We start from the raw sequence: 114,325 nt of genomic DNA, 5'->3' as shown, positions 1-114,325 counted from the left end.
GCCGCATGATCCCCTTCGGTACCCGACTGCGCGAGGCGATGGACACCCGCGGCCAGCTCTGCGTGGGCATCGACCCGCACGCCTCCCTCCTCGCGGACTGGGGCCTGAACGACGACATCGCGGGTCTGGAGCGCTTCACGCGCACCGCCGTGGAGGCGCTGGCGGACCGGGTGGCGGTCATGAAGCCGCAGTCGGCGTTCTTCGAGCGGTTCGGCTCGCGCGGCATCGCCGTCCTGGAGAAGGCGGTCGAGGAGGCCCGGGCGGCCGGCACGCTGGTCCTGATGGACGCCAAGCGCGGCGACATCGGCTCCACGATGGCGGCGTACGCGGCCACCTACCTGGACCCCGCGTCCCCGCTCTTCTCCGACGCCGTGACCGTCTCGCCGTACCTGGGCTTCGGCTCGCTGCGCCCGGCGCTCGACCTGGCGGCGAAGTCCGGCTCGGGCGTCTTCGTGCTTGCCCTGACCTCCAATCCGGAGGGCGCCGAGGTGCAGCGCTCCACGGCGGCCGACGGCCGGTCCCTTGCCCAGCTGATGCTGGACCACATGGCGGCGGAGAACGCCGGGGCCGCCCCGCTCGGCTCGGTCGGCGCGGTGGTCGGCGCGACGCTGGGCGACGCCGGAGTGGACCTCGACATCAACGGCCCGCTGCTCGCCCCCGGCATCGGCGCCCAGGGCGCGACCCCGGCCGACCTCCCCGGGGTCTTCGGCTCAGCCATGCGCAACGTGGTCCCGAGCGTCAGCCGCGGTGTGCTGCGCCACGGCCCCGACGTGAGCGCCCTGCGCGAGGCGGCGGCCCGCTACGCGGACGAGGTCCGCGCGGCGCTCCCGCAGGCGTGAGGCGCGGCGCGACCTCGATGTGACATGCGTCGCATCGGGGCCGCGCGCCCTCCGGTGCGCCGGAACCACCGCCCGGACCGGTCGCCGGAACGGTAAAGCGCGCCGTTCGGGGATGCCGCGGGGTGCGCGCACACGGAACGTTGACAAATTCCTTACGCAAAACCCGGGTGTTTTGTCCGGAAAGTCCTGGTCGGCTGAGGCTGACCAGGACTTTTCGTCTGTTCTCGCTGACTGGAGCGGCCTTGGCCGCTAGTCTCCGACGAGAGCAGACGAGCACGTGCGCGAGTGCGTTGTTCGTTGCTCGCCCTGGTGTGGGGCGACTAGCTTCCTCACCGGTCCCGTATCCGACAGTTCGACATCCGAGGTGACGTAGGCGTGGCTCTTCCGCCCCTTACCCCTGAACAGCGCGCAGCCGCGCTCGAAAAGGCCGCCGCGGCTCGCCGGGAGCGGGCCGAGGTCAAGAATCGACTCAAGCACTCCGGCGCCTCCCTCCACGAGGTCATCAAGCAGGGCCAGGAGAACGACGTCATCGGGAAGATGAAGGTCTCCGCCCTCCTTGAGTCCCTGCCCGGCGTGGGCAAGGTCCGCGCCAAGCAGCTCATGGAGCGGCTCGGGATCTCCGAGAGCCGCCGCGTGCGGGGGCTCGGCTCCAACCAGATCGCGTCCCTTGAGCGCGAGTTCGGCGGCTCCGGGGCCTGACGTCTCGGGCATACCCGAGAAGCTGGAATAATCGCCGCATGGCAGCAACACTCCGGGGGACCACCCCCGTACCCCCGGACGCACGTCCGCGGCTGACCGTGCTCTCCGGCCCCTCCGGGGTCGGCAAGAGCACGGTCGTCGCCCATATGCGCAAGGTCCACCCCGAAGTCTGGCTCTCGGTGTCGGCCACCACCCGCAAGCCGCGCCCCGGCGAGCGGCACGGTGTGCAGTACTTCTTCGTGGACGACGAGGAGTTCGACAAGCTCGTCGCCAACGGCGAACTGCTCGAATGGGCCGAGTTCGCGGGCAACCGCTACGGCACCCCGCGCAAGGCCGTCCTGGAGCGCCTCGAAGCGGGCGAGCTCGTCCTCCTGGAGATCGACCTCCAGGGCGCCCGGCTCGTACGCGAGTCGATGCCCGAGGCCCAGCTCGTCTTCCTCGCGCCGCCGAGCTGGGACGAACTGGTCCGCCGGCTCACCGGCCGCGGCACCGAGGCGCCCGAGGTCATCGAGCGCCGGCTGGCCGCCGCGAAGGTCGAACTGGCCGCCGAGGCCGAGTTCGATACGACGCTGGTCAACACCTCGGTCGAGGACGTGGCGCGCGAGCTGCTAGCCTTGATGCGAGTTGTCTGATCGAGTCGTGTGACGTTATTCGGCTCACATCGGTTCAGCCCACATCTTCGATCCCCATCGGAAGGCAGAGAGTGTCCTCTTCCATGACCGCGCCCGAGGGCATCATCAACCCTCCGATTGATGAGCTCCTCGAAGCAACCGACTCGAAGTACAGCCTGGTGATCTACGCGGCCAAGCGCGCCCGCCAGATCAACGCGTACTACTCGCAGCTCGGTGAGGGCCTGCTTGAGTACGTCGGCCCGCTGGTGGACACCCACGTCCACGAGAAGCCGCTCTCGATCGCGCTGCGCGAGATCAACGCGGGTCTGCTGACCTCCGAGGCCATCGAGGGCCCCGCCCAGTAGGCACCAGACGTTCCACCACAGGCCCGGCAGCGCGACTGCCGGGCCTGTGGTGTGTCATGGGTACGTACATGTCATGGGTATGTATCTGCAGACCGAAGATCGCAGGGCGCGGGGAGAGGCGAATTTTCCGATGGGCAAGCCGAAGGTCGTTCTGGGGGTCAGCGGTGGCATCGCCGCCTACAAGGCGTGCGAGCTGCTGCGGCGGCTGACCGAATCGGGTCACGACGTCCGGGTGGTGCCGACCGCGTCGGCGCTGAACTTCGTCGGCGCGGCCACCTGGTCGGCGCTCTCCGGCCACCCCGTCTCGACCGAGGTCTGGTCGGACGTCCACGAGGTGCCCCACGTGCGGATCGGACAGGGCGCCGACCTGGTGATCGTGGCTCCGGCCACCGCCGACATGCTGGCCAAGGCCGCCCACGGCCTCGCCGACGACCTGCTGACCAACACCCTGCTCACCGCCCGCTGCCCGGTCGTCTTCGCGCCCGCGATGCACACCGAGATGTGGGAGCACCCCGCGACCCAGGAGAACGTGGCGACGCTGCGCCGCCGCGGAGCCGTCGTCATCGAGCCCGCCGTCGGCCGCCTCACCGGAGTCGACACCGGCAAGGGGCGGCTGCCCGACCCCGACGAGCTCTTCGAGGTGTGCCGCCGGGTGCTCGCGCGGGGGAGTGCCGAGCGGGATCTGGCCGGGCGGCACGTCGTGATCAGCGCGGGCGGCACGCGCGAGCCGCTCGACCCGGTGCGCTATCTCGGCAACCGCTCCTCCGGGAAGCAGGGGTACGCGCTGGCCCGCACCGCCGTCGCCAGAGGGGCCAGGGTCACCCTGATCGAGGCCAACACCGGTCTGGTGGACCCGGCGGGCGCGGATGTGGTCCGCGTCGGCACCGCCGTACAGCTGCGCGAGGCCGTCCTGAAGGCCGCCGCGGACGCCGACGCCGTGGTGATGGCCGCCGCCGTCGCCGACTTCCGCCCCGAGTCGTACGCCGCCGGAAAGATCAAGAAGAAGGACGGCCAGGAGCCGGCGCCGCTCGCCCTGGTACGTAATCCGGACATCCTCGCCGAGATCTCGGCCGACCGGGCCCGGCCCGGACAACTCGTTGTCGGCTTCGCCGCCGAGACCGACGACGTCCTCGCCAACGGCCGCCTCAAGCTCAGGCGCAAGGGGTGTGACCTGCTCGTGGTCAATGAGGTCGGGGAGCGCAAGACGTTCGGTTCCGAGGAGAACGAGGCGGTCGTCCTCGGGGCCGACGGCTCGCAGACCCCGGTGCCGTATGGTCCCAAGGAGGCCCTCGCGGACACCGTGTGGGACCTGGTGGGCCAGCGTTTCGGTCACACCGGCACCGCCTCGGGCGACCGGCCCTGAAGCCGCCGGACCGCGTGACCGGGGCGTCCTCCGGGGCCCCTGCGGCGTGTCGATACGACCAGTTCCGGAGATCTTCGGACTCCACGGAGCGAGACACGTGGTCCATTGAGCAGAACCGACCGATAAACTGGTCTCGGAACGCCGCCGGGCGCAGCTCCCGGGGCGTCCAACAATGATCAGCCAGCAGCCGCTGCAACCCCAGGGAGCGTTGTGTCCCGTCGTCTCTTCACCTCGGAGTCTGTGACCGAGGGTCACCCCGACAAGATCGCTGACCAGATCAGCGACACGATCCTCGACGCGCTCCTGCGCGAGGACCCGACCTCTCGCGTCGCCGTGGAGACCCTCATCACCACGGGCCTCGTGCACGTGGCCGGCGAGGTCACCACCAAGGCCTACGCGCCCATCGCGCAGCTGGTGCGCGACAAGATCCTCGAGATCGGCTACGACTCGTCGAAGAAGGGCTTCGACGGCGCCTCCTGCGGCGTCTCGGTGTCCATCGGCGCGCAGTCCCCGGACATCGCGCAGGGCGTCGACACCGCGTACGAGAAGCGCGTCGAGGGCGACGAGGACGAGCTGGACAAGCAGGGCGCCGGCGACCAGGGCCTGATGTTCGGGTACGCCACCGACGAGACCCCCGAGCTGATGCCGCTGCCGATCCACATCGCGCACCGGCTCTCGCGCCGCCTCACCGAGGTCCGCAAGAACGGCACCATCCCCTACCTGCGCCCCGACGGCAAGACCCAGGTCACCATCGAGTACGACGGCGACAAGGCGGTCCGCCTCGACACGGTCGTCGTCTCCACGCAGCACGCGAGCGACATCGACCTGGAGTCGCTGCTCGCCCCCGACATCCGCGAGTTCGTGGTCGAGCACGTCATCAACCAGCTCGTCGACGACGGCATCAAGCTGGACACGGACGGCTACCGCCTCCTTGTGAACCCGACCGGCCGCTTCGAGATCGGCGGCCCGATGGGCGACGCGGGCCTCACCGGCCGCAAGATCATCATCGACACGTACGGCGGCATGGCCCGCCACGGCGGCGGCGCGTTCTCGGGCAAGGACCCGTCGAAGGTGGACCGCTCCGCCGCGTACGCGATGCGCTGGGTCGCCAAGAACGTGGTGGCCGCGGGTCTCGCCGCGCGCTGCGAGGTCCAGGTCGCGTACGCGATCGGCAAGGCCGAGCCGGTGGGTCTGTTCGTGGAGACGTTCGGCACCAACACGGTCGACAACGAGAAGATCGAGACCGCCATCACCGAGGTCTTCGACCTCCGCCCGGCCGCGATCATCCGCGACCTCGACCTGCTGCGCCCGATCTACGCGCAGACCGCCGCCTACGGCCACTTCGGCCGCGAGCTCCCCGACTTCACCTGGGAGCGCACGGACCGCGTCGACGCCCTGCGCAGGGCCGCGGGCCTGTAGCCGAAACGGCACTCCACGAGGGCCCCACCCGGACCCTTAAGTTCTAGTGGTCGTCGCAACGCCCCAGCTCAGGGGATGCGATGGACTTCGAGATTCGTAAGGAACGTCTGCAAGGGCCGAAGAAGCTGCACCGGGAACGGGAGGCATACTTCGAGCTCGTGAACCGCGGCGTGAGCAACACGGAGGCTTGCCGGATCGTCGGAGTGAACCGACGGACCGGGAAACGATGGCAGCACGGCCGCCAGCCGACCGGCCGCAGGAAGTGGGTGCCACCCATCACGGTGGCTCCCGCTTCCCGGCCGTCTCGGTACCTGCGCGAGGCGGACCGGATCTACATAGCCGATCGGCTGCGGGAGAACGCGTCGGTCCGTTCCATCGCCGCCGAACTCGGCCGCAGTCCCTCCACCGTAAGTCGCGAGATCAGTCGCAACCGGCATCCAGGCAATGGCCAGTACCGCCCCTTCGCAGCCGATGCACGTGCCCTCGCCCGCCGGCCCCGCCCCAAGCCGGGGAAGATCGGCCGGAATGTGGAGCTGCGGGACTACATCCAGGAACGCCTGGAAAGGCGTTGGAGCCCGGAGCAGATAGTCCATCACCTCCGCAAGGACTTCCCCGACCGTCCGGAGATGCATGTGGTCCACGAGACGATCTATCAGGCCCTCTACGTGCAAGGCCGCGGAGAACTCCGCCGTGACCTGGTGAAGGCGCTCCGCACCGGACGCGCCCGCCGCAAGCCCCGCCGCCAGGCCCAGCAGCGTCAGCCGCGCTACTCGACGCCGATGGTCATGATCAGCGACCGTCCGGCCGAAGCCAGTGACCGCGCGGTCCCGGGCCACTGGGAGGGAGACCTGATCATCGGCAAGGACAACGGCTCCGCGATCGGCACCCTGGTCGAACGCAGCACCCGCTACCTGATGCTCGTCCACCTGCCCCAGGGCCGCAGCACGGAACGAGTACGCGACGCTCTCCTGGACACCGTCAGATATCTACCGCCTCACCTGAAGCGATCACTGACCTGGGACCAGGGAAGTGAGATGGGCCGCCACCACGAGTTCGCCATGGCGGCCCGGATGCCGGTCTATTTCTGCGACCCGGCCAGCCCTTGGCAGCGCGGCTCGAACGAGAACACCAACGGCCTGCTCCGGCAGTACTTCCCCAAGGCCACCGACCTCGCCGTCCACGATCGCGATCGCCTGGATACCGTGGCCACCGAGCTGAACAGCCGCCCACGCAAAACGCTCGACTGGGAGACCCCAGCCGAGCGCCTGCATAAACTGCTCGCCACCACACGTCAGTGATCACGTGTTGCGACGATTCCTAGAATCCACCGTGCCGGTCCGGGGCCCTCGTGTGCCCTCTCCTTGCAGATCGCCTGTTGCGGATCCCGTCACGATTCCATGGTCGGTGTCTCTGGAGGGGCCTCGGGCACCGGGCCGTCGAAGCGGTTCTTGATCTCGGAGGCGGCTTCAGCCTTCCCGTGAGCCTCGGCCACTTGGGCAAGCCGCTTGGCGAACAGGGACAGGTCCGGGTCAGCCGGACTGAACCCGAACCACGCAATCACCTCGTCCAATCGGCGATCCGGCTCCGCCGCGGGTGCCTCTCCGTCCGTATCAGGGGTGCTTTCCGAACCCAACGGACCTCCCGCAGGCAAGTCCGACTGCGGCGGAACGCGTGCGGGCACGAGGTGTTGGAACTGCGGTGCGACTTCGTCGTTGTTGGCCGCCGCGGTGAGCCTGGCCAGGACACCGATGCGGTCCACGGTTTCCTCGATACGGTCCTCGTTGCGGGCGAGCCACCACACGACCGCGCTGCCGGTGTCCTTGAGGACGTCTTCGCCGAGGTAGGCGCGCTTGTTGCGCTCCTGATTGCGCTCGTGCTCCCAGACGTCCTCGTTCTTGCGCACGGTGGAGAGCTTGGAAAGACGTTCGAGATCCTGATCGGGGAGGCAGAGTGAAACCTCCTGCGCCATAGCGAGCAATCGCCCGCTGGGGTCCGGCCGCATGGTTCCGAGAGCGCCGTCGAGCCGGTGCTGCACCAGCGCGCTCCTGGATGGCGGCTGTTCCGCCGTGATCTCCCGGGCGCGGCGCAAGACGGCGTCAACAGCCAGGCCGGATGGATTGATCAGGGGAGCGTCGTCGGGCGGCTCCAGAAGGATCCAGCGCACCGTCGCCGAGAAGATGAAGTCGTAGTCCAGGGCAGCGCTGGGCAGCGCCACATCGCTGACATGCAGCTCCTGTCGGGGAGCAGGTGGTATCGGCAGATCGGGTTCCATGGTGGCGTGATGGGGAAACCCGTCACTGCCCCGGGCCATGAACCGGTTGGCCGCGATGGCGGCTGTGACCAGCACGGTGGCCAGCACGGGCCAGGTCCAGCGCGGCCATTGCAGGGCGATTCCCGCGATGACCAGCAGCAGCCCGCACAGGAGGGTGACGAAGACGGTCATGGTGTTGCGGCCTGAGCCGATCATTTGCTCCCCCGAGGAGTAGTGGTCAGACAGCGGGCACCAGGTGATCAAGGCCCTGGGCAAGGTTGATTTTCTCAATGAGCAGCCCTGTGACGCCCGGCCGTCGAGGACGGGATCGCTCCCAGTCGAGTGCGAGCTGGTAAAGGACACCGAGGAGGACGGCCTCGTTCTGGCAGGCGTTGACGAGCACATCGAGCAGTTGCTCCGGACCGGGGGCGTCCGTGACAGCCGCGAACCACGACAGTGCGTAGGGCTGCCACTGTTCGAGCGGAAGTCGCCGGAAGACTGCGGCCCAGCCTTCGGTGAGTCCGGTTCGCACGTCCCGCGCTGCGACGAGTGGCACCGACTGCGTGAGCGCGAGGAACAGGCCGAAGTCCCGTGCCCATCCTGCTTCCGCCAGGCTGGGGCTGACACGCTGGAGCAGCAGGCGGTACATGCGATCGTCACTGTGGGCAAGACCGAGCACTGCGGTGCGAGCGGTGTCCGCCACCCGCCCGTCCGCCCGTCGGTCCAGATGGTGGAGCCGCACCAGAGCCTGGTAGGGATGGCTTCGCCGCATGGCTTGCGAACAGACCAGTACGAGTACCTGCTTGAGGTTCTGCGGCAGGGTCTTGGTGGTCGACCAGTCGTAGATCTGCTGCCGAAACCTCTGCCCGTACTGTTCGTGCGCGAGACCGTGGACGAGGACCTGTGCCGCATCCGGGATGAGCCGGATGTGGCCGTGGTGCCCGGTCCACGATTCTGCCAGCCACAGCAGGTCGTCGGGCCGGCCGGAATTGAGGCACTGCTCAGCGAACCGGGTGATGACGGGGCCGCGTTCGTCCTCGCCGAGACCGGGCCAAGCCAGGCAGTCGCGGATCCAGCGGCGGAGCTGTTCGGTCAGGTCCGGGAAGTACATCCAGAAGTGGTCCCGGACGCCTCGGTCGTAATTGTGCGTCCGGAACTGTACGAGCCCATCGGGTCCGGTTTCTGCGCCGAGCTCCGTCAGCTCCCGGCTGAGGTCTGCCTGTTCCAGGCGGGGCTGGTCGCTCGGAGGGTGCGACAGGACCGCCAGCAGCGCCCCCGCCGTGTGCAGCACGGTGGCCGGCGACGATTCATGGAACATCGCAAGGGCGAGTAGCAGCGCCCGCCGACGGCCCGAGTGATGAGTGGCCAGGTCTGCCGCGACCTCCGCGCTCCGGTCGGCCACCCGCTTGATCGCTCTGTCCCGCCAGTTCGGGAAGCCTCCGGGCGTGCCCTTGTCCCGCAGGTCCCGGATCCGATCTGAGAGCTCGGCGATTTCTCGCACGGGAACCCTGGCCAGATAGGTGGCCATGCCGTGGGCGGCCATTTCCTCCGTCGGCGGGCGGATATTGTCCAGCTGGAGATACCTGCTCAGCACGTCACGGGAAGCCGGTTTGGTGATTTCCGCCGTGTAGTGCTTGAGATCCACTCCTTGCAGGTACGCGTGACGGTGCGGCAACACGACGGCGAGCCGGGCCCCCCGCTCGATGAGCTTGGCGCGGAATCCCAGCAACCTGCTCTGCAGGGAAAGGTAGTGCGTCTCGTCGACGACCGACAGGTCGAGCAGTAACCGGTCACCTGTATTCGGCTCAACCGCGTCCAGAACGGACCCACTGTCGTCCTCGGTGTCCGGCAGCTCGTACAGTCCGCCTGTCCCGTTCGCCAGTTCGTGCAGCAACTTCAAGGCAGCGGCCCGTCTGCCGGATCCCGGGGGTCCGGAGAGGAGCACGACGGAGTGGGTCCGCAGCAGGCTGCGTGCGCGCTGCATTCCACCAGGCGCGACAAAGCGCTGATCGAGCCAGTCACCGTCATGATCGGTGATGCCGCGCAGGCTCGGCCCCACTTTGTCCTGGACCCGAGTCGACGCCGCGGCGAGGTAGACGTTGAGCTGGGTTCCGTCGCCGGTGTGCACAGCGCCGTAGGACTCGCTGATGTATGCGCTGACCGGCTCGGTCACCTGCCGGTCCCAGGGTGCTTCGGATCCCCGAATCGCTGGCGGATCCCGCCACGGTTGTCTCCGGCAACGTAGTTGGTTCCGTCGCCGTTGATCCGGGGCCCGTTGATCTGGCGGCCCGAACCCGTGTGCAGAGGGCCGTGTGCTTCGTTGATGAACGTTCCGAGATCGCCGTGGACGGCGCCGACTCCGCCGCTCTGCCGAGCGTTGTGGATTTCGGTGCGGCCTCGGGATGCTTCAGCCGCGGGTTGGGCGCCACCCGCCTGAGCGTTCAGCGCGGCAAGCTCCGGGACCTGGCGGACCAGCCTGTCGCCGAGTCGCGTGAGGTCGGCTTCGGCGGTACGTGTGCTGTATCGCTCGTACTGGCACTCGGCAAGGGTTGCCAAGGACTTCGGAAGCCTCAAGGGGTCTATCTGCTCCACATGGCGTCCGAGCAGGACCGGCACCACCAGAACTCCGGAACTGAATGCCTCTTCGATCTCGCGGCGCACCCAGTCCTTCGGGTTGGCGAGTGCCCTGCGGCCCGGCCCCTTCGGGTCCGGGGTGTCGACCCAGTCCCTTCCGATGAGTGCTAGCAGCACCCGGCTGCGGCGGACACCCTTGATCAGGGTCTCGACGTAATTGGCGCCGGGGGCGATGGACTTCTGTGCGCGGAAGACACTGTTCGTGCCGAACCGTTTGGACAGCTCGTAGTCGAAGACGTGGGCGGCGTCTTTGCCGCCCTGGGTGCGGTAGTTGATGAAGAGCTCGTGCACAGGTCGGTCCCTTCGATCGGGGGCTTCCGTTACAAGGGGCGGTGCGGCAGGGCGGCGGTGAGACGCGGAGTGATCTCACGTACGTGGGCATTGCGCGGATGCCGCCCGAGCAGGCGAGCGAGGCGAATGAGATCGGTCGAGATCGTGGCCGAGTTGACCGTGCCGGTGGACGAGAGCAGGTCTGCCGTGATGGCGCACGCCTGGTCGATGTCCCCGGCGGCGGTGTGTGCGAGGGCGCGGCGGACGCCGTGTCGTGCCCGGGCGCGCAACGCGTGGGCGGGGAGACGGCCTGTCTCCCGATCGAGGAGATCCGCCGCCTGCCTCACTCGGCCCAGTTCGTACAGGCACCAGCCGGTGTACATCTCCACGACGTTGGGCACGTGCGAGGCGCCCAGCACAGGTGTATCGGGGTGGCGGGTGTCTGCTGCCAGCAACTCGCGGGCACGGTCCAGACTCCGCATGGTCCCGATGTGGTCGCCGGTGACCGCGAGGCTCTGTGCCAAGTGCTGGGCCGCGAGCCCGGCGACGCGAGGAGCGGTGGCACTCTCCAGCGCCCTCTCGGCCAGCTCTGCGGCTTGTACCGGGTCGCCGCCGAACAGACAGATGAGCGATCTTCGGACCAGGGCGTAGGAGGCCAGCATGTCGTCGCCACCCCCACGGGCGAGCTGCACCGCGCGGTCGGTCCACCACAGAGCCGCCCGATCATCCCCGGCCTCCTGAGCCATCCATCCCGTGTATTCCGCGTAGCGTGAAGCGAGGACAAGCAGCTCGTTTCTCGTCCGGGGCCCCGCGAGACGGGCCAACTGTTCCAGTGAGTGTGTCTGGGTGATCAGAGCCGGAAGGAGACTGCCGGGACTCGCCGCCTGGCCGATCCTGCGAAACTGGCCGAACAGCGTTCGGGACGCTTCCACAAGTGTGCTGGCTCCCGTGTCCACCGGTAATGGCTCGCCGCTCAGCTGCAGGGACAGCGCCGATGCGGCACCGACGGCGATCAAGCTGCGGCGCTTCACCGGTTGGAGTGTGCTGGTGCCGTTCTTGTCCAGATACATCAACCACACCTCGTCGTCGTGCCCGGTGTCGGGCAGGGACATGGGTGAAACCGTCGTAGGTGACAACAGTTGGGCCAGTGAACCGCCGGCATCGAGCTCGGTGTCACACAACCGGGCAAGCTCGAGGCTCGGCCGTTTGAGGCCGCGCTCCACCTTGCTCAGCTGGGCCTTGCTGTAGTGCACACGCTTGCCGAGCTGCTCCAGGGAGAGCGCCGCCGCTAGACGTCGTCGGCGAAGTTCCTCCCCAAAGGCGTACGAGTGCTGCACCTGAACCTCCGTCGCTGGCCGTCCGAGGAGTCGGCGGCGACGAGCATCAGCGTGCGACAGCCGACTGTGTGGGACAAGGCGAATGGGGACGTTTCCCGTTTCCTCAACCGGAGCGAACAGCACCCGTTTCAGACTGTCGAGGATGCCTGGCCCGAACCGGCCAACGGCGTCCGCCCGGCGCCGTTGTCAGTCGGGTCTGGTAGGAATTTGGCTGTGAGCAGCGAGAACGAACGGCCGGGCGGGGTGCCGGAGCAGCTTGCGCTCATCCGGGAGAGCGTGCGCAAGGCCAAGGTGCCCAAGGCCAAGCCGCGGACCTGGCGGGGGGCGGCGCTGGCCAAGGAGCTGCCCATCGCGCGGGTCGTGGTGAACAAGGGGGTGCTGCATCTTGATCAGTACTTCGACTACGCCGTGCCCGAGGAGCTGGACGCCGACGCGCAGCCGGGCGTGCGGGTGCGGGTGCGCTTCGGGGCCGGGTCGCGGAACGTGCGGGAGGGGCGCCGGGAGGGCGGCGGGCTGATCGACGGGTTCGTCGTCGAGCGGCGGGCCGATTCGGACTACTCCGGCCCGCTGGCCGCGCTGGCCGGCGTCGTCTCACCGGAGCGGGTGCTGAGCCCCGAGATGCTGTCCCTGGCCCGGGCCGTCGCGGACCGGTACGCGGGGAGTCTCGCCGATGTGCTCCAGGTCGCCGTCCCGCCCAGGAACGCCCGGGCCGAGGCCAAGCCGTCGCCCGAACCGCCCGCGCCACCGGCCGAGCCGGCCGCCGGGACCTGGGAGAGATATCAGCAAGGGCCCGCGTTCCTGCGGGCGTTGGGCAGCGGCGGAGCACCCCGGGCGGTATGGACCGCGCTGCCCGGACCGCACTGGGCCGAGGAGATCGCGCGAGCGGTGGCGGCGACACTCGCCTCCGGGCGGGGCGCCCTCGTCGTCGTACCGGACGGCCGCAGCGCGGGCCGGGTGGACGCGGCGCTGACCGCGCTGCTCGGCGAGGGCCGGCATGCGGTGCTCACCGCCGATTCGGGCCCGGAACGGCGCTACCGGCAGTGGCTCTCCGTGCGGCGCGGCGCGGTACGGGCCGTAGTCGGTACCCGCGCGGCGATGTTCGCACCCGTGAAGGACCTCGGGCTCGTCGTGGTGTGGGAGGACGGCGATTCCAGCCACAGCGACGACAACGCGCCGTTCCCGCATGTGCGGGAGGTGCTCGAACTGCGCGCGGCGCACGACAAGTGCGCCTTCCTGCTCGGCAGTACGAGCTGCACGGTCGAGGCCGCCCAGCTCGTGCAGAGCGGCTGGGCCGCGCCGCTGGTCGCCGACCGGACCGTGGCGCGCGCCGCAGCCCCGCTCGTACGCACCGTCGGGGACGGGGAGTTGGCGCGCGACGAGGCGGCCCGGGCGGCCCGGCTGCCGAGCCTCGCGTGGCAGGCCGTCCGCGAGGGGCTCAAGAGCGGCCCCGTCCTCGTGCAGGTCCCCAGGCGGGGGTACGCGCCGCGGCTGGCCTGCGCCCGCTGCCGTACGCCTGCCCGGTGCGGACACTGCGCGGGCCCGCTGGAGGCACCGGACGAGCGCGCGCTGCGCTGCGCCTGGTGCGGGACGGCGGAGAGCGACTGGCACTGCGCGGAGTGCGGCTCGAACCGGCTGCGCGCCCAGGTGGTCGGCGCCCGCCGGACCGCGGAGGAGCTCGGGCGGGCGTTCCCCGCCGTACCCGTACGGACCTCGGGGCGCGACCACATCCTGGACAGCGTGCCCGGACAGCCCGCGCTCGTCGTCTCCACCCCGGGCGCCGAACCCGTCGCCGAGGGCGGCTACGCGGCGGCGCTGCTCCTGGACGGCTGGGCGATGCTCACCCGGCCCGACCTCAGGGCCGGCGAGGAGGCGCTGCGGCGCTGGATCGGCGCCGCCTCGCTGGTACGCGGGCAGGACGAGGGCGGAACCGTGGTCGTCGTCGCCGAGCCGACGCTGCGGCCGGTGCAGGCCCTGGTTCGCTGGGACCCGGTCGGGCACGCTCTGCGCGAACTGGCCGAGCGGGCCGAGCTCGGCTTCCCCCCGGTCTCCCGGATGGCCGAGGTCATCGGCGGCCCCGAGGCGGTCGAGGCCTTTCTGCGATCGGCTCAACTACCGTCCGACGCCGAGGTGTTGGGGCCGGTTCCGCTGCCCGTCGCCGATCCCGGCCGGGCCCGGCGGCCCGGCGATCCGCCGGTGGGGGAGCAGTGGGAGCGGGCTCTGGTGCGGGTGCCGCCGGGCAGCGGGGCCGCGCTGGCCGCCGCGCTCAAGGCCGCCCAGGCCGGGCGCCTTGCCCGCGGCGGCGGCGACCCGGTGCGCATCAGGATCGACCCGCCCGACATCGGCTGAGGCCCGGGCAGCGGCAGATGCATGACATCGGTCGAGGCCCGACAGCAGCCGACGCCCGGCATCGATCCCGGCCCCACATCCGCTCAGGCCCGGGACATGCGGGACATGGGTGTGCCCTCGCGGTGTGTCCGGACGCGAGGGCACGAAGGGGCGGAGTCGCGGGTGGTCAGCCGTTGCGGGGGCCGGGGAAGGCGCTGGTGCGGACCTCCTCGCGCAGGGACTGGCTGCTCGCCGTCGGCTGCGGCGGCATCGAACGGGCGGCGGGCACCGCGGGCATGGGGGGCAGCGGCGGCAGGGTGCGGGTCACCGCGGTCTCGGCCGGACGCTCGGCGTCGGCCTGGCCCGTGTTCTGGGCGCCGGCCCGACGGGATCCGTAACGGCGGTGTACCGCCTGCTTGGTGACGCCGAGCGCCGAGCCCACCGCGTCCCAGGAGAAGCCGAGGGAGCGGTCGAAGTCCACGGCCGCGGTGACCAGCGTCTCGACGCTGTCCCGCAGTTCCTGGGCGAGCCGTACGGTCGGGGCCGGGGCGCGCCCGTACACGACGAAGCCCGTGGAGGGGCCGGAGCGGCGCGGGCGGTAGACGTTGCCCAGCTGCGCGGTGAGGGTGCGCAGTGCGTCCACCTGCCGGCGGACCCGCTCGATGTCCCGCACCAACAGGTGCAGGCTGGCCCGCGCTTGGGCGTCGTGGGTTGCGTGGTCGGCCATGAACAAGCCTCTCGAACCGGCGATGAAAGGGACGGTGAAGACGGTGTTGTCACTGGGTGGTGCTGGTACTGCGTTGACGTTGATACTGCGTGGTGCTGGTACCGCGTTGACGCTCGTGCGGGTGCTGAAAAGGCGCGGGCCGCGCAGGCGGCCCGGTTCGGTCAATCTCTCTTGACCAACGCGCTACCCGCTGTTGTGGTCACGCTGCGGGGGCGTATGGGCATATGCACGGGGCGCACGAGTCCCCGTACGCCCCTGCCGTACGGTTCTCGGCGGCCGGCCCGCGCGGCACCTGGCACCTGCGCGTACGCCCGCCTGCCACGGGCCCCTAGACTGGGACGCCGCTCTCGACAAAGCGAGGTAACCCCCAGTGAAGCTCGTCTTCGCAGGCACCCCCGAGGTCGCCGTACCCGCCCTGGACGCCCTGATCGCCTCCGGGCGGCACGAGGTCGCCGCGGTGGTCACCCGGCCCGACGCACCCGCCGGGCGCGGCCGCCGCCTGGTGGCGAGCCCCGTCGCCGAGCGCGCCGAGGAGGCCGGCATCGAGGTGCTCAAGCCGGTGAAGCCGCGCGACGAGCAGTTCCTGGCCAGGCTGCGTGAGATCGCGCCGGACTGCTGCCCGGTCGTCGCGTACGGGGCCCTGCTGCCCAAGGTCGCCCTCGACATCCCGGCGCACGGCTGGGTCAACCTGCACTTCTCGCTGCTGCCCGCCTGGCGCGGAGCCGCGCCGGTGCAGCACGCGGTCATGGCGGGCGACGAGATCACCGGCGCCGCCACCTTCCTGATCGAGCAGGGGCTCGACTCGGGTCCCGTGTACGGCACGGTCACCGAGGAGGTCCGGCCGACGGACACCAGCGGCGACCTGCTCACGCGGCTCGCGTTCGCGGGCGCCGGGCTGCTCGCCGCGACCATGGACGGCATCGAGGACGGCTCCCTGAAGGCTGTTCCGCAGCCCGCCGAGGGGATCTCGCTCGCCCCGAAGATCACCGTCGAGAACGCGCTGATCGACTGGTCGGCCCCCGCGCTGCGGGTCGACCGGGTGGTGCGCGGCTGCACGCCCGCGCCCGGCGCCTGGACCGTCTTCCGCGGCGAGCGGCTCAAGCTCATCCAGGCCGCGCTCGTCACCGACCGCACCGACCTCGCGCCCGGCGAGCTCTCCGTCGCCAAGAACAACGTGTACGCCGGCACCGGCTCGCACGCCGTGGAACTGCTCTGGGTCCAGCCCCAGGGCAAGAAGCCGATGCGCGGCGCGGACTGGGCGCGCGGGGTCCGGATCGCCCCGGGTGAGCGTCTTGGGGCGGCGGACGTACGCTGAAAGGGTTCGCCCCATCTGATCAGCGGAGCACCTTTCACGTGAACGATTCGCCACGTCGCAGCCCGAACAACAACCCGGGCAAGGCCGGCAAGCCCTACCGCCGTCCCAAGAAGGACCCGGTCCGCATCCTGGCCTTCGAGGCGCTGCGGGCGGTCGACGAACGCGACGCCTACGCCAACCTCGTCCTGCCCCCGCTGCTGCGCAAGGCGCGCGATGGCGGGAACTTCGACGCCCGGGACGCGGCGCTCGCCACCGAGCTCGTCTACGGGACGCTGCGCCGCCAGGGCACCTACGACGCGATCATCGCGGCCTGCATCGACCGGCCGCTGCGCGAGGTCGACCCGCCGGTGCTCGATGTGCTCGCGCTCGGCGCCCACCAGCTGCTCGGCACGCGGATCCCCACCCACGCCGCGGTCTCGGCGAGCGTCGAGCTGGCCCGGGTGGTGCTCGGCGACGGGCGGGCCAAGTTCGTCAACGCCGTACTGCGGAAGATCTCCGCGGACGACCTCGACGGCTGGCTGGAGAAGGTGGCGCCTTCTTACGAGGAGGACGCCGAGGACCACCTCGCCGTCGTCCACTCGCATCCGCGCTGGGTCGTCTCCGCGCTCTGGGACGCCCTCGGCGGCGGCCGGGCCGGCATCGAGGACCTCCTGGAGGCCGACAACGAGCGCCCCGAGGTGACCCTCGTCGCCCGCCCCGGGCGTTCCACCACCGATGAACTCCTCGACGCCCTGGGCGAGGACGGCGGCCTGCCCGGCCGCTGGTCGCCGTACGCGGTGCGGATGGCCGAGGGCGGCGAGCCCGGAGCGCTCGACGCCGTACGGGACGGCCGGGCGGGCGTGCAGGACGAGGGCAGCCAGCTGGTCGCCACCGCCCTCGCGAACGCGCCCATCGAGGGCCGCGACGAGCGCTGGCTCGACGGCTGCGCGGGCCCCGGCGGCAAGGCCGCGCTGCTCGCCGCGCTCGCCGCCGGGCGCGGCGCCGCGCTGCTCGCCTCCGAGAAACAGCCGCACCGGGCCCGCCTGGTCGAGCGCGCGCTGGCCGGTAACCCGGGCCCGTACCAGGTCATCGCGGCCGACGGCACGCGCCCGCCGTGGCTGCCGGGGTCCTTCGACCGCGTTCTGATGGACGTGCCCTGCTCCGGACTCGGCGCGCTGCGCCGCCGCCCGGAGGCCCGCTGGCGCCGCCGCCCCGAGGACCTGGAGGGCTTCGCCCCGCTCCAGCGGTCGCTGCTGCGCGAGGCACTGTCGGCGGTGCGGGTCGGCGGAGTCGTCGGGTACGCGACGTGCTCACCGCACCTGGCCGAGACGCGGATCGTGGTCGAGGACGTCCTGAAGGGCCGCGGCGGGGCCCAGCCCGTCGAGGCCGACTGGATCGACGTCCGCCCCCTGATGCCGTCGGTCGCGGGCCTGGGCGAGGGCCCCGACGTCCAGCTCTGGCCCCATCTGCACGGCACGGACGCCATGTACCTCGCGCTGCTGAGGCGCACGGCCTGAGTCCCTCGGCGGCGACCGGGGCGCTGCCCCCAACTCCCGGGCGGCTCCCCGGCGTTGGGGGCAGCGCCGGTCCCGGGCGCTCCTCCCCGGCACCGGTCGCGATCGCGAACTCCGGCTGCCGCCGCGCGGTAGAACCCAAGCCCGGCCGGTGTCGGCGGGCCGGTATCGGACGGGTTCGCCCGGCACCATGGCAGGCAAGTTGCCCAGGGCATGGCAGGCTTGGGGCATGGCTCAGATCAACCCCAGCATCCTCTCCGCGGACTTCGCCAGGCTGGCCGACGAGGCTCAGGCCGTCAAAGGCGCCGACTGGCTGCACGTCGATGTGATGGACAACCACTTCGTGCCGAACCTCACGCTCGGGGTACCGGTCGTGGAATCCCTCAGCAGGGCGACGGACACGCCACTGGACTGCCATCTGATGATCGAGGACCCGGACCGCTGGGCCCCGCAGTACGTGGAGGCGGGGGCCGGATCGGTCACCTTCCACGTGGAGGCGGCGGCGGCCCCGGTACGGCTGGCCCGCGAGATCCGTGCCAAGGGCGCCCGCGCGTCGATGGCCCTGAAGCCCGCCACGCCGATCGAGCCGTACGAGGATCTGCTCCCCGAGCTCGACATGCTGCTGATCATGACGGTGGAGCCGGGCTTCGGCGGCCAGTCGTTTCTCGACATCATGCTGCCGAAGATCCGCCGGACCCGGGAGCTGATCGGCAAACACGGACTTGAACTGTGGCTCCAGGTCGACGGCGGCGTTTCGGCCTCCACGATCGAGCGGTGCGCCGAGGCGGGCGCCGATGTGTTCGTCGCCGGATCGGCCGTGTACGGGGCGCACGACCCGGCCGAGGCGGTGCGCACGCTGCGCTCCATGGCCGAACTGGCGACGGCGGGAGCACCCTGGGCATGCGCACACTGAGCCACGGCTCGGTGAACGGGAGCCTGCGGGGCTGATCAAGGACCGTTGGATCTGACAGGATGAACAGCGAGTCCAGTGTGTGAACAGCAGTTGTGAACAGCAGTGAGGAGATCGCGGTGTCTGCAATGTCGGCGGGTCGGTCAGCCCTGCGGATGGGACCCGCGGAGCTGGTGCAGGCGGCGGCCATGGCCCGCCGCTTCTACCTGGAGGGGAAGTCCAAGATTCAGATCGCCGAGGAGTTCGGCGTGAGCCGCTTCAAGGTGGCCCGGGTCCTGGAGACCGCCCTTGAGCGTGATCTCGTACGGATCGAGATCCGGGTCCCCGCCGAACTGGACGCGGAGCGCTCGGACGCGCTGCGGGCCCGTTACGGACTGCGGCACGCGGTGGTCGTCGAGTCCCCGGCCGAGGGCGAGGAGACCTCGCCCGATCCGGAGAACCTCGGCGAAGTCGCCGCCGACCTGCTCGGCGAGCTCGTCAGCGAGGGCGATGTGCTGGGCCTGGCCTGGGGTCGCTCCACCATCCACATGGCCGCGGCCCTCGACCGGCTGCCGCCCTGCACCGTCGTCCAGCTGACCGGCGTCTACGACGCGGGCACCGCCGAGCGCGGTTCCGTCGAGGCCGTGCGCCGGGCCGCCCAGGTCTCCGGCGGCGAGGCCCACCCCATCTACGCCCCGATGCTGCTGCCCGACCCGGCCACCGCCGCGGCCCTGCGCAACCAGACCGGGATCGCCCGCGCCTTCGAGTACTTCGACAAGGTGACCGTCGCCGCGGTGTCCATCGGCTCCTGGGAGCCCGGCATCTCCACCGTCCACGACATGCTGACCGACGAGGAGCGGGCGCACTACGCCTCGCTCGGCGTCGCCGCCGAGATGTCCGCCCACCTCTTCGACGCGCAGGGCCGCCGGGTCGGGCGCGACCTGGGCGAGCGCTGCATCACCGTCGAGGCGGACCGGCTGCGCCGGATCCCGGAGGTCGTCGCGATCGCGGGCGGCCAGCGCAAGGCGTCCGCGATCGACGCGGTGCTGCGGTCCGGACTCGTGACGAGCCTGGTCACGGACACCGCGGCGGCGGACTTCCTCCTCAACGAGACGGGCCCCCAGCCCCGGCCCGCGCTCGACCGCGCGGACCCGGACGGGGTCTGAGACCCCCGAGGTCCGTGGGAACGCGGGGTCAGTACAGCCGCTCCGCGTTCCCCGCGGAGACCAGCCCCGCCACCCGCTCCGCGTCCCGCGCCGACCAACTCCCGGACGCCGTCCACCCGTTGAGGAGCCGGTCCAGGGCGTCCTGGAAGAGGCGGGCCCCCACCACGTACAGCTCGGCGAGGCCGTACGCGTCCGTCGAGAAGAGCAGCTTGCCGAACGGGCTCAGTTCGAGGAACTCGGCGAGCACCGCCTCGGCCCGTGCCCCCGTGTACGAGAGCGAGAGGCCCATATCGGCGTACACATGCGGATACACCTGCGCGAGATAGCCCGCGCCGCGGTGGTACGGGTAGCCGTGCAGCAGGACCAGGCGGCAGCCCGTCGGGCGCACGGCCCGGATGAAATCGGTGAGCAGCAGCGGATCGCACTGGTGCAGCCGCAGGTCGGGGTCGCCGAACCCGGTGTGGAACTGGAGCGGCAGCCCCGTCGCCGCCGCCGACCACAGCAGATGGCGCAGCAGCACGGGTGAGGCGAGCCGGCCGGCCCCGGCTGCCAGCCAGTCGGCGGTGGCGGCGCGGAGCTCGGCCGGGCCCGGCGGCTCGGGGGCGAGATCCAGGCCGTGGCGGTATCCGGCGACCGATTTGAAGCCCGCCGCCGTGCGGGCCGCGGCGCCGATGGCATCGGCGAGGGCCGCGAGGAACTCGTCCGGATCCGGTGCCTCGGCGGCGATGCCTTCCGCGAGGAGTTCCAGGCGTACGATCTCGCGCGCCGTTCCCCCGCTCAGCTCGGCGAGCTCCGCCGGGCTCGTCAGATCGCCCGGCAGCCCGGTGTCCACCAGGAACGTGGTGATGCCACTGGCGCTCAGGAGCAGCCGGTTGGCCTCCCGGGCGCCCAGCTCGCGGCGGCGGGCCAGATAGACCTCCGGCGGGCAGTGCGGTTCCAGGCCGAGCAGCGGCGGGCACCAGCGGCGCACGGCGAAGCCGAGCTGGGAGTCGAAGAAGCTGGTGCCGGGCGCGGCCGGGGCGTCCGACTCGGTCAGGAACGACTCGAAGACCGCGTCGTCGGGATCCGAGCGCAGCACGCCGTGGCAGTGGTGGTCGACCAGCGGCGGCACTCAGTACCTCCCACGGGTGGCCTCGGCGATCTCGCGCGGCGTCAGGCCGTCGAAGAGCTTCGTCTCGGCCTGGCGCACCGCGGTGATCGCCTCGAAGAGCGGATCACCGAGCGCCTCGCGCAGCACCGCCGATCCGGTGAAGTGGCCGAGCGCCTCCGGCAGCGAGGCGGGCAGCCGCCGCTGGCCGTGGGAGTGGACGGGGTCGCCCGACACCGGGTCGGGCAGGCGCAGGCCCGCGTCGAGCCCGGCGAGCCCGGCGGCGATCACCGCGCCGGTCACGAGGTAGGGGTTGGCGGCCGGGTCGAAGCACTTGACCTCGGCGTTCGCGGCGTCCTCGGCCCCCGGCGGCCCGGCGATGAAGCGCAGCGCCGCCTCCCGGTTCTCCAGGCCCCAGCACTGGAACGCGCCCGCCCAGCGCGACGGCGCGAGCCGGAGGTAGCTCGCCGGGGACGGGGCGCCGATGGCGAGCAGCGCGGGCAGCGCGTCCAGGATCCCGGCGAGGAACGCCTCGCTGGCCGCACTCATCCCGAAGGGGCCCTCGCCGCCCCGGCACAGGTTGCGGCCGTCCTGCCAGAGGCTGAGGTGGAGGTGTCCGCCGTTGCCCACGCCCTCGGGGTCGGCCACCGGCCCGAACCAGGGCGTGAGGCCGTGCTGGAGCGACACCGCCCGGATCGTCTCGCGGACCAGCACCGCCAGGTCCGCCGCGCCCACCGGGTCGGCCGGCGCGACCGACACCTCGAACTGGCCCGGCGTGTACTCCGGGTGGATCTGGAGCACCTCGACGCCCTGCGTCCCGAGGGCGCCGAGCACATCGGCGACGTACTCCGAGCGCTCGACCACCCGCGCCATCCCGTACGCCGGGCCCGCCAGCGGCGGGTCCACGATCCACTCCGTCTCGAAGCCCATCCGCAGCTCGATGCCGCGCCCGGCGGCGCGCTCCGCCATCTTGCGGGCGAACTGCCGCTGGCAGGCGGTGTACGGCTGCCCCGACTGCTCGAAGCGGTCGGCCGGCGCCCACGCCCAGCCGGGCTGGGCGGCGAGCACGGTGAGCCGGTCCAGGTCGGGGACGAGCCGCAGATCGCCGTCGGGGCCGCCGATGTGCGGGCTGCTGGTGACCGAGTCGTCCACCAGGTACACGTCGAAGACCGGCGACATGCCCACGCCATGGGCCGCGACGTGCGGCAGCCGGGCGGTCGGCACCACCTTGACGCGGGTGAGACCCGCCACGTCCACCCAGGTCAGCGCGACCGCCCGGACCCCTTCGGCGGTCAGCTGGGCGGCCTCGATCCTGGCCGCCCCCGCCCGCTGGTGCGCCTGCTCCTGCCGTCCCGTGCTGTGATCCTGCTCCACCGGTTCAGTCCTTCCCGTCGCGATGGGGGTCCCCCCTGTGCATGGGGGTCCCCCCTGTTCGAGCGAAGCCGAGAACTTGGGGGGAAGCCGAGAACGTGGGGGAGCGATCACCGTCGCGACCATGTCCGCTTCCGAGGCCCTCTTGTCCTCGCGATAGCGCACTACCCGCGCGAAGCGCAGTGTCACCCCTTCCGGGTAGCGCGATGATCTCTGTACGCCGTCGAAGGCCACCTCGACGACGAGTTCCGGCCGCACCCGCACCCCCCAGGGCTCCTCGGCGACCGCCAACTCCCGCAGCCGTCCGGTCTGCCAGGCCAGCAGGGTGTCGGTGAGGCCCTTGAACGTCTTGCCGAGCATGGCGAAGGTGCCGTCGGGGCGGCGCGCCCCCAGGTGCAGATTGGAGAGCATGCCGGTGCGCCGGCCGTGCCCCCACTCGGCCGCGAGGACCACCAGATCCAGCGTGTGCACGGGCTTGACCTTCAGCCAGGAGGCACCGCGCCGCCCCGCCGCGTACGTCGAGTCCAGCGCCTTGAGGACCACCCCCTCGTGCCCGCGTGCCAGGGTGGCCGCGTTGAACTCCTCGGCCGCGCGCCGCAGTTCGGGATCGGCCGGATCCGCCACCACCACCCGCCGCACTCGCCGGGGCCCCGGCGCGATGCGGGCGAGCTCCGCGTGACGCTCCCGTACGGGCAGATCGAGCAGGTCCCGCCCGTCCACCGACAGCAGGTCGAAGAAGACGGGGAGGAGCGGCAGCCGGTCCTGGGCGCCCGCGACATCGAGCCGGGAGCCGACGCGCGAGGCGATGTCCTGGAACGAGCGGGGCCGCCCAGCCGCGTCCAGCGCGATCACCTCGCCGTCGAGCACCGCCCGCCCGGCCGTCAACTCCCGTGCGGCGGCCACCACTTCGGGCAGCCGGTCGGTGATGTCGTCCAGGGTGCGGGTGAAGACCCGTACCGTGTCGCCGTCCTTGTGGACCTGGGCCCGGATGCCGTCGAGCTTCTCCTCGACCGCGCACGGGCCGAGCCGGTCGAGCGCCTCGGCCACGTCCTTCGCGCTCTGCGCCAGCATCGGCAGTACGGGGCGGCCCACCTCCAGCCGGAACGCGGCGAGCGCCGCCGGGCCCTGGGCGAGCAGCGCGCGGGCGACCGTGCCGAGCGAGCCGCCCAGCATCACCGCCCGCCGCACCTCGCCCGCGGGCGCCCCGGCCGCCGCCGCGAGGCCCTCCACGGCCGCCGCGTCCAGCGCGCCCTGCCGCACATCGCCGGTGATCAGCGCGAAGAGGAAGGACTGCTCCTGCTCGGTGGCCGCGGCCATCAGCTCCCCGGCGAGCCGTCTGCGCTCGCCCTGGGCACCCTTTCCGGCCAGCGCCGAGATCCGGTCGAGCGCCGCGTCCACCTCACGGACCGTCAGCCGGGGCGAAACGGCGGCCGGCGGGCGGTCCTTGAGGGTGTTCCAGCCGAGCCCGGTGCGCCGCTGCGGCAGCCGTCCCGCGAGGTACGTCACCACCAGCGGCGCCTCGTCGGGCTCGGTGATCCTGAAGAGCCGGGCGAGCAGCGCGGACTTCTCCGAGCGCGACGCGGTGGCCGCGATCTCGGCCGAGGTCCTTGCCACGTCGGCGAGCAGCATGGATCCATCGTCGCCCGAAAACATTCACCGACGCATTCGCTCGCGCCGCCGTTCGGTGGCAGCATCGGGGCATGATCAACAGGTTTGCCCGGGTCGCCCTCGCCGCCGTGCTGGCGTGCCTCGCCGTGCTGCTCGTCGGCTGCGGCGGCAAGGACAGTGCGAAACCGGCGGGCTCCAAGCCCGCCGCGGCCGCTTCCACGCCCGCTTCTACGCCCGCCTGGGTCAAGGGCAGGGCCACGGTCCCGGCCGCCCAGCTGCCGCCCGAGGCGCAGCGGACCCTCCAGCTCATCGACAAGGGCGGCCCGTTCCCGTACAGCAAGGACGGCGCCGTGTTCGGCAACTTCGAGAAGGCCCTGCCGCAGGAGAAGCGCGGCTACTACCACGAGTACACCGTCGACACCCCCAACTCCCGTGACCGCGGCGCCCGCCGCCTCGTCACCGGGCAGGGTGGCGAGACCTACTACACCGGCGATCATTACAAGACGTTCAAGGCGGTGCTTCGATGACGGCCGACCCGTTCGGCGGGCTGCTCGCCGGTGCCCGCGCCGAGGGCTGGGCCACCGAGGTGCTCGACCTCGCCGGGGTCACCGGCAAGGCCGCCCTCATGGACCGCTTCGCCCGCGTCCTGAACCTGCCGGACTGGTTCGGTCGCAACTGGGACGCGCTCGCCGACTCGCTCGGCGACCTCCCGGCCCGCCCCGGCTCCGAGCGCGGCCTGCTCCTGTTCGTCACCGGCTGGCAGGGGTACGCCGAGACGCGGCCCGAGGAGTGGGCGATCGCCCGCGAGGTCATGGACGCGGCCACCGGCCCCGAGCTGTGCGTTCTGCTCGCGCTCGGAGGATCGCACTAGGGACCGGGCCCCGGTCCTGGACGTTCGGCCGGGGCGGCGCAATCGTACGAACATGGGACAATGAACTACGTGCTTTTCCCCTGGCTGAAATGCTTGGGGCCACCTCGAACGACTGGGATGTTCAGCACGTGCGTTTCCTCAACGACATCAAGCCGCCGTACGACCTGACGTACGACGATGTGTTCATGGTGCCGAGCCGCTCCGCGGTGGGCTCCCGCCAGGGCGTCGACCTGGCCTCCCCCGACGGCACGGGCACCACCATCCCGCTCGTCGTCGCCAACATGACCGCGATCGCCGGCCGCCGCATGGCCGAGACCGTGGCCCGTCGCGGCGGCATCGTCGTGATCCCCCAGGACATCCCGATCGAGGTCGTCACCGACGTCATCACCTGGGTCAAGACCCGCCACCACGTCCTGGACACCCCGATCGTGCTCGCCCCGACGCAGACGGTGGCCGACGCGCTGGCCCTGCTGCCGAAGCGGGCGCACAACGCGGGCGTCGTCGTGGACGGCGACCAGAAGCCGGTCGGTGTCGTCACCGACGCCGACCTGACGGGCGTGGACCGCTTCACCCAGCTGTCCGAGGTCATGTCCAAGGACCTGCTGCTGCTCGACGCGGACATCGACCCGCGCGAGGCCTTCAACAAGCTGGACGGCGCCAACCGCCGCTACGCCCCCGCCGTGGACAAGGACGGCCGCCTGGCCGGCATCCTGACCCGCAAGGGCGCCCTGCGCGCGACGCTCTACACCCCGGCCACCGACGCCAACGGCAAGCTGCGCATCGCCGCCGCCGTCGGCATCAACGGCGACGTGGCCGGCAAGGCCAAGCAGCTCCTGGACGCCGGCGCGGACACGATCGTCGTGGACACCGCGCACGGCCACCAGGAGTCGATGATCGCCGCGATCAAGGCCGTCCGCGGCCTCGACCCGCAGGTCCCGATCGTCGCGGGCAACATCGTCGCCGCCGAGGGCGTGCGCGACCTCATCGAGGCCGGTGCCGACATCATCAAGGTCGGTGTGGGCCCCGGCGCCATGTGCACCACCCGCATGATGACCGGCGTCGGCCGCCCGCAGTTCTCCGCCGTCCTGGAGTGCGCCGCCGAGGCCAAGAAGTTCGGCAAGCACGTCTGGGCCGACGGTGGCGTCCGTCACCCGCGCGACGTGGCCATGGCGCTCGCCGCCGGCGCCTCCAACGTCATGATCGGCTCCTGGTTCGCGGGCACCTACGAGTCCCCGGGCGACCTCCACACCTCCGCCGAGGGCCACCTCTACAAGGAGTCCTTCGGCATGGCCTCCGCCCGCGCGGTCAAGAACCGCACCAGCGACGAGTCCGGCTACGACCGCGCCCGCAAGGCTTTGTTCGAGGAGGGCATCTCCACCTCGCGCATGTTCCTCGACCCGGCCCGCCCGGGCGTCGAGGACCTGATCGACTCGATCATCGCGGGCGTCCGCTCCTCCTGCACCTACGCCGGTGCCTCCTCGCTCGCCGAGTTCGAGGAGAAGGCCGTCGTCGGCATCCAGTCCGCCGCCGGTTACGCCGAGGGCAAGCCCCTGCACGCCAGCTGGAGCTAGTACGCACCGTTCGACGGCCCCCGTGAATCTCCTTGATTCCGGGGGCCGTTGACGTACCGTCATAGAATTTTGCGGAGGGTCGCCGTCACGGCGGCCGCGATCCGGGCGTGCCCCGCGTCATTGGGGTGCAGGCCGTCCGCGAGGTCGTCGGGGCCGAGCAGATCCCGGCCGGGCAGCACGTGCAGCCGCCGGTCGCCGCACCCGACGAGGTCCCGGCCCGCCTCCTCCATCGCCGTACGCAACTCGGCGAGCGTGGCCCCCAGTCGGTTGGGGGACGACTCCGCCTCCGGGCGCAGCACGGGGGAGAGCAGCAGGATCGGCAGGTCCGGATGGCCCAGGCGTACGAGCCGTACGAACGCCAGCGTCGTCTCGTACAGCAAAGTGGCCGAAAATGGCGTCCGCGACCAGCAGTTGGTGCCAAAGGCGAGCGTGATGACATCGGCCGGGAGCCTCGCGAGCTGTTCGGCGGTGGGCAGTTCACCGCGCGCCGCGCCCGCGTAGCCGAGGTTCACCGTGTCCAGGCCGAGCGCGCGGCCCGCGACGGCCGGCCAGGCGTACGCGGGCCGGGTCGACCACCAGCCCTCGGTGATGGAGTCGCCGTGCACCACCCAGCGGGGCCCGCGCGGGGCCGGGGCGATGGCGCCCCCGACCGCGCGCACCGCGACGATCCTCGGACCCTGCGACTCGGGCGGATGCACAGTGAACGGCCCCTCGGAACACGGTAATTGGAGGCGTACGCGCCCTTCCTCCAGCGGCCTCGCGGCCGTCTCGCCGAGGCACTCGCCGCCCTGCCAGAGTGCGAAGGTGTGCGCGAACGCGTGCAGCGCGTCGGCGGGATCCGGCACCCGGGCGCGGTAACGGATCTCGATCGCCGAGGCTCCTCGCGCGGTGAACTCGATCCGCATCCCGATGGGCAGCGCGGCCCGCTCGCCGGTGTCCCACGGCAGCCGCATCGTGTCCTCGGGGTCCGCGCGCACCGCCCGCCCCTCGGCGTCCAGCCACGCCACCCCGCGCAGAAAGGGGGCGGGATCCAGCCACTGTGAACCGGCGGCCCCGCGCCCCTCGGGCACGGCCTGTGGCCCCGGCTCGGCCGCCCGCGTCCCGCCCCGCCCATCCCGTCCCATGGGGCCGGACCCTGCAGCAGGCCCGGCCACGTGTCAATGGCGCCCATGGGGCGACCGCGAACCGGTCCGGCGCACGGATCGAACGTTGATGTGCAACAAACACCCATCCGTCGGCCTTGTGCGCAATGATCAACCGGCGATGCGCAAGGTTGCTGCATTACGACTGGGAAGCAGAAACCCATAAGGTTCTCGCCGTACGTGGAGTGGCGGGAACCGCCTGCTCGGCGGAACCGGCCACGGGAAGGCTCCATGCTGCCCGGAACGTCCCTGTATGCGGGAAGGCCGGACCGTCGCGGTCACCCCACCGCCCGATCGGCAGCGATAAGGAGCCACCTCAGTGTTGGATCACGGCGCAGCGCCACCTTCGACCGACGCCCCCGCGACCGGGGGTCCCCGCCCCGGCCGCGGTCTCATGCGGCGCAAGCCGGTGGAAGCGCTGGTCGCGGAGGGCGGCCAGGGCGAGGGCGGCTCCCTGAAGCGCTCGCTCGGCATGTGGCAGCTGACCATGATCAGCATCGGTGCGACGCTCGGCACCGGTATCTTCGTGGTGCTCGGCGAGGCCGTCCCCAAGGCCGGACCCGCCGTCACGATCTCCTTCATCCTCGCCGGCCTCACGGCGCTCTTCTCCGCCCTGTCCTACGCGGAACTGGCGGGCTCCATCCCCGTCGCGGGCTCTTCGTATTCGTACGCTTACGCAACCCTCGGTGAACTCATCGCCTGGATCTGCGGCTGGTGCCTGATCCTGGAGTACGGCGTCTCGGTCGCCGCGGTGGCCGTCGGCTGGGGCCAGTACCTCAATGAGTTCCTGGACGGCACGATCGGCGTCACCATCCCGGACGCGCTGTCCGCGCCGCCCGGCGACGGCGGGATATTCAACCTGCCCGCGCTGATCGTCGTCGTGCTCGCGATGGGGCTGCTGCTCGGCGGCGCCCGCGAGTCCGCCCGCGCCAACACGATCATGGTCGGCGTGAAGATCGCCGCCCTGATCCTGTTCTGCGTGATCGGCTTCATGGGCTTCAAGTCGGGGAACTACTCGAACTTCATGCCGCTCGGCACGGCCGGAGTCAGCGGGGCCGCCTCGACCCTGTTCTTCTCCTACATCGGCTTCGACGCGGCCTCGACGGCCGGCGAGGAGGCGAAGAACCCCAAGAAGGACCTGCCCCGCGCGATCATGCTCTCGCTGGTCATCGTCACCGCGCTGTACGTCCTGGTCGCGTTCGTCGCCGTCGGCGCCCGCCCCTGGAAGCAGTTCGAGGGCTCGGAAGCGGCCCTGGCCGGCATCATGAAGGACGTCACCGGCCACTCCTTCTGGGCCACGCTGCTCGCCGCCTGCGCCGTGATCGCCATCGCCAGCGTCGTCCTGACCGTGCTCTACGGCCAGACACGCATCCTCTTCGCGATGGCCCGCGACGGTCTGGTCCCCAAGGTGTTCGCCAAGGTCAGCCCGCGCAGCGGAACGCCCGTCGCCAACACCGTGGTCGTGTCGCTGTTCTGCGGCGTGCTGGCGGCCGCGGTGCCGCTCGGCAACCTCGCCGACGCCACCAGCATCGGCACGCTGTTCGCCTTCGCGCTGGTCAACGTCGCCGTCGTGGTACTCCGCCGGACCCGCCCGGACATGCCGCGCACCTTCCGGGTGCCGCTCGGCTGGGTCGTCCCGGTGCTCGGCTTCCTGAGCTGCGCCTACCTGATGTGGAACCTCTCCCTGATCACCTGGGAGTACTTCGGAGGCTGGATGGCCGCCGGTCTCGTGATCTACTTCGGGTACGGCTACCGCCGCTCCAGGCTGGCCACCGCCTCACAGAAGTGATCCACCCGCAGTGCGACTCAATGACCTCGACGAACGCATCGTCCATGCGCTCGCTGAAGACGCCCGCCGCTCCTACGCCGACATCGGCTCGCTGATCGGTCTGTCCGCGCCCGCCGTCAAGCGGCGCGTCGACCGGCTGCGGGCCGAGGGGGCCATCACCGGGTTCACCGTCCGCGTGGACCCGGCGGCCCTCGGCTGGGAGACCGAGGGATTCATCGAGATCTACTGCCGTCGCAACACCTCGCCCGACGCCATCAAGCGCGGGCTGGAGCGTTACCCCGAGGTCGCGTCCGCCTCCACCGTCACCGGTGAGGCGGACGCGGTCGTCCAGGTCTTCGCCTCCGACATGCGGCACTTCGAACGGGTCCTGGAGCGCATCGCGGGCGAGCCGTACGTGGAGCGCACGAAGTCCGTGCTCGTCCTGTCGCCGCTGCTGCGCCGCTACACGTCCGGCTCACCCGCGTAGGCGCTCCGCGCGGTCGTGCGGTTATCGGCTGCGGACCGATGGGGGTCCCCCCCGCTCGAACGAAGTTGAGAGCTCGGGGGAGGCTGGTCGCGCAGTTCCCCGCGCCCCTTAGGGGCTTCAGCCGGCCCCGCGCCTCTGACAGGCTCAGCTCTTCGGCTGCTCGTACACCGGGTGCCACGGCAACACCTTGAAGTCGCCGGTGCCCTCCTTGACCTTCTCGAAGGGGGCCGAGCTCACGCACTTCGGCAGCTGCTGCTGCTCGACGTTCCTGCCGACCCAGCTGTAGCCGAGCGTGTCGTGCTTGCCCTGGTCGTGCACGGTGACACCGACCCGCTTGCCCTTGAACGGGGTGTCCGAGTCGGTCACGATCCCGGTGACCACGGCGACCTTCCCGCCCGTGACCAGGCAGTCCACCTTCGCCTTGGCCCAGCCCGACTGCCCGTTCGGGAAGACGTGCTTGAAGGAGAAGGTGCCGGTCGCCGCCTCCGGGTCCATGTTGTCCTTGGCCGCCAGATGCGCGTCGAAGGTGAACGTGATGTCGTCCCCGGCCGGCCGGTACAGCTTCGCGGTGCCGGTCAGGGCGGCCGCCTCACGGGGCTTGCCGTTGTCGGCACCATTACCGGCGGCCGACGCCGCTCCGGTGGCTCCGGCGGCGATGAGGAGGGCCGCGCCCACGGCGAGGACACGGGTGCGGGCGGGGGTGGAGGCGATGCGGGACATGGCAGGACCCTTCGTACGGTCACGAGGCGGCGCACCCGGTCGTTCCGGGCAGGACCAGCCTTCCGCGCCCGGCGGCCGCGCACATCGCACCGCGGGCCGGGCCCACTCCGCCGCGCGGGGGAGGAGACCTGGACCGAAGTCGTAAGGGCCCCGTCAAGACGGCGCAACAAATCGCCGCCGACCGGCCCGGACGCGCAACGAATCATGCGGAGGCGCGCAACGGTGGCGCCTTGTCCGGGCCGAACACCGGAACGTACCGTCTATCCGACCCCACAACGCACTTCCGCCCCTGCCGAGGACTGCCCATGCCGCCGTTGCGCACCGCCCTGCTCCAGAGCTCCGGCCGCCTCTCGGATGTCGCCGCGAACCTGACGGCGCTGGACGAGGCGGCCGAGCGGGCGGCCGCGACCGGCGCCGGGCTGCTGGTCTGCCCCGAGCTGTTCCTCACCGGGTACGCCATCGGCAACGACGTGGCGAAGCTGGCCGAGGCCGCCGACGGCCCCTCCGCGCGGGCGATCGCCGACATCGCGGTACGGCACGGCCTGGCCGTCGCCTACGGCTACCCCGAGCGCGACGGTGAGACCGTCTACAACGCGGTCCAGCTCATCGGCTCCGACGGCGGGCGCCTCGCGAACTACCGCAAGACCCACCTCTTCGGCTGCTTCGAGCAGGAGGCGTTCACGCCGGGCGACCAGCCGGTCGTCCAGGCCGAGCTGAACGGCCTCCGGGTCGGCCTGATGATCTGCTACGACGTGGAGTTCCCGGAGAACGTGCGGGCGCACGCGCTGGCCGGCACCGACCTCCTCCTCGTGCCCACCGCGCAGATGCACCCCTTCCAGTTCGTCGCCGAGTCCGTCGTCCCGGTCCGTGCCTTCGAGAACCAGATGTACGTCGCCTACGTCAACCGGACCGGCCCGGAAGGGGAGTTCGAGTTCGTCGGGCTGAGCTGCCTGGCCGGTCCCGACGGGGCCGCGCGGGCCCGCGCGGGGCGCGGCACCGAACTGGTCGCGGGCGACGTCGACCCCGAGTTCCTGGCCGCCTCGCGCGCCGACAACCCGTATCTGCGCGACCGCCGCCCCGGGCTCTACGCCTCCCTCGTCTGAGCCCCCAGCTCCCTCAACTTCCGTACTGTGCAAGGAGTCCGTACCCCATGACGTCCACGGTGCCCACCGCCGTCCAGCACATCGACGAGCAGCCGCCCGTCACGATGTTCGGGCCGGACTTCCCCTACGCGTACGACGACTTCCTCGCGCACCCGGCCGGGCTCGGCCAGATACCCGCGACCGAGTACGGCGCGGAGGTCGCGGTCATCGGCGGCGGCCTCTCCGGCATCGTCGCCGCATACGAGCTGATGAAGATGGGCCTCAAGCCCGTCGTGTACGAGGCCGACCAGATCGGCGGCCGGCTGCGCACCGTCGGCTTCCCGGGCTGCGACCCCGAGCTGACCGCCGAGATGGGCGCGATGCGCTTCCCCCCGTGCTCCACCGCGCTCCAGCACTACATCGACCTGGTGGGCCTGGAGACCAAGCCGTTCCCCAACCCGCTCGCGCCCGAAACCCCCTCGACCGTGGTCGACCTCAAGGGCGAGTCCCACTACGCCACTTCGGTGGACGAGCTGCCGCCCGTGTACCGCGAGGTCATGGACGCGTGGAACGCCTGCCTCGAAGCGGGCGCCGACTTCTCCGACATGAACGAGGCGATCCGCGAGCGGGACATCCCGCGCATCCGCGAGATCTGGGCCAAGCTCGTGGAGAAGCTCGACAACCAGACCTTCTACGGCTTCCTCTGCGAGTCGGAGGCCTTCAAGTCCTTCCGGTACCGCGAGATCTTCGGCCAGGTCGGCTTCGGCACCGGCGGCTGGGACACCGACTTCCCGAACTCCATCCTGGAGATCCTCCGCGTCGTCTACACCGAGGCCGACGACCACCACCGCGGCATCGTCGGCGGTTCCCAGCAGCTGCCGCTGCGCCTGTGGGAGCGCGAGCCGGAGAAGCTCGTGCACTGGACGCCCGGCACCTCGCTGAGCTCGCTGCACGACGGCGACCCCAAGCCCGCCGTGACCCGGCTGCACCGCACCGCGGGCAACCGCATCACAGTCACCGACGCGGACGGCGACATCCGCACCTACCGTGCGGCGATCTTCACCGCGCAGTCCTGGATGCTGCTGTCCAAGATCGCCTGTGACGACTCGCTCTTCCCGATCGACCACTGGACGGCGATCGAGCGCACTCACTACATGGAGTCCTCGAAGCTGTTCGTCCCGGTGGACCGGCCGTTCTGGCTGGACAAGGACGAGGAGACGGGCCGTGACGTCATGTCGATGACGCTCACCGACCGCATGACGCGCGGGACCTATCTGCTCGACAACGGGCCGGACAAGCCCGCCGTCATCTGCCTCTCCTACACCTGGTGCGACGACAGCCTGAAGTGGCTGCCGCTCTCGGCGGGCGAGCGCATGGAGGTCATGCTCAAGTCGCTCGGCGAGATATACCCGAAGGTCGACATCCGGGGCCACATCATCGGCAATCCGGTGACGGTCTCCTGGGAGAACGAGCCGTACTTCATGGGCGCGTTCAAGGCGAACCTGCCCGGCCACTACCGCTACCAGCGCCGGCTGTTCACCCACTTCATGCAGGACTCGCTGCCCGAGGACAAGCGGGGCATCTTCCTCGCGGGCGACGACATCTCGTGGACGGCGGGCTGGGCGGAGGGCGCGGTGCAGACCGCGCTGAACGCGGTGTGGGGGGTCATGCACCACTTCGGCGGCACGACCGACGCGACCAACCCGGGGCCGGGCGACCTGTACGACGAGATCGCCCCCGTCGAGCTCCCGGAGGACTGAACCCCCCCGCCGGGTCCTGCCGCGCCCGGCGGCCAGCTCCTTGAGCCCGGTCCACGCCTCGGTGAGCTGGGCGGCGCCCTGGGCCACGGGCAGCCAGCCGTCCGCGCGGTCCACCAGGCGGCGCGCCGCTCTGGGGCCCATCGCCGGGAGGTAGACCGGGATGGGGCGGGCCGACTTGGGGCCGACCTCGGACGGGGCGATGGTCGTCAACTCGTCCTGATACGCCACCGGATCGGGCCCCCACACCGCGGCGCACACGTCGAGGAGCTCGTCGAGGACCTTGCCCCGCTGCTCGAAGGGCGCCACGGCCGCCGCCGCGAACTCGTCGTGCGACCAGCCCGTGCCGAGCCCGGCGACGACCCGGCCGCCGCTCGCCGCGTCCAGCGTGGCGAGCGAGCGGGCCAGCTGGAACGGCACGTGCAGCGGAGCGATCAGCACGCTGGAGCCGACCCGGGCCCGCTCGGTCGCTGCGGCCGCCAGCGTCAGCGTGACCAGCGGGTCGGCGACCGAGCGGTAGATGTCGGGCCAGGGCAGGCCCGGAACCCCGTACAGCCCCTGGGTGGCGGGCTCGGGGAACAGCACCCGCTCGAAGACCCACAGGCTCTCGAAACCGATGTCCTCGGCCGCCCGCGCCACCGCGGGAACATCGCGGCCGATGTCGTACTGCTTCATCTGCGGAAGGCCGAGTCCGAGCCGGGTCGCCATGGTCACTCCTCAGTAGGGAAGCGAAAGCGGTGTGAGCAGGCACCGGTTCACCAGACCGACACCCGCGTCCAACCGATCTGTGAACTCCCGGGCGAGGCCCGGAAGTTCCCGTAGGTGCCACAGCACCTTCGCCTCGGACCAGGCGGCGTCCCGGGCCCGCTCCAGGCTCCAGCAGGCGAGGAGGTGGGTCAACGGATCGGCCACCTCCAACAGGTCGGGCCCCGGCATGAGTTCCTCGCGGATCCGCTCCTCCAGGGCCGCGAGCGTGTCGCCCACGCGCTCGAAGTCCCGTTCCAGGGCGGCGGGTCCGGCACCGAGCTCGCGGCAGGCGTCCACCACGGCGATCGTCAGATCGTGCCCGATGTGCGCGTTGATCCCGGCCAGCGCGAACTGCAGGGGATGGACGCCGGGATGGCGCCGGTACTGGAACAGCGGGCGCCAGCAGGCCGGCGGGCGCCGCCCGGCCGACGCCGCGTCCACGGCCGCGAGATAGCGCCCCGCGAACAGCACGTCGAGGGTGGCCGAGGCCCGGGGATCGGCGAACGCGCCGTGTCCGAGGAGCCGGGCGATCTCCTCGGTGACCTCCAGATAGACCCGGTTGAAGACCGCGATGCCGTCCCGGGCCGGCAGATCGGCCCGCAGTGCGCGCATCCGCCGCACCACGGGGGCGAGCGGCGCGGCGAGGCGGTCGGTGTGCGGAAGGTGTCCGGTCTGCGTCATGGTGGGCAGCGTCCCAGCCCGGCGCGGCGCTGAGCGCCGCCGGACCCGGGGCTTGACCGGAACGGATGAATACGCGGGCCACGCGGTGGCCCGTCGACCCCCTACGCCTCGTTCTTCTCCGGAGCCGCCGATCCTGAGCCGCACCGATCCTGAGCCGCACCGATCCGGAGCCGTCGAGAGGCAGCCACTCGAATACCCCTTCCGACTCGGTTTGTCCCTGCCGGGGTGATCGACTATTAATCACTTCGGCTCTGCGGTCCGCGGGGCGTCGAAAGATGTGGAGTGTGGAACATGGCCGGCTTCGGGTGGAAGCTGCACGGAGATGGCAAGCACCTGAGGCCCGGCGAGGTTGTCAAGCCGGGGGAGCGGCTGACCTGGGGGCGTACGGCAGGCCTCGGCGCACAGCACGTGGTCTCCATGATCGGCGCATGTTTCGTCGCGCCCGTTCTCATGGGGCTGGACCCCAACCTCGCGCTGATGGCGTCGGGCGTGGCGACCATCCTCTTCCTCCTGATGACCCGCGGACGCATCCCCAGCTACCTGGGATCCTCACTTTCGTTCGTCGGCGTGTCAGCCGTTATCGCGGGCCAGGGCGGGGACCTGGGCACCCTGACGGGCGCCATGCTCGTGGTCGGAGCCTCCTTGGCGGCGTGCGGCATCGTGATCCAGATCCTTGGCGCTCGGATCATTCATGCCGTACTCCCGCCGGCGGTGACCGGCGCTGTCGTGATGCTCATCGGTTTCAACCTGGCGCCCGTCACGGCGAAGACCTACTGGCCGCAGGACCAGTGGACGGCGCTTGCCACCATGCTGGCCACCGGCCTGGCGCTTGTGGTGCTGAGAGGTTTCTGGTCCCGCATCGCCATCTTCCTCGGCCTCGTGTTCGGGTACGCACTGTCGTGGGTTCTGGACCGTACGGCCGGCAAGATCCACTCTGCGGACGGCTCGGGCAAGATGACCGACCACTGGCGGATCGACTTCTCCGGCGTCGCGCACGCGGACTGGATCGGGGTGCCCACCTTCCACGCACCGAACTTCTCGGCATCGGCGATCCTGGTCGCCCTGCCGGTGCTGGTGGCACTGATCGCCGAGAACGCCGGACACGTCAAGGCCGTCGGTGAGATGACCGGGGACCCGCTCGACGACAAGATGGGCACGGCCATCATCGCGGACGGCGCAGCGACGATGCTGTCGACCGCCGTTGGCGGCCCGGCAACCACGACGTACGCGGAGAACATCGGCGTGATGGCCGCCACCCGCGTCTACTCGACCGCCGCCTACTGGGCCGCCGCCGGATTCGCGCTGCTCTTCGGCCTGTGCCCCAAGTTCGGCGCGGTCGTCGCGGCCATTCCGGGCGGTGTCCTCGGCGGCATCACCGTCATCCTGTACGGCATGATCGGCCTGCTCGGCGCTCAGATCTGGGTTCGTAACAAGGTTGATTTTGCTCAGCCGTTGAACCTGGTGCCGGCCGCCGCGGGCATCGTCGTCGGCATTGGCGGGGTCTCGCTGAAGTTCACCGACAACTTCGAACTCAGCGGCATCGCCCTGGGCACATTGATCGTGCTGACCGGCTACCACGCACTGCGCTGGCTGTCCCGAGCCGCCGGCACGCAGCAGCCGCCCCTGCTGGACGGCGGCACTACCGAATACGACGAAGGCGCCGGCAGTCCGGGTTGAGCCTCGGCTTCGCCGCGGCAGGTACTGCACGGGGGTGCATGAGCGTTTGCTTAGGATGGCTGGAAATCGCCTGGGCGGCATCTCGCCGCCGGCCCCGTCCCAGCAGCTGCGCCCCACCCCCTGGAGCGACCGGTTCAGGGCTGACGGACAGGCGCTGCTGCGTCCGCAGAGCTGACAGACGTCTGCGGGCGGGCGCCCGCCCGCAGTACCCGGGCCCCCGCGACCAGTCCGAGCCCGAGCGCCGTCACCAGGCCGAACGACACTACGAGTGACGTCAGATCGGCGATCGAACCGATCGCGGAGGGCGCGACCAGGCCCGAGGTGTACGTGATGGTCGCGACGCCCGCGATGGCCTGGCTCGGGTTCGGACCGCTGCGCCCCGCCGCCGCGAAGGCGAGCGGCACGACGACGGCCACGCCCAGACCCATCAGCGCGAATCCGCTCATCGCCACCGCGGGGTCCGGCGCGACCACCACGAGCAGCCCGCCGAGCGTGGCCAGGACGCCTCCGCCGCGCACCGTCCGCACGGCGCCGAAACGGTCGACCACCTTGTCGCCCGCGATCCGTGCCGCCGCCATGGTCAGGGTGAACGCGGTGGTGCAGGCCGCCGCCGCCCCGGCCGAACTGCCGAGCTCGTCGCGCAGATAGACCGCCGACCAGTCCAGGCTCGCGCCCTCCGCGAACACCGCGCAGAACCCCCACCATGCCGATGATCAGCGCCGACCCGGGCGGCAGCGCGAACCGCGGCGGCGGCGCCGCGCCGGGCGCGCTGCGCAGATCGAGCACGCCCTGGCAGGCGGCGAGGCCGAGCAGCGTGAGCACGGCGGCGGCCACCATGTGGTGCAGCCGCGCGTCGGCCCCCAGGTGTGCGGCCAGCGTGCCGGCCGCCGAGCCGATCAGTGCCCCCGCGCTCCACATGCCGTGCAGGCCGGACATGATCGAACGGCCCAGGCGGTTCTCGGTCTCCACGCCCAGCGCGTTCATCGCCACGTCCGCCATGCCCGCGGTCGCCCCGTACAGGAAGAGCGCGGCGCACAGCGTGTAGACGTTCGGGGCGAGCGCGGGCAGTGCCAGGGCCAGCGTCCACAGGGCGAGCAGCCCGCGCAGCGCGGTGCGGGCCCCGAACCAGTGGGTGACGGCACCGGACAGCGGCATCAGCAGGGACGAGCCGATCGCCGGGAAGGCGAGGGCGATACCGAGCTGGCCAGTGGACACCCCCGCGTGCTCCTGGATCCACGGGACCCGGGTGGCGAAGTTGCCGGTGACCGCGCCGTGCACACAGAAGACCGCGGCGACCGCGAACCTCGCCCGCCTCAACTGCCGTTGCTCCAGAGCCAATTCGGCTGCCATCGGCCGCATTCCCCCTCCCTCGGGGCGGCTTCCCCGCCGCCGGGGCGTAAACTATCAGGAACCCTGCCTGATAAATAGAACGGGCGGCGACCGACCTTCGGTGATCTGGAAGGATTCCCGGCATGCCCGCATCTCCGAGCACCGCCCGGGCCATCAACGACCGGCTCGCCCTGCGTCTCCTGCAGGACGAAGGTCCGTTGACGGCAGGCCAGTTGAAGAAGCTCACCGGACTGTCCCGGCCCACCGTCGCCGACCTCGTGGAACGCCTCCAGCGTGCGGGCCTGGTCCATGTCGTGGGGGAGTCCGGCGCCGAGCGGCGCGGCCCCAATGCCCGGCTGTACGCCATCGTCGCCGACCGGGCCCATCTCGCGGCTCTGGACGTCCGCACCCGGAGCGTCTCCCTCGTCGTCGCCGATCTGCTGGGGGAGACGCTGGCCGAGGCGACACTGCCGATCGAGCCGGACGCCGGGACGGGACCCGCCGTCGAGCAGGTCGTCGCGCTGCTTGAGCGCACGGCCAAGGAAGCGGGCGTGGAGCGGCTGCACAGCGTGGGCATCGGCGCACCCGGCCTCATCGACCCGGCGAGCGGTGAACTGCGCGACACCAGCGGGCTGCCCGCCTGGCACCGCGAACTCGTCTCGGTACTCGCGCGCCGCCTGCCCGCCGCCGTCCTGGTCGAGAACGAGACCAATCTGGCCGCCGTGGCCGAGCAGCGGCTCGGTGCGGCCCGGGGGCAGGACACCTTCGTGCTGCTCTGGCTCGGGCAGGGCATCGGCGCGGCCGTCGTCCTGGACGGGAAGCTGCGCCGGGGAGCCTCGGGCGGCGCGGGGGAGATCGGCTTCCTGCCGGTGCCCGGCACCGGCGGACTGCCGTCGGCGACCAGTTGCGACGGAGGCTTCCACGAACTGGTGCACGCCGGCGCGGTCACCCGGCTCGCCGCCGAGCACGGCCGGACGGGCGGCGCGCAGCAGGCGGTACGCGACGCCGACGGGCCCTTCCTCGACGCGCTGGCCGAACGGATCGCCATCGGGGCGGCGGCCGTGGTCGCGGTCCTCGACCCCGGTCTGATCGTCCTGGGCGGCGAACTGGGCCACGCGGGCGGGGAGTTGCTCGCCGTCCGTGTCCAGCAGCGGCTCGCCGGTCTCACCCCGCTCGCCACCGAGGTCAGACCCAGCGAACTCGGCGACCGCGCGGTCCTCGGCGGCGCCCTGCTGACCGCGCGGGACGCGGCCCAGGACGAACTCTTCGCCCCGAAGTCCTGACGAACTCCGGGAGTGAAGTCGTAACGGAACTCCGGGAGTACGGAGCCCGACGGCGGCCAAGGGCCGGGAGACCGCCGTCGGGCGTCAGGGGCCGCGCACACCGGCCGCGCCTCTCCTCGGAGGTCCGGGCCTCTCCTCGGAGGTGACGCAGAGATTAAGAGGACTAGACCATTGCGTCAATAGGTGGGGGTCGGATGCGTCACGGGGCGCGAACCGGAAGAGGGAAGTCCCCTTCCTGGCTACGGCTTGCGACGGGAAGGTCCCCTTCCCGGCCCCCGCTTGAGCCTCGCTCGAATCCGGCCACCTGTGAGCCAGGCCACAACCGTTCACTCGCATGGCCGTCGATCGGGCGTGGCACACTGGCCGTGTACCAGCAGCAGCGCACTCCGGGGTCGGTGTAATTCCGAACCGGCGGTAATAGTCCGCGACCCGTCCGCATCCAGCGGCCGGTTGACCAGGTGAAATTCCTGGACCGACGGTGAAAGTCCGGATGGGAGGCAGTGCGCGGCGGGCGGACCGTTCCACGGTCGCGCCGGCCGTCTGTTACCGGTCGCCATCCGTGGCACCGGTCTCTTTCGGTCATGGCGTGAGCTGTGCGCGATGGTCTTGTTTCCCGCTCTCTGTCGTCATCGACAGGCCCCGGAGTCCGTGCCCGAAGAGGCAGGAGGACCCGGTGGACACCGCAGCCGACGCAGACGCCATGCGCCGAGCCATTGAGCTCGCCGCCCGCGGACTCGGCTCCACCAGCCCCAATCCGGTCGTCGGATGCGTCATCACCGACGCCTCGGGCGCACGCGTCGGGGAGGGCTTCCACCAGCGGGCCGGCGGCCCGCACGCCGAGGTCCACGCCCTCGAAGCCGCAGGCGGCAAGGCCCGCGGCGGCACCGCGTACGTCACCCTCGAACCCTGCAACCACACCGGCCGCACCGGCCCCTGCGCCCAGGCGCTCATCGCGGCCGGCGTCACTCGCGTCTTCTACGCGGTCGGCGATCCAAACCCCCAGGCCACCGGTGGCGCCGACACACTGCGCGCGGCCGGCGTCCAGGTCGCGCAGGGCCTCCTCGCCGACGAGGCCGAGGCGGTCAACGCCGCCTGGCTCACCTCCGTACGGCTCGGCCGCCCCCACGTCACCTGGAAGTACGCGGCGACGCTCGACGGCCGGATCGCCGCGGCCGACGGCACCAGCCGCTGGATCACCTCCGCCGAGTCCCGCGCCGACGTCCACCGGCTGCGCGCCGCGTCCGACGCCGTGGTCGTCGGCTCCGGCACCGCCCGCACCGACGACCCGCACCTCGCGGTCCGCGGTATCGAGGGAGCAACTCAGCCACTGCGCCTGGTGGTTGACACCAATGCCACCGCCGTCAAACCGGGCGCCCGCGTCCTCGACGACGCCGCGCCCACGCTGATCGCGGTCGCCGAGGACGCCGACGCGGCCCACCTGCCCGAAGCGGCGGTCGTGCGCATCGCGCGCACCGCCACCGGCCTTGACATCCCGGCCCTGCTCGCCGCCCTGCACGCGCGGGGCGTGCGCTCCGTACTCCTCGAAGGCGGCCCGACACTGGCCGGCGCCTTCGTCGCCGCGGGCGCCGTCGACAGGGTCGTCGGCTACCTCGCGCCCGTCCTGCTCGGCGCCGGGCCCGGCGCCCTCGCCGACGCCGGAATCTCCACCATCGCCGAGGCGTTGCGTCTCGACATCAGCGAGACCGTGCGCATCGGCCCCGATCTGCGCATTACTGCTACCCCTTCCGTCAAGGAGCGTTGAGCGTGTTCACCGGAATCGTCGAAGAGCTGGGTGAGGTCACCGCCATCGAGAACCTCGGTGACGCCTCCCGCTTCCGTCTGCGCGGCCCCGTCGTCACCGAGGGCGCCGGCCACGGCGACTCGATCGCAGTCAACGGCGTGTGCCTGACCGTCGTGGAGTTCGGGGACGGCGAGTTCACCGCCGACGTGATGGAGGAGACGCTGAAGCGCTCCAGCCTCGGCGCCCTCGAAATCGGCTCCCGGGTCAACCTGGAGCGGCCCATGGCCGTCGGCGGCCGGCTCGGCGGACACATCGTGCAGGGCCACGTCGACGGCACCGGCACGATCGTGGCGCGCACGCCCTCCGAGAACTGGGAGATCGTCAAGATCTCGCTGCCCGGGGACCTCTCCCGGTACGTCGTGGAGAAGGGCTCCATCACCGTGGACGGCGTCAGCCTCACCGTCGTGGAGGCCGCCGCCGACTACTTCACCATCAGCCTCATCCCGACCACCCTCGCGCTGACCACGCTCGGCATCAAGCAGCCCGGCGACCCGGTCAACCTAGAGGTCGACGTCATCGCCAAGTACGTCGAGCGGCTGCTCGGCGCCAGCCACGGGGGGAACGACAAGTGAGCGCAGTGAACTGGCTGAACGGCGAGGCCTTCACGGTCTTCGGGCAGCACATCAAGTGGTCGGACATGATCGGCAACACGATCGGGCTCATCGCCCTCGCGCTCGGCTGGCGGCGCTCCATATGGACCTGGCCCGCCCAGTTCGTGTCGGGCCTCATCCTGTTCGTGGCCTTCGCCGCCGGACACCTCTCCGGCAGCGCGGGCAAGCAGGTCGTGGTGATGGCCGTGGCGGCGGGCGGCTGGTTCGCCTGGAGCCGCGGCAGGCAGCAGGCGCAGGACGGCACCATCGCCGTACGGTTCGCCACCTGGCGCGAGCGGGCCTTCCTGCTCGGCGGCGCCGCCCTCGGCACGGTGGCCGTCGCGAGCCTCTTCACCGCCTACCCGTCGCTGTCCTGGGACCCGTGGCCCGACGCCTACGTCTTCGTCGGCACCGTCGTCGCCATGTTCGCCCAGGCCCGGGGAATGGTCGAGTTCTGGTTCGCCTGGCTGCTGGTCGACCTCGTGGGCGTGCCCCTCAACTTCGCCAACGGCTACGCCTTCTCCGGCTTCGTCTACGTCATATACGGCGCGCTCGTCCTGTGGGGCCTGCGCGACTGGTGGCTGCGCTCGCGCACGAGCGTCAAGCCCGTCCTGGAAGGAGCGACGGCATGACCACGCACGCACCCACCTGGTACTCCACCGACAACCGCGAGGACCTCTCCCTCGACCCCATCGAGCAGGCCATCCGCGACATCGCGGCCGGCCGCCCCGTGGTCGTCGTGGACGACGAGGACCGCGAGAACGAGGGCGACCTCGTCATCGCCGCCGAGATGGCCACCCCCGAGATCGTCGCCTTCATGATGAGTGAGTGCCGCGGCCTGATCTGCGCGCCCATGGAGGGCGAGGCGCTCGACCGCCTCCAGCTGCCGCAGATGGTCGACCACAACACCGAGTCGATGAAGACGGCGTTCACCGTCTCCGTCGACGCGAGTGCCGCGCACGGCGTGAGCACCGGCATCTCCGCCGCCGACCGCGCCACCACACTGCGCCTGCTCGCCGACGGCCGGTCCGGCGCCGCCGACTTCGTACGCCCCGGCCACGTCTTCCCGCTGCGCGCCAAGCCCGGCGGCGTGCTCGTCCGCAACGGCCACACCGAGGCCGCGGTCGACCTCGCCCGGCTCGCCGGGCTCGCCCCGGCCGGCGCCATCGTCGAGATCGCGGGCGAGGACGGTGTGATGCTGCGGCTTCCCGAGCTCGTCCCGTTCGCCCGCAAGCACGGCCTGACGATCATCTCCATCGAGGACCTGATCGCCTACCGGCGCTCCGCGGAACCGACCGTCCGGCGCGAGGCCGAGGTCCATCTGCCCACCGCCTCCGGCGAGTTCACCGCATACGGCTACCGCTCCACGGTCGACGGCGTCGAGCACGTCGCCCTCGTCCACGGCGAACTCGGTGACGGCGAGGACGTCCTGGTCCGGGTCCACTCCGAGTGCCTGACCGGCGACATCTTCCACTCCCTGCGCTGCGACTGCGGCCCCCAGCTCCAGGCCTCGATGGAACGCATCACCGAGGCCGGCCGCGGCGTCGTGGTCTACCTGCGCGGCCACGAGGGGCGCGGCATCGGCCTCCTGTCCAAGCTGCGGGCGTACGAACTCCAGGAGCGCGGCCGCGACACGCTGGACGCCAACCTGGAACTCGGCCTGCCCGCCGACGCCCGCGACTACGCGGCGGGCGCCCAGATCCTCGCCGACCTCGGCGTGCACAGCCTGCGGCTCATGACCAACAACCCCGACAAGATCACCGCGCTCGTACGGCACGGCCTGAAGGTGTCGGGACGCGAGCCCATGCCCGTCCAGGCGGGCGAGCACAACCTGCGGTACCTGCGGACCAAGCGGGACCGGATGGGCCACGACCTGCCGTGGCTGGACAGCGACCCGACGTCGATGTCCGCCTGCGGCAACCAGTAAGCACACCCGAGAAACACCTGAGGAGAGCACGTGAGTGGCAAGGGCGCACCCGAACTGTCCGTACGCAACTGCGGAGACCTCCGCGTCGCCGTGATCGCGGCACAGTGGCACGAGAAGGTGATGGACGGACTCGTCGACGGCGCGCTGCGCGCCCTGCACGAACTCGGCATCGACGAGCCGACGCTGCTGCGCGTCCCCGGCAGCTTCGAACTGCCGGTCGTGGCGAAGGTGCTCGCCGGCCGCGGCTACGATGCCATCGTCGCGCTCGGCGTCGTCATCAGGGGCGGCACCCCGCACTTCGAGTACGTGTGCCAGGGTGTCACCAACGGCCTCACCCAGGTCAGCGTGGACACCGGCGTACCCGTCGGCTTCGGCGTGCTGACCTGCGACACCGAGGAGCAGGCCCTGGACCGGGCCGGCCTCGAAGGGTCGAACGAGGACAAGGGGCATGAAGCGGTCACCGCCGCCGTCGCCACCGCTACCACGCTGCGCACCGTCAGCGAACCCTGGCGCTGAGCGAGCGACCCCACCCCTTACCCTAAGAAGCATCATGGCGAACAAACCCCCCAAGAGCTTCGAAGAGCTCTTCACCGAGCTCCAGCTCAAGGCCGCCAACGGCGACCCGGCCACCTCTCGCACCGCCGAGCTGGTGGACAAGGGCGTGCATGCCATCGGCAAGAAGGTCGTCGAGGAGGCCGCCGAAGTCTGGATGGCCGCCGAGTACGAGGGCAAGGAAGCCGCCGCCGAGGAGATCTCGCAGCTGCTGTACCACGTCCAGGTGATGATGGTCGCGCGCGGGATCACCCTCGACGACGTCTACGCCCACCTTTAAGCACGCCGGAACTTCACACTTCACCGAACGAAGGAAGCTGACCTCATGCTGCGCATCGCCGTCCCCAACAAGGGTTCACTGTCCGGACCTGCGTCGGCGATGCTCCATGAGGCCGGCTACCAGATGCGCAAGGAGTCGAAGGAGCTCGTCCTCGTCGACCCCGAGAACGAGGTCGAGTTCTTCTACCTGCGCCCCAAGGACATCGCGATCTACGTGTCCGCGGGCAGGCTCGACATCGGCATCACCGGCGAGGACCTCCTGGTCGACTCCGGTGCGAACGCCGAGGTGATCCTGCCGCTCGGCTTCGCCCGCTCCACCTTCCGCTACGCCACCAAGCCCGGCACCGCGAACGGCATCGCCGACTTCGGCGGCATGACGATCGCGACCTCCTACGAGGGCATCGTCGCCAAGCACCTCGCGGACAACGGCGTCGACGCCTCCGTCGTCCACCTCGACGGCGCCGTCGAGACCGCCATCGAACTGGGCGTCGCCCAGGTCATCGCGGACGTCGTGGAGACCGGCACCTCGCTGCGCAACGCGGGCCTCGAAGTCATCGGCGAGCCGATCATGAAGTCCGAGGCGGTCGTCATCCGCCGCACCGGTGCCACCGCCGACGACCCGAAGGTCCAGCAGTTCCTGCGCCGCCTCCAGGGCGTCCTGGTGGCCCGCAGCTACGTGATGATGGACTACGACTGCCGCGCCGAGCACCTGGAGCGCGCCGTCGCCCTCACTCCGGGCCTGGAGTCGCCGACGATCTCCCCGCTGCACAACGAGGGCTGGGTCGCGGTCCGCTCGATGGTCCCCGCCAAGGACTCCCAGCGGGTCATGGACGACCTGTACGAGCTGGGCGCCCGCGCGATCCTCACCACGGCCATCCACGCCTGCCGCCTCTGAGCGCCCGCTCCGTGCCCGGACCTCATGGTCTGGACACGGCCTTTGACGCCCGGCCCGCGACAGCTACGAAAGTGAACGACACCGTGTCCGCCCCCGCACCCCAACCGCCCGTCCTCCCGGTCACGTTCAGGCCGACCCGCACCCGGGCCGTCCTGCTGATCAGCGGAGCCGCCATGTTCGTCGCCATGACGGCCATGTCGCTGCTCCTGGACGGTCTGAGCGGGGGCGAGCGGGGCAGCTTCATCCTCATGGCCGCCCTGTTCCTCGGGGTGCTCGTGCTGCTCAGCAGGCCCAAGGTCGTCGCCGACGACGCGGGCGTCACGGTCGTCAACCTCACCGCCAGGCGCCGGCTCGCCTGGGCGGAGATCCTCCGGGTGAACCTCCGTCCGGGCGACCCCTGGGTCTTCCTCGACCTCAGCGACGGCACCAGCCTGCCCGCGCTCGGCATCCAGCCCGGAATCGGCCGGGCCCAGGCGATCCGCGACGCCAAGGCGCTGCGCGCCCTCGCCGAAACCCGCGGCACGCACACCGATTCACCCGGCACGGCTCACGACAACGGCTGAGCCCCCTGCCCCACCAGGCACCATCTTGATTACCCTGATGTCGGCGGCGCCGAGCGCGCCCCGCCCCGCACACGGGCCCGCACCATCGGCCGCGGGGCACCAGCGACCCGAGGAGTGACTCCCTCCAGCAATGGACGGATCGTCCGGTAGTACCTGCGCCGTCCCCTCCCAGGAGGCGGCGGCATGACGTTCACGCTTCTGCCGCTGGCCGCGGCATTCCTTCTGATCCTCGCCAACGGATTCTTCGTGGCGGCCGAATTCGGCCTGGTCACCGTCGACCGGCCGGACGCCGAGCGCGCCGCCGCCGAGGGCGACCGCCGGGCCCGCACCGTGGTGGCGGCCCTGCGCGAGCTGTCCTTCCAGCTGTCCGGCACCCAGCTCGGCATCACCATCACCTCGCTGGTCGTCGGCATGCTCGCCGAACCGGCGCTCGCCGACCTGCTCGACGGCCCCATCGGCGCCACCGGCCTCCCGGCCGGCGCCGCCTCGGGCATCAGCGTCGTCCTCGGCATGCTGCTCGCCGCCGCCGTCCAGATGGTGATCGGCGAGCTCGTCCCGAAGAACTGGGCGGTCTCCCGGCCGCTCCAGGTGGCCCGCTTCGTCGCCGGCCCGCAGAACCGCTTCTCGCGGCTCTTCCGCCCGGTGATCGCCCTGCTCAACACCGTCGCCAACCGCCTGGTGCGGGCGCTCGGGGTGGAGCCCGCCGACGAGCTGGCCTCCGCCCGCACCCCCGGCGAACTGGTCTCCCTGGTCAAGCACTCGGCCCAGGCCGGCGCGCTGGAACAGGACACCGCCGACCTCTTCGTACGGACCCTCTCACTCGGCCACCTCACCGCCGAGAACGTCATGACCCCGCGCGTCAAGGTCAGCGCCCTGCAGACCACCGCGACCGCCGCCGACGTCCTCAACCTCACCCGGGCCACCGGACTCTCCCGCTTCCCGGTCTACCGGGACCGGATCGACGAGGTCGTCGGCATGGTCCACCTCAAGGACGCACTCGCGGTGCGGCCGGCGGAACGGCTGCGCACCCCGGTCGGCCTGATCGCCGTGCCGCCGCTGCTCGTACCGGAGACGCTGCCGGTGCAGCAGCTCCTCGAACGGCTGCGCAGCGAACAGCCCATAGCCGTCGTCGTGGACGAGTACGGCGGCACGGCTGGCGTGGTCACCCTCGAAGACATCGTCGAGGAACTGGTCGGCGAGGTGCGTGACGAACACGACGGCGCGGATGCCGCCCGTCCCGAACTGGCCGTGGTGGCCGGCGAGGACGGCCGGCCCGCCTGGGAGGCCGACGGCAGCTGCCGGATCCTCTCGCTGCGCCGGATAGGCCTCGCCGCGCCCGAGGGCCCGTACGAGACCGTGGCCGGACTGGTCGCCGACCTGCTCGGCCGGATCCCGGTACCGGGCGACCGGGTCGAGCTGCCGGGCTGGCGGATCCAGGTCCGCCAGGTGGAGCGGTACCGCGCGGAGCGGGTCCGCTTCGTGCGGGCGGCCGACGTGCCGGTGGTCGACGTGCCGGTGGCGGGGGCCGTCCGATGAGCCTGCTCCAACTCCTGTTCGCGCTGCTCCTCGTGCTCGCCAACGGCTTCTTCGTCGGCGCCGAGTTCGCGCTCGTCTCCGTACGCCGCAGCCAGATCGAACCGCTCGCCGGTGAATCCGCCCGAGCCCGCCAGGTGCTGCACGGCTTGGAGAACCTGCCGCAGATGATGGCGGCCGCCCAATTCGGCATCACCGTCTGCTCGTTGACGCTCGGCGCGGTCGCCGAGCCGACCGTGGCCCGGCTCCTTGAGCCCGTCTTCCAGGCGGCCCGGCTGCCCGAGGGCCTGGTCCACCCGCTCGGCTACGTCATCGCCCTCGCCCTGGTGGTCTCGCTCCACCTCGTCATCGGCGAGATGGTCCCGAAGAACCTGGCGATGGCGGCGCCCGAGAAGACCGCGCTCTGGTTCAGCCCGGGCCTGGTCGCCTTCGCCCGGGTCTGCAAGCCCGTGACGATCACGCTCGGCGCCTGCGCACGGCTGATCCTGAAACTGTTCCGGGTCGAGCCGAAGGACGAGGTGGAGGCCGTTTTCACCAGCGTCCAGCTCGGCCGTCTCGTCGAGGACTCCGGCCAGGCCGGGCTGCTCGCGCCCGAGGCCCAGGAACGCCTGGAGGACGCCCTGGAACTGGGCAGCCGCCCGGTGACGGACGTCCTGCTCGACCGGGCCTCGCTGATCACGGTCGGCTGCTCGGTGACGCCCCGGGAGCTGGAGGAGCTGACGGTACGCACCGGATACTCCCGCTTCCCGGTGTGCGCGGAGGGCGGCGCCTTCATGGGCTTCCTGCACGTCAAGGACGTACTGGACGTGGAGGACCGGGAGCGCGCGGTGCCGCAGAAGCTGTGGCGGCCGCTCGCCGTGCTGCGCGCCGAACTGCCCCTGGACGACGCCTTGACGGTGATGCGCCGCGCGGCCGCGCACCTCGCCCAGGTCGCGGACGGTTCGGGCCGGGTGCTCGGCCTGGTCGCCCTGGAGGACGTCCTGGAAATGCTGGTGGGCGAGGTCCGCGACCCCGCCCACCGCGAGGAGCCCACCCCGCTGACGCGCTTCGCCGAACCCCGCAGCGAACAGGCGGAACAGGCGCTGGCGCGCTAGGGGTGTCCGGCGGGTCATGGCCGAGGGCGCGACGCCCGGCCCGCCGGACACCGCCTACAGCGGATCCTGCGGGTCGCGGCGCGTGGGGCCGCGACCCGACAGGACCTCTCCGTACGCCTGCATCAGATCGGGCAGCCGCAGGGTGGACAGATCGTCCCGGGTGGGTGTCGACGGGTACATCGACAGCCTCAAGTCGCGGTAGGCGCAGCTCTTTTCGTACAGGGTGCGCAGGAAGCGGCCGTTGCCGAGCTCGTCGATCCAGCCCTGGTCCACCACGTGCCCGCTGATCGAGCGCAGCTCCTCCAGCGCCTCCTCGTCCCAGACGTCCCCGTTCTCGCCCGCGAGCACCTCGCCGATCGAGGTGAGTTCGAGCGGCCGGTACGAGGGGAAGTCGACCCGGGTGGTGAAGCGGGAGGACAGGCCGGGGTTGGCGGCGAGCAGCCGGTCCATGCCCTCGGGGTAGCCCGCGAGGATGACCACCAGGTGGTCGCGGTTGTCCTCGGCGCGCTTGAGGAGTACCTGGAGTGCCTCGTCGCCGTAGGCGTCGCCCTTGCTGTAACCGGAGTTGGAGAGCGAGTACGCTTCGTCCACGAAGAGCACTCCGCCCAGTGCCGAGTCGATCAGCTCATTGGCCTTGACGGCCGTCTGGCCGAGGAACTCGCCCACCAGGTCGGCTCGTTGGGCCTCCACCAGGTGATCGCCGCCGAGCAGTCCGAGCGCGTAGAAGACCCGGCCCAGGATGCGGGCCACGGTGGTCTTGCCGGTGCCGGAGGGGCCGGAGAAGACAAAGTGACGTTTCGGCGGCTGCACCGGCAGGCCCTGACTGGCCCTGAGCCGGGCCATGTTGAGCTGCGCGGAGAGCGCCTTGACCTGGCGCTTGACCGGTTCGAGACCGACCATCCGCTCCAGTTCGGCGAGCGCTTCGGCGAGCAGCACGGCATCGGTGGGCCCGGCCGGGAACTGCGGGGGACCGGGCTGGGCCGGCACGCCCGGCTTCTCCCGTACGCCGTCGGGCAGGGCCCGGGGCGGCCCGGCCGGCGGCAGTTGCGGCTCGCTGCCGGGTCTGAGCTCGCGGCCCTCGGGCGGATCGAGGCCCAGGGCGGAATCGGCGTCCGCCTCCACGGTGTCGCCGAAGCCGGACAGGGCGACCGCGGCGAGGTCGGGGGAGTCCTCGGAGCCGTCGAACCCGTCGTTCTCGGTGATCGCGGTGAGCCGCGCGGCGGTGTCCATGAACGCCGGGTCGACCCGGTGCACGGCCCGGTACAGGGGGAGCGCCGCGGCTGAGCGCCCGGTGCCCTCGTGGGCGCGGGCCAGCCAGTAGCGCAGCTCCTTGCGCTGGGGCTGTTCACTGCGGCAGCGCATCAGCGCGGCCGAGAGCAGCGGCTCGGCCTGGCCGAACATCTCCAGGCGGACCCGGGCCATCCCGCCGAAAAGCCCGGCCTCGATGCCGAGCAGCGGATCGTCCACCAACGGCTCGGTGTGGCGGACGAGTTGCTCCCAGTCCTTGACGAGATAGGCGCGGCAGGCGTGCAGGAAGCGCACCTGGGGATCGGCGTCGACGGGCGGCAGCCCCGCCAACGCCCGGTCCAGCTCCGGGACATGGCGTCCGTCCAGCCAGTGCGAGGCGTGGGCGAGCAGCAGATCGCGCGGGCTCTCCAGGACCGGCTGCACCCACCAGCCGAGCCAGTACCAGGAGTTGAGGGCCCTGCGGTGTCCGGCCCGCTGTTCCCCGAACCGCGCGCGGTGACGGTACATGCGCAGCAGGGCGGTCGTGGTGTCCACGCGCAGCGCGTGCAGTCCCAGCCAGCCGTCCGCCATCGCGGGATCGAGCCGCACGGCCGTGCGGAACTCCTCCTCGGCCTGCGGATAGGCGCCCATGGTGTACGCATCCACACCGCGCAGCCAGGCGAGATCGGCCGGGGCGTGCGCGCCCGTAGTGCCGAAGTCCATCACGTCCCCCACCACCGTGCCCCGTGCTGAACCGCCAATTCACACAAGGGAATTGACGGGAGTTGACCGCACCGATGTGCATCGTACCTGCGGGAAGGCCTGCTGCCGAAGGGGGCGCGGGGGGCGCTCTGGCGGTGACCCAGGGTGAGCGGAATGCCCTGCGTGACGGGCCCGATGCGGAAAATTGGGGCAGAACGAAGCCCCCGATCACGGGGGAACAACCGGGGGCTTCGCGTCTGCGGCGGCTTCGGAAAGCCGCACATTGAGAACGTAAGACCTGTATGGCCCCCGGGTCAAGCGGAGTTGAGGCACTCTCGAGGCTGTTTTGCGCCGGTTCAATGCGGTGGGGTGAGCTCATCACCCTCAGTGATGACGCGGTTCGCACGCGCTGCCGAATCAGGCCCCGGGAGCCACTCGTACCCCTCCCGCCCCTGGCGTACCAGGGTGTCGGCGAAGGGCCTCGACGGGTCCTCGGTGAAATGGCGTATCTCCGCCTCCGTCCAGTCGTCCCAGAAAGCGGAGAGTCCGATTCCATCGCGTTGCCGGCCCCGTACCCAGGAGGCTTCCGCGTCGAGCTCCATCCACAGCAGCAGGGCCAGTGAGGGCCGCAGCGCCCGGCGGCCGGCCCCCACCCCCTCGATCAGCACCACGGGCGCGGGCTCCAGGACGCGGGCCGCCCCGAAGCGCCGGAGGTTCCAGTCGTACGGGTCGTAGCGCGCGGCCCCGCCGCGCTCGAACGGGTCGAGGACCTGTCGGCGGAACCGGTCCGTCCAGTCGAAGAACTCCTCGTGGGTGGCCAGATCATCCAGGTGCAGCACCGGCGCCCCGCCCAGTTCCGCCGCGAGCCGCGCCGCGAACGTGGACTTCCCGGAGCCCGCGTGCCCGTCGACCCCGACCAGCCGCACCGGTCCGCAGGACGGCGTCAACTCGCTGATGCGTACGGCCAGTTCGGGCAGGTCGGTCTCGGGGGGCGGGGTGCTGTTCATGCGTCCTTCCCGGGTCTGCGGCGGCTGGGGCGGATCCGTGCGGGGCGGCGTGCGCGAAAGCGCAGGTCGGCCCATGGGACTCCGACCGTACCCCGGTGGCCGGTGCGGATCCGGTGCGCCGCTTCGGGTCCCGGGTCCGGGGGCGCGGGCATCGGCACCCCCGCAGGTCACGCCAGTGGTCGAGACCAATATTGGCGGCGGGACGCGGGGCGAATCACTGGCCGAAGGGCCGCCGGACCCGGGATAGTTGGGCCGCCGACGTGCACCCGCCGCCCCATCCATGACCGACTGGGGGTCCTACCGTGACCAGCTCCACCCCGCGCAGAACCGTCCTCGCCGCAGCCGTCGCCTTCGCGGCCGGTGCGACCGTGACCGCCTCGGCCGGACCGGCGGCGGCCTCCGGCGGCCCGTCCCGGCCGAGGCGGGCCCCGAAGCTCGTGGACAACCATGCCTGGATCTCGCAGGCCCAATGGCGCTCGGGCAGCGCCGACGGGGTGCGCGCCGAAGGGGGCCGCCGTCCCGGCATCGTCATCGACGAGCCCGCCGCAAGCACCGCCTACACCGATCCGCACACCCACAAGACCGCCACCTGGGAGTACGCGAGCTGGACCTCCCCGGTGCACCGCTCCGCCGTCCCCGCCACCGAGGCCGTCGCCCACTGGAACGCGCACGCCCCGGCCGGCACCTGGCTCCAGGTCGAACTGCTCGGCACCTATACGGACGGCACCGCCACACCCGCGTACGTCATGGGCCGCTGGACCGCGGGCGACGGCGACACCGACATCCGGCGCACCTCCGTCGACGGCCAGGGCGACGGCAAGAGCTCGATCTCCACCGACACCTTCGCGATCGACACCCCGGCCGGGGGCCTGCGGCTGGCCGCCTACCAGCTGCGGGTCACCCTCTACCGGCTCCCGGGCAGCGGGCTCACACCCACCGTGTGGCGGCTCGGCGCCATGGCCTCCGACATCCCGGACCGGTTCACGGTGGATGCCTCGACCCCGGGATTCGCGGGCGAGCTGGAGGTGCCGCGCTACTCGCAGGAGGTCCACAAGGGCCAGTACCCGCAGTACGACAACGGCGGCGAGGCCTGGTGCAGCCCCACCTCCTCGCAGATGATCACCGAGTACTGGGGGCGGAAGCCCAGCGCCGCCGACCTCGCCTGGGTCGACCCGTCCTACGCCGACCCGCAGGTCTGCCAGGCCGCCCGGGGCACCTACGACTACCAGTACGCGGGCTGCGGCAACTGGCCCTTCAACGCCGCGTACGCCGCCACGTACCAGGACATGAGCTCCGTGGTGACCCGGCTGCGGTCGCTGACCGACCTGGAGACGCTGATCCGCGCGGGCATCCCCGCCATAACGTCCCAGTCGTTCCTGAAGACCGAGCTGACCGGCGCGGGCTACGGCACCTCGGGGCATCTGATGACGGTGATCGGCTTCACCGACGACGGCGACGTGATCGCCAACGACCCGGCCTCGCCGGACGACGCCGCCGTGCGCCGCGTCTACAAGAGGCGCGAGTTCGAGAACATCTGGCTGCGGACCAAGCGCCACAACGCGAGCGGAAAGGTGGTGTCCGGCACAGGGGGCGTCTGCTACCTGTACTGGCCCGCGCGTCCGACGGCCGGGCAGCGCAAGGCACTCGCGGCCGTGGGCATCGGCTGAGCGGCCACCGGCCCCCGGGGCAGTGACGAACGTCTCTCCCCCGGGGGACGGATCCGCTGGCACTGTGGAGAGGCCACCCGGGGGGACCGTGCACCGCCACACGACCGAGTGAGTTCCCATGACCCTGCCTGCCACCACCGCCGACGACCCCCGCGCGCTGGCCGAGCTCCGCGCCCGCACCGGCGGCCCCCAGGACACCGGCCCCAAGATCCTGGAGCACATCCTGGGCTGGACCCTCGTGGTGGTCCTCGCGATGCTGGTCACGCAGTCGGGCCTGCTGTAAGCGGTCTTGTGGGACCGCGGCCGACGAACGCCACTTCCCGTGGAGCGCTCAGTACGTGAGCTCCAGGCCGGGGTCGGCCTTCCAGTGCCGCTTCGGGACGCCGACCAGACCGTAGAGCAGCCGCACCGGTGAACGCCGGGCCAGCAGGGTGTAGCCCGCCACCGCGGCGAAGACCGCGAGGCCCAGCGGCCACCCCGCGAGGCGCACCAGCAGACTCGCCCCGAGGGCGCCGGCGAACGGCAGCCCGTAGACCCCGGCCGCGGCGATGGCGACCGCCAGCACCCGCGCCACTTTGCGGTCCTCGTCCGCGCCCGGCAGCTCCCAGCCCTCCATCAGCCAGCCGATCTCCGTGATCAGCATCGTGCCGATCACCGCGGCCCCGAGGACGAGCAGGGCGAGGAACGTCCCCGAGGTCAGGAAGTGCAGCAGGTTGTTGGCCACGCTGTCCTTCGCCCAGTCCCGCAAGGCCCCCTGGCTCGTGGTCAGCAGACGGCGGTAGCCGGTCCCGTCCCAGCCGTGGACGAGCACCCCGAACAGCAGGAAGTGCGCGCCCACACACTGGAGGTACGCCCAGTAGCCCGCCCCCACGAGCACCAGCGACTGCGCCACGAGGAAGCCGAGCAGTGCGGCGACGACGGTGCCGCCCGCGTAGCACAGCACGAACCCGGCCCAGATCCCGTGGTGGTCGCGGGCCACCTGCATGGTCGCCCACGACGGGTTCCGCCACATCATGAAGAGTCCGGTGGGCACCAGGAGCACGGCCGCGAACAGTACCGTCAGCATCAGGTACGGGTTGGCGGCGCGGCTGCGGGTGCGTACGCCCTCCTCGTGCACCGAGCGCTGCCACCACTGGAGTTGGCGGGCCGCCGAGACGGCGAAGGCCGCGCCGGTTCCGTACGCCCAGAAGAGCGCGGCCTGGATCTGGATCACGATGCCCCCAGGGTCAGTCCGTTCGCGACGATCAAGTCCGAGGTGACCAGGGCCTGTTCGGCCGTGACGTCGGTCATGAAGACGAACGGCGGGACGACCGGCGGCACCGGCAGGGTGTCGGGGTCGAAGGTCAGACAGAGCAGCCCTTCGAGGCAGCCGCTGAACTTGGTGAGGTAGAGGGTCACATCACCGCTGAGGTCCAACGAGCGTGCGCCGAGGGCGAGTTCGTCGTGTCCGTCCCGGGTGCGGAGGCGGTAGTCGGTGAGCGAGGCCGACCTCATCTTGAGGATCATGGCCTTGAGGGGGCCGTGCGCGGTGGGCACGGTCGTCACCCCGGCGAGCAGGAAGCCGTCGGGTGCGAAGCGGGTGGTGGTGATGGTCGGCGGGACCGCCGGCGCGGTGACCGCGCCGGGCCGGGGAGCCTGGGTGATCGCCGTCCCGGCTACGGTGCTCAGCTGGGGCGCCTGCGCGATTGCCGCCGCGGCGGCCGTGCCTGGCTGCGGCGCCTGCGCGAGCGGCCACCCGCCGCCGATGGTGATGAGCAGGGCGACGGGCAGGGCCGCGGCGAGGGTGCGCTGGGTGCGGGCGTTCGGCGCCTGCGCCGCGGGTGCCTCCTTCGGGGTCCAGCCGAAGCCCATCGCGCTGCCCGCGATCCCCAGCGCCATCCCGACCAGGAACCCGCCGAGATTGGTGGCCGCGAACGACAGCACGGACAGGATCAGGGCGTTGACGGACACATAGTGCCGGGTGTGCGGCAGGAACCACAGGAAGAGCCCGGCGACGGCCAGGGCGAGCCCGATGCCGATCGCGGCGATGCCGCCGAGCCCGAGGCTGACCAGGATGGTCAGCGGCGACAGCGGCACGACGAGCAGTTCGACGCCGCCGAGCAGGAGGAAGAGCCCCGCCCAGAAGGGCCGCGTCCGCCGCCACCCCCGGAACACCCGCCGGGCTCCGGGCAGCGGCAGCCGCGCATCGAGCCATGCCGTCGGCCCCGCACCGGTCGAACCGTACGAAGCCGCGCCCCAGGAGGCCCGGCCGGGTTCGCGGGCGGTGGGTTCGGTACCCCCGGCCTGCCGCCGACCTGGCACCCGGCCCCGGGTGCCACCCTGCACCCCGACCTGCGGGCCGCTCTGCACATTCGGGGCCCCGGGCCGGGGTGCACCCTGTACCCCGCCCCGCGGGCCACCCTGCGCATCCGGGCCGTCGGCCCCATCGGCCGGCCCGGCCCCGCCCCGCAGGTGCCTCGCGGGAGCGGCCGTCCCGGACTGGGGGACCCGGAGCAACCCCACTCGTTTCAGAAGCACTTCTTGCCGCCGATGCTCACATCGACCTTCATCCCCTTCAGCCGGAAGTTGCCGCCGGTCGCCGACCAGGCATGCGACTTCACGCCGTTGACCTCGATGTCCCCGGCCTGCAGCCCGAACTTGCCCGGCTCGCCCTGGACGCCCTTCACCGCATCCAGCGTCGAGGCGTCCCGGCCGATCTGCGCCGTGCCGAAGCGGGCGTCGCCGACCAGGTCCGCACCGTCGATGACGAGGTCGCTGGCCGTGACCTCGCCCGCGTCACCGCCCGCCGTCAGTTTGAACACCACTGTTCCGACAGGGGTGTTGACCTCCGCCGACTGGCAGATGTCGCTGAGCTTGGCGTCGCCGATGCCGAGCAGCGCCACCGGGTGGCCCTTGCCGTCGACCGACCTGTCGGTCTGCACGAACGAGGAGAGCCCCGAACTGGTCAGCTTCCCCGACGCGACCTGGAAACTCGTTCCGGAGACCGCGAACGACGCGGCCAGCGCGCCCTCGGCCATCACATTGGCCATGATCCCGACCGCCACCACTGCCGGCAGGGCGACGACCGCGGTCTTCTTCCATGCTGTTCTGCCTTCGGCCAACGGCCGTCCAGCTGCGCTCACTTGATCCTCCCGTACGGTCCGTGTCCAGCGGTGCAGGGGGAGTGCGAATGCAGGTCTGCCATACTGCGGGCATCCTGTGGCAGTTGGAGACTAGGGCCGAATTTGAATAATAGTCAACAGCGCGGTACGACCGAGAGATCCCAGGTCCGCCGCTCCGAACTCATCGCAACCGGCCGGAAGTTGTTCGCGGACACCTCGTACGACGCGCTGTCGATGGACGACATCGCCCAGCACGCGGGGGTCGCGAAGGGCCTGATCTACTACTACTTCAAGTCCAAACGGGGCTACTACCTGGCCATCGTCGAGGACTCCGTCGCCGACCTGGTGTCCCGCGCCGGGAGCGACACCGATCTGCCCCGCGCCGAACGCGTCCACCGCACCATCGACGGCTATCTCCGCTACGCCGAGCACCACCAGGCGGCGTACCGGACGATCGTCACCGGCGGCGTCGGCTTCGACACCGAGGTGCAGGCCATCCGGGACGCCGTGCGCGAGGAGCTGATCGCCACCATCGCCTACGGCGCCTACGGCACCCGGGAGATACCGCCGCTCGCCCGGCTCGCCCTGCTCGGCTGGCTGGGCAGCGTGGAGAGCGTCACCCTGGACTGGCTCGGCACGCTGGAGCCGCCGCGCGACACGGTGCGCGAACTGCTCGTACGGATGCTGCGGCACACCCTCGACACCATCGAGGAGTTCGAGCCGTTCTGCCCGTCGCCCGATCCCGCCTAGCCGTGCCGAAGGGGCGGACGGCCGCCGCCGTCCGCCCCTCCAACTCCCTTGCTAGCCGATCGACTTGATGAGTTCACCGTTGCTGGTGTCGCCGCTCAGCTCCCAGAAGAAGGTCCCGCCGAGGCCCTGGTCGTTCTTGTAGGCCGTCTTCCCGGCGATGGTGGACGGGGTGTCGTAGCTCCACCAGTCGTTGCCGCAGTAGGCGTACGCCGTCCCCGCGACCGTCCCGTTGGCGGGGCACTTGGTCTTGAGCACCTTGTAGTCGTCGATGCCCTGCTCGTACGTTCCCGCCGCGGGCCCCGTCGCGGTGCCGCCGGGCGCCTGCTGCGTCACGCCCGTCCAGCCGCGCCCGTAGAAGCCGATGCCGAGCAGTAGCTTGCTCGACGGAACCCCGAGGCCCTTCAGCCTCTGGATGGCGGCGTCGGTGTTGAAGCCCTGCGTGGGGATCCCGCTGTAGGAGGTGAGCGGGGAGTGCGGGGCGGTCGGGCCCTGGGCCGCCCAGGCGCCGAAGAAGTCGTACGTCATCGGGTTGTACCAGTCGACGTACTGCGCGGCGCCCGCGTAGTCGGTGGCGTCCATCTTGCCGTTCGCCGAGGCGTCGGCGGTGATGGCTGCGGTGACCAGACTCGACCCGCCGAACTTCGAACGCAGCGCCGCCAGCAGGTTCTTGAACGCGTCGCGCCCGCTGGTGTCGCAGGAGAGGCCGCAGGCGTTGGGGTACTCCCAGTCGACGTCGATGCCGTCGAAGACGTCGGCCCAGCGCGGGTCCTTGACCAGGGAGTAGCAGGAATCGGCGAACGCGGCGGGGTTCTTGGCCGCCTCGCCGAAGCCGCCCGACCAGGTCCAACCGCCGAACGACCAGAGGACCTTGAGCCCGGGATGCTTCTTCTTGAGCTCCCTCAGCTGGTTGAAGCTGCCCGCGACCGGCTGGTTCCAGGTGTCGGCGGTGCCGTCGACGCTGGAGGCGGCGTCGTACGTCTTCTGGTAGTCGGCGTAGGCGTCGCCGATGGCGCACTTGCCGCCGGTGACATTGCCGAACGCGTAGTTGATGTGGGTCAGTCTGTCCGCCGAGCCCGAGGTCTCGATGTTCTTGACGTGGTAATTGCGCTGGTAGACGCCCCAGTCGGTGAAGTACCCGACGACCTTGGAACCGGCCGCGACGGGCCGGGGGGCCTGCTCGGGGGAGGCGGTCGCGCTGCCCGCGCCGGCGAGCAGGGTGACACCGAGCGCGGTCGTGCACACGGCGGCGAGCAGCGCCCGGAGCGGGGTACGCCCCGCTCGAACGGAGTTGAGGGCTTGGGGGAGGGCGTGGCGGCGGTGGGGTCCGAGCATCGTGATCTCCTCGTGGGGAGGGGGGGTGGGGGGCCGGTCACGGGTGCTTTGACATGAACGCACTAAGGCGCCGAGGGGAACGCTAGAAGGACTAGACCAGTGCGGTCAATGGTTCGGACCAATTCCGGAGGGCTCGGTTCCATGACGCCGCCCGGCGCGGAGCCCGGGGAAATCGTGATCTTGGAGCCAGTGACGGGACGCGTCCGATCGGGCATACTCACAGCGCCACAGCCGCCCGCCTGCTACTTCCGTGACCCGGAGGGGAAGGCAACGGGTGTAGAGCAGAGTCACCGGCGGCGCCGCCACACCCTGCGCGTGCGTCCGCCGAAGCGCCCGACAGGGAGGAGAGCGCCGCCATGCCCGACCGTGCCCCGCAGCCGGTGGAACGACAGCTGCCCACCGAGGAGGCCCGGGACCTTGTAGCGCTGGTGCGCGACATCGTCCAGCGGGAGATCGCACCTCAGGCCGCAGAGCAGGAGGATGCCGGGCACTTCCCGCGCGAGGTCTTCACCCTGCTCTCCGAAGCCGGACTGCTCGGCCTGCCGTACGACTCCGAGTTCGGCGGTGGCGACCAGCCCTACGAGGTCTACCTCCAGGTGCTGGAGGAGCTCGCCTCGGCCCGCCTCACGGTCGGCCTAGGCGTCAGCGTCCACTCACTCGCCTGCCACGCCCTCGCGGGCTACGGCACCAAGGAGCAGCAGGCCGAGCACCTGCCCGCCATGCTGGGCGGCGGCCTGCTCGGCGCGTACTGCCTCTCGGAGCCCTCCTCGGGATCCGACGCGGCATCGCTGCGCACCAAGGCCGTACGGGACGGCGCCGACTGGGTCATCACCGGCACCAAGGCCTGGATCACCCACGGCGGGCTCGCCGACTTCTACACCGTGCTGGCCCGCACCGGCGGCGAGGGCGCCCGCGGCATCACGGCCTTCCTCGTCCCGGGCGACGCCGAGGGGCTGACCCCGGCCGCCCCCGAGAAGAAGATGGGCATGAAGGGCTCGCCCACCGCCCAGCTCCACTTCGACGGCGTACGCGTCCCCGACGCGCGCCGCATCGGAGAAGAGGGCCAGGGCTTCGCGATCGCGCTCTCCGCGCTCGACTCGGGCCGGCTCGGGATCGCGGCCTGCGCGATCGGCGTCGCCCAGGCCGCACTCGACGAGGCGCTCTCGTACGCCACCGGGCGGCAGCAGTTCGGCCGCCCCATCGCCGACTTCCAGGGCCTGCGCTTCATGCTCGCCGACATGGCGACCCAGATCGAGGCGGGCCGCGCCCTGTACCTGGCCGCCGCCCGGCTCCGCGACGCGGGGCGCCCCTTCTCCCGGCAGGCCGCGATGGCCAAGCTGTTCTGCACGGACGCGGCGATGAAGGTGACCACGGACGCGGTCCAGGTCCTGGGCGGCTACGGCTACACGGCCGACTTCCCGGTCGAGCGGTACATGCGCGAGGCGAAGGTCCTCCAGATCGTCGAGGGCACCAACCAGATCCAGCGCATGGTCATCGCCCGCCACCTCGCGGGTCCGGAGACCCGCTGACCCCCACCCGGGCCGCCGCGAGCCGGGACCACTCCTGATCGCGGCGCCCCGGCAGGGCCCGCCCACTGCTCGCCCAGTGGTGCAGGGGGCGAAGCCCCCGCAGGGTCTGGGGCGAAGCCCCAGGGCTCAGCTTTCTCAACCCGGGTGGGCCTGAGCACCCCGACCGGTGGTGCCCGGTGGTGCTGGGGCCGCTGATCCGGCCCCCTGGGTATGGCCAGCAGGGGCTAGCTGACGTACCGTCAACTCCTTCCGTCCGGCAGGAGGTTGGCCATGCCGCAGGACCGCCCCGTCCCTCTCGACGAGTACCCCGTACACCAGGCCCCGCTCTCGATGAAGCACCTCGTCACCGGCGACCGCAACGCCTACGACCGCTGCATCTTCCACGCCTTCGACCACCAGGGCCGGGCCCTGCTCATCGCGGGCCTCGGGGTCTACCCCAACACCGGGGTGATCGACGCCTACGCCACCCTCCGCGTGGGCGACCGGCTGCACGCCGTCAGAGCCTCCGACGCCCTCACCGACGACCGCATGAACCTTTCCGTCGGCCCCCTGCGGATCACCGTCGACACCCCGTTGCGCCGCCTCACACTGCACTGCGCTCCCGATCCGGACGACCCGAATTCACTCTCGTACGAAATCGTCTGGAACGCGGACTTCCCCGCGCTGTGGGAACCCCATCACACGCAGCGCAAGGGGGACCGGCTCACGCTGGAGGGGCGCCGGTTCGTGCAGGCGGGGCACTGCACCGGCGTGATCCGCGTCGCCGGCGAGGAGATTCCCGTCACGGCGGGGGAGTGGACCGGGACGCGCGACCGCAGTTGGGGGGTGCGGCCGATCCCCGGCGAGGACGCCGGGCGCGGCGACGAGTACCGGCCGGAGGGGTTCCACTGGCTGTGGGTGCCGGCCCGCTTCGACGACCGGTTCGTCATGGTCATCGCCCAGGAGGACGCCGACGGCTACCGCACCCTCAACGAGGCGGTACTCGTCCGCGACGGCCACCGCGACGCCCAACTCGGCTGGCCCCAGGCCGACATCACCTACCGCCCCGGCACCCGCCACCCCGAGCGCGCGGTCATCCACCTCACCGACCAGTCCCGCAAGCCCCTCGAACTCGGCGTCGAGATCCTCGCCTCCTCACCCCTCGCGGTCGGCGCGGGCTATCCGCCCGCCGACGGCTGGCAGCACGGTACCTGGCAGGGCCGCGGCTGGACCGACCGTCAGACCTATGACCTGTCCGATCCGGCGGCCCACCCGATGGCCGCGTTCGGCGTGACCGACCACGCGGCCCGGTTCACCCTCGACGGGCAGACCGGTTACGGGATCTTCGAGCACGGCAGCTTCGGCCGCCACGACCCCAGCGGCTTCACCGACTACACCTCCGTCGCGCTCTGATCCGCCGCCCCGATCCGTCGCCCCGATTCGCCCCCCTGATCCTTTGCCCTGATCCGCTGCCCTGATCCCGTCTGTCCCGTCCGGTTCCGACCGGTTCCGTCTGAGATCCGCCGCCCTGGTCCCGTCTGATCCCGTCTGAGATCCTCCACCCTGATCTCGCCTGGTCCCGTCCGGTCCCGACGTGATCTCGTCTGACCCCGCCGCCCCTGCCTTTCCGTCGTGAAGGGAGCACCTCCGTGGCCACCGCGCCCCGACCCCGCACCTCCACCCGCGACCCCGAGGACGTCGGCCGCCGGCTCACCGCCTGGCTGGACGCCCGGCTGCCCGGCGCCCGGGTCATGGACATCCGGGTGCCGTCCTCCAACGGCATGTCGAGCGAGACCCTCCTCTTCGACATCGAGCACCCCGAAACCCCCGTCCGGGCCTGCGCCCTGCGGCTCGCCGCCGACCCGGCCGCGTACACCGTCTTCCCCGTGTACGACATGGCCCGCCAGTACCGCGTGATGCGTCTCGTCGCCGAGCACACCGACGTTCCCGTGCCCCGGGTTCGCTGGCTGGAAGAAGACCCCGCGCCGCTCGGGGCGCCGTTCTTCGTGATGGACCGGGCCGAGGGGCGCGTACCGCCGGACGTCATGCCCTATACGTACGAGGGGAATTGGCTGCACGCGGCCACCGACGCGGAACGCGCCCGCCTCCAGGACGCCACCGTCTCCGTGCTCGCCCGGTTGCACGATCAATTCCCATCCAGGGAAGCCGAGTTCCTGCTTCCGGAGGGAAAGGGGTCAGCGCTGAGCCGTCACGTGGGCGCCCAACGGGATTACTACGAATGGGTGATTGACGGCGTTGCGCGATCGCCGCTCATAGAGTCGGCCTTCGACTGGCTCGACGCGCACTGGCCCGAGGACGAAGGCCCCTCGGTACTCAACTGGGGCGACGCCCGCATCGGAAACATCGTCTACGGCGGATTCGACCCCGTGGCGGTGCTCGACTGGGAGATGGCCGCCTGCGGACCGCGCGAACTCGACCTGGGATGGACCGTCTATCTGCACCGCTTCTTCCAGGACTTGACGGTGAGTTTCGGCCAGCCGGGCCTCCCCGGCTTCCTGCGCCGCGACGACATCGAGCGCCACTACGCCCAACTCACCGGCCACACCCCGCGCGACATGGAGTTCCACACCCTGTACGCGGCGCTCCGGCACGCCGTCGTCATGCTGCGGATTGCCCACCGGCAACTGCACTTCGGCGAGGTCGAACCGCCCTCGGACCCGGACGCACTGATCATGCACCGGGCCAGTCTGGAGGCCATGGTGCGCGGTACGTACTGGAGTTGAGGATTCCGGCGGCTCAAGCGCGCTCAGGGGCGGTCAAGCGGGCACAGGGGCCGGACGCGCCTCGGCGGCGCCCGGCCCACCGGCGGGTTCGCGCGCTCAGGCGGCGCGGCGCATCTGCGGCACGCGCATCGGGCGCGAGCCCGGGCCGCCGACGTGCGAGAAGGGCTGGGTGCGCCAGTCGAGCCCCTGGGGAAGCGTGAGCAGCAGCGCGGTGTCCTGCTCCTGGACGTCGAGCGACTCGTCCGCCGCCTCCGCGTCCCCCGCGGCACGCCCGGTCCCGGCACACACGGTCAGGACGAACGGGTTCCACGGGCTGGGGCACAGCGCGTGCTCGGGCAGCTCGTCCTCGTCGGCGAGCAGGGCGATCGGCTGCCCGCAGTCCGGGCAGATCACCCGGTACATCTCGAAGGTGTCGTACGCGTCGAGCGAGTCCTCTTCCTCGACTTCCTCGCTGAACCCGCCGATATCGACAGGCTCCGGTTCGGCGCGTTCGCGTTCCGTACGTCCGGTGCGCTTGGGATTCTGCATTGGGACACTCCCCCTCGGGTGGGCCGGCATGTGCGCCGTGGCCGCGACCAAAGCAAGCACTTCCCGCCATGCCCGGGAGGTAACCGCGCGGGCCCCCGCGACCCGTCCGCAAACCTGTGGTGTTCGTCACATGCCGCCCGCAGGTGCCGATTCCCGCGCCGTCCGACTGTGCCGGAAGCGACCCGGGGCAATAGGTTGATCGCCATGGAGGAGCTGGACCGTCAGATCGTGGATCTGCTCGTCAAGGACGGGCGGATGAGCTACACCGACCTGGGCAAGGCCACCGGCCTGTCCACCTCGGCGGTGCACCAGCGGGTACGCCGTCTCGAACAGCGCGGGGTCATCCGCGGATACGCGGCCGTCGTGGACCCCGAGGCGGTGGGCCTGCCGCTGACCGCGTTCATCTCGGTGAAACCCTTCGACCCCAGCGCCCCCGACGACATCGCGGAGCGCCTGGCGGGCGTACCGGAGCTGGAGGCCTGCCACAGCGTGGCCGGCGACGAGAACTACATCCTCAAGGTCCGGGTGGCGACGCCGCTTGAGCTGGAGCACCTGCTGACCCGCATCCGCACGTTGGCCGGAGTCTCGACCCGTACGACCGTCGTCCTGTCCACCGCGTACGAGGCACGGCCGCCGCGCATCTAGTACGAAGCACGGCCGCAGCGAATCCGGGGGGGCTGTCCGGTGGGTCGCGACCCGGTGCCCGGTGGGTCGCGACCCCGGCCATGACCCATCGGACACCGCCCTAGGCTGTCCTCCATGAGTTCCGCAACTGAAGAGACCGCCCACCGCACCGTCCTGCTGCGCGGGGGCGACGTGCACAGTCCCGCCGACCCCTTCGCGACCGCAATGGTCGTCGAACGCGGACACGTCGCCTGGGTGGGCTCGGAAGGCGCCGCGGACGCCTTCGCCTCCGGTGTCGACGAGGTCGTGGACCTCGAAGGCGCCCTGGTCACCCCCGCGTTCACCGACGCGCATGTGCACACCACCGCCACCGGCCTCGCGCTGACCGGCCTCGACCTCTCCGCGGCCCGCACCCTCGCCGAAGCCCTCGACTCCGTACGCGCCCACGCGGCCGCCCGCCCCGACGACCGGGTGCTGCTCGGCCACGGCTGGGACGCCGCCCGCTGGCCCGAGCGGCGCCACCCCTCGCGCGCCGAGCTCGACGCGGCCACCGGCGGCCGCCCGCTGTACCTGCCGCGCATCGACGTCCACTCGGCCGTCGTCACCACCGCCCTGCTCGACCTGGTGCCCGGCGTCCGCGACCTGGCCGGATACCGCGACGGCGAGCCCCTCACCGGCGCCGCGCACCACGCGGTGCGGGCCGCCGCCCACGGCGCGATCACCCCGCACCAGCGCGCCGAGGCCCAGCGCGCGGCACGCCGCCACGCCGCATCGCTCGGCATCGGCACCCTGCACGAGTGCGGCGGCCCCGACATCTCCGACGAGGATGACTTCACCTCGCTGCTCCGGCTGGCCCGCGAAGAAGCCGGGCCGCGGGTCTTCGGCTACTGGGCCGAGCGCGTGGCGGGGGCCAAGGACGCCGATCGCATCCGCGAACTCGGTGCTGTCGGCGCGGCCGGCGACCTCTTCGTGGACGGCTCCCTCGGCTCCCACACCGCCTGTCTGCACGCGCCCTACGCCGACGCCCCGCACACCGGCACCGGCCACCTGGACGCCGCCGACGTGGCCGCCCATGTGGCCGCCTGCACCGAGGCCGGGCTCCAGGCCGGCTTCCACGCCATCGGCGACGGCGCCGTCAGCGCGGTCGTGGCGGGCGTCCGGGCCGCCGCCGAGCGGGTCGGCCTCGGCCGGATCAGGGCCGCGCGGCACCGCGTCGAGCACGCCGAAATGCTCACCCCCGCGACCATCGCCGCCTTCGCCGAGCTCGGCCTCACCGCCTCCGTGCAGCCCGCGTTCGACGCGCTGTGGGGCGGCGAGGCGGGCATGTACGCCGAGCGGCTCGGCGTCGAGCGGGCCCGCACCCTCAACCCGTACGCCGCCCTGCTGCGGGCCGGAGTGCCGCTCGCGTTCGGCTCCGACTCACCGGTGACCCCGCTGGACCCCTGGGGGACCGTCCGCGCGGCCGCCTTCCACCGCACCCCCGAGCACCGGATCTCGGCGCGGGCCGCCTTCACCGCCCACACCCGGGGCGGCTGGCGTGCGATCGGCCGGGACGACGCGGGCACCCTGGTGCCGGGCGCCCCGGCCGACTACGCGGTCTGGCGCACCGAGAACCTCGTGGTCCAGGCCCCGGACGACCGGGTGGCCCGCTGGTCCACCGACCCGCGCTCGGGCACCCCGGGCCTGCCGGACCTCACTCCGGGCACCGCGCTGCCGGTCTGTCTGCGCACCGTGGTGTTCGGACAAACGGTATTTGCGCAGCCAAACGAGTGACATAGGGACATTTCGTACCGTTGGTGGACGGCTGTCACGGCATCGCCACGACCTGCGGATCTTCGTCACTGACCTGGCGATTCGCAGAAACGTCGCAGCTCAAACGGCTGTTGACAGAAAGCGGCCAGGGGCCGGTAGGTTCGGCCGAGTCCACCACAGGACGTCCGACCGGTTAAGCCTCCACGCAGTCGTCGAACGCCGCTGGGTCATGGGGTGGTGTCCCGCACCGGTACACCACCACTGGGAGCCAGGTTCAGCGCCCGCGCCTCGGGGGCGAGGGAAGGTTTCAGCCGTGCGGGCGTCCCCCCTGGCCCCGTGCGGGCCCAGGGGGCGGTGCGACCCGGGTGGGGCCCGGATGCTCAGTAGACAACGGCTTTCGGTCGACCCGCAGCCAGCGGGTCCGAGGTCGGCCCGAAGGGCACCGGGCCCCCGTACCGACCCTTCCGCGACATCCGGCGATTCCGGCGTACCGACGCTTCCCCGACTTCCGGCATTCCGGCGGATCCCCACCGCCATCCGGGCGCATCCGACACCACCCACCCTCGCGGTGCGGCCGGACCACGACCGCTCGCTATGGTGGTCACCTGCGTACGGACAATAAGGGGCAGCAGTGAACGACGGCGGTCAGAGGCGGTACGGCCCGCTGGGCAGAGCCTTGGTGATCATTCCGACCTACAACGAGGCGGAGAACATCAAGCCGATCGTCGCCCGCGTCAGAGCGGCGGTCCCCGAGGCCCACATTCTGGTCGCCGACGACAACAGCCCCGACGGCACAGGCAAGTTCGCGGACGAGATCGCGGCCGATGACGACCAGGTGCACGTCCTGCACCGCAAGGGCAAGGAAGGCCTCGGCGCGGCCTACCTGGCGGGCTTCCGCTGGGGCATCGAGCACGACTACGGCGTACTCGTCGAAATGGACGCCGACGGCTCCCACCAGCCCGAGGAACTGCCCCGGCTGCTCACCGCCCTCAAGGGCGCCGACCTGGTGCTGGGATCGCGCTGGGTGCCCGGCGGGCGGATCGTGAACTGGCCCAAGTACCGCGAGTTCATCTCGCGCGGCGGCTCCACCTACTCGCGGCTGCTGCTCGGCGTCCCGATCCGGGACGTCACCGGCGGCTACCGGGCCTTCCGCCGCGAGACCCTCGAAGGCCTCGGCCTCGACGAGGTCGCCTCCGCCGGCTACTGCTTCCAGGTCGACCTGGCCCGCCGCGCGGTCGGGGCGGGCTTCCACGTCGTGGAGGTCCCCATCACGTTCGTCGAGCGCGAACGCGGCGACTCCAAGATGAGCAACGACATCCTGGTCGAGGCGCTCTGGCGGGTCACCGCCTGGGGAGTCGGCTCGCGCGCCAATAGACTCCTGGGCCGCAAACGCTCATGACCAGCGCGTACTGATCTCCTCCTTACGCCGTACGGATCGGCTCCCAGGCACACTGGGACCATGACGACCGGCACTCCGCCTCCGACAGTTCCCAAGCGCTCGCGCGCACGCACCTTCGTACCCCTGGGGATCGCCGCCTGGCTGGTCCTGGAGATCTGGCTGCTCACCGTGGTGGCCGGCGCCACCAGCGGCCTCACCGTTCTGCTGCTGCTCATCGGCGGCTTCGTGCTCGGCTCGTACGTCATCAAGCGGGCCGGGCGCCGCGCCTTCCGCACGCTCACCGAGACGTTTCAGCAACAGCAGTCCGGGGCCGCCCCGGCCGCCGCCCAGAACGGTGGCGAGGGCAACGCCCTGACCATGCTGGGCGGCCTTCTGCTGATCATCCCCGGGTTCCTGTCGGACGCGGTTGGGCTGCTCTGCCTGCTTCCGCCGGTACGGAAGTTCGCGGCCCGCTTCGCCGAGCGCTCGCTGCAGAAGCGGATGCGCACCGCCCCGCCCGGCAGCTTCGGCGACGCCTTCCAGCAGGCCCGCATCCACTACCCGGACGGCAAGGTCGTGCCGGGCGAGGTCATCCGGGACGACGCCCCGCCCTCGTACCCCTCGCGCGACGACCGGGGCCCCCGCCCGCCGCTGACTCCCTGACCGCAGGCAAAAGCTGAGGGCCGGTCACACCAGATGGTGTGACCGGCCCTCAGCTTCTCTGCGCTGTGTCGCCGAACTGCGCGACTAGGCGGACTTGCGGCTGTCGCGCGGATGCACGGCAATGTTCATGGTGCCGGAACGAAGGACCTCCAGCCTCTCCGCCAGAACCTCCTCCAGCTCCTCGCGGGTGCGCCGCTCCATGAGCATGTCCCAGTGCGTACGCGCGGGCTTGCCCTTCTTCTCTTCAGGGCCGTCGCCGTCCACCAGGAGTGCGGGGGCCCCGCAGACCTTGCACTCCCACTCCGGCGGGATCTCCGCCTCCACCGAGAAGGGCATCTCAAAGCGATGTCCCTTCTCGCATGCGTACTCCACGGCCTGGCGCGGGGCCAGATCGATGCCGCGGTCGGTCTCGTAGCTGGTCACCACGAGGCGCGTGCCGCGAAGAGCTCGCTCACTCATGAATCGTGCCTCCCGGGCTTGTCGCCCACAGGACAGGTGTCACTGTCGTCGTCATCCGGTCAACGTCCGGTCGGCGGTAAAGATTCCCGTTCTGGGTCATGCGTCGCCGTCGTGCCGCCCCTTGTTGTACCCACCAGTGACCGGTTTGTCACATCTGACAGCAGATGTCACCCAGCGTCTTCACTACTTGAGCACGCAGTAACGGTCCGCCTGGCAGGCCAAAGGCGTACACTACCGGCCTTTCACTTCAACGTCTAAATCCGCGCCGGAACCGGGTTCCCGGCGGCCGCCACGGCGGCCCGTACCGGCACCCGGGCGAGCAGGACGAATCCGGCCGCGAAGAACACCACCAGCGAGATGATGGCATCCCGGTAGCTCCCGGTCAGCTGATACGCGAGACCGAACACCAACGGTCCCAGCCAGCTCAGGCCCCGGTCGCTCATCTCGTAGGCCGAGAAGTACTCGGCCTCCTTGCCGCTCGGCACCATGTGTGAGAAAAGCGACCTCGACAGGGCCTGGCTGCCGCCGAGCACCGTCCCGATCGCCGCCGCGAGCACGAAGAAGAGGACCGGCTGCCGGGCCGGCAGGAAGTAGCCGACCCCGAGGATCACCGCCCAGACCGCGAGCGAGCCCAGAATGGTGCGCTTCGCGCCGTACGTCTGCGCCATCCGCCCCATGGTGAGCGCGCCCGCCACCGCCAGGACCTGCACGAGGAGCACGGCGACGATGAGCGTGTTCTGATCCAGGCCGAGCTCCTCGGACCCGTAGATCGAGGCCTGCGAGATCACCGTCTGCACACCGTCGTTGTAGATGAGGTACGCGAGCAGGAAGGCGAGCGTCAGCGGACGGGCCCGCATGTCCCGCAGGGTCGCGATCAGCTGCCGCCAGCCCGCTCCGACCTTCCCCTCAGCCGCCGCCACCGCCACCTTGCGGTCGCGCAGCCGCCTGAGCGGTACGAGGGTGAACGCGCCCCACCAGACCCCGGCCGATGCCAGGCAGATCCGTACCGCGGCCGACTCCGACAGGCCGAAGCTGTCGTGCCCCGAGTAGAGGATCAGATTCAGGACCAGGACCCCGGCGCCCGAGGTGTACCCGAAGGCCCAGCCGCGCGAGGAGACCCGGTCGCGTTCCTCCGGGCCCGCGATCTGCGGCAGATAGGCGTTGTACAGGACCATCGACACCGAGAGCGAGGCGTTCGCCACGATCAGCAGGACCGCGCCGAGCAGATAGCGGTGCCCGTCCAGGAAGAACATCCCGGCCGTCGCGGTCGCACCCGTGTAGGCGGCGGCCGCCAGGAGCGGTTTCTTACGGCCGCTTCGGTCCGCGGCCGCGCCCACGATCGGCATGAGGACCACCGCGAGGATCACCGAGGCGGACACGGCGTACGCGAAGAGCGAGCCCGCGCGCACCGGGACGCCCAGCGGATGAACGAAGCCGTCGGGGTCCGCCGCAGACTTGGCGATCGAGGTCAGATAGGGGCCCACGAACACGGTGAGCACGCTCGTCGAATACACCGAGCAGGCGAAGTCGTAGAAGTACCAGCCGTGTTGCTCCCGCTTGCGGTCGGCCGTGCTCACCGGCTGATCCGCCCGGTCAACGGTTCCAGCGCTCAACCCGCGCCCCCTCGCTCGTCCCCGTACGCGAGCGGTGGCCGCCGGGTGGTCAGTGCCAGACTCCCCGGTCGGTCAGTACCGTGCGCAGTGTCTCCAGATGATCGGTCATGATGCCATCCACGCCGAGGTCGAGGAGCGCCCCCATCCGATCGGGATCATTGACCGTCCAGACGTGCACCTGCAGGCCGAGCGCGTGCGCGGTGCGCACGAAGCGGCGGTCCACGACCCGGATGCCGCTCTGGCTCTCGGGCACCTGGGCGCTGACGGCGCCCGCCCGCAGCGGCACCGGGATCCCGTAGGAGCGCAGCCGGAGGGCGGCGACGCCCCGCACGCCGTACGAGGTGGCCAGGCGCGGTCCCGCGAGCCGGTGCGCCCGCGCTACCCGGGCCTCCGAGAACGAGCCGACGCAGACCCGGTCCCAGGCGTCGGTGCGGCGGATCAGGTCGAGCAGCGGGACGAGCGCGGACTCGGCCTTGAGGTCGACGTTCCAGCGGGCCTGAGGGAAGGCCTCCAGGAGCTCCTCGAACAGGGGCAGCGGCTCACGGCCCGCCACCCGGGCCCGCCGCACCTCGGCCCAGGGCAGCTCGGCGATCTTTCCCCGGGAGTCGGTGACGCGGTCGAGCGTCGGGTCGTGGAAGGCGACCAGGCGCCCGTCGGCCGTGGTGTGCACATCGGTCTCGAAGTACCGGTAGCCCGCCTCGGCCGCCCGCGCGAAGGCGGCGGCGGTGTTCTCGACGCCGTCCGCCGCCCCGCCGCGGTGGGCGAACGGGATCGGCGTCGGATGGTCCAGATAGGGGTGGCGTACGCGAGTCACCCGGGAAGTATGGCGCGCTCCGGTGTCGGCCCGGCGACGGCGGTGCTGCCCGCGGGTGCCGCGGATGCGACCGCGGGGTCGCCTTCCGGGGCGGGGCCCGATGCGCTTTCCCCGGCCGTCTCGGGTTCCCCGGCCGTTTCGGGGATCGCGAAGATACGGAGGAAGAACTGGGCGAGCGGCCCGATCGCGAGCGCGTAGAGGACCGTGCCGATACCGAGCGAGCCGCCGAGCAGGAAGCCGGTCGCCACGACGACCACCTCAAGTGCCGTGCGGACGAGCCGGATTGAACGTCCCGTCGCCTTGTGCAGGCCCGTCATCAGGCCGTCGCGCGGACCGGGGCCGAAGCGGGCCGAGATGTAGAGGCCGGTCGCCACGCCGTTGCAGACGATGGCGGCGGCGGTCAGCGGAACCTGGGCGAGCAGACCGTGCACATCGGGGACCACGGCGAGCGTCCCGTCCATGAAGACGCCGATCGCGAAGACGTTGGAGACGGTGCCGAGCCCCGGCCGCTGCCGGATGGGGATCCACAGCAGCAGGACCGCCGCGCCGACGATGATGGATATGACGCCCATCGAGAGGCCGGTGTGCTTGGCGAGACCCTGGTGCAGCACTCCCCACGGTTCGAGACCGAGCCCGGCGCGGACCAGCAGCCCCGAGCTGACGCCGTACAACGCGAGACCGACGTAGAGCTGCAGCAGCCTCCGCGTGAGGTGCGTGGACAAGATGATTCCCCCTGTGTGGTGATAGTGGACTGACTCATGACACTCTGTGGCGGGGAAATGGACTCCAACCATGGCCAATTCGAGGAAGGTGGACTGACTTTCATGGCTCAGTGGACCTCGGCGATCGGGCCCGCCCAGCTCGCCCTTCAGCTCAAGGCGCAGCAGCCCCGCCCGGCCGGTGCGGGAGTGCGCAAACCGCCTGCCTACCGGGCGCTGGCCGACGGCATCCGGCTGCTCGTCCTCGAAGGCCGGGTCCCGGCCGCCGCCCGGCTGCCCGCCGAGCGCGAACTGGCCGTCGCCCTGTCGGTGAGCCGCACGACGGTCGCCGCCGCCTACGAGGCGCTGCGCGGCGAGGGCTTCCTCGAATCGAGGCGCGGCGCCGGCAGCTGGACCGCCGTGCCCGCCGGGCATCCGCTGCCCGGCCGCGGCCTCGAACCGCTCCCGCCCGAGCAGCTCGGCTCCATGATCGACCTGGGCTGCGCGGCCCTGCCGGCCCCCGAACCCTGGCTGACCCGGGGAGTGCAGGGCGCGCTCGAGGAGCTCCCGCCGTACGCCCACACCCACGGCGACTACCCGGCCGGTCTGCCCGCGCTGCGCCAGATGCTCGCCGAGCGCTACACCGCGCGCGGCATCCCGACGATGCCCGAGCAGATCATGGTGACGACGGGTGCGATGGGGGCGATGGACGCCATCTGTCATCTGTTCGCCGGACGTGGTGAACGCATCGCCGTCGAATCACCCTCGTACGCCAACATCCTCCAGCTCATGCGCGAGGCGGGCGCCCGACTGGTGCCGATCGCCATGGCCGAGGGGCTGACCGGCTGGGACCTGCCGCGCTGGCGCCAGGTGCTGAGGGACGCCGCGCCCCGGCTGGCCTATGTCGTCGCCGACTTCCACAACCCCACCGGCGCACTCGCCGACGAGGACCAGCGGCGCCAGCTCGTGGACGCCGCGCGCTCGGCCGGCACCGTGCTCGTCGTCGACGAGACGATGAGCGAGCTGTGGCTCGACGAGGACCTGGACATGCCGCGCCCGGTCTGCGCCTTCGACCCGGCCGGAGCCACGGTGCTGACGGTCGGCTCGGCGAGCAAGGCGTTCTGGGCGGGCATGCGCATCGGCTGGGTGCGGGCCGCCCCCGACGTCATCCGCTCCCTCGTCGCCGCCCGCGCGTACGCCGATCTCGGCACCCCGGTGCTCGAACAGCTCGCCGTCAACTGGCTGATGGCGACGGGCGGTTGGGAGCAGGCCGTCGAACTCCGCCGTGTTCAGGCCCGCGAGAACCGCGATGCCCTGGTCGCGGCGGTGCGCCGGGAACTCCCCGACTGGGAGTTCCACGTGCCGCGCGGCGGTCTCACCCTGTGGGTCCGCACGGGCGGCCTCTCGGGATCCCGGCTGGCCGAGGTCGGCGAACGGGTCGGGGTCCGGGTGCCCTCCGGGCCCCGCTTCGGAGTCGACGGAGCCTTCGAGGGCTATGTCCGCCTGCCGTTCACGGTGGGCGGCCCGGTCGCGGAGGAGGCCGCGGCACGCCTTGCGGCGGCGGCCCGGCTGGTGGAGACGGGGGGCGGGTCGGGGGGTGCGGAGCCGCCACGGACGTTTGTGGCGTGAGGGGTTGGCGGTCTGACGGATTCTGAAATCCGTGAGCTGAAATCCGAAATCTGAGATCCGTCATCTCACCCTCGTCATCCGTCACCCCTCCGCCGGAACCGCCTCCTGCGCCGCCTCCGGGGGAGCGGTCTCCCGCGGAGCCGCCTCCACCGGTCCGTCGTGGGCCGGGAGGAGGTCCAGGACCGCTTGGCGGTGGGCCTGGGTCGTCGCGTCGTCATAGGGGTCCGGGGTCGCGGGGACCTGGAGGCGGAGCACCGGTCCCGCGCCCAGGCGGGCGTAGCCGCGGCCCGGGGGGACGTCGGGGGTGGGCGTGGTGTGCGGGGGGACGCCGAGTACCGACTCGATCTGGCCCCGGGAGGCGGGGCCCAGGACCACGCGGGCCCGGGTGTGGGAGCGTACGGGCTCGGTCAGGTCGTCCAGGGTGTCGAACTGTTCGGCGACGACCACCGTCACCCCGGCGGCCCGGCCGTGCCGCAGCGGCACCTGGAGCAGGTGCTGCGGGTCGGTGCGGCCGTCGGCGGCGGCCAGGTCGGCGAGGACGCTGGGGCGGTCGAGCAGGATCCACAGCGGCCGCTTGGTGTCCTCGGGGGCCGGATGGCCGGCCTGGCGGGCCCGGTTGGCGGAGATCAGCCGCCGCTCGGTCTCGTGCGAGGCCCATTCCAGAGTGGCCAGCGCCCCCGCGAGCCCGCATTCGATGGCGAGGACGCCCGAGCGGCCCGTCAGACAGGCGTACTCGCCGGTTCCGCTGCCCTCGACGATCAGCAGGTCGCCGTGTTCCAGGGCCTGCAGGGCGATGGAGCGGAGCAGGGTCGTGGTGCCCGTGCCGGGCTGGCCGACGATCAGGAGGTGCGGTTCGGTGGAGCGGGGACCGGTGCGCCAGACGACCGGCGGGGCGTCGTGGCGCTGCCCGCCCGCGGTCACCGGAACCGTGCGCTGCACGGCGTCGGCGTCGGTGAAGCCGAGGACGGTCTCGCCCGGGGAGGTCACGAAGCGCTGGGCGGCGATCGTGGTGGGCAGCGCGTCCAGGACGCTCATGACGAGCTGGTTGCCCTCCTCGTCCCAGACGAAGTGGTATTCGCGGCCGCGTCCCGACTTGGCGTGCAGGAGCTGCTCGATACGGGCGCGCGAGGCGGCCTCGCCGTCGGTGAAGTACGCCGGGTAGCGCACCCGGAGCCGGGTCGGGCGGCCGCCGTCGTCGAACTCGTACTCGCTGAAGACCGTGTCCCACTCCCCGCCGTGGGCGAAGAGCGGGGCCGGGTCCTCCGGGACGGAGAAGTACGGCACGAGCGCCTCGTAGAGGGCCTGGAGCCGGGTGAGCTCCGCTTCGTCGGGGCCGGTCTTGACGACCGGTTTCTCGCGGCCCTTCCAGGCGGCCGCGCCCATCACCGTGATCAGGGCGAGCAGCGGCCCGTACGGGATGAGCGCGACGACCAGGACCACGGCCGCCGTCAGGAACAGCGCGGGGCCACGCCGTTCCTTGGGGGTGGCGGCCCACTTGCCGCGCAGCGCGGCGGCGATCAGCCGCAGACCGCGGGTGATCGTGATGAGCGGATGGAGGACGTCGGTGGCGCTGTCGGCGGCCGTGCGCGCGATCTCGCGGCTGCGAACGATCGGTGCGCTGTAGCTGCTCAGAATGCGGGGGAGTGGTCGCCGGGCCACGTCGTTCTCCTGGTGTCGTTTGTGCAGTTGTACGCAGGACGGCGGGAGTTCAGAACTTGATCCCGCCCAGCAGGCTGGCCAGACTCGCGCCCCCGGCCGTGATGCTCGGGGCGATGGCGCTGCCCGCGAGGTAGAAGCCGAAGAGGGCGCAGACGACCGCGTGCGAGGCCTTCAGCCCGTCTTTCCGGAAGAAGAGGAAGACGATGATTCCGAGCAGCACCACACCTGAGATGGAAAGGATCATTTCGGGGTCTCCTGGTCGATGGGGACAGTCACCATGAGTTCTTCCAGGCTCACAGGAAGTATCTATGCGATAAAAGGTGCAAGTGGGTGAAATTCCCGCAATTTCACTGGAGTGGCGGATATGGAAAGCCAATCGGAGCGGCACACTGTGCGGCCGCCGCGCCCGTGGTCGTCACTCCAGGTGATCCTTGCCGCCGATCGGCCGCCTCATGTAGGCCGCCAGCCAGTACCCTGTCGATTCACTCGTACGGCGCTGTGGCCGTACGGGTTCGTTCCGCTGCCACAAAGGAGTCTGCGATGAGCGAGGACCTCGATCCCGAGGTGGTCGAGCTGGCGTCCAAGATCTTCGATCTGGCCCGCCAGGGAGATGCCGAGACGCTCGCCGCGTACCTCGACGCCGGGGTGCCCGCGAACCTCACCAATGACCGCGGCGACTCCCTCGTCATGCTCGCCGCCTATCACGGGCACGCCGAAGCGGTCGGCGCTCTGCTCGCCCGTGGCGCCGACGCCGACCGCGCCAACGACCGCGGCCAGACCCCGCTCGCCGGCGCCGTCTTCAAGGGCGAGGACGCCGTGATCAAGGCCCTGCTCGACGGCGGAGCCGATCCTTCCGCCGGGACGCCCTCCGCGGTCGACACCGCCCGGATGTTCGGCAAGACGGAGCTGCTCGCCCTGTTCGGGGCCAACTGAGCGTCCACCAAGCGTTTACGGGGGATCCACCGAAGAGCCCGCGGAGAGGGGCGCCGTAAATGTGGTCGCGATGGCGAAATGACTGGGTCATCATGACGTCGAACCCCTACATCGGGGGCAGGGTCCCTACATCGGGGACCACGACGAGAGGGCAGCACGATGGTCTACACCAAGCAGAAGACGGCGGGCGGCCCAACATGTTGCTGCGCGGCCTAGGGCAAGGCACGAATCCCGGTTGCGTCGACAGCTTGATGTGAGGCTATTTCCATGTTCGATCCAGTCATAGCGCCGAGCGGCACGTTGCTCGGCCTGCTGCAGCGGGGCCGCGGCGACGGCACCCTGCACGCGCTGGCCGCCCCGCGCGACGAGGCCCTGGCGGCCCTCAACCACTGCGTACTGAGCGACCCCCGCCACGACTGGCAGGTCGAGAACCGCTCCCTGTACTACGCGCGCCTCTTCCTGGATCTCGACGGCGGGCTCGACCAGATCGAGCGCCATCTCTTCGGCGCCGAGGACATCCTCGACACCGAGGACTCCAGGACCGGACTCGCCCTCGCCGTCCTCGGCCACCTCGCCTCGTACGGCAGGACCGACGCGCTGGCGCTGCTGCGCCGGTACGCCTCGGCCGGCTCGAACTGGGCCTGGGCCCTGGACGAGCTGGCGCTGCGCGACGACGACGCGGGCCTGCGCGGCCTCGCCACGTCCGTGCTCGGCCGCTTCCCCGCCACCGCCGAGGGCGACGCGGAGCTCGCCGCCACCGTGCGTGACGCCTATGAGCCGCGCCCCTGGCGGCTGTGGGCCGAGGACCCGCGGGACGGTGTGGGCGCCCGGGTGCGGGCCGCCCGGGAGGCCGGCTCGTTCGACCGCTGGCAGCGGCAGCTGAGGCCCTCCGGGCCGCGCCCCGGCTGGAGCGTCCAGGCCGTCTTCGACTGGGCCGAGCAAGGTCTGGAACGCGGCGCGGCCCTGCACCTCCCCGCGGCCAGGTGCCTCGGCGCGGTCGCCGGTCCCGAGGACCGCGCCGCCATCGTCGCGGCGGCCCGCTCGGGCACCGACGGCGCCCGCGGCGCCGCCCTGCACTATCTCGCCGAATCGCGCGATGCCCGCGTCCTTGACCTCATCGAATCCGCCGTCTCGGCCGGCTCGCACACCGTCGCCGAGGCCGCCGTCCACGCCTTCGAGCGGATGTGCGGACCCGAGGCCGTCGACCGGGCCCGCGGCTGGGTCCAGCGGCCCGACGAACTGGGCGCCTCCGCCGCCAGCGTGCTCGCCTCCCGGGGCGAGGCCGGCGACGGGAAGCTGGTGCTCGGCGCGCTCCGCGAGACCGTACGGTCCAAGGGCCCCGACGCCCCGCTGCTGCGGGCGCTCGTGGACGGGGCGGGACGGCTCGGCATCGGCTGCGCCGCCCCCGTGCTGAGGCACGTATACCGCGAGACGGCCTCCTCCGAGCTGCGCGGCCGCACCGCCCGCGCGCTCGCCGCCACCGACCCCTCCTTCGCCACCGGATTCGCCGTCGAGTGCCTGTGGGACTGCGAGGAGACCACGCGAGAAGTGGCCGCGCAGTACGCGGAGCTCGTCGACGCCCGGGTGGCCGAGCGGCTGCGCAGGCTCGCCGCCGACCCGGCCGAGGAGGCCGAGGTGCAGAGCGCCATCCACGACCGGCTCGGCCCGGACCCCACGGCCGTGTGACCCGCGGCCCGCTCGGGGCTGGCGCCGTGCGATCCACGGCCGGACCCGGGTGAGACAACGCTCATGGGACGTTCCCCGGACGGAAAGATCCAAGTCGGCCGGGCCACTCCCGGCGCGACGACAACACGGGTATGCGTGTCGTCATCGTCACCGAATCCTTTCCGCCCGACGTCAACGGCGTTGCCCACTGCGCCCTGCAGACCGCACGGCATCTCGCCGCACGCGGTCACCAACCGCTCGTCATAGCCCCGGCCACGGCCACGGGGGAGGGCTCTGACGCGCCGTGCCCCGTCATACGGGTGCCCTCGCTGCCGCTGCCCGGCTATCCAGAGGTCCGCCTCGCCCTGCCGAGCCGCCGCGTCGCCGCCGCCATCGCCGCCCATCGCGCCGACCTCGTCCACCTGGCGAGCCCCTTCGTCCTCGGCGTGCGCGGCATGGCCGCCGCCACCCGCCTCCGCGTCCCCGCCGTCGCCGTCTACCAGACCGATCTGGCCGGATACGCCCGCACGTACATGGGCACCGGCGAAGGCACCGCGTGGCGACGGCTCCGAGCCGTGCACGGCGCCGCCGACCGCACCCTCGCACCGTCCACCTCGGCCATGCGCGACCTGGCGGAGCACGGCGTGCAGCGGGTGCGGCTGTGGCCGCGCGGCGTCGACACCGACCGCTTCGGCCCTGAACGGCGCGACGAGGCCCTGCGCCGCGAACTCGCCCCGCACGGCGAACTGCTCGTCGGCTACGTCGGCCGGCTCGCCCCGGAGAAGCAGGTGGAGCTCCTCGCGGACGTCTGCGCGCTCGACGGCGTACGGGTCGTCATCACCGGCGACGGGCCGAGTGCGCCCGCCCTGCGCGGCGCGCTGCCCGGCGCCGTCTTCCTCGGCCGCCGCACCGGGGACGAACTCGCCCGCGTCTTCGCCTCGTTGGACGTCTTCGCGCACACCGGACCGTATGAGACGTTCTGCCAGACCGTGCAGGAGGCGATGGCGAGCGGAGTGCCCGTGGTGGCGCCCGCGGCGGGCGGTCCGCTCGATCTCGTACGCCATGGCACGACCGGGCTGCTGGTGCCGCCGAGGGATGCGGGGGCGGTGCGCGAGGCCGTGCTGCGGCTCGCCGATCCGGGGCTGCGGGCCGCCTGTGGGCGCGCCGGACGGGCCGCCGTCGAGGGACGCACCTGGGCCGCCGTGGGCGATCTGCTGCTCGACCACTACGGCGAGGTGCTCGGCGCGCGGGCGGCGGTGGCGGCATGAGCGGCCTCAGGATCGTGCGGCTCGCCAACTTCGTCACCCCCGCGTCCGGCGGGCTGCGCACCGCGCTGCGCGAGCTCGGCCGGGGCTATCTGGCCGCCGGACACGAACCCGTGCTCGTCGTGCCGGGCGAGCGGGAACGCGACGAACTCACCGAACAGGGGCGGGTGATCACCCTGCCCGGCCTGGTGCTGCCGGGTACCGGCGGCTACCGGGTGCTCGCCGACCGGCGCCGGGTGCGCCGGGTCCTCGAAGACCTCGCCCCCGACCGCATCGAGGTGTCCGACCGCACCACGCTGCGCTGGACCGGCGAGTGGGCGCGCCGGGCCCGGGTCCCCTCCGTGATGGTCTCGCACGAGACGGCGGACGGGGTGCTGCGCACCTGGGGCCTGCCCGAAGCGCTGGCCCGCGGCGCCGCCGACCGGCTCAACAGGCGTACGGCCTGGGCGTACGCGCGGATCGTGTGCACCACGGAGTGGGCGGAGCGCGAGTTCGTACGGATCGGGGCGCGGAACGTGGCCCGGGCTCCGCTCGGTGTCGATCTGGAGCAGTGCAGGCCGGGCCGGCGCTCGACCGTGCTGCGGGCCCGCCACGCGCGGGGGGCCCGGGTGCTGCTCCTGATGTGCTCGCGGCTCTCGGTCGAGAAGCGGCCCGGGCTCGCCCTGGACGCGCTCGCGGCGCTGCTTCACGCGGGCGTGGCGGCGGCCCTTGTGGTCGCTGGGGACGGCCCGCTGGCGGGGAGCCTGGAGCGCCGGGCGGTCGCCGAGCGGCTGCCGGTGGAGTTCCTGGGGCATGTGGCCGACCGCGAGGCGCTGGCCGACCTGCAGGCCGCGGCCGACCTGTGCCTGGCGCCGGGTCCGGCGGAAACGTTCGGTCTCTCGGCCCTTGAGGCCCTGGCCTGCGGAACCCCCGTCGTGTGCAGCGCCTCCTCCGCGCTGCCGGAAGTCGTCGGCGCCGCCGGTCTGGCGGCCGGGGGCACGGCCGGGGAATTCGCCGCGGCGGTACGGGAGTTGCTCGCCCGGCCCGAGCAGGAACGCCGGGCGGCCGCGCGGGCCCGGGCCGGGCTGTTCGGCTGGGACGCGTCGGTGGCGGCCTTCCTCGCCGCGCACGAGGCTCCGGTGGCGCGCCGCACCAGGTCCGGCGCGGATCCGGGGGTGGCCGCGTGACCACCATGGCCTGCGCCGCCGGACAGGCGCCGCAACTCCCGCTCCAGGGGCTGCGGTTCGCCGCCCTCGGGGACTCGCTCACCGAAGGCATCGGGGACCCGGTGGCGGGCGGCTGGCGCGGCTGGGCAGCGCTGCTCGCCGGCCACCAGCAGGGCTGGGAGTTCCGGAACTTCGCCGCCAGTGGCGCGCTCACCCGTGATGTGACGGAGCAACAGGCGCCGCTGGCCCGGGAGTTCGCGCCAGACCTCGCCTCGGTCGTCGTCGGCGTCAACGACACACTGCGCCGCTCCTTCGACATCCACCGGATCGCCGTCGGCCTCGACACGGTGTACGGCGGCCTCGCCGGACAGGGCGCGGTGCTGCTCACCGCCTGTCTGCCCGACCCGGGCGCCATGCTGGGACTGCCGGGGCCGCTCGCCCGGCCGCTCGCCAGGCGGCAGCGGGCCGTCAACACGGTGGTGCACACCCTGTCCGCCCGGTACGGAGCGATCCATCTCCACCTCGCCGACCGCGAATGGGTCGCCGACCGCGCCCTGTGGAGCGCGGACCGGCTGCACCCGGGCGAGCGCGGGCACCGGCTGATCGCGGCCCGCTGCCACGCGCTGCTCGCCGAGCGCGGCCTCGCACCGGGCGCGCCCCCCTCGCGCGAACCGGAGCAGCCGCCACCGGGCGCGGCCGCCGCCCTGTTCTGGCTGGCCACGTCCGGCACCGCCTGGCTGGCCCGCCGCTCCACCGACCTGCTGCCCCAACTGCTCCGGCTGGCCGGCGACGAACTGCGCCACGCCGCGCGAGGCACCGCGGCCCGCCTCGATCTGCACGCCGCCGACGCCCTGTCGTCCGCGCTGGCGGCCGTCTCACCGGGTCCGGCCGAAGGAGCTCACCAGGATCAGAAACGGCCCACCGGCACGAACCGCACGGGCGTGCCCGGCGCGGCCTGCGCCGCGGCCGCCAGGTCGGATTCGGGGACGACGCCGATCACCGGGTAGCCGCCGGTCGTCGGGTGGTCGGCGAGGAAGACCACCGGGCGGCCGTCCGGCGGCACCTGGACCGCACCCAACACCATTCCCTCGCTGGGAAGTTCACCCTTGACGGCGCGTACCAGCGCGGGCCCTTCGGTGCGCAGCCCGATGCGGTTGCTCGCCGAGGACACCCGGTAGCGGCCGCCCGCCAGGACGGCGGGCGCGTCCGCGGTGAACCAGTCGGCGCGGGGCCCCGGCAGCACGCGCAGCACCAGCTCCTGCGGCGGCCCCGGCGCGGGCGCCGCGTCCAGCGGCGGGTACGGGGGCGACGGGGAGCCCAGCGGCAGCACCGCGCCGTCCCTCAGCAGGGCCGGGCCGAGGCCCGACAGGAGATCGGTGGAGCGGCTGCCGAGCACCGGCTCCACGGTGACACCGCCGGCGAACGCCAGATACGAGCGCACCCCGCACGTCGCCGCGCCCACCTCGACCACGGCCCCCGAAGGCACCCGCACCGGCGCGCCCCACGCCACCGGACGGCCGTCGACCGTGACCGGGCAGGGCGCTCCGGTCACCGCCACGGTGACCGGGCAACGAGGGCGTACCGCACAGCCGTTGAGGGTCGTTTCGAGAACGGCCGCCCCCATGGCGTTGCCGACCAGCCGGTTGGCGAGACGGCTCGCGGGCAGGTCGAGCGCGCCCGAGCGGGGCACCCCCAGGTGCGCGTGCCCGTACCGTCCCTCGTCCTGTACGGAGGTGAGCGCGCCGGACCGTACGACGGACAGGGCGCGGTCGGTCATCGCGCCGCCCGCTCGACGAAGCGGACCCGGGTGCCGGGGGAGAGCAGGGCGGCGGGCTCGCGGTGCGGGTCCCACAGCGCGGCGTCCGTGCTGCCGATCAGCTGCCAGCCGCCGGGGGAGGAGCGCGGATAGACGCCGGTGTACGGGCCCGCGAGGGCCACCGAACCCGCGGGAACCGAGGTGCGCGGGGTGGCCCGGCGCGGCACCGCGTACCGCTCGGGGAGGCCGGTGAGGTAGCCGAAGCCGGGCGCGAACCCGCAGAAGGCGACCCGGAATTCGGCCGAGGAGTGGATGCGTACCGCCTCCTCCCGCGATACCTGCCACAGGGCCGCGACCTCCGCGAGATCGGGGCCGTCGTAGCGCACGGCGATCTCGACCGTCTCGTGCGCGCCCGCCTCCAAAGGAGGGATTGCCCAGGTGGTCAACAGGGCGGCGAGCGACTGGGGGTCCGGCACGCCGTCAAGGAGTACGGTGCGGGCCGCGGGCACGATCTCCCGCACCGGGGGAAGCGTGCCGGCGGCGCGGCGGCGCAGCAGCTCGGCGTGCAGCGCCTCGGCCGCCTCGCCGCTGTCGAGCTCGACCAGGAGGGCGTTGTCGCCGACCGGGAGGGTGCGCAGGGCGTCTCCGGTCATACGAAGGCCGCCACGCGGACGCCCGCCGATTCGAGACCGGCCCGCACCCGGCGGGCCAGGACCACCGCGCCCGGGGTGTCGCCGTGCACGCACAGCGAGCGCGCACCGACGGCGACGCGTTCCCCGGTCGCGGCGACGACCGTGCCGTGCAGGGCCATCGCGACGGAGCGCGCCACCACCGCGTCGGGGTCGCTGACGACCGCGCCGTCCTGGCCGCGCGGCACCAGCGTGCCCTGGGCGGTGTAGGCGCGGTCCGCGAACGCCTCGGTGATGACGGGCAGTCGGGCCTGCTCGGCCGTCGCGAGCAGCCGGGAGCCCGGCAGCCCGAGCACCGGAAGCCGGTCACCCGCGAGCAGTACGCCTTCCACGACGGCCGCCGCCTGCTCCTCGTCGTGCACGACCCGGTTGTAGAGCGCGCCGTGCGGTTTGACGTAGGCGACCCGGCTGCCGGCGGCGCGTGCGAAGATCTCCAACGCGCCGATCTGATAGGCGACTTCGGCCGCGAGCTCGGCGGGCGGCACATCCATGGAGCGGCGGCCGAAGCCCGCCAGATCGCGGTAGGAGACCTGCGCGCCGATGCGCACGCCGCGCTCCGCCGCCAGCGCGCAGACCCGCCGCATGATGGCCGGATCGCCGGCGTGGAAGCCGCAGGCCACATTGGCGCTGGTGACCACGGACAGAAGTTGTTCGTCGTCGGTCAATCGCCAGTGACCGAAACCCTCGCCGAGGTCGGCGTTGAGATCGATCGACGTCGTCGCGGGCCGGGTCATGGATGCGGGATCTCCTGTTCCAGATGGTGCGTGGCGCTGTTGTGCAGTCTGCCCCGGGCCGGCTCAGGGCGCTCGGTAGTGCTCGTCGAGGATGTCGGTGATGAACATCCGGCCCGGTGCGTGGGTGAGCGCGAACGGCGGCCGGGACGCCATGACCGCGGCCTGCGGAGTGACCCCGCAGGCCCAGAACACCGGCACGTCGCCGGGCAGCGCCGCCACCGGGTCCCCGAAGTCCGGCCGGGCCAGGTCGCGGATGCCGAGCGCCGCGGGATCGCCCGCATGGACGGGCGCGCCGTGCACCGCGGGCATCGCCCGGGTCACCCGGCAGGCGGTGCCCACCAGCCGGGCCGGGACCGGCCGCATCGACACCACCAGCGGGCCGCTCAGCCGCCCGGCGGGCCGGCAGGTCCGGTTCGTCACGTACATCGAGACGTTGCGGCCCTGCTCGATGTGGCGCAGCGGTACGCCCTCGGCGGCCAGCCGCGACTCGAAGGTGAAGCTGCACCCGATGAGGAACGTCACCAGGTCGTCCCGCCAACAGGACAGGACATCGGCGGGTTCGGCGACCAGTTCGCCGTTCTCCCACACCCGGTAGCGGGGAACTTCCGTGCGCAGATCGGCGTTGGGGGCGAGCCGCGTCTCCCAGGAGCCCGGTTCCGTGATGTCGAGGACCGGGCAGGGCTGCGGATTGCGCTCGCAGAACAGCCGTACGTCCGCGGCCCAGTCGGCTGGTACGGAGATCAGGTTCACCTGGGTGTGGCCCGGCGCCCAGCCCGCGGTGGGCACGTCCGCACCCGATCGGAAATGGGCACGCGCCTGGCGCGGGGAGACGGCCGCAGGCGTCACAGCGGCCGGATCGACGGCGCTCACAACAGCTCCTGTCCGCGGGTCTCGGGCAGGCCGAGGAGGGCGAGGACGGCGATGGCGTAGCCGACGGCGCCGAACACCAGGGCGCCGCCGACGCCCCAGCTGTCGGCGAGGTAGCCGACCAGGGTGGGGAAGAACGCGCCCACCGCGCGCCCGGTGTTGTACGTGAACCCCTGCCCGCTGCCGCGCACGGCGGTCGGGTACAGCTCGCTGAGGAACGAGCCGAAACCGCTGAAGATCGCCGACATGCAGAAGCCGAGCGGGAAGCCGAGCACCAGAAGAAGGGTGTTCGCCCCTGACGGAAGGTGCGTATAGACGAGGATGCAGACGGCCGACAGGACCGCGAACAGGGCGATGTTCTTCTTCCGGCCGATCCGGTCGGTGAGGTATCCGCCGGTCAGATAGCCGATGAAGGCGCCGGAGATCAGGAATGTCAGATAGCCGCCGGTACCGACGACGGTGAGGTGGCGCTCACTCTTGAGGAAGGTCGGCACCCAGGTGGCCAGCGTGTAGTAGCCGCCCTGGACACCGGTGGAGAGCAGCACCGCGAACAGGGTGGTGCGCAGCAGAGGACCCCGGAAGATGGCGGCGAAGGTGGCGCCGCCGCTCGTGGCGCCGGCCGTGGCGAGCCGCTGCTCGGTGGCCTGCGGCGCGTCACTGACGTTGCGGCGCACATAGACGAGCAGCAGGGCCGGGAGCGCGCCGGTCCAGAACATCACCCGCCACGCGGTGTCCGCGTCCACGTACTGGAAGACCAGCGTGTACACGATGACGGCGAGCGCCCAGCCGGCCGCCCACGCGCTCTGGACGGCACCCAGGGTGCGGCCGCGGTGCCTGGCCGAGGCGTACTCGGCGACCAGGATCGCGCCGACCGCCCACTCGCCGCCGAAGCCCAGGCCCTGGAGGCCCCGGAGAACCAGCAGCGTCTCGTAATTCGGCGCGAATCCGCAGAGCACGGTGAAGACCGCGTAGGTGCCGACGGTGATCATCAGTGCCCTGACCCGGCCGATGCGGTCGGCGAGCACCCCGGCGAAGGCGCCGCCCACCGCCGAGACCACCAGCGTCACCGTGGTCAGCAACCCGGTCTGGCCGGTGTCGAGGCCGAAGTACGCCGAGATCGCGACCATGGTGAGCGGGAGCGTGAAGAAGTCGTACGAGTCGAGGGCGTAGCCGCCGAAGGCGCCCCCGAAGGCACGGCGGCCACCGGGTCCGAGCGCGCGCAGCCAGCCGAACGGGCCGTTGTCGTGCGGGTGTTGACCGTGCTGCTGCGCTGCCTGGGTCGTGCTCATGTGCACCTCGCAGGAGGGGATGAGAGGGCTGCCGAGACTGTGCGGGCGGGGTGGAGCGCGGATCCGGAATGCGGGTCTGGAGCGGAGCTCCCGGGTGTGATCCCCGAGTGCGGTTCCCGGATGCGGTTTCCTCAACGTAAGGGATCGTTGAACGATCCGACAAGACTCATGCGGGGATGTTCCCGCTTCTTCACGGTGCTTCTACGATGGGGCCACGCGTCGGCGGGAGCGGCCGGCGAGGGAGAGAGGGCGCTGTGGCCACGACGGACTCCGAGATCGGCGGGCTTGCCCAGGACCGCGCGCTGCTGGGCCGCACCAGCACGGCGGAACGGGTCGCGGACATCCTGCGCACCCGCATCGCGGAGGGCTTCTTCCCGCCCGGCGAGCGCCTCGCGGAGGACGCCATCGGCAAGGCCCTCGGGGTCTCGCGCAACACCCTGCGCGAGGCGTTCCGGCTGCTCACCCACGAACGGCTGCTCGTCCACGAACTGAACCGCGGCGTCTTCGTGCGGGTGCTCGCCGTCGAGGACGTGGCGGACATCTACCGCACCCGGCGCCTGGTCGAATGCGCCGTCGTCCAGGGGCTCGGCCGGCCGCCCTACCGCCTCGAAGGCCTCGACGCCGCCGTGTCGGGCGGCGAACGGGCCGCCGAACAGGGCGACTGGAAGGGTGTGTCCACCGCCAACATCCACTTCCACCGGGAACTCGTCGGCCTCGCGGGCAGCGCCCGAACCGACGAGCTGATGCGCGGCGTCCTGGCCGAACTCCGCCTGGCCTTCCACGTGGTGGACGATCCGCGCCGCCTCCACCAGCCCTACCTCGTACGCAACCGGGAGATCCTGGAAGCGCTGCGCGCGGGGGAGCGGGCGACGGCGCAGCGGCTGCTCGCCGGATACCTCGACGACTCGCGCGCCCAGCTCGTCGAGGCGTACGGGAAACTGGTCGAGGGCGGGCCCGCCCAGCGGGCGGCTCCGGGCGGATCCGCGCCGATTCGCGAGGGGCGGGCGCGGGCGGACCACGCCGTTTCCGGAGGGGCGGGCGCGGGCTGATCTGCGCCGTTTCGACCGTTGTCAGTGCGAGGACCTAATCTGTCCACCGTGACTTCGCCTGCCTCGACGGAACCCGTTCCGCCCCAGCTCAGCGCGGCGCCGCGCCCCGCACCGGGCCCGGCCGCCGACGAGGGGCTCGCGCGGCGGCTGCGCGCGCTGGCGTGCACCGCCCCGCTGCACGACCTCGACGTGCGCAAGGCCAATCTCGCGGGCGAGTACTCGGTGTACGCCATGGCCGAGGTGGCCCTCGCCTCCATCGACCTCGTCACGCTGAACATGGACTTCGACACCGGCGCCGACCACGAGCAGATCGTGGCCCGCCTCGTCCCGCGGGTCGCAGCCCAGGCACCGCACCGGCTCGCCGCCGAGCACGAGCGGGTGGCCCGCTGGGTCCTGGAGAACCTGATCAACGTGGGCAGCGTGGACCGCGGCTTCCGCGCGGTGTACGGCACGTTCAATACCGACGGCGTCTACGTCCGCAGGGACTACGACTTCAAACTCCTCGAAGAGGTCCCCGGATACGGCGGCGCCGTCTACCTGCGGACCACCGACGAGGCCGTCAACGTCCTGGTGGGCGCCCTCGACACCGATGTGACCAGTGCCCAGATCGCCGCCGAGGTCAAGCTGGAAGTCCTGATCAACCGCGGCCGCCTCGCCGACGCCCAGCTCGCCGCCGAACAGGCCCGCTACCGCACCGTGCAGTACGCCGAGACGCTGCGGCGCACCCTGGAGGCGACCCGCCGCAACGTGCGCGCGGTCGACTGGCTCAACGCGGTACCGGACATGATCGCCGAGGCCCTCGACCACGTCGCCGACCGCTACCGGCACGAAAACGCGATCCTCACCAACATCCGCAAGGCGCGCGACGAGGCGGAGGACCCCGAGCACAAGCGGCGCGCCGCAGAGCTCGTCGACATCGTCAAGGACTGCATCCGCCGCCACACCCAGCTCCAGTCCCGCCTCCTGGAGGCAGGCCCGCTCTTCCGCGCCGAACAGGACCGCCAGGCCTTCGCCGGCCCCGCCGCCCGCTCGGGCCTCGACCTGTACGGCCAGCTGGTCGCCCCCCTGCTGCCGCTCCCGGTCGAGCAGGCGATCCGCGTCACGGACGCCTTCTTCGCCCGCGGCACCGGTCTGCGCACCCCCGTCTCCGTACGGGTCGGCGATCTGGTGGACATACTGCTGACCCCGCCCATGGAGCGTGAGCACCTCGGGGCGGAGATGCCCGAGCCCGATCTGATCGCCACCCCCGACGACAGCCGCTTCAGCGACGAGCAGCTCGCCGCCGCCATGGAACTGCTCGACCTGGAGCACGACGCGCCGCGCCGGCTCTCGGGCCTGCTGGCCGAAGCCCGCCGCGGGGATCCCGAACTGCCGTACCTGGTCGCCCTGTTGGCGGTCCACGCGGCCAGCCCGCCGGTCGGCACGGCGTACCGCCAGGGCGAGCAGCGCCTCCTGTTCGCCGTGGACGACGGCACCCAGCTGGACGACCCCGAGTTCGGCGGCGCCGACCTGATCGTGGGCACGGCCCTGCTGGACGCGGTGGGCATGGCCGCGGGCCGGACGGAGGCGGCGTGAGTCTTTCCCCTACCCGCCCCTTCCCGAACTGGGGCTCCGCCCCAGACCCCGCTCCCCAATCGCCGGAGGGGCTGGGAGTTGCAGTGGACCTCAGCCCAAAATCAAGCCCGTCATGGGGGTCCCCCTGGCCCTTAAGGCCTTGGGGGAGTTTGAGGACTGGGGGTCCGGGGGCAAAGCCCCCGGTTCGGGAAGGGACGGGGTGGGGAACGGCCCAGCGCAGCGCACACCATCCCGCCGACCACGGCCGTACCAAGGAGACACACCCGTGACCGACCACCCCACCGAGTACGTCGCCCTCGGCGACGAGGCCGAACCGGCGCCCGCCGCCCCCGGCACCGGCGGCGAAGGCCGGATCACCCCCGCCGACGCCGCGGACGCCGCCCGGCTCGTCGCCTTCGGCCTCCAGCCCAAGCTGCTGCCCGCCAGGGACGCCGAGTACGGCGAGCTGCTCCGGCGGCACCGAGAGGACCCCGCGTTCGCGCGGCTCGCCGACGCGGTCGCCGCCGGACTCGGGCTGATCGTCCTGGAAGTGTCGCCGCGCGCAGGCATGGCCGTGACGGCCGCCGAGGACTCCGTCTTCGCCGTCCGCATGGGCGACTACGCGCGTCGCGCCGCCGCCCCCGACTCCGCCGACCGCTTCCTGCACGGCCTGGCCCATCTCGCCGTCGCCGCCATGGCGTTCCCCCGGCCCGAAGACCTCGCCGACGACGGCTACATCGGCCGGATCACCGTCAACGGCGTGGACGCCTTCGTGCGGCAGGCCTGCCGACGCCTGGAGGAGCGGGCCGAGGGGGCCGGCGAGAACACCGACCCCGAGACCGCGGCCCCGGGCCTGGAGGCCGCCTGGCGGATCTACGCGCGGCGCAGCTCCACCGGAGCCACCAAGGACGCCCGCCGGCTCGCCGGTTCGACCACCGGCATCGTCGCCAAGGCCGTCGCCTTCCTCACCGAATCCGGCTTCCTCCAGCGGACCGGAGACGATGCGGGCGGCGCCTACCGCACCACCGCCCGCTACCAGTTGCAGGTCCGCGACATGGCGGGCAGCGCCGCCATGGCCGAGCTGATCGAGCTCGGCGTGGTCGCGGTCACCGACGGCAGCGCCACCCTGCTGCCGCCGCCCGACGCCGACGACCTGGAGCTGGTGGCCGACGCCGGACTGCCGTTCCACTCCTGACCCCGCCTCCCGCCGCCCCCCCCACAACCACGAGAGTCCGCCGACATGTACGAGCTGTCCCGGGTCCGCCTCTACTCCATCGGGCCCGCCGGTGCGCGCTACGCCGACACCGTGCTTGACCTGCGGGGAGTCGGCGCGCCCGTGCCCAATCCGGCCCCCGCGCAGGCCGAGTTCTTCGAGGACGAGCCGGTCGGCCCGCCGCGCCGCCCGGCACCCGCTGGCGTGCTCTTCCTGGAGAACGGCGGCGGCAAGTCCGTACTGCTGAAGCTGATCTTCTCGGTGATGCTGCCCGGCCACCGCAACACCCTGGGCGGCGCCAGCTCCGGAGTGCTGCGCAAGTTCCTGCTCGCCGACGACTGCGGACACGTCGCCCTGGAGTGGCAGCACACCCTCACCGGCGAGCTCGTCGTCGTGGGCAAGGTCAGCGAGTGGCGCGGGCGCCAAGTCTCCAACGACCCGCGGAAGTTCGCCGAGGCCTGGTACTCGTTCCGGCCGGGCCCCGGGCTCAGCCTGGACTCGCTGCCCGTCGCCGAGTCCAGCGCGATGCGGCCGGCCGCGGAAGGTGCCTCCGGCGCCCAGGGGCGCCGCCGCACCATGAAGGGCTTCCGCGACGCCATCACCGAGGCGACCAAGGCGTATCCACACCTGGAGGTCTACTGGGAGGAGATCCACGACCGCTGGAACGAACACCTCGGCGACCTGGGCCTGGACCCCGAACTCTTCCGCTACCAGCGGGAGATGAACGCCGACGAGGGTGAGGCCGCCGGCCTGTTCGCGGTCAAGAAGGACTCCGACTTCACCGACCTGCTGCTGCGCGCCGTCACCGACACCCGCGACACGGACGGCCTCGCCGACCTGGTCAGCGGCTTCGGCAACAAGCTCGGCCGACGCGCCGAGCTCACCGCCGAACGCGACTTCACCGCCGGTTCGGTGGACCTCCTCGGCCGGATCGTCGAAGCCGCCGAGACGCGCGGGCGGGCCCGCGACATCCACGCAGCGGCCGAGCGCCGCACCCGCGTGCTCGCCCGCAGGCTCTCCGCGCGCGCCGCCGACGAGCGCGGCCGCGCCACCGACCTCGCCCAGCAGGTCACCGCCGCCGCCCACCACGTCACCCGCGCCGAGCAGGCGCGCGGCCGCAGCTCCCTGATCGCCTCCGAACTCGCCTACCGGCACGCCTCGTTGGCGCTCGCCGTCGCCGAGAAGGCCGCCGCCGCGCAGCGCCGCGAACTGGCCGACGCCCGTACGCTGCACTCCGCCTGGCAGGCCGCCGAAGCGGTGCTCCGCCACCGGGCCGCCGCCGACCGCTCGGCGCGCGTCGCCGCCGCGATCCGCGATGCCGAACGCGACGCGGCCCCCGCCCTCGCGGCCCGCGCCCGGGCCGCCGCCGATCTCGTACGGGCCCTGCACACGGCCGCCGAGGACGGCGAGCGCGTCGCGGCCGAGGAGGAGGAACGCTCCGCCGCCCTCCAGGAGGCGGGCGAGTCCGCCCACCGCGATGCCACCGCCGCCGCGACCGAGGCCCAGCGGGCCCGCAGCGAGGCCGGGCACCTGCGCCAGCGCCTCGCCGAGGTCGAGCAGGAGACCGCCGAGGCCGTACGCGCCGGATGGCTGGACGACAGCGCGCCGGACGCCGACCCCGCGCGGGCCGCACTCGCCGCCAGCGATGCCGAGAAGACCGCGGTCGCCGGCTGGGACGCGGCCCGCGACGCCGCCCGCGCCGCCGCCGAGCGGGCCCGCGAGGCCGGCTCCGTGGAGGCCCGCGCCGAACTGGCCGCGGCCCGCGCCGAGGACGCCGCCCGCGCCGCCGAGAACGCCCACGACGCCGAGCGCCGGGCCGCCGAATCCATCGCGGCCGAGGAGCGCCTCGCGGAACTGCTCAGCCTGCCCGGCGCCCCTGCCTCAGTGCCCGGACCGCGCAAGCCCGACGGTCAGGGCGGTCAAAGCCCCCTCACCGCCGAGGAGTTGGACCGCTGCGCCGACGAGCTGCGCGGCCTCCTCGACCAGGGCGTCGCCGCCGCCGAGCGCCAGCTCTTCGAACTGCGCACCGCCGCCGCCGACGACGCGCGCATCCTCGGCGCACTCGGCGACGGCGGGCTCCTGCCGCCCAGCCCCGACGTGCTGGCCACCGTCGAATACCTCGGCGAGCACGGCATCCCCGCGCTGCCCGGCTGGCGCTACCTCGCCCAGGCCGTGGATCCCGCCGACCACGCCGCCGTACTCGCGGCCCGCCCCGAGCTCGTCGACGGCGTGGTGATCACCGACCCGGCCTCGCACACCCGGGCCCGCGAGGCGCTCGCAGGCGCCGCACTGCTGCCGCGCTCCGCCGTCGCCGTCGGCACAACCACCGCGCTGCTCGCCCCCGTTCCCGCCGCGGACTCGGGCACCGACAGCGGGGTCTTCCTCGTGCCGCCCAACCCGGCCATGCACGACGAGCACGCCGCCGACGAGGAGCGCCAGACGCTGCGCGCCCGCGCCACCGCCCGCGACGAGGACATCCGCTCGCTCGCCGCCCGGCTCGCCGGGGACCGTTCGCTCGCCGCCCGCATCGGTTCCTGGCGCACCGACTGCCCGCCCGGCATGCTCGCCGAACTCGCCACCGCCGCCCGCAGTGCCCGCGAGGCCGCCAAGGAAGCCGCCCAGGAACTGACCGGGGCGCGCACCGCACGGGCCGAGGCGGACGAGTCGGCCGCCGAGACCGCACGCGTACGCGACGAACGCCAGGAGGCCGCCCAGCGCGCCCGGCGCGCCGCCGACGCGCTCGCCGGACTCGCCTTCCGGCTGCGCGAACGCGCCGGCTGGCAGGTCAAGCTCCGCGAACTCGCCGACGAGGCAGCCGAGTCGGAGGCCCGCGCCCAGACGTTCCTGGAACGCGCCAAGGCCGCCGACGAGGACCGCCGCGCCGCCCAGCGCGCCGCCGACGACGCCCACCGCACCTCCCGCGCGCTGCGCGCCGAGCGCGCCGAGATCGCGGGCGCCCCGGAAATCCTGCCGGAGCCCGACGCCGACGCCCCGCGCGCCGCCCTGCCCGCCCTGCGCGAGGCCTACCGGGCCGCGTCCCAGCTGTACGAGAAGGTCGGCGTCGGCGCCGACCTGCGCGCCGAGCAGGCCCGCGCGGAGAGCGACGAGAGCGCCGCACTCGCCGAACTGGACCGGCTCACCAACAAGGTGCGCACCCGTGCCGCCACCCTCCTCGAAGGCACCGACGGCGCCGATGGCCCGTCCCGCCAAGCGGCCGCGGCCCGGGCCGAATCGCTCGTACAGATGCTGGAGACGCGGGCGTCCGCGGCGAGCGAGCAACTCGGCCGGCTGCGCGGCGAGGCCGAACGGCTGGCCCCCGCCGACGGCGCCGCGCACACCGAGCTCCCCGAGGACCAGGTGCCTGGCGACGCCGAGCAGGCCCAGGCGCTGCTGCGTACCGCCACCGCTGAACTGGGCGCCCGCACCGACGAGTTGGAGACCTCCCGCGCGGCCCACGCCGAACTGCTCGGCGCCCACCGTGCCGCCGAGGACGCGGCAGGCGGCTTCGACGAGACGGCCGCGCTGCTGCGCGACCTGCTGCGGGACAACAGCCAGGGGCCGGAGGAGGACACCGTCCCCGAGCCGTACCCGGGCAGCCTGGCGGAGGCCCGGCAGTCCGCCGCCGAGGCCCGCCGCTCACTGCGCGGCTGCTCCGCCGATCTGTCGGCCGCCGAGTCCGCGGTCCGCGAGGCCGGCGACATCCTGGTGCGCCACGCCAACGCCACCCGGTACGAGCAGGTCCGCACCCCCGCACGCCAGCAGATCCGGGAGCTGCCCGCGGCCGCCCTGCCCGAGCACGCCGCCGCCTGGGCCGCCGCCTTCGAACCCCGGCTGCGCGTCCTGACCGACGAACTGGAGCAGCTGGAGCGCAACCGCGACTCGATCGTCGACCGGCTGCGCGGCCTGGTGGAGTCGGCGCTCACCACACTCCGCTCCGCCCAGCGCCTCTCCCAGCTGCCCGAGGGCCTCGGCGAGTGGTCCGGACAGGAGTTCCTGCGGATCCGCTTCGAGGAACCCGATCAGGCCACCCTCACCGAACGGCTCGGCGAGGTCATCGACGAGGCCACCCGCGCCGCCCTGCGCAAGAACTCCGATCTGCGCCGGGACGGCATGTCCCTGCTGCTGCGCGGAGTGCAGGCCGCGCTTGAACCGCGCGGCATCGCCGTCGAGATCCTCAAGCCGGACGCGGTGCTGCGCGCCGAGCGCGTACCCGTCGGGCAGATGGGCGACGTGTTCTCCGGCGGTCAGCTGCTCACCGCCGCGATCGCCCTCTACTGCACGATGGCGGCGCTGCGCAGCAACGACCGGGGCCGCGACAAGCACCGGCACGCCGGCACGCTCTTCCTCGACAACCCGATCGGCCGCGCCAACGCGACCTACCTCCTGGAGCTCCAGCGGGCCGTGTCCGACGCGCTCGGTGTCCAACTGCTCTACACCACCGGCCTGTTCGACACGACCGCGCTCGCCGAGTTCCCCCTCGTCATCCGGCTGCGCAACGACGCGGACCTGCGCGCGGGCCTGAAGTACATCAGCGTCGAGGAACACCTGCGGCCCGGCCTCCCCGAGCAGGCCACCACGGGCGAGACCGTGCACGGCGAGATCACCGCGACCCGCATGTTCAAGAGGCCCGTCTGACCGGGCGGTTGAGGCCCGCACGAGACGGATCGGGCGGTTGGGGCCCGTACGAGACGGACCGGGCGGTTCAGGCCCGAACAAGACGGCCCGCGCGGTTCAGGCTCGTGAAAGACGCTGGTCGCGGCTGCCCTCGCGCGGTATTCGGGCACCCACCCGCTCGGCCGCGCGGGCGGCCCGCCGGGCCCGGCGCCGCTCCTTGCGCAGCCGCCGGGCCGTACTGCTCGGCATGGACACCACGCCGTTGCGCTGGTTCCACACCTGACGGGTGACCCAGACGTCCAGGACTCCCCACGTGGCGAGGACCGTGCTCCCGACGCTGCTCATCACCATCGGGAAGGCCAGCCAGGAACCCGCGACCGTGCACAGGAAGGCGACCACGGCCTGCATCAGGGTCGCCGCGACGATGATGACGGCGCGCACGGCCGCGGTACGGATCGGATCGGGCAGCCGGGGCCGCACCGCGACCTCCTCCACCCACAACGGCTGCTGTTCAACGCTCATGCCTTCATACCTCCCCACCCGGAGACGAACGGAAGTCCCCGAAGATTCCCGGGACATGGCCGGAACGCAGACTTCCAGCCATCTGCCGCTGGGGGCGAAAAGGCGCCATGACGGGTGTCCCCGGCCACAGTTGGCGTCGTCAGCTCCCGGAATACCAGGACAACTCATGATCATCGCGCGGAACGGCGGCTGAAAATCGTCCGGACGTGCCTTCGAGTTGTCTGTGTGTCAGTAGTAGGCTCACGCCGTTTGCTGACGGTTGATCTGGGGGAGGCCATGCGCTTTCGCGGGAAGTCCATCCGCAGGAAGATCGTGGCGTTGTTGCTGGTGCCGCTCGTCTCCCTCACCGCGCTGTGGGGGTTCGCCACCTATCTCACCGGCCGTCAGGCCAACGAGTTGATGGACGTGGCGAACATCGTCAAGAAGGTCGGCTACCCCATCGAGGACACGGTCCGCGTCATCCAGCAGGAGCGCCGCCAGACCCTCGTCTACCTCGCCGACGAACGCCCCTCGGACGCGCTCACCTCGCTGCGCGACCGCCGCATCGCCACCGACATCGCGATGACGAGGATCCGGACCGCGGCCCAGGACTCACAGGTCCGCGGCGACCTCCAGCCCGTCGCGAAGGCCCGCCTCAAGGACGTGCTCGACGCCTTCGACTCCATAGCCGCGCTGCGCCGGTCCGTCGAGCAGGGCGGCGTCGACCGGACGCAGGCGCTGGAGTTCTACAACCGCGTCATCGACCCCTGCTACAGCTTCCTCATGAATCTCCACGCCCTGGAGAACGTGGAGATGGACAAGCAGGGCCGCGCCCTCGTCGGCATCACCCGGGCCCGCGAAATGCTCTCGCGCGAGGACGCCCTCGTCGCCTCCTCCCTGATCACTCCGAAGACGACGGCGCCCGAACTGCGTCGGATATCCGACCTGGTGGCCAACCGGCAACTGCTCTACGACAGCAACCTGGAGATCCTGCCCGCCGCCGAGCGCGCCGTGTTCGACCAGTACTGGCGCGGCCCCGACACCGAGGCGCTGCGCAGCGCCGAGGCGGCCGTCATCGACGCGGGACCCGCGAAGGACCCCCGCCACATCGACGCCACCCGCTGGCAGCAGGCCGTTTCGCCGGTGCTCGACCGCCTCGCCCAGATGGGCACCGAGGCCGGCAACCGCTACCAGGACCGGGTCGAACCCGTCGCGTTCAACGTCCTGATCAAGGCCGGCCTGGCCGGCGTGCTGGGCTTCCTCGCCCTGGTGATCTCCCTGTTCATGTCCGTACGCATCGGCCGCGAGCTGATCCGCGACCTCACCCGGCTCCGCAAGGAGGCCCACGAGGTCTCCGGCGTCCGGCTGCCCAGCGTGATGCGGCGCCTCGCCGCCGGTGAACAGGTCGATGTGGAGACCGAGGCACCGCGCCTGGACTACGAACGCGACGAGGTCGGCCAGGTCGGCCAGGCGCTCAACACCCTGCAACGCGCCGCCGTGGAGGCCGCCGTCAAGCAGGCCGACATGCGCCGCGGCGTCTCCGAGGTGTTCGTCAACCTCGCCCGCCGCAACCAGGTACTGCTGCACCGCCAGTTGACGCTCCTGGACACCATGGAACGGCGTACCGAGGACACCGACGAACTCGCCGACCTCTTCCGCCTCGACCACCTCACCACCCGCATGCGCCGGCACGCCGAGGGCCTGGTGATCCTGTCGGGCGCCGCCCCCTCGCGCCAGTGGCGCAAACCGGTCCAGCTGATGGACGTCGTACGGGCCGCGGTCGCCGAGGTCGAGGACTACGAACGCATCGAGGTGCGCAGGCTGCCGCGCCTCGGCGTCGGCGGACCGGCCGTCGCCGACCTCACCCACCTCATCGCCGAACTCCTCGAAAACGCGACGGTGTTCTCGCCCCCGCACACCGCCGTCCAGGTGCACGGTGAGCGCGTCGCCAACGGCTTCACCCTGGAGATCCACGACCGCGGCCTCGGCATGGCCCCCGAGATGCTGCTCGACGCGAACCTGCGGCTCGCCGAGACCCCCGAGTTCGAGCTCTCCGACACCGACCGGCTCGGCCTGTTCGTGGTCAGCCGGCTCGCCCAGCGCCAGAACGTCCGGGTCTCGCTCCAGCCGTCTCCGTACGGAGGCACCACCGCGATCGTGTTCATCCCGGCGACGCTGCTCACCGACGCGCCCGACACCGAGGGCACCGGGTTCCGCCTCGACCGCAAGTCCGCCAAGGGCGACGGCAGGAGCGTCCCCGAAGCCCCCCGCCGCGCACTCTCCCCGCTGCCCGTCGGCGTTCCCGGCGAGTCGGTCCTGGACGGCCCGGTCGAACTGGAGCCCCCGCTCGACCCGTTGGGGCTCGAAGCGCCGGCCGTGCTCGAAGCGCCGGCCGGCCTGGACGAGATCGAGGCGGGCCGCGGCGGGCTGCTGCGCTCCGCCCGCCTGGTCTCCGAGGACGCCGCCGACCGCCAGCAGCATCAGCAGGCCGCCGACGAGGGCGACGAGCGCGGCCCCGTTCCGCTGCCGCGCCGCCATCGGGTGCCGACCCTGGTCAGCGACAACGGCCGCCGCGTCGACGGCCCCGGTCGCGGCCACCCGGCCCCCGGACCGGACCCCCAGGAGATCCGCGCCTCGGACGGCCCCGCCTCCGAACGCCGCGCATCCGAGGGCCTCGCGCCCCTGCCGCTTCGTCCCGCCGCGCCCCGGTCCGAGCCCCCGGCCCCGCACCCCCTGCGGCCCGCCGGGCTTCAGCCCGTGAAACCCGCGGGCCTCTCCGACCCGTCCGCGGGCGCGCCGCCCAACCCCGCCGACCTGCCGGGCCCGCCCAGCTCCGCACCCTCATGGGGCAGCGTCCCCGAGGCACCGCTCGGCGGCCTTCCCCGCCGGGTCCGCCAGGCCAGCCTGGCCCCCCAGCTCAAGGACGCCCCCGAAGGCCGCCACTCCCCGCCGGAGCCCGACCACGGGGCCGAGCCGGAGCGCGACGCCGACGAGGTGCGCGACCGCATGGCCGCACTGCAGCGCGGCTGGCAGCGCGGCCGCCGGCAGAACGCCACACCGGACGCCGCGGAAGGACCGTCCGCACCCGCCCGAGGCAACAACGCACAACGAACCACACCGGAGGGGGACGGTCGATGACCGCGCCACAGGACTCAGCCGCAGCACGCAACGCAGCAGGGAGCGGTTCCGGCGAACTCAACTGGCTCCTTGACGAGTTGGTCGACCGCGTCGGATCCATCCGCAAGGCCCTGGTGCTCTCCAGCGACGGCCTCGCCACCGGAACCTCCCGCGACCTCACCCGCGAGGACGGCGAGCACCTGGCCGCCGTCGCCTCCGGTTTCCACAGCCTCGCCAAGGGCGTCGGCCGCCACTTCGAGGCGGGCCGGGTCCGCCAGACCGTGGTCGAACTCGACGACGCCTTCCTGTTCGTGACGGCGGCCGGCGACGGCAGCTGCCTGGCCGTGCTGTCCGACGCCGACTCCGATGTCGGTCAGGTCGCGTACGAGATGACCCTGATGGTCAAGCGGGTCGGCGTCCACCTGACCACCGCACCACGGACCGGCCCGCACACCGGAGGGTGAGTGGGGTACGTCATGAGCGGGGGACGCGATGACTGACGCAGACCAGCGGGCCCAGGACCGGACGGCGGACCGGTCGGCGGCCGCCCAGACACGGCCGCAGCACTGGTTCGACGCCGACGCGGGCCCGGTGGTGCGTCCGTACGCCATGACGCGCGGCCGCACGACCAGCGCGGGCCAGCACCGCCTCGACCTGATCGCCGTCGTCGTCCCCGAACCGGCCGCCGACGACCCGGGCCGCGACCAGACGCTCTCCCCGGAGCACGTGGAGATAGTCGAACGCTGCGGCGACACGCCGCAGTCGATCGCCGAACTCGCGGCCGGACTCGACCTTCCCGTCGGGGTGGTCCGGGTCCTGGTCGGCGATCTCGTCGCCGATGCCCTGGTGCACGTAACCCGACCCGTACCGCCGGCCGAGCTGCCGGACGAGTCCCTTCTCCGCGAGGTGATCAATGGCCTTCGGGCGCTCTAGCCGCAGGAAGCGGCACGTCGATCCGGTGACGCTCAAGATCCTCGTCGCGGGCGGCTTCGGGGTCGGCAAGACCACCCTGGTCGGCGCGGTGAGCGAGATCCGGCCACTGCGCACGGAGGAACGCCTCAGTGAGGCGGGCCGCCCCGTGGACGACCTCGCGGGTGTGGAGGGCAAGAGCACCACCACGGTCGCCATGGACTTCGGGCGCATCACGCTCCGCGAGGACCTGGTGCTCTACCTCTTCGGCACCCCGGGCCAGGACCGGTTCTGGTTCCTGTGGGACGAGCTGGCGCAGGGCGCGCTCGGCGCGGTCGTCCTCGCCGACACCCGCCGCCTGGAGGACTGCTTCGCCGGCATCGACTACTTCGAACGGCGCGGCATCCCGTTCACGGTCGCCGTCAACTGCTTCGACGACGCCACGCGTTACCCCGCCGACACCGTACGCGGTGCTCTCGACCTCGACCCCGAGGTGCCGCTCTTCATGTGCGACGCGCGGGTCCGCGAGTCCGTCAAGGAGATCCTCGTCGGCGTGGTCGAGCACGCCATGGCGATGTCGGCGAAGGCCCGCCAGCCCGCCGCGACGTAAGCGCCTGTGGCTGAACCCCGCCCCGGTCCGGACGGAGTTCGGACACAGCCTCCAGCGACGCGCGGCACGGCCCGTACCCCCACCGACTGGGGTACGGGCCGTGCGTCCGTGGGCGCCCTACCGGCCGCTCTCCTCGTGCCAGCCCAGGCTCCGCTCCACCGCCTTGCGCCAGTTGGCGTACTCGCGCTCGCGGACCTGCGCCTCCATACGCGGAGACCATTCCACATCGCGCTGCCAGTGCGCCTTGAGTTCACCGAGGTCCGACCAGACCCCGGTAGCGAGTCCGGCCGCGTACGCCGCCCCGAGACACGTCGTCTCGGACACCTTCGGGCGGATCACCGGGACGTCCAGCACATCCGCCTGGTGCTGCATCAGCAGATGGTTGGCGGTCATCCCGCCGTCCACCTTGAGCGTCGTGATCGGCACCCCCGAGTCCTGGAACATGGCGTCCACGACCTCGCGGGTCTGCCAGCTCGTCGCCTCCAGGACCGCGCGGGCGAGGTGGGCCTTGGTCACGTACCGGGTCAACCCCGTGATGACGCCCCGCGCATCGGAGCGCCAGTAGGGCGCGAAGAGCCCGGAGAAGGCGGGCACGATGTACGCCCCGCCGTTGTCGTCGACGCTCGCCGCGAGGGATTCGATCTCACCGGCGGTACGGATGATGCCGAGCTGGTCGCGGAACCATTGCACCAGCGCCCCGGTGACCGCGATCGAGCCCTCCAGACAGTAGACCGGCGCCTGTTGGCCGATCTGGTAGCCCACGGTGGTGATCAGCCCGTTCTTCGAGGGGACGGGCCTGCTGCCGGTGTTGAGAAGAAGGAAGCTCCCCGTCCCGTACGTGTTCTTCGCGGTGCCCGCGTCATAGCAGGCCTGGCCGAAAATCGCCGCTTGCTGGTCGCCGAGCGCAGAGGCGACCGGTACGCCCGCGACTTGGCCGACGGCGGTGCCGTAAACCTCGGCGGAGGACCTGATCTCCGGAAGCATCGCCCGGGGCACGTTCATCGCCGCGAGGATCGAGGGATCCCACTGGAGGGTCTCCAGGTTCATCAGCAGCGTGCGTGACGCGTTGGTGACATCGGTGACGTGCACGCCGCCCGCCGTGCCGCCGGTCAGATTCCAGATCAGCCAGGAGTCGACGGTCCCGAACGCGATCTCGCCGCGCTCGGCCCGGGCTCGAAGGCCGGGCACGTTGTCCAGCAGCCAGGCCGCCTTGGGCCCGGAGAAGTAGCTGGCCAGGGGGAGTCCGGTGGCGTCGCGGAACCGGTCCTGCCCGTCGCTCCCGCCGAGTTCGTCGCAGAGCGCGGAGGTCCGGGTGTCCTGCCAGACGATCGCGTTGTGTACGGGTTTGCCGGTCGCGCGGTCCCAAAGGACGGTGGTTTCCCGCTGGTTGGTGATCCCCAGCGCGCTGAGCTGCCCGGCGCGCAGCCCCGCCCTGGCGAGCGCGCCCGCCACCACGGCCTGCACCTTGGACCAGATCTCGGTGGCGTCGTGCTCCACCCAGCCGGGCTTGGGGAAGATCTGCCGGTGCTCGCGCTGGTCGACAGCGACGATCGCACCGTCCTGGTTGAAGATGATGCAGCGGCTGGAGGTGGTGCCCTGGTCGATCGCGGCGACGAACGTGTCCGTCATGGCTACCCCTTGTTCCGAAGGCCGGAAGAACGGCGATGCCGAGAGACAACGGGAAGTGTTCACCGCACGTGATGGAGCGTCAAGGTTGCTGACTGCACCGGTAGTTGGCGTTCCGGCCGACAACTGCGGACGGATCTGTTCCGGATGTTCGGTACCTGTACGGGCGACCCCGCATGCCGGTTCAGCGCACCGCCACCACGGCGGAGCCGTGTCCGAACAGGCCCTGGTTCGCGGTGATTCCGACCCGGGCCCTGGCGATCTGGCGGGGGCCCGCGGCGCCCCTCAACTGCCAGGTGAGCTCGCACACCTGGGCGATGGCCTGAGCGGGCACGGCCTCCCCGAACGACGCGAGGCCACCACTGGCGTTGACCGGGATCCGCCCTCCGAGGGCGGTCGCCCCGTCCCGCACGAGCTTGGCCCCCTCGCCCGTGCCGCACAGTCCGAGGTCCTCGTACCACTCCAGTTCCAGGGCGGTGGACAGGTCGTACACCTCGGCCAGCGACAGCTCGTCCGGCCCGATGCCCGCCTCCTCGTACGCGGCCCGTGCGATGGACGCCCGGAAGGAGTGCGGGGCCGGTGCCACGGCGGCCGCCGAGTCGGTCGCGATGTCCGGCAGGTCGAGCACCGCCTTGGGGTAGGTGGGCGTGACCGTGGAGACGGCGCGGATGCGGACCGGGTCGGCGGCGCCGTGCCGACGGGCGAAGTCCACGCTGCTCAGCACGAGGGCCGCGGCACCGTCGGAGGTGGCGCAGATGTCGAGCAGCCGCAGCGGGTCCGCGACCACCGCGGACGCGGCGACTTCCTCGGCGGTGACCGCCTTGCGGTAGCGGGCGTTCGCGTTGAGCGCGCCGGCCGCCGCGTTCTTCACCTTGACCTGCGCGAAGTCCTCCACGGTGTCCCCGTACAGAGCGATGCGGCGGCGGGCGTACAGCCCGAAGTAGGCCGGGTTCGTCGCGCCGAGCACCCGGAACCGGAGCCAGTCCGGATCGTCGGGCCGCTCGCCGCCGGCCGGCGCGAAGAACCCCTTCGGCGCGGCATCGGCCCCGACCACGAGCACCACGTCCGCCATCCCGGCCAGGATCTGCGCCCGCGCCGTGCTGATCGCCTGGGCGCCGGACGCGCAGGCCGCGTACACACTGGTGACCCGCGCGCCCTGCCAGCCGAGCGCCTGCGCGAAGGTCGCCCCCGCCACATAGCCCGGGTAGCCGCAGCGCACGGTGTCGGCGCCCACCACCGACTGCACGTCGGTCCAGTCGATCCCGGCATCGGCGAGCGCGGCCCGGGCCGCGACGGTCCCGTACTCGACGAAACTCCGTCCCCACTTGCCCCAGGGGTGCATCCCCGCGCCCAGGACCGCGATGTCGCCGCTCATGCCGTCGCCTCCACGGGCCGCCAGTGCCAGGTCGTCCAGGTGGTATCCGTGTCCTCGTTGAGCACCCCGGGCACCACCTCGACCTCCATCCCGACCGCCAGATCGCCGGTGCTCACCCCGGGCGCCGCCTGGCCGAGCACCACCATCCGCTCGGCGGCCAGCTCGACGGCGACGAGGGTGTACGGCTCCCACTCCGCTCCAGGATCCGAGACATAGGGCGCGGGCGGCCGGTAGCGCCCGTCGGTGTACGACCACACGCGCCCCCGCTTGGAGAGCGGCACCTCCGCCAGCTCGCCGCCCCGGCAGGCGGGATTGCGGCAGAAGGAGTCCTCACGCGGGAAGAACACACAGGCGCAGGCGGTGCACCGAGTGCCGAGCAGCCGGAAGTCCTCCCCCTCCGCGCCCGTGAACCAGCCCGCGACCACAGGCGTGCGTGTGCGTGCGTCTGTCAAGACCCCTCCCGGCACTGGCTTCTGACGGAACGTCAGAAGTGTGCCACGGGCGAGCGGGGTTGGGGAGGGGCCTCGGGCGACGGCTGAGCGCTCAGCGGTTCTCGGCGAGCCACTTGGCGGCGATCTCCCCGAGCTCGCGGTCGCGCCCGGCCAGCATCATCCGGATCATCTGCCGGTCCCCGCGCAGTGACCAGCCGGGGTACCCGAAGGAGGCCGGGTTGTTCTTCTCGATGAACCAGTGCGCGGGCCAGGCGGTCCCGTACCCGATGAGCGGCAGTGCCAGCGCGTACCGCTTCCGCCCGCGCGCGAGCCCGTACGCGCTGATGGCGAGTCCGGTGAGGGTGCCCGTCAGATGCATCCAGCGGGTGGCGGCCCGGGAGTGCATCGCCACGTAGTAGGGCCAGAATTCCTCGTACGAATCGAACGTCGGCTGCGTCATGGGGCAGAACCTAATCGTTCAGCGCGGAACCGGATACGGCTGCTCCGCGTCCGGGACGGCCATGCCTCAATGCCCGGCCACGGACCGCCGGGCCACCGGGAAGTCGAAGTAGGTGTCGGGGAACGGCTCCTGCTGGTAGGTGAAGTGCCACCACTCCTCTGGGAGGTTGACGAAGCCCTGCGCCTCCATGGTGCTCTTCAGGAACTGGCGGTTCGCCCGCTGTACGCCCTGGATGCGCGGGTCGTCGGTGTGCGCCAGGGTGTCGAAGCAGTCGAAACCGGTGCCCATGTCGAGGGAGTTGTCCGGAAACCGCTGGCTCTGCGGCGCGTAACACGGCACGAGAGGCTGGCCGGGGCGGTATGGAGGGGTGGGCGGCGCGGGCAGCTTCACGATGGTCAGATCCATCGTGCTGCCCCGGCTGTGCCCGGACTTCGCCGCGATGTAGCCGTCCGCGAACAGCCTCGACTTGTCGACGTGCGGATAGAACTCCGCCTTCATCTTCTCGTCGGCCAGATCCTTCGCCCAGCGGACGAACTGGTCGACGGCCCGCTGCGGGCGGTAGCAGTCGTACACCTTCAGGGAGTAGCCCTGCCGCAGCAGCGTCAGCTGCGCCCGGTGCAGTGCCTCGGCGGCCGGCCGGGTCAGGATGCACAGCGGCTGCCGGTATCCGTCGATCGGCTCGCCCACGAAGTCGTGCGGGGTGATGTAGCGCATCTCCTGGATGATCGAGCGGTCGACAGAACTCAGCGCCACGAACTCCTCGGGCGCCTTCGGCTCCGGTGCCGCCTGCGCGGTGGGGGAGAGGAGGGCGACGATGAGCAGCGCGACAGCGGCGGCAACCAAGCCGCGCAATCCCGCCTTCGGCGTTGTCGTACGGCGTTGTGTCATGCGCACACCCTCTACCAGCTCAACTGGCCGGCGGGGAAGGCGCATCGGCTAAAGTCCGCGCGTGACCGCAACCCCGAAGCAGCCCGTCATGGACTCCCACTGCGGAGCGTGCGGAGCACCGTACCCTGACCCGGACGGCGACTGGCCCCGCGTCTGCGCGTCATGCGGCACCATCGCCTACCGCAACCCGCTTCCCGTCGCCATCGCACTGCTGCCCGTCGTCGACGCGCGCGGTACCGGGCTCGTCGTGATCACCCGCACCATCGAACCCCGGCGGGGCGGCACCGCTCTGCCCGGCGGCTTCGTGGACCTCGGCGAGACCTGGCAGAACGCGGTCGTACGCGAACTCAAGGAGGAGACCGGCATCGAGGTCCCGGTCGCCGAAGTCCGCCTGGCCGACGCGCTGAGCTCCCCCGAACACCTGCTGCTTTTCGGCCTGTTGCCGCCCCGGCCCGCCGACACACTGCCGCCCTCGCTCCCGACCGACGAGACCGAGGGCTGGGAACTGCTGCGTGAGCCTGCCGAGTTGACCTTCCCGCTGCATACGGAGGCGGCGCGGAGGTGGTTCGCGGGGGAGTACGGCTAGGGGGTGCCCTCAGGGCCTGTGTGCCAGGCGTCGCGCACCCGGGCGGGGTTCGGGCGCGCGGTCGCAGCGCACCACCGGCGGGGTTCGGGCGCGGGCTCTCAGCGCACCACCCCGCGCACCCGGACCGGGTACCCCACCTCGCTGTCCGCGCCGCCGTCGGCCCGCTCCACCACGACCCGGCCGTTGACCACCCGGCTGACGAACCGCTCGACCTTGGCCGGTTCCCATCCGTCCCCCGCGTCCCGTACGACGATCCCGCCCCCGCTACGTCCGGCGGCCGGCGCCCATACCTCCAGCTCCAGGCCGCCGTCCTCGCCGCGCACCGGGATCACCGAACCCGCCCGTGCGAGCACCGGGATCCGGGACAGGGGGGCCTTCAACAGCACCTGGCCGGGGCCGTCATGCGCCTCGCCGGTCGCGGTGTCGTACCAGCGCCCGCGCGGCAGCCGCACCGCCCGCCGGTCGGTACCGGGCTCAAGGACCGGGGCCACGAGGAACGCATCGCCGAGGAGGAAGGAGTCCTCGCAGTCGCGCAGCGCCCGGTCGGTCGGCGCGCTCCACCACATGGGGCGCGCATAGGGCGCCCCGCTCAGCCGGGCCAGCTGGGCCAGCGTCACGAAGTACGGGCGCAGCCGCTCCCGTTCGGCCAGCGCGGCCCGCGCGTGCTCCAGCACCTTGGGGCCGAACTCCCAGGGTTCCCGCCGCCCCGCCCAGATCGCCGAGTGCGTACGGAAGAGGGGCAGCCAGGCGCCGAGCTGGAACCAGCGCAGATACAGCTCGGGCGAGGGAGTGCCATTGAAGCCGCCCACATCCGGCCCCGAGTACGGCACCCCGCACAGGCCGAGGCCGAGCACCAGGGAGAGCGAGGCGCGCAGTCCGGGCCAGCCGGTCGTCACATCGCCGGACCAGGTGCCGCCGTAGCGCTGCATCCCGGCCCACCCGGAGCGCGAGAAGAGGAACGGCCGCTCGGCGGGACGCAGCCGACGTAGTCCCTCATACCCGGCACGGGCCATGGAGAGGCCGTACACATTGTGGGCCTCGCGGTGGTCACCACCCCGGCCGTCCAGGTCGTGGCGCGCGGACCGGGGCAGCGTCGGATCCCCGAAGGGCGCGAAGGACACCGGCTCGTTCATGTCGTGCCACACCCCGGCGAACCCCTGGTCGAGCCGCTCCTGGTAGAGCCCGCCCCACCACGCGCGCGTCTTCGGATCCGTGAAGTCCGGATAGGCGCACTCTCCGGGCCACACCTCCCCGCGCACCTCGTGCCCGCGTGCGTCCTTGACGAAGGCGTCGGCGGCAAGACCGCTCTCGTACACCGGATTCCCGCGTTCCGCCTTCACGGCAGGATCGACGATCGAGACCAGCCGCACCCCGTCCTCCGCCAGATCCTTGGCCAGCCGGGGGAGGTCGGGAAAGGCGTCACGATCGACCGTGAACACCTGGTGCGCCTCGTAGTGGTCGATGTCGAGATGCAGCGCGGACAGCGGCAGCCTGCGCTCGGTGTACCCGGCGACGACCCGCCGCGCCTCCCGCTCGCTCCCGAACCCCCAGCGGGCGTGCTGGTACCCGAGCGCCCACGACGGCGGCAGCGCGGGCGCGCCGGTGAGCGCGGCCCAGCCCCGCAACACCCGCGCGGGCGTACCCGCCACCACCCAGCAGCGCAGCGGGCCGCCCTCCATGCGCAGCTCGCTCGCGCCCGGCCGGTCATGCCCCGACCCCGCACCCTCCTCTCCATCGCGCAGCACCACCCGGCCGTCCCAGGGGTTGTCGTAGAACGCCAGATGCGTCCCCGCGTCGGCCACGACCAGCTGCACCGGCATGGTGATGTACAGCGGGTCGTCACCCGGGCCGAAGCCGCCGCGCGGATCGGTGTTCCACAGCCGGTACGTCCCGTCCCGCAGCCGGGGCCCCTCAGCACGCCCGCCGAGCCCGAAGAACCGGGCGTCGGCGGCCACTTCGGACCGCTGCTGCCAGCGGGCAGGACCGCCCGAGACCGGCTCCCACCATCGCGGCGGCAGCTCCCGCCGCAGCACGACCCCGCCCGGCGTGCACACCTCCACCGCGCCGTGCCGGGAGATGACCACCGTCAGCCGCTCGGACACGACCCGCCAGCCGCCGTCCTTGTCCGGCTCCAGTGACGCCCTCGGATCCGGCGCGGGCGCGCTGCCGCTCAGCGCGTACGACGGCTCGGGCCCGGCTCCGTCCCAGCCCCAGAAGACCGCGCCGCCCGCGGCGACCCGCACGTCGAGCTCCGAGCGCGCGAACCGGACGACCCCGCCGCCCGGCCGGGGCTCGGCGCCGGTCACCGCCCCCGGAACCCGGGCCCGCTCCGGCCCGCGCGGGGGCAGCTCCCGAGCGTCCGCGCGGCGCCGCCGCAGCGCCGAGCGCACCGCCCGCAGCCCCTGCACTGTGCCGACCGCCTTCACCGAGCGCACCAGGTCATCGCCGTTCATGCAGCTCACCCTGCCACTCGGACGGCCCTGTGCGCGGTTCGTTCAACTGCCGTTCACCCGTGGTGGCACCACATGGCCGGGCAGCCGAGTATGGGTTGTACACCCTGGTGCGGAAGACGATCACATGGCATCGTCCCTGTCAGCCGCCTCACGCGCACACCCCTTCGCGTGTGCGCGGGAAACACGCACACCACGCGTTACAGCCCGGGAGCCGACCCATGACCTCAGCAGCGAACCCCGCTCCACAGCCCGCGCCCCTGTGGCAGCCGGACTCCGCCCGCATCGCCGACGCGCGGATCACCCGCTTCCAGGCCTGGGCCGCCGAGCGCTACGGGGCACCGGCCGAGGGCGGGTACCCGGCTCTCCACCGCTGGTCCGTCGCCGAACTCGACACCTTCTGGCAAGCCGTCGCCGACTGGTTCGACATCCGCTTCTCCTCCCCGTACGAAGCTGTCCTTGCTGATCGAACGATGCCCGGTGCCCAGTGGTTCCCGGGCGCCACGCTGAACTACGCGGAACACGCCCTGCGCACCGCCGAGGACCCCTCCCGGGCCGGCGGTCCCGCGCTGCTCCACGTCGACGAGACCCACGAACTCGTGGAGATCAGCTGGGCCGAACTCCGGCGCCAGGTAGGCTCGCTGGCCGCGGAGCTGCGCGCCCTCGGAGTCCGCCCGGGCGACCGGGTGAGCGGCTATCTGCCCAACGTCCCGCAGGCCGTCACCGCACTGCTGGCCTCCGCCTCCGTCGGCGCCGTCTGGACCTCCTGCGCCCCCGACTTCGGCGCCCGCAGCGTCCTCGACCGCTTCCAGCAGGTCGAGCCGGTCGTCCTGTTCGCCGTCGACGGCTACCGCTACGGCGGCAAGGAGCACAACCGGAGCGACGTGGTCGCCGAGCTCCGCCGCGAACTGCCCACCCTGCGCGCCGTGGTGCACATCCCGCTGCTCGGCACGCCGGCCCCCGAAGGCACCCTCGAATGGTCCGCCCTCACGGCTGGCGACGGGGAGCCGGTCTTCGAGCAGGTGCCCTTCGACCACCCCCTGTGGGTGCTCTACTCCTCCGGTACGACGGGCCTGCCGAAGGCCATCGTCCAGTCCCAGGGCGGCATCCTCCTGGAGCACTTCAAGCAGCTCGGACTGCACTGCGACCTCGGCCCCGACGACCGATTCTTCTGGTACACGTCCACCGGCTGGATGATGTGGAACTTCCTCGTCTCCGGCCTGCTCACCGGCACCACCGTGGTGCTGTACGACGGCAGCCCGGGCTTCCCGAGCACGGGCGCCCAGTGGGGCGTCGCGGAGCGCACCGGCGCCACCCTGTTCGGCACTTCGGCCGCGTACGTCATGGCCTGCCGCAAGGCCGAGGTCCACCCGGCCCGCGAGCACGACCTGTCCCGCATCAAGTGCGTGGCCACCACCGGTTCGCCCCTGCCGCCCGACGGTTTCCGCTGGCTCCACGACGAGGTGCGCGAGGACCTGTGGATCGCCTCGGTCAGCGGCGGCACCGACGTCTGCTCCTGCTTCGCAGGAGCGGTTCCGACGCTTCCCGTGCACATCGGCGAGCTCCAGGCCCCCTGCCTCGGCACCGACCTCCAGGCCTGGGACGCACAGGGCAGGCCCGTCACCGGGGAGGTCGGCGAACTCGTCGTCACCAACCCCATGCCGTCGATGCCGATCCGCTTCTGGAACGACCCCGACGGCAGCCGCTACCGCGACAGCTACTTCGACATGTTCCCCGGCGTCTGGCGACACGGCGACTGGATCACCCTCACCGACCACGGCTCGGTGATCATCCACGGCCGTTCCGACTCCACTCTCAACCGCCAAGGCGTGCGCATGGGTTCGGCCGACATCTACGAGGTCGTCGAGCGCCTCCCGGAGATCCGGGAATCGCTGGTCATCGGCCTCGAAGAGCCGGACGGCGGCTACTGGATGCCGCTCTTCGTCCACCTCGCCGAAGGCGCCGTCCTGGACGACGCGCTCCGTACGAAGATCCAGCTGGCGATCCGGGAACAGCTCTCGCCCCGTCATGTCCCCGACGAGATCATCGAGGCCCCGGGCGTCCCGCACACCCTCACCGGCAAGCGCATCGAGGTCCCGGTCAAGCGCCTCCTCCAGGGCACGGCCCTCGACAAGGCTGTCAACCCCGGCTCGGTCGACAACCTCGACCTGCTGCGCTTCTACGAGGACATCGCCCGCAAGCGCGGCTGATCAGCGCGGGGTTCAGACGCCGGCTCTCAGCCCCCGTAAGTGGCCTCGGACTCGCCGAGCACATCGGCGAAGTCCGAGGCCAGCCGCACCGCCTCCGATGGCTCCAGACCGGCCACGGTGATGCGTACGCCAGGCGCCGCAGCCAGGCGGAAGCGGGCCCCGGCCGCCACCCACCAGCCGCGCGTACGCAGCCCGTTGACGACAGCCGACTCGTCGCGGACCGGCACCCACACGTTCATCCCGCTCGCCCCGTGGGCCGCGATTCCGCGCTGCTCCAGCGCCTTGACGAATGCCGCACGCCGTTCCCTATAGGCGTCTTCGGCCCGCGTCACCAATAGCTGAGCCGACGGATCGTCCATCAGTGTCAGCACGGCCGCCTGCAACAGATGGCTCACCCACCCGGAGGTGAGCAGCAGTCGCCCGTCGTGCCGCGCCAGCGTCACCGGATCGCACGCCGCGGCCGCCCACCGCAGATCCGTCCCCAGATACTTGGTGACGGTCCGCACCTGGGCCCACCGTGAAAGCCCGCCGTCCGTAAGGGAGTTGAGCGGTACACCCGCGATCTCCGCGGCATGGTCGTTCTCGATCACCAGCACCTCGGGTGCCCGCCTCAGCACCTCGACCAGCTCATCACGCCGCCGCTCGGAGAAGCAGCCTCCGTACGGATTCTGCGCCCGCGGGCTGTACACGACGGCCCGTGCTCCGGCGCGAAGCGCCTCCCGCAGCGCCTGCGGCCGCATCCCCTCGTCGTCCACGGCGACCGCGATCGTGCGCAGCCCCATCGCCTGGAGCAGATCGAGCAGATGGTGGTACCCGGGATCCTCCATGGCCACCGCGTCCCCGGGCCGCAGCTCCGTCGTCAGCAGCCGCGCGACGCAGTCCAGCGCTCCATGCGCGAACGTCACGGCCTCGGACGGCACCCCGTCACCGTCGAACCAGGCCCGCACCCGCTCCTCCAACTGCGGCAACCGAGGGGTGGACCGGTGCGAGCGCGGTCCCGTCGAAGGCGCGACGAGCCCCGGCAGATCCGGCAGGAACGCGGAGTCCGGGTGGCCGCCCGCCAGATCGCGCAGCCCCTCGGGCACCTTGGGCGGCCGCCGGGAGGCGACGGCCGGTGCCGCGGCCACCACGGTTCCGCCGCGTCCGCGCGTGACGATCACGCCGCGCTGCCGCAGCTCCTTGTAGGCGGTGGCCACCGTGCCGGGGCTCACCATCAGCTCATCGGCGAGCCTGCGCACCGGAGGAAGCGCGTCGCCGGGCTCCAAGCCCCCGTCGGCGACGGCGCGTTCGACGGACGCCGCAATTCCCTTGGCTGTCGTACCAGCAATCGAATATTGTGTTGCCACGTTCTAAATTATGTATCGGTACATAAGTCTCGTCAAGGGGGAGCAATGAGCTGGGGAAGCCGGCGTGCCGCACTGTGGGAACGCATTCCAGGAGGCCTCGACGGCCGCCGGATGCTCTCGGTCGCCTTTGTCGACCGAACCGGCAGCGGCCTCTGGGAGGCCGTCTCCGTCCTCTACTTCACCTACGTGGCCGGGCTCTCCCTCGCCCAGATCGGCACTCTGGTCGCCGCGTCCGGAGCCGTCGGCATCGCCGGCGCCCCCATCGGCGGCCGCATCGCCGACCGGTTCCCCCTCACCCGCGTACTGGTCGGCTTCCAAGTCCTGCGCGCCATCGCGGCGTTCGCCCTCCTGACCACCGACCACTTCGCACTGCTGCTCCTGTTCGCGTCCATGGGCAGCTTCGGCGACCGCTCGGCCAATGTCCTCACCAAGCTGTACGCGGCCCGGATCGCCGGCGCCGACCGGGTCCGCTACCAGGCCGTCAGCCGGACCGTCGCGAACGCGGGCTGGGCAGTCGGCGGCCTGGCCGCCGCAGGAGCCCTCGCCATCGGCTCGGCCTCCGCCTACCAGTGGCTGCTGGCGGGCAACGCCGTCTCATTCCTGGGCTCCGCCCTCATCACGGCCCGCTGCGCGGAACCCCCGACTCCGTCACGCACCGTCGCCAAGTCCGCTGACCCCATAGCCCAGTCGAAGCCCGCCAACCCCTGGCGCGACCGCCGCTACCTGGCGTTCGTGGCCACCGAAACCGTGCTCTTCCTGGACGACGCGGTGTTCAAGATCGGCCTCCCGCTCTGGACCGTGCACGCCACCGACGCCCCACACGGCCTCGTCCCCCTGCTCATGGTGCTCAACAACGTGATGGTGGTGGGCCTTCAGGTCCCGCTCGCGCGATGGGGCGCCACCACTCCGGCGGCCCGCCGGCTCCTCTTCCCGCTCTCCGGGATCTTCGCCCTGTCAGGCGTCGCCATCGCGGCCTCCGCGGCCCGCGGCGCGGCACTCTCCACCGTCTTCCTCGTGGCCTCGACGGCCGGCTTCACGCTCGCCGAAATCATCCACGCGACCGTCTCCTGGGAACTCTCGATCGCCCTCGCACCCGACGACGCCCAAGGCGCCTACCTCGGAGTGCACGGCCTCGCCCAGTCCGCCCAGCGCAGCGTGGGCCCCCTCGCGGTCACCGCGGCCATCGCGACCGGCCCGGCCGGGTGGCTCGCCTTCGGCACCGTCATCGCGGCAACCTGCCTGCTCCAGCACCGTCTGGTGGGGCCGAGGCTCCGGCGGGCCCCGCTGTCAGTGGCGTCGGTTACGGTGAGTGAGCATTGATCGACACCGTGCTCAGGGGGAAACATGGCGCACGCCAATCACATCCGGGCCATCCGGCGCACACTCCGCCGTGAAATGCCGAGCACCGTCGGCCTCATCGCCGACGCGCACGACTTCACGGCCATGACGAGATACCGATCCTTCGTCTTCGACGACCACACGGCGTACCTGCGACAGGTGGAAGGACTCCTCCGCTCGCTCGCCGCCCAGGGCGCACACACCACGGTCGCCCTGTTCGACCCAGACGAATTCAGCGAGTTCTGTACGTCGACGGGCCTCGACCCGGACACCGCGGACAGCCGCACCCGCTTCACCGCCGAACTGGCAGCGGGCGGCGCCTGCGTGGCCTACGCGGGCCAGCCCATCGACAGCCTCGTCCCGCAGCTCATCAACAAGGCTGTCCGCAAAGCCACTTGGGAGTACGCGACGCTGCTCCTGGCCGAGGCGGGGGAGTGCGCCGAATGCGGCCAGGACATCGGCCGGGCAGCATTCGACAGCGCCTCGCACCTCCTCCTGACCCTCCTGGAGACGGCCGGCCCAGGCACCCACCACCTGGTCTGCAGCATCCCCGCACAGGAGGAGCAGCTCATCGCGGTCCTGCACGCCCATCGGGACGGGTTCGACCCGGCGCGCCTGGACGAGACGGACGCGGCGGAGTTCGCCACTGTCCTCGCGGCAGGCATCGCTCTGCACAGCGCCGGCGGGCTGGTACTCCGTACGACGGAACCGGGCAACCCGGACCGGCTGCACGGCTGGCGTCTGCAGCGGGGCCGGCTCGATCCGCTGACCGAGGGCGAGGTCTTCAGCGCCTACTGCACGGACGCCGAGACCGGCGACCCCCTCGCCCCCGAACCGGATGTCGAATACCGCCCCGGATTCCCCATCGACCAGCCGGACAGCCACCACTGACGGACCGGACGCCCACCACTGAAGAGGGGAGAGCCGTAAGGAGACAGGCCAACGGAAAGGGGCTCCCCGCCGCACCGCGACGGGAAGCCCCTCTCACACCGGTCTCACTACCCTGCGATCACTCGCCGGACAGCACCGCCTGGGCGGCCTTGCGCGCATCCTCGGCAGTGTCCGCCGCACGCGCCGCGGAAGCCGCACGCTCGCACTGGGCCAGCGTGTACTTCGCCAGCGTCGCACGAACATAAGGAATGGACGCCGCACCCATCGACAGGCTGGTGACACCCAGCCCCGTCAGGACACAGGCCAGCAGCGGATCGGAGGCAGCCTCGCCACACACACCACAGCTCTTGCCCTCGGCCCTGGCGGCCTCGGCGGACATGGCGATCAGGTCGAGCAGCGCGGGCTGCCACGGGTCCTGGAGCCGGGACACCGCGCCCACCTGGCGGTCGGCGGCGAAGGCGTACTGCGCCAGGTCGTTGGTGCCCAGCGACAGGAACTCGACCTCCTGAAGGATCGAGCGGGCCCGCAGCGCGGCGGAGGGAATCTCCACCATCGCGCCGAACTTCGCCCGCAGCCCGGCCGCCCGGCACGCGTCGGCGAACGCCTTGGCATCGGTACGGTCGGCCACCATCGGCGCCATGACCTCGAGGTACACGGGCAGGCCCTCGGCGGCCTTGGCCAGCGCGGTCAGCTGCGTACGCAGCACCTCGGGGTGATCGAGCAGTGCGCGCAGGCCGCGCACGCCCAGCGCCGGGTTCGGCTCGTCGGCCGGGGTCAGGAAGTCGAGCGGCTTGTCGGCGCCCGCGTCCAGGACTCGCACCACGACACGCCCCTCGGGGAACGCCTCGAGCACCTTGCGGTACGCCTCGACCTGCTTCTCCTCCGACGGCGCCTTCGCGGAGTCGTCAAGGAAGAGGAACTCGGTACGGAAGAGACCGACACCCTCGGCGCCGGCATCGACCGCGGCCGGAACATCGGCGGGACCGCCGACATTGGCCAGTAGCGGAACCTTGTGCCCGTCCGAGGTCGCCCCCGGACCGGACGAAGCGGACAGCGCGGCCTTGCGCTCGGCGGCAGCCCGCTCCAGCTCGGCCTGCTTCTCCTCGCTCGGGTCCACGAAGACCTCGCCGGTGCTGCCGTCCACCGCGACCAGAGTGCCTTCGGCCAGCTCACCGGCGCCTGGCAGCGCAACGATCGCCGGAACTCCCAGCGCCCGCGCCAGAATGGCGCTGTGGCTGGTGGGCCCGCCCTCTTCGGTCACGAAACCGAGGACCAGCGCCGGGTCGAGGAGCGCGGTGTCGGCCGGCGCGAGGTCCCGCGCGATCAGCACGTACGGCTCGTCGCTGTCCGGCACACCCGGCATGGGCACGCCGAGCAGACGAGCCACGATCCGGTTCCGCACGTCATCGAGGTCGGCGACGCGTCCCGCCATGTACTCACCGGCGCCCGCAAGCAGCTCGCGGTAGTGCGAGAAGGCGTCGTACACGGCCCGCTCGGCGGTGCTGCCGACGACGATGCGCCGGTCGACATCGGCCATGAGCTCCGGGTCCTGGGCGATCATCGCCTGGGCCTCCAGCACGGCCTGGGCCTCACCGCCGGCCAGATTGCCACGTGCCATCAGGTCGGCCGCCACAGCTTCCACGGCCTGGCGAGCGCGCCCCTGTTCGCGCTCGTGCTCCGACGCCGGAATCTGCTTGGCAGGCGGTTCCAGAACCGCCGTGCCCATGTGCCGAACCTCGCCGATCGCCACACCGTGGCTCACGCCGACGCCTCGCAGCGTTGTCTCCATCTCACCGTCTCCGATAGTCGCGGCGGTCAGTGCCGCCGCAGTGGTTGTCCGTCCAGCGCGCCGCGCAACGGCGCAAACGTCACTGCCAGCCGAACAGCGCGTCGCCGGCCTTCACATCGCCGCTTTCGACGACACCGGAGAGGGAGTCAGTGGTGGCCTCCAGGGCCACGATGGGACAAATGGCCGACTTTCCGGCGGCCTCGACGGCGGCCGGGTCCCAGCGCACGATCTCCTGACCGCGCGTCACGGTGTCGCCCTTGTTGACGAGGAGCTCGAAGCCCTCGCCGTTGAGCTGAACGGTGTCGATTCCGAGGTGCGTCAGCACACCGTGGCCTTCGTTGTCGACGACGACGAAGGCGTGCGGGTGCAGGGACACAACGACGCCGTCCACGGGCGCCACGGCCGCCGACGGCTCACGAACGGGATCGATAGCGGTGCCGGGGCCCACCATCGCGCCGGAGAAGACGGGGTCGGGCACTGCAGCGAGCCCGATGGCCTGTCCGGCAAGTGGGGACGTCACGCTAGTCATGGGGAGCCTCCCAGGGGCGGAGCTTCTAGTGTTGCCGTCACTACCTGTCCTGGACGGCGTACTGTTCAGAAGGGTAAGTCATAAGAAGTCCTAGTTCCGCACGACAGGTGCCAGTTGGCGGCCCTAGGTGCGCACCGGAAACGATTTGCCTCAACTCCCGGCGGCCTGTACTGTCGTACTCCTGCCTGACCCCATCACGACACTGTGATTCGGCGGTCGGCGGCACCTACCAAGTCTCGATCCTAACCCGGATTTCCGGCTCTGCGTGTTCGCGGAGACGGTGGTCAGGGAGACGGAAAAGACTTGCTAGAGTCTGAATCGCAGGAAAGCCGAAAGGCCAGAAAGCGAAAAGCCCGCTCCAGCGGGTGGCAGAAACGGAAATCGAATCTGCTAAGCTGGAAACACGAAATACCGAAGGGAAGCGCCCAGAGGAAAGCCCGAGAGGGTGAGTACGAAGGAAGCGTCCGTTCCTTGAGAACTCAACAGCGTGCCAAAAGTCAACGCCAGATTGACAACCCCGTCC

98 protein-coding genes, 3 pseudogenes and 1 riboswitch (1 of these 102 cut by a window edge) are annotated in these 114,325 nt (G+C 71.8%); of the genes and pseudogenes, 60 read left to right on the top strand and 41 right to left on the bottom strand.

The features are described 5' to 3' along the window. The 8 genes from ACIBK6_RS12275 to ACIBK6_RS12240 all read left to right on the top strand — a co-directional run. Window positions 1–9, top strand: partial view of a quinone-dependent dihydroorotate dehydrogenase gene (locus tag ACIBK6_RS12275; protein ID WP_399051128.1) — the 3' portion only. The gene continues 1,104 nt to the left of window position 1, outside the view; the window shows 9 of its 1,113 coding nt (coding positions 1,105–1,113); its start codon lies beyond the left edge, outside the window; it ends in the stop codon at window positions 7–9. After that, a complete protein-coding gene (gene pyrF / locus ACIBK6_RS12270; protein WP_399051127.1) occupies window positions 6–839 on the top strand; it encodes an orotidine-5'-phosphate decarboxylase in 834 nt (277 codons plus the stop codon). Before ACIBK6_RS12275 ends, pyrF begins: the two co-directional genes overlap by 4 nt. Before the next feature lie 375 nt (window positions 840–1,214). Then, on the top strand, window positions 1,215–1,538 hold the full coding sequence (locus ACIBK6_RS12265; RefSeq protein WP_330329439.1) for an integration host factor: 324 nt from the start codon (window positions 1,215–1,217) through the stop codon (window positions 1,536–1,538). 38 nt (window positions 1,539–1,576) lie between these two features. Then, complete coding sequence (gmk, locus tag ACIBK6_RS12260) at window positions 1,577–2,170, top strand: guanylate kinase (RefSeq protein ID WP_399051126.1); 594 nt, start codon at window positions 1,577–1,579, stop codon at window positions 2,168–2,170. 71 nt (window positions 2,171–2,241) lie between these two features. Further along, window positions 2,242–2,514: a DNA-directed RNA polymerase subunit omega gene (gene rpoZ, locus ACIBK6_RS12255; protein ID WP_017242218.1), complete on the top strand. Its 273-nt coding sequence runs from the start codon at window positions 2,242–2,244 to the stop codon at window positions 2,512–2,514. Window positions 2,515–2,644: 130 nt separating this feature from the next. After that, the gene (gene coaBC / locus ACIBK6_RS12250; RefSeq protein WP_399051125.1) at window positions 2,645–3,877 is read left to right on the top strand and encodes a bifunctional phosphopantothenoylcysteine decarboxylase/phosphopantothenate--cysteine ligase CoaBC; all 1,233 of its coding nucleotides are present in this window, start codon (window positions 2,645–2,647) and stop codon (window positions 3,875–3,877) included. A 210-nt stretch (window positions 3,878–4,087) separates the two neighbouring features. After that, complete coding sequence (gene metK / locus ACIBK6_RS12245; RefSeq protein WP_399051124.1) at window positions 4,088–5,296, top strand: methionine adenosyltransferase; 1,209 nt, start codon at window positions 4,088–4,090, stop codon at window positions 5,294–5,296. A gap of 170 nt (window positions 5,297–5,466) precedes the next feature. Continuing rightward, the gene (locus ACIBK6_RS12240; RefSeq protein ID WP_399051436.1) at window positions 5,467–6,594 is read left to right on the top strand and encodes an IS30 family transposase; all 1,128 of its coding nucleotides are present in this window, start codon (window positions 5,467–5,469) and stop codon (window positions 6,592–6,594) included. A gap of 89 nt (window positions 6,595–6,683) precedes the next feature. Here the strand turns inward: ACIBK6_RS12240 and ACIBK6_RS12235 are convergent, their stop codons facing one another. From ACIBK6_RS12235 to ACIBK6_RS12220, 4 genes are read right to left on the bottom strand one after another with little or no spacing between them, the layout of a single operon-like run. Continuing rightward, entirely contained in the window at window positions 6,684–7,763 is a 1,080-nt protein-coding gene (locus ACIBK6_RS12235) for a hypothetical protein (protein ID WP_399051123.1), read from the bottom strand. 22 nt (window positions 7,764–7,785) lie between these two features. Further along, a complete protein-coding gene (locus tag ACIBK6_RS12230) occupies window positions 7,786–9,720 on the bottom strand; it encodes a hypothetical protein (protein ID WP_399051122.1) in 1,935 nt (644 codons plus the stop codon). Then, on the bottom strand, window positions 9,717–10,472 hold the full coding sequence (locus ACIBK6_RS12225; RefSeq protein ID WP_399051121.1) for a toll/interleukin-1 receptor domain-containing protein: 756 nt from the start codon (window positions 10,470–10,472) through the stop codon (window positions 9,717–9,719). Before ACIBK6_RS12225 ends, ACIBK6_RS12230 begins: the two co-directional genes overlap by 4 nt. A 29-nt stretch (window positions 10,473–10,501) precedes the next feature. Beyond that, window positions 10,502–11,788 carry a helix-turn-helix domain-containing protein gene (locus ACIBK6_RS12220; RefSeq protein WP_399051120.1) on the bottom strand — a complete coding sequence of 429 codons (1,287 nt, stop codon included), beginning with the start codon at window positions 11,786–11,788 and terminating at the stop codon, window positions 10,502–10,504. Window positions 11,789–12,001: 213 nt separating this feature from the next. On the opposite strand from ACIBK6_RS12220, the gene ACIBK6_RS12215 reads away from it, so the two are divergent. Continuing rightward, a complete protein-coding gene (locus ACIBK6_RS12215) occupies window positions 12,002–14,134 on the top strand; it encodes a primosomal protein N' (RefSeq protein ID WP_399051119.1) in 2,133 nt (710 codons plus the stop codon). Between the two features lie 166 nt (window positions 14,135–14,300). On the opposite strand, the gene ACIBK6_RS12210 is transcribed toward ACIBK6_RS12215, so the two are convergent. After that, window positions 14,301–14,840, bottom strand: a complete 540-nt coding sequence (locus ACIBK6_RS12210) for a hypothetical protein (RefSeq protein WP_399051118.1) — start codon at window positions 14,838–14,840, stop codon at window positions 14,301–14,303. Between the two features lie 370 nt (window positions 14,841–15,210). Here ACIBK6_RS12210 and fmt point away from each other — a divergent pair, with 370 nt between their 5' ends. The 4 genes from fmt (at window position 15,211) to ACIBK6_RS12190 (ending at window position 19,703) form a co-directional block, all read left to right on the top strand. Continuing rightward, on the top strand, window positions 15,211–16,155 hold the full coding sequence (fmt, locus tag ACIBK6_RS12205) for a methionyl-tRNA formyltransferase (RefSeq protein ID WP_399051117.1): 945 nt from the start codon (window positions 15,211–15,213) through the stop codon (window positions 16,153–16,155). Window positions 16,156–16,193: 38 nt separating this feature from the next. Beyond that, window positions 16,194–17,651, top strand: a complete 1,458-nt coding sequence (locus tag ACIBK6_RS12200; RefSeq protein ID WP_399051116.1) for an RsmB/NOP family class I SAM-dependent RNA methyltransferase — start codon at window positions 16,194–16,196, stop codon at window positions 17,649–17,651. Window positions 17,652–17,877: 226 nt separating this feature from the next. Continuing rightward, window positions 17,878–18,561: a ribulose-phosphate 3-epimerase gene (gene rpe / locus ACIBK6_RS12195; RefSeq protein ID WP_399051115.1), complete on the top strand. Its 684-nt coding sequence runs from the start codon at window positions 17,878–17,880 to the stop codon at window positions 18,559–18,561. A gap of 92 nt (window positions 18,562–18,653) precedes the next feature. After that, window positions 18,654–19,703, top strand: a complete 1,050-nt coding sequence (locus ACIBK6_RS12190; protein ID WP_399051114.1) for a sugar-binding transcriptional regulator — start codon at window positions 18,654–18,656, stop codon at window positions 19,701–19,703. A 28-nt stretch (window positions 19,704–19,731) separates the two neighbouring features. Here the strand turns inward: ACIBK6_RS12190 and ACIBK6_RS12185 are convergent, their stop codons facing one another. The 3 genes and pseudogenes from ACIBK6_RS12185 to ACIBK6_RS12175 all read right to left on the bottom strand — a co-directional run. Next, complete coding sequence (locus ACIBK6_RS12185; RefSeq protein ID WP_399051113.1) at window positions 19,732–20,814, bottom strand: amidohydrolase family protein; 1,083 nt, start codon at window positions 20,812–20,814, stop codon at window positions 19,732–19,734. After that, window positions 20,815–21,969 (bottom strand): glutamine synthetase, encoded by a 1,155-nt coding sequence (locus ACIBK6_RS12180; protein WP_399051435.1) that lies wholly within the window; start codon window positions 21,967–21,969, stop codon window positions 20,815–20,817. 297 nt (window positions 21,970–22,266) lie between these two features. Beyond that, window positions 22,267–23,790, bottom strand: a pseudogene (locus tag ACIBK6_RS12175) (ATP-dependent DNA ligase); the annotation flags it as partial. Between the two features lie 71 nt (window positions 23,791–23,861). Between ACIBK6_RS12175 and ACIBK6_RS12170 the strand changes: the two are divergent. From ACIBK6_RS12170 to ACIBK6_RS12160, 3 genes are all read left to right on the top strand, one after another. Beyond that, window positions 23,862–24,296 (top strand): ribonuclease domain-containing protein, encoded by a 435-nt coding sequence (locus ACIBK6_RS12170; protein WP_399051112.1) that lies wholly within the window; start codon window positions 23,862–23,864, stop codon window positions 24,294–24,296. Further along, window positions 24,293–24,640, top strand: a complete 348-nt coding sequence (locus ACIBK6_RS12165; RefSeq protein ID WP_399051111.1) for a barstar family protein — start codon at window positions 24,293–24,295, stop codon at window positions 24,638–24,640. The genes ACIBK6_RS12170 and ACIBK6_RS12165 overlap by 4 nt, the downstream gene beginning before the upstream one ends. 89 nt (window positions 24,641–24,729) lie before the next feature. After that, window positions 24,730–26,211 carry a GuaB1 family IMP dehydrogenase-related protein gene (locus ACIBK6_RS12160; protein ID WP_399051110.1) on the top strand — a complete coding sequence of 494 codons (1,482 nt, stop codon included), beginning with the start codon at window positions 24,730–24,732 and terminating at the stop codon, window positions 26,209–26,211. A 59-nt stretch (window positions 26,212–26,270) separates the two neighbouring features. Here the strand turns inward: ACIBK6_RS12160 and ACIBK6_RS12155 are convergent, their stop codons facing one another. Continuing rightward, window positions 26,271–27,335: a GDSL-type esterase/lipase family protein gene (locus ACIBK6_RS12155; protein ID WP_399051109.1), complete on the bottom strand. Its 1,065-nt coding sequence runs from the start codon at window positions 27,333–27,335 to the stop codon at window positions 26,271–26,273. A gap of 337 nt (window positions 27,336–27,672) precedes the next feature. Here ACIBK6_RS12155 and ACIBK6_RS12150 point away from each other — a divergent pair, with 337 nt between their 5' ends. Beyond that, window positions 27,673–29,142: an amino acid permease gene (locus ACIBK6_RS12150; protein WP_399051108.1), complete on the top strand. Its 1,470-nt coding sequence runs from the start codon at window positions 27,673–27,675 to the stop codon at window positions 29,140–29,142. A 10-nt stretch (window positions 29,143–29,152) separates the two neighbouring features. Beyond that, window positions 29,153–29,608 (top strand): Lrp/AsnC family transcriptional regulator, encoded by a 456-nt coding sequence (locus tag ACIBK6_RS12145; protein ID WP_399051107.1) that lies wholly within the window; start codon window positions 29,153–29,155, stop codon window positions 29,606–29,608. A gap of 144 nt (window positions 29,609–29,752) precedes the next feature. Here ACIBK6_RS12145 and ACIBK6_RS12140 read toward each other — a convergent pair whose 3' ends face one another. Next, entirely contained in the window at window positions 29,753–30,328 is a 576-nt protein-coding gene (locus ACIBK6_RS12140) for a hypothetical protein (protein WP_399051106.1), read from the bottom strand. A 305-nt stretch (window positions 30,329–30,633) separates the two neighbouring features. Here ACIBK6_RS12140 and ACIBK6_RS12135 point away from each other — a divergent pair, with 305 nt between their 5' ends. Further along, a complete protein-coding gene (locus ACIBK6_RS12135) occupies window positions 30,634–31,431 on the top strand; it encodes a carbon-nitrogen hydrolase family protein (protein WP_399051105.1) in 798 nt (265 codons plus the stop codon). Window positions 31,432–31,478: 47 nt separating this feature from the next. Beyond that, complete coding sequence (locus ACIBK6_RS12130; protein ID WP_399051104.1) at window positions 31,479–33,170, top strand: flavin monoamine oxidase family protein; 1,692 nt, start codon at window positions 31,479–31,481, stop codon at window positions 33,168–33,170. Here ACIBK6_RS12130 and ACIBK6_RS12125 read toward each other — a convergent pair. Continuing rightward, a pseudogene (locus ACIBK6_RS12125) lies at window positions 33,159–33,875 on the bottom strand (TIGR03619 family F420-dependent LLM class oxidoreductase); the annotation flags it as partial. The gene ACIBK6_RS12130 and the pseudogene ACIBK6_RS12125 sit on opposite strands and share 12 nt — an antisense overlap. 9 nt (window positions 33,876–33,884) lie before the next feature. After that, window positions 33,885–34,595 (bottom strand): DUF5995 family protein, encoded by a 711-nt coding sequence (locus ACIBK6_RS12120; RefSeq protein ID WP_399051103.1) that lies wholly within the window; start codon window positions 34,593–34,595, stop codon window positions 33,885–33,887. A 291-nt stretch (window positions 34,596–34,886) separates the two neighbouring features. On the opposite strand from ACIBK6_RS12120, the gene ACIBK6_RS12115 reads away from it, so the two are divergent. Further along, window positions 34,887–36,272 (top strand): uracil-xanthine permease family protein, encoded by a 1,386-nt coding sequence (locus ACIBK6_RS12115; RefSeq protein ID WP_399051102.1) that lies wholly within the window; start codon window positions 34,887–34,889, stop codon window positions 36,270–36,272. Between the two features lie 134 nt (window positions 36,273–36,406). Here the strand turns inward: ACIBK6_RS12115 and ACIBK6_RS12110 are convergent. After that, window positions 36,407–37,622: pseudogene (locus ACIBK6_RS12110) on the bottom strand (MFS transporter). Between the two features lie 122 nt (window positions 37,623–37,744). Between ACIBK6_RS12110 and ACIBK6_RS12105 the strand changes: the two are divergent. The 11 genes from ACIBK6_RS12105 to ACIBK6_RS12055 all read left to right on the top strand — a co-directional run bounded on the left by ACIBK6_RS12105 (window position 37,745) and on the right by ACIBK6_RS12055 (window position 48,118). Beyond that, window positions 37,745–38,884 carry an ROK family transcriptional regulator gene (locus tag ACIBK6_RS12105; protein ID WP_399051101.1) on the top strand — a complete coding sequence of 380 codons (1,140 nt, stop codon included), beginning with the start codon at window positions 37,745–37,747 and terminating at the stop codon, window positions 38,882–38,884. 377 nt (window positions 38,885–39,261) lie between these two features. Continuing rightward, a riboswitch (FMN riboswitch) is annotated at window positions 39,262–39,392 on the top strand. Window positions 39,393–39,557: 165 nt separating this feature from the next. Then, entirely contained in the window at window positions 39,558–40,646 is a 1,089-nt protein-coding gene (ribD, locus tag ACIBK6_RS12100; protein ID WP_399051100.1) for a bifunctional diaminohydroxyphosphoribosylaminopyrimidine deaminase/5-amino-6-(5-phosphoribosylamino)uracil reductase RibD, read from the top strand. 2 nt (window positions 40,647–40,648) lie between these two features. After that, window positions 40,649–41,257, top strand: coding sequence for a riboflavin synthase (locus ACIBK6_RS12095; RefSeq protein ID WP_399051099.1), 609 nt, complete (start codon window positions 40,649–40,651; stop codon window positions 41,255–41,257). Between the two features lie 5 nt (window positions 41,258–41,262). Next, window positions 41,263–41,907 carry a nicotinamide riboside transporter PnuC gene (gene pnuC / locus ACIBK6_RS12090; RefSeq protein ID WP_399051434.1) on the top strand — a complete coding sequence of 215 codons (645 nt, stop codon included), beginning with the start codon at window positions 41,263–41,265 and terminating at the stop codon, window positions 41,905–41,907. Further along, entirely contained in the window at window positions 41,904–43,202 is a 1,299-nt protein-coding gene (locus tag ACIBK6_RS12085) for a bifunctional 3,4-dihydroxy-2-butanone-4-phosphate synthase/GTP cyclohydrolase II (protein WP_399051098.1), read from the top strand. The genes pnuC and ACIBK6_RS12085 overlap by 4 nt, the downstream gene beginning before the upstream one ends. Before the next feature lie 30 nt (window positions 43,203–43,232). After that, a complete protein-coding gene (gene ribH, locus ACIBK6_RS12080) occupies window positions 43,233–43,718 on the top strand; it encodes a 6,7-dimethyl-8-ribityllumazine synthase (protein WP_399051097.1) in 486 nt (161 codons plus the stop codon). A 34-nt stretch (window positions 43,719–43,752) separates the two neighbouring features. Next, complete coding sequence (locus tag ACIBK6_RS12075; protein WP_399051096.1) at window positions 43,753–44,034, top strand: phosphoribosyl-ATP diphosphatase; 282 nt, start codon at window positions 43,753–43,755, stop codon at window positions 44,032–44,034. 45 nt (window positions 44,035–44,079) lie between these two features. Continuing rightward, window positions 44,080–44,928: an ATP phosphoribosyltransferase gene (gene hisG, locus ACIBK6_RS12070; protein ID WP_399051095.1), complete on the top strand. Its 849-nt coding sequence runs from the start codon at window positions 44,080–44,082 to the stop codon at window positions 44,926–44,928. Between the two features lie 83 nt (window positions 44,929–45,011). Next, entirely contained in the window at window positions 45,012–45,491 is a 480-nt protein-coding gene (locus ACIBK6_RS12065; RefSeq protein ID WP_399051433.1) for a PH domain-containing protein, read from the top strand. A 183-nt stretch (window positions 45,492–45,674) separates the two neighbouring features. After that, window positions 45,675–47,027, top strand: a complete 1,353-nt coding sequence (locus tag ACIBK6_RS12060; RefSeq protein ID WP_399051094.1) for a hemolysin family protein — start codon at window positions 45,675–45,677, stop codon at window positions 47,025–47,027. Further along, window positions 47,024–48,118, top strand: a complete 1,095-nt coding sequence (locus ACIBK6_RS12055) for a hemolysin family protein (RefSeq protein WP_399051093.1) — start codon at window positions 47,024–47,026, stop codon at window positions 48,116–48,118. Before ACIBK6_RS12060 ends, ACIBK6_RS12055 begins: the two co-directional genes overlap by 4 nt. A 54-nt stretch (window positions 48,119–48,172) precedes the next feature. On the opposite strand, the gene ACIBK6_RS12050 is transcribed toward ACIBK6_RS12055, so the two are convergent. Together ACIBK6_RS12050 and ACIBK6_RS12045 are read right to left on the bottom strand one after the other, a co-directional pair. After that, complete coding sequence (locus tag ACIBK6_RS12050; RefSeq protein ID WP_399051092.1) at window positions 48,173–50,068, bottom strand: AAA family ATPase; 1,896 nt, start codon at window positions 50,066–50,068, stop codon at window positions 48,173–48,175. Window positions 50,069–50,403: 335 nt separating this feature from the next. Beyond that, window positions 50,404–51,054: a uridine kinase gene (locus ACIBK6_RS12045; RefSeq protein WP_399051091.1), complete on the bottom strand. Its 651-nt coding sequence runs from the start codon at window positions 51,052–51,054 to the stop codon at window positions 50,404–50,406. A 302-nt stretch (window positions 51,055–51,356) separates the two neighbouring features. Between ACIBK6_RS12045 and ACIBK6_RS12040 the strand changes: the two genes are divergently transcribed. Together ACIBK6_RS12040 and ACIBK6_RS12035 are read left to right on the top strand one after the other, a co-directional pair. Continuing rightward, window positions 51,357–52,721: a peptidase C39 family protein gene (locus tag ACIBK6_RS12040; protein ID WP_399051090.1), complete on the top strand. Its 1,365-nt coding sequence runs from the start codon at window positions 51,357–51,359 to the stop codon at window positions 52,719–52,721. 118 nt (window positions 52,722–52,839) lie between these two features. Beyond that, complete coding sequence (locus ACIBK6_RS12035; protein ID WP_399051089.1) at window positions 52,840–53,004, top strand: SCO1431 family membrane protein; 165 nt, start codon at window positions 52,840–52,842, stop codon at window positions 53,002–53,004. 48 nt (window positions 53,005–53,052) lie between these two features. Here the strand turns inward: ACIBK6_RS12035 and ACIBK6_RS12030 are convergent, their stop codons facing one another. The 3 genes from ACIBK6_RS12030 to ACIBK6_RS12020 form a co-directional block, all read right to left on the bottom strand. Beyond that, the gene (locus tag ACIBK6_RS12030; RefSeq protein WP_399051088.1) at window positions 53,053–53,934 is read right to left on the bottom strand and encodes a hypothetical protein; all 882 of its coding nucleotides are present in this window, start codon (window positions 53,932–53,934) and stop codon (window positions 53,053–53,055) included. After that, window positions 53,931–54,899 carry a DUF6114 domain-containing protein gene (locus ACIBK6_RS12025; RefSeq protein WP_399051432.1) on the bottom strand — a complete coding sequence of 323 codons (969 nt, stop codon included), beginning with the start codon at window positions 54,897–54,899 and terminating at the stop codon, window positions 53,931–53,933. The genes ACIBK6_RS12030 and ACIBK6_RS12025 overlap by 4 nt, the downstream gene beginning before the upstream one ends. A gap of 329 nt (window positions 54,900–55,228) precedes the next feature. Next, window positions 55,229–55,843: a DUF6230 family protein gene (locus ACIBK6_RS12020; protein ID WP_399051087.1), complete on the bottom strand. Its 615-nt coding sequence runs from the start codon at window positions 55,841–55,843 to the stop codon at window positions 55,229–55,231. A 102-nt stretch (window positions 55,844–55,945) separates the two neighbouring features. Between ACIBK6_RS12020 and ACIBK6_RS12015 the strand changes: the two genes are divergently transcribed. Then, window positions 55,946–56,572, top strand: coding sequence for a TetR/AcrR family transcriptional regulator (locus tag ACIBK6_RS12015; RefSeq protein ID WP_399051086.1), 627 nt, complete (start codon window positions 55,946–55,948; stop codon window positions 56,570–56,572). A gap of 51 nt (window positions 56,573–56,623) precedes the next feature. On the opposite strand, the gene ACIBK6_RS12010 is transcribed toward ACIBK6_RS12015, so the two are convergent. Further along, entirely contained in the window at window positions 56,624–57,904 is a 1,281-nt protein-coding gene (locus tag ACIBK6_RS12010; RefSeq protein WP_399051085.1) for a glycoside hydrolase family 18 protein, read from the bottom strand. Between the two features lie 356 nt (window positions 57,905–58,260). Between ACIBK6_RS12010 and ACIBK6_RS12005 the strand changes: the two genes are divergently transcribed. From ACIBK6_RS12005 to ACIBK6_RS11995, 3 genes are all read left to right on the top strand, one after another. Next, complete coding sequence (locus tag ACIBK6_RS12005; RefSeq protein WP_399051084.1) at window positions 58,261–59,433, top strand: acyl-CoA dehydrogenase family protein; 1,173 nt, start codon at window positions 58,261–58,263, stop codon at window positions 59,431–59,433. 270 nt (window positions 59,434–59,703) lie between these two features. Further along, complete coding sequence (locus ACIBK6_RS12000) at window positions 59,704–60,825, top strand: hypothetical protein (protein WP_399051083.1); 1,122 nt, start codon at window positions 59,704–59,706, stop codon at window positions 60,823–60,825. A gap of 236 nt (window positions 60,826–61,061) precedes the next feature. Beyond that, window positions 61,062–62,156 carry a phosphotransferase family protein gene (locus ACIBK6_RS11995; RefSeq protein ID WP_399051082.1) on the top strand — a complete coding sequence of 365 codons (1,095 nt, stop codon included), beginning with the start codon at window positions 61,062–61,064 and terminating at the stop codon, window positions 62,154–62,156. Window positions 62,157–62,252: 96 nt separating this feature from the next. Here the strand turns inward: ACIBK6_RS11995 and ACIBK6_RS11990 are convergent, their stop codons facing one another. Next, the gene (locus ACIBK6_RS11990; RefSeq protein WP_399051080.1) at window positions 62,253–62,684 is read right to left on the bottom strand and encodes a hypothetical protein; all 432 of its coding nucleotides are present in this window, start codon (window positions 62,682–62,684) and stop codon (window positions 62,253–62,255) included. Between the two features lie 204 nt (window positions 62,685–62,888). Between ACIBK6_RS11990 and ACIBK6_RS11985 the strand changes: the two genes are divergently transcribed. The 4 genes from ACIBK6_RS11985 (at window position 62,889) to fxsA (ending at window position 67,101) form a co-directional block, all read left to right on the top strand. Next, entirely contained in the window at window positions 62,889–63,329 is a 441-nt protein-coding gene (locus ACIBK6_RS11985) for an Lrp/AsnC family transcriptional regulator (protein ID WP_399051078.1), read from the top strand. A gap of 114 nt (window positions 63,330–63,443) precedes the next feature. Further along, entirely contained in the window at window positions 63,444–65,081 is a 1,638-nt protein-coding gene (locus ACIBK6_RS11980) for an amidohydrolase (protein ID WP_399051076.1), read from the top strand. Window positions 65,082–65,691: 610 nt separating this feature from the next. Then, complete coding sequence (locus tag ACIBK6_RS11975; RefSeq protein ID WP_399051074.1) at window positions 65,692–66,459, top strand: polyprenol monophosphomannose synthase; 768 nt, start codon at window positions 65,692–65,694, stop codon at window positions 66,457–66,459. 60 nt (window positions 66,460–66,519) lie between these two features. After that, the gene (fxsA, locus tag ACIBK6_RS11970) at window positions 66,520–67,101 is read left to right on the top strand and encodes an FxsA family membrane protein (RefSeq protein WP_399051072.1); all 582 of its coding nucleotides are present in this window, start codon (window positions 66,520–66,522) and stop codon (window positions 67,099–67,101) included. Between the two features lie 84 nt (window positions 67,102–67,185). Here fxsA and ACIBK6_RS11965 read toward each other — a convergent pair whose 3' ends face one another. The 4 genes from ACIBK6_RS11965 to ACIBK6_RS11950 all read right to left on the bottom strand — a co-directional run bounded on the left by ACIBK6_RS11965 (window position 67,186) and on the right by ACIBK6_RS11950 (window position 70,709). Then, on the bottom strand, window positions 67,186–67,560 hold the full coding sequence (locus tag ACIBK6_RS11965; RefSeq protein WP_053724453.1) for an RNA polymerase-binding protein RbpA: 375 nt from the start codon (window positions 67,558–67,560) through the stop codon (window positions 67,186–67,188). Window positions 67,561–67,814: 254 nt separating this feature from the next. Then, window positions 67,815–69,173, bottom strand: coding sequence for an MFS transporter (locus ACIBK6_RS11960; protein ID WP_399051070.1), 1,359 nt, complete (start codon window positions 69,171–69,173; stop codon window positions 67,815–67,817). Window positions 69,174–69,222: 49 nt separating this feature from the next. Then, window positions 69,223–69,987, bottom strand: coding sequence for a glycerophosphodiester phosphodiesterase (locus tag ACIBK6_RS11955; protein WP_399051069.1), 765 nt, complete (start codon window positions 69,985–69,987; stop codon window positions 69,223–69,225). Further along, window positions 69,984–70,709: a YitT family protein gene (locus ACIBK6_RS11950; RefSeq protein ID WP_399051068.1), complete on the bottom strand. Its 726-nt coding sequence runs from the start codon at window positions 70,707–70,709 to the stop codon at window positions 69,984–69,986. Before ACIBK6_RS11950 ends, ACIBK6_RS11955 begins: the two co-directional genes overlap by 4 nt. 102 nt (window positions 70,710–70,811) lie before the next feature. Here ACIBK6_RS11950 and ACIBK6_RS11945 point away from each other — a divergent pair, with 102 nt between their 5' ends. Beyond that, entirely contained in the window at window positions 70,812–72,314 is a 1,503-nt protein-coding gene (locus tag ACIBK6_RS11945; protein ID WP_399051067.1) for a PLP-dependent aminotransferase family protein, read from the top strand. An 81-nt stretch (window positions 72,315–72,395) separates the two neighbouring features. Here ACIBK6_RS11945 and ACIBK6_RS11940 read toward each other — a convergent pair whose 3' ends face one another. Then, on the bottom strand, window positions 72,396–73,973 hold the full coding sequence (locus ACIBK6_RS11940; protein ID WP_399051065.1) for a hypothetical protein: 1,578 nt from the start codon (window positions 73,971–73,973) through the stop codon (window positions 72,396–72,398). A 49-nt stretch (window positions 73,974–74,022) separates the two neighbouring features. After that, window positions 74,023–74,217 carry a hypothetical protein gene (locus tag ACIBK6_RS11935; protein WP_399051064.1) on the bottom strand — a complete coding sequence of 65 codons (195 nt, stop codon included), beginning with the start codon at window positions 74,215–74,217 and terminating at the stop codon, window positions 74,023–74,025. Between the two features lie 296 nt (window positions 74,218–74,513). Here ACIBK6_RS11935 and ACIBK6_RS11930 point away from each other — a divergent pair, with 296 nt between their 5' ends. The 5 genes from ACIBK6_RS11930 to ACIBK6_RS11910 all read left to right on the top strand — a co-directional run bounded on the left by ACIBK6_RS11930 (window position 74,514) and on the right by ACIBK6_RS11910 (window position 79,988). Next, window positions 74,514–74,906, top strand: a complete 393-nt coding sequence (locus tag ACIBK6_RS11930; RefSeq protein ID WP_399051062.1) for an ankyrin repeat domain-containing protein — start codon at window positions 74,514–74,516, stop codon at window positions 74,904–74,906. A gap of 267 nt (window positions 74,907–75,173) precedes the next feature. Further along, window positions 75,174–76,592 carry a HEAT repeat domain-containing protein gene (locus tag ACIBK6_RS11925; RefSeq protein ID WP_399051060.1) on the top strand — a complete coding sequence of 473 codons (1,419 nt, stop codon included), beginning with the start codon at window positions 75,174–75,176 and terminating at the stop codon, window positions 76,590–76,592. Window positions 76,593–76,723: 131 nt separating this feature from the next. Next, window positions 76,724–77,839 (top strand): glycosyltransferase family 4 protein, encoded by a 1,116-nt coding sequence (locus ACIBK6_RS11920; RefSeq protein ID WP_399051058.1) that lies wholly within the window; start codon window positions 76,724–76,726, stop codon window positions 77,837–77,839. Continuing rightward, window positions 77,836–79,002, top strand: a complete 1,167-nt coding sequence (locus tag ACIBK6_RS11915) for a glycosyltransferase (RefSeq protein WP_399051057.1) — start codon at window positions 77,836–77,838, stop codon at window positions 79,000–79,002. The genes ACIBK6_RS11920 and ACIBK6_RS11915 overlap by 4 nt, the downstream gene beginning before the upstream one ends. A gap of 5 nt (window positions 79,003–79,007) precedes the next feature. Beyond that, a complete protein-coding gene (locus tag ACIBK6_RS11910; protein ID WP_399051431.1) occupies window positions 79,008–79,988 on the top strand; it encodes an SGNH/GDSL hydrolase family protein in 981 nt (326 codons plus the stop codon). Here the strand turns inward: ACIBK6_RS11910 and ACIBK6_RS11905 are convergent. The 5 genes from ACIBK6_RS11905 to ACIBK6_RS11885 form a co-directional block, all read right to left on the bottom strand. Then, a complete protein-coding gene (locus tag ACIBK6_RS11905; protein ID WP_399051055.1) occupies window positions 79,889–80,758 on the bottom strand; it encodes a biotin-dependent carboxyltransferase family protein in 870 nt (289 codons plus the stop codon). The genes ACIBK6_RS11910 and ACIBK6_RS11905 overlap by 100 nt on opposite strands. Next, complete coding sequence (pxpB, locus tag ACIBK6_RS11900; RefSeq protein ID WP_399051053.1) at window positions 80,755–81,390, bottom strand: 5-oxoprolinase subunit PxpB; 636 nt, start codon at window positions 81,388–81,390, stop codon at window positions 80,755–80,757. The genes ACIBK6_RS11905 and pxpB overlap by 4 nt, the downstream gene beginning before the upstream one ends. Then, window positions 81,387–82,160, bottom strand: a complete 774-nt coding sequence (locus ACIBK6_RS11895) for a LamB/YcsF family protein (RefSeq protein ID WP_399051052.1) — start codon at window positions 82,158–82,160, stop codon at window positions 81,387–81,389. Before ACIBK6_RS11895 ends, pxpB begins: the two co-directional genes overlap by 4 nt. 63 nt (window positions 82,161–82,223) lie before the next feature. After that, window positions 82,224–83,030, bottom strand: a complete 807-nt coding sequence (locus ACIBK6_RS11890; protein WP_399051050.1) for a putative hydro-lyase — start codon at window positions 83,028–83,030, stop codon at window positions 82,224–82,226. Then, entirely contained in the window at window positions 83,027–84,316 is a 1,290-nt protein-coding gene (locus ACIBK6_RS11885; RefSeq protein WP_399051048.1) for an MFS transporter, read from the bottom strand. The genes ACIBK6_RS11890 and ACIBK6_RS11885 overlap by 4 nt, the downstream gene beginning before the upstream one ends. Window positions 84,317–84,570: 254 nt before the next feature. Here ACIBK6_RS11885 and ACIBK6_RS11880 point away from each other — a divergent pair, with 254 nt between their 5' ends. The 4 genes from ACIBK6_RS11880 (at window position 84,571) to ACIBK6_RS11865 (ending at window position 92,767) form a co-directional block, all read left to right on the top strand. Continuing rightward, entirely contained in the window at window positions 84,571–85,365 is a 795-nt protein-coding gene (locus ACIBK6_RS11880) for a GntR family transcriptional regulator (RefSeq protein WP_399051046.1), read from the top strand. Window positions 85,366–85,413: 48 nt separating this feature from the next. After that, window positions 85,414–86,940, top strand: a complete 1,527-nt coding sequence (locus ACIBK6_RS11875; protein ID WP_399051045.1) for a hypothetical protein — start codon at window positions 85,414–85,416, stop codon at window positions 86,938–86,940. Between the two features lie 265 nt (window positions 86,941–87,205). Further along, on the top strand, window positions 87,206–88,114 hold the full coding sequence (locus tag ACIBK6_RS11870) for a hypothetical protein (protein WP_399051044.1): 909 nt from the start codon (window positions 87,206–87,208) through the stop codon (window positions 88,112–88,114). Window positions 88,115–88,159: 45 nt separating this feature from the next. After that, window positions 88,160–92,767: a hypothetical protein gene (locus tag ACIBK6_RS11865; RefSeq protein WP_399051042.1), complete on the top strand. Its 4,608-nt coding sequence runs from the start codon at window positions 88,160–88,162 to the stop codon at window positions 92,765–92,767. A gap of 96 nt (window positions 92,768–92,863) precedes the next feature. On the opposite strand, the gene ACIBK6_RS11860 is transcribed toward ACIBK6_RS11865, so the two are convergent. After that, window positions 92,864–93,325 carry a hypothetical protein gene (locus ACIBK6_RS11860; protein ID WP_399051041.1) on the bottom strand — a complete coding sequence of 154 codons (462 nt, stop codon included), beginning with the start codon at window positions 93,323–93,325 and terminating at the stop codon, window positions 92,864–92,866. A 219-nt stretch (window positions 93,326–93,544) separates the two neighbouring features. Between ACIBK6_RS11860 and ACIBK6_RS11855 the strand changes: the two genes are divergently transcribed. The 4 genes from ACIBK6_RS11855 to ACIBK6_RS11840 are packed head-to-tail and all read left to right on the top strand — an operon-like array spanning window position 93,545 to window position 97,883. After that, window positions 93,545–96,385: a nitrate- and nitrite sensing domain-containing protein gene (locus ACIBK6_RS11855; protein WP_399051040.1), complete on the top strand. Its 2,841-nt coding sequence runs from the start codon at window positions 93,545–93,547 to the stop codon at window positions 96,383–96,385. Further along, entirely contained in the window at window positions 96,382–96,828 is a 447-nt protein-coding gene (locus ACIBK6_RS11850; RefSeq protein ID WP_399051039.1) for a roadblock/LC7 domain-containing protein, read from the top strand. Before ACIBK6_RS11855 ends, ACIBK6_RS11850 begins: the two co-directional genes overlap by 4 nt. A 28-nt stretch (window positions 96,829–96,856) precedes the next feature. Beyond that, window positions 96,857–97,297, top strand: coding sequence for a DUF742 domain-containing protein (locus ACIBK6_RS11845; RefSeq protein ID WP_399051038.1), 441 nt, complete (start codon window positions 96,857–96,859; stop codon window positions 97,295–97,297). Beyond that, window positions 97,278–97,883: a GTP-binding protein gene (locus tag ACIBK6_RS11840; protein WP_399051036.1), complete on the top strand. Its 606-nt coding sequence runs from the start codon at window positions 97,278–97,280 to the stop codon at window positions 97,881–97,883. Before ACIBK6_RS11845 ends, ACIBK6_RS11840 begins: the two co-directional genes overlap by 20 nt. Window positions 97,884–98,000: 117 nt before the next feature. Here ACIBK6_RS11840 and glpK read toward each other — a convergent pair whose 3' ends face one another. The 5 genes from glpK to ACIBK6_RS11815 all read right to left on the bottom strand — a co-directional run bounded on the left by glpK (window position 98,001) and on the right by ACIBK6_RS11815 (window position 102,663). Beyond that, complete coding sequence (glpK, locus tag ACIBK6_RS11835; RefSeq protein WP_399051035.1) at window positions 98,001–99,512, bottom strand: glycerol kinase GlpK; 1,512 nt, start codon at window positions 99,510–99,512, stop codon at window positions 98,001–98,003. A 181-nt stretch (window positions 99,513–99,693) separates the two neighbouring features. Beyond that, a complete protein-coding gene (locus ACIBK6_RS11830) occupies window positions 99,694–100,884 on the bottom strand; it encodes a lipid-transfer protein (protein ID WP_399051034.1) in 1,191 nt (396 codons plus the stop codon). Beyond that, window positions 100,881–101,309, bottom strand: coding sequence for a Zn-ribbon domain-containing OB-fold protein (locus ACIBK6_RS11825; RefSeq protein ID WP_399051430.1), 429 nt, complete (start codon window positions 101,307–101,309; stop codon window positions 100,881–100,883). Before ACIBK6_RS11825 ends, ACIBK6_RS11830 begins: the two co-directional genes overlap by 4 nt. Before the next feature lie 118 nt (window positions 101,310–101,427). Continuing rightward, window positions 101,428–101,775: an Mpo1-like protein gene (locus tag ACIBK6_RS11820; protein WP_399051032.1), complete on the bottom strand. Its 348-nt coding sequence runs from the start codon at window positions 101,773–101,775 to the stop codon at window positions 101,428–101,430. A gap of 66 nt (window positions 101,776–101,841) precedes the next feature. Then, complete coding sequence (locus ACIBK6_RS11815) at window positions 101,842–102,663, bottom strand: M15 family metallopeptidase (RefSeq protein ID WP_399051031.1); 822 nt, start codon at window positions 102,661–102,663, stop codon at window positions 101,842–101,844. 88 nt (window positions 102,664–102,751) lie between these two features. On the opposite strand from ACIBK6_RS11815, the gene ACIBK6_RS11810 reads away from it, so the two are divergent. Next, window positions 102,752–103,249 carry an NUDIX domain-containing protein gene (locus ACIBK6_RS11810; RefSeq protein WP_399051429.1) on the top strand — a complete coding sequence of 166 codons (498 nt, stop codon included), beginning with the start codon at window positions 102,752–102,754 and terminating at the stop codon, window positions 103,247–103,249. 98 nt (window positions 103,250–103,347) lie between these two features. On the opposite strand, the gene ACIBK6_RS11805 is transcribed toward ACIBK6_RS11810, so the two are convergent. After that, on the bottom strand, window positions 103,348–105,702 hold the full coding sequence (locus tag ACIBK6_RS11805; RefSeq protein ID WP_399051029.1) for a glycoside hydrolase family 31 protein: 2,355 nt from the start codon (window positions 105,700–105,702) through the stop codon (window positions 103,348–103,350). A gap of 218 nt (window positions 105,703–105,920) precedes the next feature. Here ACIBK6_RS11805 and ACIBK6_RS11800 point away from each other — a divergent pair, with 218 nt between their 5' ends. Beyond that, complete coding sequence (locus ACIBK6_RS11800) at window positions 105,921–107,909, top strand: acetoacetate--CoA ligase (RefSeq protein WP_399051027.1); 1,989 nt, start codon at window positions 105,921–105,923, stop codon at window positions 107,907–107,909. A 26-nt stretch (window positions 107,910–107,935) separates the two neighbouring features. On the opposite strand, the gene ACIBK6_RS11795 is transcribed toward ACIBK6_RS11800, so the two are convergent. Continuing rightward, entirely contained in the window at window positions 107,936–109,255 is a 1,320-nt protein-coding gene (locus ACIBK6_RS11795; RefSeq protein ID WP_399051025.1) for an aminotransferase class I/II-fold pyridoxal phosphate-dependent enzyme, read from the bottom strand. 45 nt (window positions 109,256–109,300) lie between these two features. On the opposite strand from ACIBK6_RS11795, the gene ACIBK6_RS11790 reads away from it, so the two are divergent. Together ACIBK6_RS11790 and ACIBK6_RS11785 are read left to right on the top strand one after the other, a co-directional pair. Further along, the gene (locus tag ACIBK6_RS11790; RefSeq protein WP_399051024.1) at window positions 109,301–110,575 is read left to right on the top strand and encodes an MFS transporter; all 1,275 of its coding nucleotides are present in this window, start codon (window positions 109,301–109,303) and stop codon (window positions 110,573–110,575) included. Window positions 110,576–110,599: 24 nt separating this feature from the next. Beyond that, on the top strand, window positions 110,600–111,484 hold the full coding sequence (locus tag ACIBK6_RS11785) for a hypothetical protein (RefSeq protein ID WP_399051023.1): 885 nt from the start codon (window positions 110,600–110,602) through the stop codon (window positions 111,482–111,484). Window positions 111,485–111,602: 118 nt separating this feature from the next. On the opposite strand, the gene ptsP is transcribed toward ACIBK6_RS11785, so the two are convergent. Further along, window positions 111,603–113,273, bottom strand: coding sequence for a phosphoenolpyruvate--protein phosphotransferase (gene ptsP, locus ACIBK6_RS11780; RefSeq protein ID WP_399051021.1), 1,671 nt, complete (start codon window positions 113,271–113,273; stop codon window positions 111,603–111,605). 79 nt (window positions 113,274–113,352) lie between these two features. Beyond that, a complete protein-coding gene (locus ACIBK6_RS11775; RefSeq protein ID WP_399051019.1) occupies window positions 113,353–113,802 on the bottom strand; it encodes a PTS glucose transporter subunit IIA in 450 nt (149 codons plus the stop codon). Between the last annotated feature and the right edge of the window lie 523 nt (window positions 113,803–114,325).

It is taken from the genome of Streptomyces sp. NPDC050485 (genome assembly GCF_044458185.1).
GTDB lineage: Bacteria > Actinomycetota > Actinomycetes > Streptomycetales > Streptomycetaceae > Streptomyces.
The sequence above is the reverse complement of the archived record's forward strand: the minus strand, read 5'-3'. Positions and strand labels throughout refer to the sequence as shown.

What these genes read in the sequence shown, in the direction of transcription:
- ACIBK6_RS11935 (WP_399051064.1), bottom strand. Translation starts at nt 74,217, where the DNA reads ATGATCCTTTCCATCTCAGGTGTGGTGCTGCTCGGAATCATCGTCTTC.
- ACIBK6_RS12115 (WP_399051102.1), top strand. Translation starts at nt 34,887, where the DNA reads ATGGCCGGCTTCGGGTGGAAGCTGCACGGAGATGGCAAGCACCTGAGG.
- pyrF (WP_399051127.1), top strand. Translation starts at nt 6, where the DNA reads ATGATCCCCTTCGGTACCCGACTGCGCGAGGCGATGGACACCCGCGGC.
- ACIBK6_RS12135 (WP_399051105.1), top strand. Translation starts at nt 30,634, where the DNA reads ATGCCGCCGTTGCGCACCGCCCTGCTCCAGAGCTCCGGCCGCCTCTCG.
- ACIBK6_RS11965 (WP_053724453.1), bottom strand. Translation starts at nt 67,560, where the DNA reads ATGAGTGAGCGAGCTCTTCGCGGCACGCGCCTCGTGGTGACCAGCTAC.
- ACIBK6_RS11800 (WP_399051027.1), top strand. Translation starts at nt 105,921, where the DNA reads ATGACCTCAGCAGCGAACCCCGCTCCACAGCCCGCGCCCCTGTGGCAG.
- ACIBK6_RS11785 (WP_399051023.1), top strand. Translation starts at nt 110,600, where the DNA reads ATGGCGCACGCCAATCACATCCGGGCCATCCGGCGCACACTCCGCCGT.
- coaBC (WP_399051125.1), top strand. Translation starts at nt 2,645, where the DNA reads ATGGGCAAGCCGAAGGTCGTTCTGGGGGTCAGCGGTGGCATCGCCGCC.
- ACIBK6_RS12085 (WP_399051098.1), top strand. Translation starts at nt 41,904, where the DNA reads ATGACCACGCACGCACCCACCTGGTACTCCACCGACAACCGCGAGGAC.
- ACIBK6_RS11915 (WP_399051057.1), top strand. Translation starts at nt 77,836, where the DNA reads ATGAGCGGCCTCAGGATCGTGCGGCTCGCCAACTTCGTCACCCCCGCG.
- ACIBK6_RS12165 (WP_399051111.1), top strand. Translation starts at nt 24,293, where the DNA reads ATGACGGCCGACCCGTTCGGCGGGCTGCTCGCCGGTGCCCGCGCCGAG.
- ACIBK6_RS12075 (WP_399051096.1), top strand. Translation starts at nt 43,753, where the DNA reads ATGGCGAACAAACCCCCCAAGAGCTTCGAAGAGCTCTTCACCGAGCTC.
- ACIBK6_RS11820 (WP_399051032.1), bottom strand. Translation starts at nt 101,775, where the DNA reads ATGACGCAGCCGACGTTCGATTCGTACGAGGAATTCTGGCCCTACTAC.
- ACIBK6_RS11860 (WP_399051041.1), bottom strand. Translation starts at nt 93,325, where the DNA reads ATGTCCCGGGAATCTTCGGGGACTTCCGTTCGTCTCCGGGTGGGGAGG.
- ACIBK6_RS11865 (WP_399051042.1), top strand. Translation starts at nt 88,160, where the DNA reads ATGTACGAGCTGTCCCGGGTCCGCCTCTACTCCATCGGGCCCGCCGGT.
- ACIBK6_RS12140 (WP_399051106.1), bottom strand. Translation starts at nt 30,328, where the DNA reads ATGTCCCGCATCGCCTCCACCCCCGCCCGCACCCGTGTCCTCGCCGTG.
- ACIBK6_RS11830 (WP_399051034.1), bottom strand. Translation starts at nt 100,884, where the DNA reads ATGAGCGGCGACATCGCGGTCCTGGGCGCGGGGATGCACCCCTGGGGC.
- ACIBK6_RS12060 (WP_399051094.1), top strand. Translation starts at nt 45,675, where the DNA reads ATGACGTTCACGCTTCTGCCGCTGGCCGCGGCATTCCTTCTGATCCTC.
- ACIBK6_RS12180 (WP_399051435.1), bottom strand. Translation starts at nt 21,969, where the DNA reads ATGTCGCCGGTCTTCGACGTGTACCTGGTGGACGACTCGGTCACCAGC.
- ACIBK6_RS11895 (WP_399051052.1), bottom strand. Translation starts at nt 82,160, where the DNA reads ATGACCCGGCCCGCGACGACGTCGATCGATCTCAACGCCGACCTCGGC.
- rpe (WP_399051115.1), top strand. Translation starts at nt 17,878, where the DNA reads ATGGCTCAGATCAACCCCAGCATCCTCTCCGCGGACTTCGCCAGGCTG.
- ACIBK6_RS11985 (WP_399051078.1), top strand. Translation starts at nt 62,889, where the DNA reads ATGGAGGAGCTGGACCGTCAGATCGTGGATCTGCTCGTCAAGGACGGG.
- ACIBK6_RS12050 (WP_399051092.1), bottom strand. Translation starts at nt 50,068, where the DNA reads ATGGACTTCGGCACTACGGGCGCGCACGCCCCGGCCGATCTCGCCTGG.
- ACIBK6_RS11945 (WP_399051067.1), top strand. Translation starts at nt 70,812, where the DNA reads ATGGCTCAGTGGACCTCGGCGATCGGGCCCGCCCAGCTCGCCCTTCAG.
- ACIBK6_RS11920 (WP_399051058.1), top strand. Translation starts at nt 76,724, where the DNA reads ATGCGTGTCGTCATCGTCACCGAATCCTTTCCGCCCGACGTCAACGGC.
- ACIBK6_RS12130 (WP_399051104.1), top strand. Translation starts at nt 31,479, where the DNA reads ATGACGTCCACGGTGCCCACCGCCGTCCAGCACATCGACGAGCAGCCG.
- ACIBK6_RS11980 (WP_399051076.1), top strand. Translation starts at nt 63,444, where the DNA reads ATGAGTTCCGCAACTGAAGAGACCGCCCACCGCACCGTCCTGCTGCGC.
- ACIBK6_RS12010 (WP_399051085.1), bottom strand. Translation starts at nt 57,904, where the DNA reads ATGCTCGGACCCCACCGCCGCCACGCCCTCCCCCAAGCCCTCAACTCC.
- fxsA (WP_399051072.1), top strand. Translation starts at nt 66,520, where the DNA reads ATGACGACCGGCACTCCGCCTCCGACAGTTCCCAAGCGCTCGCGCGCA.
- ACIBK6_RS11805 (WP_399051029.1), bottom strand. Translation starts at nt 105,702, where the DNA reads ATGAACGGCGATGACCTGGTGCGCTCGGTGAAGGCGGTCGGCACAGTG.
- ACIBK6_RS12105 (WP_399051101.1), top strand. Translation starts at nt 37,745, where the DNA reads ATGCCCGCATCTCCGAGCACCGCCCGGGCCATCAACGACCGGCTCGCC.
- ptsP (WP_399051021.1), bottom strand. Translation starts at nt 113,273, where the DNA reads ATGGAGACAACGCTGCGAGGCGTCGGCGTGAGCCACGGTGTGGCGATC.
- ACIBK6_RS11775 (WP_399051019.1), bottom strand. Translation starts at nt 113,802, where the DNA reads ATGACTAGCGTGACGTCCCCACTTGCCGGACAGGCCATCGGGCTCGCT.
- ACIBK6_RS11855 (WP_399051040.1), top strand. Translation starts at nt 93,545, where the DNA reads ATGCGCTTTCGCGGGAAGTCCATCCGCAGGAAGATCGTGGCGTTGTTG.
- ACIBK6_RS12035 (WP_399051089.1), top strand. Translation starts at nt 52,840, where the DNA reads ATGACCCTGCCTGCCACCACCGCCGACGACCCCCGCGCGCTGGCCGAG.
- ACIBK6_RS11990 (WP_399051080.1), bottom strand. Translation starts at nt 62,684, where the DNA reads ATGCAGAATCCCAAGCGCACCGGACGTACGGAACGCGAACGCGCCGAA.
- ACIBK6_RS12000 (WP_399051083.1), top strand. Translation starts at nt 59,704, where the DNA reads ATGCCGCAGGACCGCCCCGTCCCTCTCGACGAGTACCCCGTACACCAG.
- ACIBK6_RS12155 (WP_399051109.1), bottom strand. Translation starts at nt 27,335, where the DNA reads ATGGGACGGGATGGGCGGGGCGGGACGCGGGCGGCCGAGCCGGGGCCA.
- ACIBK6_RS11790 (WP_399051024.1), top strand. Translation starts at nt 109,301, where the DNA reads ATGAGCTGGGGAAGCCGGCGTGCCGCACTGTGGGAACGCATTCCAGGA.
- ACIBK6_RS11840 (WP_399051036.1), top strand. Translation starts at nt 97,278, where the DNA reads ATGGCCTTCGGGCGCTCTAGCCGCAGGAAGCGGCACGTCGATCCGGTG.
- ACIBK6_RS11910 (WP_399051431.1), top strand. Translation starts at nt 79,008, where the DNA reads ATGGCCTGCGCCGCCGGACAGGCGCCGCAACTCCCGCTCCAGGGGCTG.
- pxpB (WP_399051053.1), bottom strand. Translation starts at nt 81,390, where the DNA reads ATGACCGGAGACGCCCTGCGCACCCTCCCGGTCGGCGACAACGCCCTC.
- ACIBK6_RS11810 (WP_399051429.1), top strand. Translation starts at nt 102,752, where the DNA reads ATGGACTCCCACTGCGGAGCGTGCGGAGCACCGTACCCTGACCCGGAC.
- ACIBK6_RS11925 (WP_399051060.1), top strand. Translation starts at nt 75,174, where the DNA reads ATGTTCGATCCAGTCATAGCGCCGAGCGGCACGTTGCTCGGCCTGCTG.
- ACIBK6_RS11845 (WP_399051038.1), top strand. Translation starts at nt 96,857, where the DNA reads ATGACTGACGCAGACCAGCGGGCCCAGGACCGGACGGCGGACCGGTCG.
- glpK (WP_399051035.1), bottom strand. Translation starts at nt 99,512, where the DNA reads ATGACGGACACGTTCGTCGCCGCGATCGACCAGGGCACCACCTCCAGC.
- ACIBK6_RS12210 (WP_399051118.1), bottom strand. Translation starts at nt 14,840, where the DNA reads ATGGCCGACCACGCAACCCACGACGCCCAAGCGCGGGCCAGCCTGCAC.
- ACIBK6_RS11885 (WP_399051048.1), bottom strand. Translation starts at nt 84,316, where the DNA reads ATGAGCACGACCCAGGCAGCGCAGCAGCACGGTCAACACCCGCACGAC.
- ACIBK6_RS12170 (WP_399051112.1), top strand. Translation starts at nt 23,862, where the DNA reads ATGATCAACAGGTTTGCCCGGGTCGCCCTCGCCGCCGTGCTGGCGTGC.
- ACIBK6_RS12120 (WP_399051103.1), bottom strand. Translation starts at nt 34,595, where the DNA reads ATGACGCAGACCGGACACCTTCCGCACACCGACCGCCTCGCCGCGCCG.
- ACIBK6_RS11815 (WP_399051031.1), bottom strand. Translation starts at nt 102,663, where the DNA reads ATGACACAACGCCGTACGACAACGCCGAAGGCGGGATTGCGCGGCTTG.
- ACIBK6_RS12160 (WP_399051110.1), top strand. Translation starts at nt 24,730, where the DNA reads ATGCTTGGGGCCACCTCGAACGACTGGGATGTTCAGCACGTGCGTTTC.
- ACIBK6_RS12055 (WP_399051093.1), top strand. Translation starts at nt 47,024, where the DNA reads ATGAGCCTGCTCCAACTCCTGTTCGCGCTGCTCCTCGTGCTCGCCAAC.
- ACIBK6_RS12235 (WP_399051123.1), bottom strand. Translation starts at nt 7,763, where the DNA reads ATGATCGGCTCAGGCCGCAACACCATGACCGTCTTCGTCACCCTCCTG.
- ACIBK6_RS12005 (WP_399051084.1), top strand. Translation starts at nt 58,261, where the DNA reads ATGCCCGACCGTGCCCCGCAGCCGGTGGAACGACAGCTGCCCACCGAG.
- ACIBK6_RS11850 (WP_399051039.1), top strand. Translation starts at nt 96,382, where the DNA reads ATGACCGCGCCACAGGACTCAGCCGCAGCACGCAACGCAGCAGGGAGC.
- ACIBK6_RS11930 (WP_399051062.1), top strand. Translation starts at nt 74,514, where the DNA reads ATGAGCGAGGACCTCGATCCCGAGGTGGTCGAGCTGGCGTCCAAGATC.
- ACIBK6_RS12045 (WP_399051091.1), bottom strand. Translation starts at nt 51,054, where the DNA reads ATGAACAGCACCCCGCCCCCCGAGACCGACCTGCCCGAACTGGCCGTA.
- hisG (WP_399051095.1), top strand. Translation starts at nt 44,080, where the DNA reads ATGCTGCGCATCGCCGTCCCCAACAAGGGTTCACTGTCCGGACCTGCG.
- ACIBK6_RS11905 (WP_399051055.1), bottom strand. Translation starts at nt 80,758, where the DNA reads ATGACCGACCGCGCCCTGTCCGTCGTACGGTCCGGCGCGCTCACCTCC.
- gmk (WP_399051126.1), top strand. Translation starts at nt 1,577, where the DNA reads ATGGCAGCAACACTCCGGGGGACCACCCCCGTACCCCCGGACGCACGT.